Source organism: Stenotrophomonas sp. I18B00994 (genome assembly GCF_014145825.1).
GTDB classification, from domain to species: Bacteria; Pseudomonadota; Gammaproteobacteria; order Xanthomonadales; family Xanthomonadaceae; genus Stenotrophomonas; species Stenotrophomonas maltophilia.
Genome location: NZ_JACIUW010000001.1, coordinates 1 through 111,166, shown reverse-complemented (window position 1 = coordinate 111,166; position 111,166 = coordinate 1). Strand labels below are relative to the sequence as shown.

Here is a 111,166-nt window from a genome sequence, read left to right as displayed (position 1 = left end):
GCACTGCTGCCACATCTGCCCGCCACCCTGTTCCCGGCAGGTGCCACCGCCGGCTGGTGGTTGAAGGCCGTGCAGCTGGACCTGGAAGCCAAGGGCGTGATCGAGCGCGTCGCGGCCAAGCCGTTGCGCCTGTTCAAGCACCTCGCGGCCGGCTGATCAGCGCTGCGCAGGCAGCTCCAGCCGGTGCTTGCGGCACAGGCGATACACCGTCACGCGCGATATCTGCATCTGCCGCGCACACTCGGAGACGTTGTAGCCGGTCTGGCGCAGGGTCTGCAGCAGCACATCGCGCTCGGCCTGCCCCCGTGCATCGTGCAGCATCGCCGCCGGCAGGACCGCCGTCGATGCGCCCAGCTCCAGGTCACGCTCACTGATCAGCTCGCCTTCGGCCATGATCGCTGCACGCTGCACACGGTTCAGCAGTTCGCGTACGTTGCCGGGCCAGTCGAAGCGCCGCATGGCCTGTACTGCGGCCGGTGCAAAGCCGCGTGCACGCACGCCGTGGCGCAACCGGAAGCAGCGCAGGAAGTGCTCGGCCAGCAGCTGCACGTCGGCACCGCGCTCGCGCAGCGGCGGCATCAGCAGGCGCAGCACATTAAGGCGGTAGTAGAGATCGCTGCGGAACCGCCCCTGCGCCACCGCGTGTTCCAGTTCGACGTGGGTCGCGGCAAGCACACGCACGTCTGCGCGCAGCGGCTGGCTGCTGCCCACGCGCTCGAAGGTTCCCTCCTGCAGCACGCGCAGCAGACTGGTCTGTGCCTCTGCCGGCAGATCGCCCACCTCATCAAGAAACACCGTTCCGCCGTGGGCCGATTCGAACACGCCGATCTGCCGCTTGTCGGCACCGGTGAACGAGCCACGTTCGTGGCCGAACAGCTCCGACTGCACCAGGTTGGCCGGAATCGCACCGCAGTTCACTGCAATGAAAGGCTTGCCGGCACGCCCCGACAGCGCATGCAGCGCGTGTGCGGCCAGTTCCTTGCCTGTACCGGTTTCACCTGTGACCAGCACCGGCAGCTCCACCGGCGCAAACTTGTGCAGCACCGCGCGCACCGCATGCAACGCGGCGCTTTCGCCAATCAGCGCGTGCGGTCCGTGCCCACCGCAGGTTGCGTCGACAGGCGGATCATCCGCGTCGAACTGCTGGCGCATTGCGCAGACCAGGTCCTGCAGGCCGAACGGCAGCGTGAAGCGCGCGCAGCATCGCTGCAGCAACGGCAGCCAAGCAGGCGATGTGGGTCCGGCACCCGGTGGCAGTACCGCCAACCAGGGCAGATGCTGGTGCTGCTCGATCCACGGCGCCAGCAGCTGCAGCGCGACCGCATCGAGATGGCGCAGATCGAGCACGGCGAGCAAACGATCGCGCCCACGCAGGCCAATCGCCATGGCGGGATCGGGATGGATGCTGCGCACATACCAGCCCGCTGCCGCCAGCGCACTGCGCTCGTTCGCCAACGGCTCGCCAAACCAGAGCACGCAACGCGACGTAGAAGCCTCCGGGACCGCTGCCATGCTTCCCCCAGCATCCGGACACCGTCGGCGGACTGTCAGGCAATCACCGGCGTGCCGCCCCCCGCCGGGACCTCTACGGCCACCGGGATGGCCTTTGTTGGGCGGATCCTAGCGCTTCCCTAAACGGCGGCGCAATGAGCAGTGCGTCAAGAAATTCGAGGCTGAAGCTGCACCGTTGCAGACGGCGACGCCACCTGTAACACCGATGCGACAGTCGCCCGCCGCCCTTGCCCTGCGGTGCCTGGGGCTTCGAAATCCCAACAATTCCGCGACGTGCCTGTAACAGCATGGCAGCAGCCCGGTCAGGTGCTGCACGATCACGGCGTTGGCGGGTGGACACTTCGAAGTTGGCACGGTTGATGCGTGGTTCCGCCGCACCCATCGCGGGAGATCGGCATGGACGGCACCACCCTGATTCGCGGCCTGGCCGCAGCACTGGCAACAGCCCTGCTGTCGGTTGGCGCCGACGCGTCCGCATCGGGCGCCCGCCAGGGCGTGAAGGCACAACCGGGCGAAATCGTCCTGTTGCGGGACGTCTCCGCGCGGCCGGCCTATCGCATGGCACCACGGGGCATGGCGCTGATAGCCGACCCGAAGCCACAGCGCGAGATCGCCGCCGCATTGGGGGTCGGCGGCACGACGACCGGCATGGACGAGTTGAGCGATGAGGACTATGCCGGCATGGGCGCCGGCCAGGCCGCGTCCATCGCGGCGCCGGGCGGAACCACCGTTGAACGGGTCACCCAGCAGGCCTTGGGCGGCACGCTGGGCCGCAGTGGCGACGGCATGGTCGGCAGCAGCCTGGGGGGCGCCATGAGTGGGCCGCTCGGTGCGGTCGGCAGCAGCACCCGCGGTATCGCCGATACCGTGCGCGGCGCACTGGCCCAGTTCCCGCTGCAGGGCACGGCCCCGGCAGGTGGAAAATGAAGCCCCTGCACGGCGTGCTTCTGCTGCTCGCTGCCGCGCCCTCGGCGACCCGGGCCGATGACTACAGCGGCATGCTCGCCTATCTCGACGTGGCCCGGATCGACGGCCGCGCGCTGGCCGGGGCGAATGGCGCCATCGCCGTGAACCAGGCCGCCGGCGACCTCAACGTGCAGGCCAACCTGCGGGGTATCGCCAAGGGCGATCGCGCCGACGTGGCGATCAATGCGCGGCAACTGCAGCAGGGCAACCGCGTGCTGTCCGGGCCGCTGCAGGCCACTGCATACATTGGCGGTGATGCACTGGCCGGTGCCAGTGGCATCGCGTCCATCAACCAGGCCAGCGGCATCGCCAACACGACGCTCAACGTCGTCAGCGCGACGCTGGCCAGACAGGGCATACGCGAAACCGACGATACGGCCTTGGCCGCCGAGGGTTCCGCGTTGGCAGGGGGGCGGGACGACACCGGTCGCGGCGTCGCGACGGGCACCCGCAGCGCCGGTGTAGCCAGCACCGCGCTGCGGGGATTCGACGGGGTCCTGCAACTCAATCAGATCGCGGGCAACGGCAACGATACGGCCAACGTGCTGGGCCTGGTCGTGCAGGACCGCCCGTGACAACCACCCAACCGATGCACCACCTGATGAGAGAGAGGGCATCATGAAAGCGACCGTCAAACAGACCATGCTCGCCATGGCGATTGCCACTGCCTCGACCGCCGCTGCGGCCAATGGCTGGGACAACCAGAACGCCAACGCGAACATCAACCACAACCACACCGTCAGCGAAACCCGCAACGATACGCACAACCGCACCGACAACGACGTGCGCAACCGCACCGTCAACGTCAATGTGCAGAAGCACAGCAACATCCAGGCCGACGAACGCAAGGAGAAGAACAACCACGGCGTCGACGTGAACCTGGAGAAGGACCTGCGGCTGAGCACCGACATCAATTTCTCCGGCGATCCGAACATCACCGGCGACATCGACCTCGACTCGGCGGCCATTGCCGTGATCGACAACCGCCAGTCGATCAGCAACAACGCCACCAGCAACAGCCTGGTCACCAACAGTGCGTCCATCGGTGACAGCGTGGGTGCCGGCGCATCGGGCAATCTCGGCTTCAACGTGGTCTCCGGCGACAACAATGCCCAGGACAATGCCGCGTCGTTGTCCGCTGCCGATGCGTCCTTCAGCTTCGGCATGGCTGACGCCGAGGTGTTCGTCAACCAGGCCGGCTTCGGCAACGCGACCATGAACTCCGGCGTCACCAACGCCGCAGGTCTTGGTGGCAACGCTTTCGGCGGCGCGTCCGGCAACATCGGCGTGAACATCGCCTCGGGCAACAACAACGAGCAGAAGAACGCGCTCGCGGCCTCGGTCGCGACCACGGCAGTGGCCCAGTCGAGCATCAGCTCCAACCAGGTCTCCACCGGCAACACGGTCAGCAACGCCGGCTTCGTGCAGTCCTACACCGATACCGTGCAGGTCGGCATGCATGGCGGCGTCAGCGGCCTGACCCTGGCCTATGGCGCGGGCACCTACCGCGGTACCGGCAACGCCTACCAGATGGCCAACTACTACCTGGATACGTGGAGTGGCGAGCTGCCACACCCGGGTGGCAACAGCACCGGCCACATCGACCTGGACAACCAGATCCAGAACGCCACGATGAACCCCAACCGGCCGGGGGTGGGCGGCCTGGGCTTCGATACGCGTGAGAGTGGCACCAGCCAGTTCGTCGAACTGGGCGTGGCCGACCTGTATGCCAGCCTCAGCGGCACGGTCAGCACCACGCGCTGGGTGAACGTCAACGCCACCAACACCTCGGCATTGTCCGGCAGCGCCTTCTCCGGCGCCTCCGGCAACATCGGCGTGAACGTGGCTGCAGGCACCGGCAACCTGCAGGCCAACAGCCTGGCCCTGGCAGTCGCCCAGCCCAGCACCGGCGGCGGTGGTGGCAGCGGCGAGTAAGCGCAACACCCCGGCCGTCCGCCAATGGCCGGGTTCCCGGGAGCCCCTGTCCCTCCTCCCCCTTGGGGCAGGGGCTCCCCCCTGCTGCCGGAGACCGTGATGATCCGTTGCCGTCTTTCGATGTGCCTGCTGGCCTGCCTGTTGCTGCTGGCCACTGTTCCTGCGTGGGCAGGCGACGTGCGCTTCAGTGGCGTACTGCCCAATGGCGCTCTGCTGCAGCAGAAGGTGGAGAGCATGCAGGAGCGGCGCTACCGCAACGTGGTACGCCAGCACACCGACTACAGCTGCGGGGCTGCGGCGCTGGCGACCATCCTTCGCCACGCCTACCACCTGCAGACCGACGAGGCGACGGTGATTGAAGGGATGATGGGGGTGTCCGATCCAGCGCTGGTGGCCGAACGCGGCTTCTCCCTGCTCGACATCAAGCGCTACGTGGAATCGCTGGGCATGCGTGGCCGGGGCTACCGCATCGATGAAACACGACTGCGCACCCTTCGCGTGCCGGGACTGGTGCTGATGGACGTGCGCGGTTTCCGCCATTTCGTGGTGCTCAAGCAGGTGCGCAACGGCATCGTGGAAGTGGCTGACCCGATCCTCGGCAACCGCAGCCTGGCGCTGCCGGAGTTCCTGGCCGCCTGGCCATCGCGCGCGGTCTTCGTGGTGATCGGCAGCGACTTCGATCGCAACACCGCTCTTCTGCAACCCAGCGAACGGCCCAGTGCCCGCGCGCTCTTCGCGCGGCAAGGGCCGATCACCGATGCCGAACTGGTCGACTTCGGCTTCAGCCACGCCGACCTGTTCTGAGGAGGTATGACCATGTTCCGCCAACACGTATGGATGGTTCTGCTGCTGATGGCCCCTGCCCTGCCCCTGCAGGCCGCCGACGGCAGGACCGGGCGTGGCCTCACGGAAATCCCCGATCCGGAGCTGAGCCTGATGCGGGGGCGCTACACCGTGGGCGGCAACAACGTCGCCTGGTTCGGGGTCACCATGGTGTCGCAGTGGCAGGCCAGCAACGGCACGACCCTGCAGGGCGGCCTGACCCTGGGCATGGACTTCCGTGGCGGTGGCGCGCCGAAACTCAGCTTCCAGCCCAGCGTGCATGTCACGGCAGCCGATGCGCCGCTGCCCGATACCCACGGACGCAGCATCGACAGCAGCGGCCTGGCCAACGCCAGCGGCCTGGTGCAGAGCGTGCAGGTGGCCGGCGATGGCAATGTCGCGCGCAACGTCACCACGCTGGTGGTGCGCGGCGGTGCCGTGCCCGCAGCCACATCCGACGGCGCTCACTCGGCCAGCGCACAGCAGGCCGGTATCAGTGCCAGTGCTGTGCTGGACGGCAACCAGGCACGCCTGATGCTGCAGGTGGACGGCCAGGGACTGGTGCAGCAATGGATACGCAATGGCAGTGTCGGCCAGGGTATTGCCCTGGCCGGTGACGGCCAGGCGGCCAGCAACCAGCTGCGGCTGGAACTGGTGAGGAACACCGCGGGCGGCAACCTGCCGTTGAGCCAGAACGTGGCCCAGGCGATTGCGTTGAACCGCGGCATGGGGCCGGGCCAGTAGCAGGGCCTGGCATTGGGGGAAACGCTCCACAACGCAGGACACGATCATGCACACCCTGATGAGGATCACCCCGTTGGCGCTGGCGGCGCTGGCGGGCACCGCCCTTGCCGCACCGACGACGCCGGATGATGGCGCCGACGTGCAGGCCCTGGCCAACCAGCTGGAACAGCTGAAGGCCAACTACGCACAGGAAGTGCGGCGGTTGCGCGAGCTGGACATGCAGGTGCAGGCCATGCAGGCGCGCCTGGGCGGGCGGGTTGGCCCAGCCTCGACCCCACCGGCCGCGCCATTGGCGCAGGCAGCGGCCGCCGCGGCTCCACCGAGCAGCGAGGGTTACGCCAGTACCGCCGCAGAAGCACAACAGGCCAGGCAGGAGTCGCGGCGCAGCGTGGACGATGTGAAGCAGCAGCAATCGGCCCTGTTCTCGCGCCGCTTCACCATCGAGAACAGCCTCACCTACGCACGCTACGACCGCAAGCAGCTCACCCTCAACGGCTTCCTCGCGTTGGACGCCATCTTCCTCGGCAATATCGCCATCGAGAACGTGGAGTCCGACTCGCTGACCTACAACGTGGCGGCCCGCTGGGGCGTCAGCCCGAACCTGACGCTCAACCTGGATGTGCCCTACCTGGCGCGGCGCACCGTGTACCAGAAAGGCGGCGCCGGCGGTGCAGCAGCCGCCATCGCGCAGGAGCAGACCAACGGCAACGGCCTGGGCGACATTGGCCTGAGCGCGAACTACCGGCTGTTCGGCGAACGCGGCTGGCGCCCGGAGACTGTGCTCACGGCCGGCGTCACCGCCCCCACTGGACGCGCACCCTACGGCCTGGACTGGAAGGTGATCGAGCGCGATGACGATGACTACATCCGCTTCGCCGTGCCGCGCGAGCAGCCCACCGGCAACGGCGTATGGCAGGCCAACCTCGGCCTGTCGATGGTGAAGACCGCCGACCCGGCCATCCTGTTCGCCAACATCGGCTATGTGCACTCCATCCCGCGCGGATTCAACGACATCGACAGCAATCCGGACACGGTCAATCCGGGCGACGTGAAGCTGGGTGGCTCGGTGTACTTCGGCGCAGGCGTGGCCTTTGCGTTCAACGAGCGGACCAGCCTGAGTCTGTCCTTCAGTGACCGCATCAGCGCCCGCGCCTCCACCCGCTTCCAGGGCGGCAAGTGGATGAAGGTGATCGGCAGTGATGCCAATGCGGCATCCCTGAACCTGGGCGTGACTTATGCGTTGAACCAGCACACCACGCTGGTGACGCTGCTGGGCATCGGGCTGACCCCGGATGCGCCGGACTTCACGTTGGCGTTCAAGATTCCGTACATGTTGTAGCAACAGCGCCAGGCACGGCGCTGCGCCGTGCATCGGCATGGCCCGGATTCATCTTCCGGCACCACAGCGGTCCCTGCCCGCTGCTATATTCAGTCCAGCTCGGCAGGCATGGTGCCTGCCCTTGAATCACAGGGAGTTGGACATGGGTCTGGTACAGGCGGTGAAGGGTGCGGTTGGCGGTGTGCTGGCCGACCAGTGGAAGGACTTCTACACCGTGCCGGCGGGCCTGCCGTCCACGGCCGCCCTGTTCGCGGCGGTGCCGCAGGGCACCAATGCCGGCCGCGGCTCCAACACCAGCGGCTCGTCCAACATCATCACCAACGGCTCGAAGATCATCGTGCCGGAAGGCTACGGCCTGCTGCTGTTCCAGGATGGCGCGATCACCGCATTCGTCGCCGAACCGGGTGGCTACGAGTGGCGCTCCGACGATCTGAACTCGCAGTCGATCTTCGCCGGCGACGGCCTGGTCAGCACCTTCATCAAGCAGAGCTGGGAACGCTTCAAGTTCGGCGGCCAGCCGGGCGCGCAGCAGGCGGCCTACTTCGTCTCGCTGAAGGAACTGCCGGACAACCGCTTCGGCACCCAGTCGGAAATCTACTGGGACGACGGTTTCCTCAATACCCAGGTCGGTGCGATCACCCGCGGCTCGTACACGCTGAAGATCGTCGACCCGATCCTGTTCGTGAAGAATTTCGTACCGGCCAGCTACCTGCGGCCGGGCCAGGTGTTCGACTTCACCGATCTGGACAACGCCGCTGCCAGCCAGCTGTTCAATGAAGTGGTCGGTTCGCTGGCCCCGGCCTTCAGCCTGTATACCAACGATCCGGGCAAGGGCAACCGCATCACCAAGCTGCAGCAGGACTCGCTGGGCTTCGCGCAGAGCCTGTCGGCCGCCGTCGAGCAGGGTTACCAGTGGAAGTCCGACCGCGGCCTGGCCATCGTCAAGACCGCCATCGTCTCGATCGAGTACGACGCCAACACCCGCGAACTGCTGAAGACCGTGCAGCGCGCCGATGCGCTGTCCGGTTCGCGCGGCAATTCCAACCTGCAGGCCAGCGTCGCCCAGGGCATCCAGTCGGCCGGCGAGAACGGCGGTGCGGCGGGCCTGGTCGGTGTCGGCATGGCCTCGGGCATGTTCGGTGTCGGCGGCATGCAGCAGCCGGCCACCCCGGCTGCCGACGATCCGGTCGCCAAGCTGAAGAAGGCCAAGGAAATGCTGGACCTGGGCTTGATCACCCAGAGCGATTACGACGCGCTCAAGGCCAAGGCACTGGGCCTGTAACAGCAGGACGCACAACCGACATGTCCGATCCCCGAAACGGCCCACCGCCGCTGCCCGGATCCGCGCCCGCGACGCCGCCGCCCCTGCCGGCGGCGTCGTTGGATGGGCCCGGTTCGCCGCAGGACGTCCCTCCCCTGCCCGGCAGCTTCCCGCTGGACACCTCGAAGCTGCCGCAGGCCATCCGCGATGAAGTGGAAGCGCCCGATCCCGTGGCCATCGATACCTCGGCCAGCGAGCTGAAGGACGGCCTCAACCGCTGCCCGAAGTGCGGCGCCACCGACATCCGGCCCAAGGCCGGCACCGACATCCTCGTCTGCCTGTACTGCCGTCACGAATGGCATGGCGCGCGGGTCGAGGAGGAATTCGGGCTGGGCGAAGCCATCGACCAGCTGCGCGGCACCGTCATCGCGTCCGGCGCACGCGACATCGATGCCGACACCTCGGCGTTGATGACTTTCAAGTGCACCGGCTGCGGCGCCGAAGTCACGGTCAATACCGAAAGCACGATGACGGCGCGCTGCCACTGGTGCCGCCACGTATTCGGCGTCAACGAACAGATCAGCAATGGCGCGGTACCTGATGCAGTGCTGCCCTTCCATATCAAGAAGGACGACGCGGTCGCGCGCATCCGCCAGTTCGTCGACAAGCGCCGCATGTTCGCGCTGAAAGCGTTCAAGGACCAGTTCACCCCGGAAAACGTGGTGGGCGTGTTCCTCCCCTACATGATCGTCGACAGCAATGTCAGCGCGGCCGTGGCCGGCAAGGGCGAGATCAAGACGCGCGAGTACACGGTGGGCAGCGAGAAGAACAAGCGCACCCTCTACGACGCCGATGTCTACCAGGTCGAACGCCAGGTCGATTTCACCGTTGATGACCTGCCGCTGGAATCCTCGGCCGAGCGCGGGAATCTTGATATCCGCGCCAACACCAACAACATCATCAACACCATCCTGCCGTTCGATACCAAGAACGCGGTGAAGTGGAACGCCTCGTACCTGGCCGGCTTCACTTCGGAGAAGCGCAACCTGGATGTGGAAAAGCTGCGGCCGCGGCTGGAAGACCAGCTGCTGTCGATTGCCCGCGCACAGGTGGAAGGTTCGGTGAAGCGCTACAACCGTGGCGTGCGCTGGGAGCAGGAACAGCTGGAGGTGCATGGCACCCGCTGGGTGTCGATGTACCTGCCGGTCTGGTTGTACTCCTACCACCAGCCCGGAAAGAACGGCGGCATGCTGCACTACATCGCAGTCAATGGCCGTACAGGCGAAACCATGGGCAGTGTGCCCGTGCAGCAATGGAAGATGCTGCTGGCGGCACTGGCCACTGGCACCGTCATTGAAGCCCTCGCAATTGCCTTCCTGGTGGCATCGACATGAGCGACGACAGTGGCCTCTGGCTGTTGGCGGCAGGTCCAGCCGGCGCAACCGCGCTGTACTGGGCGCTGTACCGCTATTACCGCAACACCGACAAATCGCATTCCTTCGAGCACGAGACCGAAATCGAGGCACAGCCCGTGACCGGTTCGGACCAGCAGGTGGGCCGGGTCACCGGCACCGAGGAAAAGCGCATCCGCGGTGACAACGTGTACGAGTACCGGAAACGGGTGGTGAGGGTGAAGCCCGACCCGTAGCGCCAGGCCATGCCTGGCTGCGGGAAGTGCCCGGCCGCTGGCCGGCATTCCTTCGGTCTCTGGGCGTCAAAAGGGGAGCCGGCCAGCGGCCGGCACTACCCTTCAGCGGACAGCACCTGTTCCTGGCTGGCTTGCCTCAGGGCGCGCCCTCACACCGTCTCCCACCCCACCGGTTCGATACTCGCGCGATCCACCCTTCCGAGGATCCTGCGATGGCTGCCCTGCTTGCCCGTAGCTGCCTGCCGGCGTTGTACTTCCTGGCCCTGCCCGCCCTTGCCCAGGACGCCTCGTTCGGCTTCGGCGAACAGACCACCCACACCGACCAGACCACGCAATCCAGCAGCACCCAGACCCAGAGCAGTGGCGCGGTGACCACCCAGACCACCACCAGCGGCAGCTCGCAGTCCGAGTCACGCAGCGAAAGCAAAGAGATCGACGTGGGCTTCGGTTTCCACGACGACAACGACGACTCGGGCCACGACCGCCACCGTGGCGGCCGCGATGTGCGCGACAGCGATCTGTTCGGCAGCTGGACGCTGGGCCAGGAGAACGGCAACACCTGCTCCATCGAGCTGAAGAACATCGAGTGGTTCGGCGGCTACAGTGCCTACGTGCCCGCCGGCTGCCCGGATGGCTTCTTCTCGGCCAACCGTTGGGTACTGTCGGGCAATCAGCTGCTGCTCACCGACACCAGCAACACCGTGTTCGGGCGCTTCCGCGCGTCAGGCGGTGGGCGCTGGACGGGCTACCGTGAATCGGATGGGGCGCGTTTGTACCTCAATCCCAAGGGGCGCTGATCGCACCGTGCACACAGTAGGCACGCGCTGATCAGGAAGATCAGGGATCCGCCTCACCCCGCCGCCGAAATGTCCGCTCCCACCGGTTCCCGTCTGGTCATCTACGCCGCCCTCGCGGGCAACCTGGCCATCGCCATCGCCAAGTTCATTGCTGCCGGCATCTCCGGCAGCTCGGCCATGCTCAGTGAGGGCGTGCATTCGCTGGTCGACACATTGAATGAACTCCTGCTCTTGTACGGCCTGCGCCGCGCCGGCAAGGCGCCAGACCCCGTGCATCCGTTCGGCTACGGCCGCGAGCTGTACTTCTGGAGCTTCATCGTCGGCCTGCTGGTGTTCGCCGCCGGCGCCGGTGTGTCGGCCTACGAGGGCATCCAGCACATCCGCCGGCCGGAGCCGGCCACCAACCACGCGTTGAGCTACAGCGTGCTGGGCATCTCCATCCTGTTCGAGGGGGCTTCATGGTGGGTCGCGCTACGGGAGTTCCGGCGTACCAAGGGCAAACTGGGCTACTTCGAAGCCTTCCGTCGCAGCAAGGATCCGTCCACCTTCACCGTGCTGCTGGAGGATAGCGCGGCCCTGCTCGGCCTGGGTTTCGCACTGATCGGGCTCGTGGCCGCCCAGGCCCTGGACATGCCGGTGCTTGATGGTGTGGCGTCGCTGTGCATCGCCGGCGTGCTTGCCGCCACCGCCTTTCTTCTCGCACGCGAAACCAAGGGACTGCTGGTGGGTGAGCCGGCCCACCCGGCCGTGGCCGAGCGGATCATGGCCGTGGCGGAAACCGATCCCGACCTGCGCCGCGCAAATGGCGTGACCACCATGCAGATGGGCCCCGAACAGGTCGTGGCCATGCTCAGCGCCGAGTTCGAGGATGACCGGAAGACACCGCAGATCGAGGCGTGCATCACCCGCATCGAATCAGCCGTGAAGCGCGAGTATCCGGAACTGGTGGCACTGTTCATCAAGCCGCAGACACCCGAGGTCTATGCCTCCCGCCGCGCGGCACTGGCCGTTCCGCCTGCGCAGGAATGACACTGCGTCTGCGCCCGTTTCACCTGTCTGGTGCCACAGTGCCATCACCGTTTTCCCGAGCCTGCCTCTACCGTGCCGGATTGGTTGCCCGCCTCTCTTCAGATCCTCCCCCCGCAGCTTCTACCGGCGCCCGCCCGTCGAGGTTGCGCCCGAGCTGCTCAACAAACTCCTGGTCCGTGACGATGGCCGGGCCGGTCGCATCGTTGAAGTCGAAGCCTACGCGGGCAGTGTCGATCCGGCCGCACACTCCTATCGCGGGCAGACGCCGCGCACGGCCAGCATGTTCGGCGAGGCCGGCCACCTGTATGTCTACTTCACTTACGGCATGCACTGGGGCAGCAACGTTGTCTGCGGCGAAGTGGGTGAAGGCGTGGCGGTGCTGCTGCGGGCCATCGAGCCGCTGGTGGGCCTGGAGCGCATGCGCGAACTGCGTCCCGCCGCGCGCCGCGACCACGATCTGGCCAGCGGGCCCGGCAAGCTCTCGCAGGCCTTCGGGCTGGACCGCAGCTTCGACGGCGCTGATCTGGTGACCGGCAACCACGGCATTGTCATCGCCAGCGACGGCGTGTCGCCGCCGGAGGATCCAGTGGTCGGGCCCCGCATCGGCATCACCCGCGCTGTTGATTTCCCCTGGCGTTGGCACATCCGTGATCATCGTCACGTATCGATCCAGCCACGTCGCGCTTCCGCCCCAGCGAGGAAACGATGATGACCCCGCTCGACAAGCCACTGCGCCGCGAACTGCACATCGACGGCCAACCCTACACTCTCACCGTGGCCCCTGAGGGCCTCAAGCTGGTTGAGAAGGGGCGACGCAAGGGCATCACACTGCGCTGGCAGGATCTGGTATCCGGAGACGCTGCACTGGCCACCGCCTTGCAGGCCTCGCTCCAACGGCACTGAGCCGGCGCGCCCACCTCACATCGGCATCACCCCGCCGTGGCGATACATAACGGCGCGCACACTAGCGTAGCGCGAGCCAGCCGCCGCAACCGCCCTCGCCACCCAGCCCTGAAAAGCGCCATGGACGAAGCCGAACGACTGCTCGAAATCGAACGACTGCACCTGTTGGATACGCCACCGGAGCCGGTGTTCGATGCCATCGTTGCCGCGGCCCGCGCCGCGACCGGCCTGACCATGGGCCTGATCACCGTGGTGGCCGAAGACCGCCAATGGTTCAAGGCCAACATCGGCCTGGAGGGCGTCAGCGAGACCGCCCGCGAGATCTCCTTCTGCACCCATGCCATACGCCAGGACGAGCTGTTCGAGATTCCCGATGCGCGCCAGGACCCACGCTTTTCCACCAATCCGCTGGTCACCGGTGGGCCGCGCATCCGCCACTACGCCGGCATTCCCCTGGGGTCGACGCACGGCGCACGCATCGGCACGCTGTGCCTGCTCGACCCGATGCCCGGTGTGCTGTCACCCTCCCAGCGTGAACTGATGGTGCATCTGGCTCGGGTCACTACCCAGGTGCTGGAACAGCGCAGCACCCTCATGGCGCAGGTTGGCCAGGCCAAGGCGCTGCATCGCGAGCTGAAACGCAGTGAGGACTTCCTGGAGCGTACCAACCGTGCCGCACGGGTAGGCGGCTGGGAGATGGACCTGCTGACCAACGAGGTGCGCTGGACACGGGAAACCAAGCAGTTGCATGGCGTACGCAGCAACTTCACGCCCACGTTGGAGACCGCACTCTCGTTCTATCGCGAGGACAGCCGCAATATCATCCAGGCGGCGGTACAGCGCTGCATCGACGAGGGAACATCCTGGGAAGTACAGCTGCCGATGACCACGGCCGACGGGCGCGCGATCTGGACCCGGGTGGTCGGCAGCCGGCAACAGGTCGACGGCCATCCGCGCCTGGTCGGGGCAATCCAGGACATCACGGACGAACGAGCCGCGCTGGACGCGCTGGAAGCGAGCGAAACCCGCTACCGTCGGCTGTTCCACTACAGCCTGGGCCTGATCTGCACCCACACGCTGGACGGCACATTGACCTCGGTGAATCCGGCGGCGGTGCAGTCACTGGGCTTCGAGGAAAGCCAGATGATCGGGCGCAGCCTGTGTGACTTGATGCCGCCGGAACAACGCGAAGGCTTCAGGGCCTACCTCGCCCGGATCCAGGCAAACCACACCGACGCTGGCGTGATCGAGCTGATTGCCGCCGATGGTACGCGCCACTACTGGGCGTACCACAACGTGCTCGACAACGAAGCCAGCCCGCCCTACGTGCTGGGGCATGCACAGGACGTCACCGCGCTGAGGATGCAGGAGCAGCAGCTGCGCGACATGTCCTTCAAGGATCCGCTCACGCAGTGCTACAACCGGCGTTACCTGCACCGGCTGGATGAACTGATTGACGAGCGCTGGGCCTGCGTGATGTTCGATCTGGACCATTTCAAGCACATCAACGACACCCAGGGCCACCGCCGTGGCGATGCCGTGCTGGTCGAGTTCGCCACCTTCCTGCGCTCGCCGCTGGGCAAGGACGAGACCGTGGTACGGCTGGGTGGCGACGAGTTCATGGTAGTGCTGGTCGCGCCAGCGAATGGCCGCCTAAGCGAACTCGAGCACTGGTACCAGGACCACGCCGCGCTTTCGCCCAGCGCGTTCTCGATGGGCGCGGCCATCAACACGGCCGGTGAGCCCGTGGCCGACACCATCCAGAAGGCGGACAGCCGCCTGTACCGAACCCGCGCGCGCGTGCGTCGGGAGCGACGCGAAGACCCTGCCGCGCGTTGATCACGCACGCACCGTCACCCAAGCCGGTGCGTGGTCGCTGGCCTTTTCCTGCAGCCGCACCCAACGGTCGACGCCCGCATCCTTCAGTCGTTCCGCCAGTACGGGATTCAACAGCAGATGATCGATGCGCAGCCCACGGTCGCGCTCGGCATGCTGGCGGAAATAGTCCCAGAAGGTATAGATCGTGGCGTCGCCGTGCACCTTCCGCAGCGCATCGGTCCAGCCCTGCGCGAGCAGCCGCTCGAAGGCATCGCGAACCTCGGGCTGGAACAGCGCATCGCGCCGCCAGGCCTTGGGATCATAGACATCGGCGTCTGTGGGAATCACGTTGAAATCACCCAGCAGCAGCGCCGGGTGCGGCAGCTCGACCAGGCTGCGTGCATGCCGGATCAGGCGTTCCATCCAGCGCAGCTTGTAGTCGAACTTGGGTCCGGGCTGCGGGTTGCCGTTGGGCAGGTAGAGGGCACCCACGATGACGCCGTGCACCGCCGCCTCCAGGTAGCGACTCTGCGTATCCTTGGGTTCGCCCGGCAATCGGCGGCGGCTCTCGACCGGCATGGTGCCCCGGGCCAGCAGCGCCACGCCGTTCCAGCGCGCCTCACCCTGCCAGAGTGCACCGTAGCCGGCCTGTTCCAATGCCGCAGCGGGAAACGCGGCGTCGGTCGCCTTCAGTTCCTGCAGGGCAACCACGTCCGGCGATTCCCTGTGCAGCCAGTCCAGCAGCTGCGGCAGGCGCGTGCCGATGCCGTTGACGTTGAACGTCGCAATACGAAGCGTTTTGCGGCGGGGCATGGATAAAGGTTCCTCGGCGCAGCGGGACGAGCATTCACTCTGCGCGCCCGGGCATGCACGGGCCATGGATGCCACGTCATGATGCGGTGCCATTCGGTTCACGAACCGCTGCCACGGCGCACAGCAGGCTGGTCACCCGTGAACAGTGCCGGAGAAGCCCCATGGCGGTGCGTCCGCTGCGCGCGATCTACCAGGTCGACCCGTATCTGTTCCGCGACAGCCAAGGCCGCGGCTGGGGCACCCTGGATGGCATCACCGAAAAGCTGGACTACCTGCAGTGGCTCGGCATCAGCCATGTGTGGCTGCTGCCGTTCTACTGCAACGCCGGCCGTGATGGCGGCTACGATGTCACCGATCACTACCGCATCGATCCACGCCTGGGCGACGAGACCGCCTTCCAGCGCCTGGTCGATGCGGCCGACCTGCGCGGCATCGGCATCATCGTCGAACTGGTGATGCAGCACACCGCCAGCGCGCACCAGTGGTTCGTCGCCGCACAGCAGGGCGACCCGGCCTGGCGCCGCTGGTACCTGTGGAGCGACCACATGCCTGACGACGGCCTGCAGCCGATGTTCCCGCCGATCGAGACCGCTGTCTGGACATGGGATGCCGAGGCCGGCGCGTTCAACCGGCACATGTTCTACCGGCACGAGCCAGACCTCGACCTGGCCCATGCGCCGGTACGCGAGGAACTGCTGCGGGTAATGACGTTCTGGCTGCAGCGCGGCGTGGCCGGCTTCCGCGTGGACGCCGTTCCGTACATGGTCAAGCGCGCCCGCCACGCCGACCCGCGCGACGGTGGGCTGTGGCTGCTGGAGGCGATGCGCGCCACGGCAGACGCGCAGCAACCAGGGCTGCCACTGATCGGCGAAGCGGATGTCCGCGCGTCCCACTACGGTGACTTCCTGTGCCACGGGCGGCGGCTTTCGCACCTGCTGGATTTCCACCTCAACAATCATTTCTTCCTCGCACTGGCACGTGGCGATGCCAGCGAAGTGGCGCGGGTCATGGCCGAGTACGGCCCGCACGCGCCGCCGGACACACGCATTGCCTGGCTGCGCAACAATGATGAACTGGACCTTGAGCAGTTGGAGCCGGATGAGCGCGAAGCGGTGATGGAACGCTTCGCCCCTGAGCGTGGCATGCGCATCTATGGCCGTGGCATCCGCCGCCGGCTGGCACCGATGCTGGAGGGCGACATCGCATGGCAGGCCATGGCCTGGGCGGCGCTGCTGTCGCTGGGCCAGGTGCCGGTGATCCGCTATGGCGAAGAGATCGGCCTCGGTGATTGCCTGGAACTGCCCGAGCGCAATGCCGTGCGCATGCCGATGCACTGGCATAACGGCCCAGGGGCTGGGTTCACCGAAGAACCGCGGCATGCCTGGCGCGCGCCACCGGCAGACGGCCCCTACGGTTACCGCACGGTGAACGTCGAGGCGCAACGCGCGACGCCAGGTTCACTGCTGCTGCGGGTGCGCGAGCTGCTGCAGCAGCGCAATGCACATCCCGCGCTGCAGCAGGGTCCTCACACGCTCGACCCGCCCTCACCTGCGCTGCTGATGCTCCGCTACGGTGAGGCACCCCATCAGGCACTGGCACTGATCAACTTCGGCGACGAGCCGGTCGAGGTGGACGTACCCCTGCGCGGTCCGCTGAACACGCTGGTGGGCCACGGCGCCAAGCTGCAGGGTCGCCGCTGTTACCTGGAGGGCCACGGCTATACGTGGCTGGCTGCCGAAGGTGCCTGAGTGCGCAGCGCGGGCAGCACGTGTTCGGCGAAGTCATCGATGAAGCGTTCCTGCTCGCGGTTCACGTTGTGCAGGTAGATGCGATCGAACCCCATTCCCTGCAGCTCCTGCAGCCAGGCCCGATGCTGGCCCAGGTCTGCCGAGACATGCACGTGCTGGCGCACCATCTCGGCGCTGACCGATCGGGCCTGTGCTTCGAACTGTTCGGGCTGGTCCAGGCCTTCGGCCAGTTCCGGCGACAGCACGTTGGCACTCCACTGCTCCATCGCACCTTCCAGCGCCGCCTGTTCGGCGCGCGCGTAGGAGAGCTTGGCCTGCAGGTACATCGGCTTGCCCCTGCCACCGCCTGCCTCGAACGCTGCCACCACACGCTGTAACTGCGCCAGCGGTTGGCTGATGGTGATCAGACCATCGGCCCAGCCCCCCATCCAACGTGCAGTCTCCTCCGTGACCGCTGCACCCAGCAGCGGCAGGGGAAGCGCCGGGCGACTGTAGAGCCGTGCCTGGCGCACCTGGAAGCCACCGTCGTGGTCGACGTGCTCGCCACCCCACAGCCGCCGCATCACCTCGGCCGCATCGCGCAGTGCCTTCTGCCGCTCGCGCTTGGCTGGCCACGCCTGGCCGGTGATGCGCTCGTTCAGGGCCTCGCCGGTACCCAGCGCCAGCCAGATCCGGCCCGGCGCCAGCTGCTCCAGCGTCGCCGCTGCCTGTGCCACCAATGCCGGGTGCTGGCGCAGCATCGGGCAGGTCACCATGCCCAGGGTCAACGCGCTCTGCACCGCCAGCGCACCGGCCCACACCCAGCTGTGGCCGGACTGCCCTTGCGCAGTCGTCCATGGATGGAAATGGTCCGAGCACATCACGGCCTCGAATCCCGCCTGTTCGGCGCGCAGCGCCAGGCCCAGCAAGGTGGCGGGCGGGAACTGCTCATGCGATGCGTGGTAGCCGATGGTCATCACGGATTCCGTGCGGGGACTGGACACGATGGCAACACCCCTCCAGCTAAAACCGCGTCATGGAAACGAACGCTTCCTGCATCGGGCATCGACGCTGGGCTATCGCCGAGGGCTACATTCCAGCCTGGAGCAACGGCCCGTCACCGGAGATGCAGAGTCACGAAACCTGCTGCGTACTCAATGCCGGCGACGAGCCCGCGCATGTCACGCTGACCCTCTACTTCGAAGACCGTGATCCGGTGGGCCCCTACAGGGTCACCGTGCCGGCGCGACGCACCTGTCACCTGCGCTTCAACGACCTGCAGCATCCGGCGCCGGTGCCGCGCGGCACCGGCTTTGCCACCCTCGTTGAATCCGACCAGCCGATCATCGTGCAGCACACGCGGCTGGATTCACGGCAACCGGCCAACAGCATCATGACCACGATCGCCCATCCGTTGTGAAGTCCTCCGCGCAGGCGTCCACGCTGCAACGACACCGCGCCCTCCGGCCGTTTACCCGTATGGAGGGAGACTGGCGCCGGTTTCCTTCCGGAGAGTGACGATGGCCCTGCCCGACTACCCACGCCCGCCCTTCCCCGCCCAACAGCAATCCTTCCCCGGCAAGACCGCGCAGATGCAACCGCGTCCGGACCACGGCGAAGACAGCTACCGCGGCCATGGCTTGTTGCAGGGCAAAAAGGCACTGATCACCGGCGGTGACAGCGGCATCGGCGCAGCCGTGGCCATCGCCTTTGCGCGCGAAGGCGCCGACGTTGCCATCGCGTTCCTCGATGGTGAGCAGGACGATGCCCGCCATGTGCAGCAGCAGATCGAACAGGCCGGGCGCAAAGCCGTACTGGTGCCGTGTGACATCAGCGACCCGGCACAGGCGCGCTCGCTGGTCGACCGCGTGGCCAGCGAGCTGGACGGTCTCGACATCCTGGTCAACAACGCGGCCTACCAGCGCTACTACGAGCACTTCGACGACATCACCCTGGATGACTGGAAGCGGACGTTCGATACCAATGTCCATGCCGTGTTCAATCTGACCCGGTTGTGCGTCCCGCACCTGCGCGGTGGCGGCGCGATCATCAACACCGCATCGGTCAATTCCAAGCGACCGACCCCGAACATCCTTCCGTACTCCGCAACCAAGGGCGCGGTGGCCAACCTGACGCTGGGGCTGGCGGGCCTGCTGGCCGAGCACCAGATCCGCGTCAATGCGGTGCTGCCCGGCCCGATCTGGACGCCGTTCATTCCGGCAGGCATGGCCGCCGAGGAGGTCGAGCAGTTCGGCTCGCAGACGCCGTTCGGCCGCCCCGGCCAGCCAGCCGAACTGGCATCGGCCTATGTGATGCTGGCTTCGGACAGCGCCAGTTATACCTCTGGTGCACTGCTGACCATTTCTGGCGGCGCGGCGACGCTGTAGCCTCCATGACCGGATTGCCTGCCTGGATCGAGGACTGGCTGACCGTGGTTGTGCCGGTGGCCGAGGTGCTGGCCATCCTCGGCGTCGCGTGGGTGATGGTGCGTGCGCTGGCGTGGCTGCTGGTGCAGGCCCGGCAGCGCGGCAGGCTGGCTCCAGAGCTTCATGTCGGCCTGCGTCGCGGCGGTGCCTTGCTGCTGTATCTGGCGGCCGCGCTGCTGATACTGGAGCGGTTGGGCGTTTCGCGCTCGGTGCTGTGGACCGCGCTGACCGGGTTCATGGCCGTCGGCGCGGTGGCGTTCTTTGCCGCGTGGAGCGTGTTGTCCAACCTGTTCTGTTCGTTCCTGATCGTCGCCACGCGCCCATTCCGCATCAATGACACCATCGAAGTGCTGGAAAGCGTGGACAAACCGGGCCTGTGTGGTCAGGTGGTGGACATCAACCTGATCTACACCACGCTGAGTGATCGTGGCGAAGGCGCGCGCGGTTGCCTGCTGCGTGTGCCCAACTCGTTGTTCTTCCAGCGCATCACCCGGCACTGGGGCGACAGCGGATATTCGCAGCTGCCAGGAAGCGTGGCGATCAAAGGCAAGGCGCGCTGAGTCGCTGTAGCGCCGAACCCATGCTCGGCTCGCTGCGCGCGGCGCAGGGCGCATCGCGGTCTGAACGGAGAGCAGCCGAGCGTGGGTTCGGCTTTACACGTGCCATAGCAGGCGAGCCTACTCCGCCGCCAATGCCTGGATCGGGTCCAGCTGCGCGGCATTGCGGGCCGGGAAGTAGCCGAAACCCAGCCCGATTGCAGACGAACATGCCAGCGCGGCGAGCACCGGCCCAGGCGTGAACAGGAACGGCACGCCCAGTGACAGCAAACTGGACAAGGCGCCCACACCCAACGCGGACAACACGCCCAGCACCCCACCGAACAGGCAGATCAGCACGGCCTCGATCAGGAACTGGCGCAGGATGTCGCCCTGCCGGGCCCCCACTGCCAGCCGCACACCGATCTCGCGCACGCGCTCCTTCACCGACACCAGCATGATGTTCATCACGCCCACGCCTCCGACCACCAGCGCCACCGCCGCAATCGCCGAGACCAGCGCCGCCATGGTCTGGCTGGATTTCATCACCGCCTTGCGGATCTGGTCCGAGTTGTAGATGAAGAAATCGCGGCGCCCATGCAGCCGCTGCAGTTCCGCACCCAGCGAGGCCTCAGCTGCACGGGTTGGCACGTCATCGCGCACGCGTACGGTGATGCTCTCCAGCCGCTGGCTGCCAAGCAGCCGCGAGGCCGCCGAGGTGTAAGGCACGTAGACCGTGGGCGTCGCGCCGCCTGCGAATGCACTGGCACCCACCACACCGATCACGTCCACCGGCATGCCGCCCAGCAGTACCGTGCCGCCGATCGGATTGCCGTTGAACAGTGCCTTGGCCGCCTTCTGGTCGAGCACGGCCACCGCGCGATGCGCCTCCACCTCGGCATCGGTGAAGAACCGGCCCGCCTTCAGGCGCAGCCCGCGCACGCGGGGTAGATCAGCGCCCACGCCAAGCACCTGTGTGTTGGCGCGCCGGTTGCCCTGCAGAGCGGCCACCGAGCTGCTCAGGTTGGGGCTTACGCTGTCTACGTAACTCAATGCGGCCAGGTGATCGGCATCGTCCACGACCAGCGTTTCGATCTCGGCCGAGCGCGGGTCGCCGAAATCCGCACCCGGGAAGATCTCCAGCGTACTGGCACCCAGTTCGTTGATCTGTGACTCGACCTGCGCCTGTGCGCCCTTGCCCAACGCAACCACGGTCACCACCGCAGCCACGCCGATGATGATGCCCAGCATGGTCAGCAAGGTGCGCAGGCGATGGGCCAGCATCGAACGTACCGCCATCCGTGCCGCTTCCCTGGTCGCATCCAGGCGCGCGCGGCGCTCGGCGCCCGGTTCCGTGCTGCGCTCGGGCGCGACGGCCTTGCGTGCAACCGCAGGATCACCCGTACCACGGTCGGATACGACCCGGCCGTCCGCGATCTCGATCACGCGTGAAGCGTGCGCGGCAATCGCCGCATCATGGGTCACCAGGATCACGGTATGGCCCTGCGCATGCAGGCGCTTGAGTTCGACCATCACCTGACTGCCGCTGGCATGATCCAGCGCGCCGGTCGGCTCGTCGGCCAGCACGATGGCGCCGCCGTTCATCAGCGAACGCGCAATGGAAACGCGCTGCTGCTGGCCGCCGGACAGCTGGCTGGGCCGGTTCGTGGTGCGCTCGCCCAGGCCAAGCGTTTCCAGCAGCAGGCGGGCACGCGTGGTGCGCGCATCGGCCTCCACCCCGGCATAGACGGCGGGCAAGGCCACGTTCTCGGTGGCGCTCAGGTTCTCCATCAGGTTGTAGCGCTGGAAGATGAAACCGAAATGCTCGCGACGCAGGTGCGCCAGTTCATCGGGCGACATCTGCTCGGTTGCGGCGCCGTGCACGCGGTAGCTGCCTTCGGTTGGCCGATCCAGGCAGCCCAAGATGTTCATCAGCGTGGATTTTCCCGAACCGGACGGGCCGATGATGGCGATGAACTCGCCCGCCGCGATGCGCAGCGACACGTCCTTCAACACCACCACCTCGCCGGCGGCCGAGCGGTAGGCGCGCGATACACCATGCAGTTCCAGCAGCGCGTCGGCCATGCTCACATCCCCAGCAGGCTGGTGGGTTCGGCTTCCGCGCCACTGGGCGCCTGCCCGACCACCACGTTCTCGCCTGCCTTGAGGCCGGACAGGATCTGCACCGCAGTAGCGGTGCGCAGGCCGGTCGTCACCGCGCGCTCGCGGGCACGGCCCTTGGCGTCGATCACCTGTACGGTCGCGCGGTTGCCCGCCTTGTCATCGCTCTCGGACACTGCTGTCAACGGCACCTGCAGCGCGTTGGCGGCGCGCGCCAGCTGGATCGTCACCTTCACCGTCATCGACGGCTTCAGTTTCAGGCCCGGATTGGGTACGTCAAACAGCCCGGCGTAATACACCGCCTTCGGCGTCTGCGCCGATCCACCGGTGTTGCCGGTGGCCACGTCGGCAATCGACGATGGCGCAGGTTCAAGCTGCTGCAGGTGCGATTCGTAGCGGCGTCCGCCCGGCCCCAGCGTGGAGAACCACAGTGGTTGGCCAGGCGCGATCAGCTCCACGTCGGCCTCCGCGATCTCGGTGCGAACCGTCATCGTGTCCATCTGTGCCAGCATTACGATGGTCGGCGTGGTCTGCATCGAGTTCAGCGTCTGCCCGGCCTTGGTGACGATGGCCACGATGTAGCCGTCGGAAGGTGAGACGATGCGGGTGTAGCCCAGGTTGATCCGCGCCGTCTCCACCTGGGTCAGCGCCTGCTCGATCTGGGCCTGCAGCGCGGCGACGTCAGAGCGCGCCGCTTCGCGCGCCACCCGCGCGGACTCGAAACCTTCCTGCGAAACCAGCCGCGACGCCACCAGCTGCGACTGGCGCTCATGCACGCGGATGGCCTGGGCGTAGCGCGCCTGGCTGGCGGCATGCTGGGCACGCAGCGCATTGGCAGCCGCTTCGGCGCTGCGCAGGGCGATGCGCTGCGGCTGCGAATCCACTTCGGCAATCAGATCACCAGCGTGCACACGCTGGCCCAGCACCACATGCAGGCGCTTGACCTGGCCCGATACCTGCGCACCCACCGCCACCAGTTCCTTGGGATTGACCCGGCCAACGGCCTGCACGGTCTTTTCCAGGTCCGCCACCCTTGCCGGGGCCGTGATCAGCGCGGCATCATCACTTTCGGCAAACAGCCACCAGCCGGTGCCGCCCGTAAGAAGCGCAACGATTGCGGCAATGATCCAGGTCCTGCGGTTGTCCATCGGAAGGCTCGCATGCACGCGGCCATCGGATGTGACCGCAGAACCCGCAGTCTGGAAGGTGGTGGTGGATGTTTCTTGGAGCCACTGTGGAGATTGCATGGAGGCCGCACATCCGTTCAGGCACGGCATCCGCTCCTGAACGGCACGGATCGCGTCCATGAAATCTCGACACAATCTCGACCAAGTCTCCATCAACGGCCCCTAGCCTTGTCGGCCTCGCCGACTGCGTCCCCGCCGTGTCCCTCCCGTTTCCTGACCTGCCTCCCATCGATGTCCGCCGCGCCTATCTCGCCTGGTGCGCGCCTTCGCCGTGGCTGCTTGCACTGGTAATGGCGTCGACCAGCGCCTGGATGCTTGCCAGCGCGAACCCGGCGCCGCCCCTGCTGGCGGGCGCCGGTGCCGCCGCGCTGGTGTGCTTCCGCAGCGAAGGCCCCGCCCATTCGGCGCGCACGGGCACCCTGGCGTCACTGGTGCTGATCGGCTTCGCGGCCTGGTCCGCCTCCAGCACTGGACTGAGTCTCATGCCTGCAGGGATAGCGGCGGTCCTGGTGGCTGCGTTGCTTGCCCGGCGCCTGCGGGCCCTGGTCCGCATGGCCCGCCGCTTGCAGGACCGGGTGGACGCAACGGGCATGCAATCACGGTGGAGCAAGCTGCCTGCGGCCGTATCGGCCCTGCTCGCACAGCACCTGCGCGGGACCGCAACGCTGGCGCCCGCCCTGCGGCACACGCTGGTGCTGGCCACCCTCGCCTGGGCCGCCCACGAAGAAGCACAGACCCTGGAACGGCCACGATGACACCGCCGCCGGCACTCCCCATCTCGCACTGGAAACTGCAGCGTTCAATGAAGACCGATGCACGCACGCACCAGGCGCCCCTGGTGCTGATTGCCGAGGATGAAGGCGAAATTGCTGACATTCTCGGCGCCTACCTGGCCCGCTCCGGGTTGCGCAGCGCCCGCGCCGCCGATGGCGAAGCCGCCCTCGCCAGCCACCGCCAGCTGCGCCCCGACCTGGTCCTGCTCGACGTGCAGATGCCGAAGTTGGATGGCTGGCAGGTCCTGAGTGAGCTGCGCCGGCGCGGCAACACCCCGGTGATCATGCTCACCGCACTGGACCAGGACGTGGACAAGCTCACTGGCCTGCGCGTCGGCGCCGACGACTATGTGGCCAAGCCGTTCAATCCGGCCGAGATCGTCGCCCGCATCCAGGCGGTGCTGCGCCGTAGCGCGAAGCCCATGGCAGAAGAACCCAACGGGCTGATCCGGCAGGGGCCATTCGAGATCGACCTGCGCAGCCATGAGGTCACCGTGCGCACCGATGACCACGTGCATGCTTTGAATTTCACACTCACCGAGTTCCGTCTGCTGGTGCACATGGCGCGCGCACCGCGCATGGTGCACAGCCGGCTGGATCTTCTCCAGACCTGCCTGCCGGAAGGCGATGCGCAGGAGCGCACCGTGGACAGCCACGTCAGCAAGCTGCGCCGCAAGCTCGAGGACGTCGGCATCATCGGCATTCCCGCCACCATCCGCGGTGTCGGCTACCGCTTCCTGGACTGAACCGATGAACCGCAAAGGCAAGAGCATCGGGCGCCAGATCACGCTATCCATCACGGTCGCATCGCTGTGCTCGACCGTACTGTCGATCAGCGGTTTCTACCTGTTCTATTACCTCATGGAGGTGTTCTATCCACGCTGGTATGACGAGCCGGAAACCATCATGCCGTCAGGGCTGGAGTGGCTGTGGATCGGCCTGACCGCCACCGTGGTGGTGGCACTGGCCACGTTGATCGCCTCGCGCCTGACCCGGCGCATCATCACCCCGCTGAACTCGGTGGCCGAAAGCCTGCGTCGCGTCGCCAGCGGTGATCTTGAGGCGCGTGCGCGCGGCGGCGACACCTCGATGGCCGAGGCCGCCACACTGGTCAGCGACTTCAACTCCATGGCCGAGCGGCTCAGCCGGATGTCCGAGAACCGCGTGTTCTGGAATGCAGCGATCGCACACGAACTGCGCACGCCGATGACCATCCTGCGCGGCCGCCTGCAGGGCATCGCCGAAGGCGTGTTCGAGCCCGGGCCGGAGCAGTTCAACAGCATGCTCACCCAGCTGGAGGGCCTGACCCGCATCATCGAAGACCTGCGCGTGGTGAGCCTTGCCGAAAGCGGTCACCTGGATCTGCGCCTGCAGCGCAGCGATGTCAGCGTGCAGGTGGCGGCGGTGGTCGAAGCGATGTCCGAGGCGCTGACCGAGAGTGGATTCTCGGTGACATTGGATGCACGGCCGTCGCTTGCCGACTGCGATCCGGCACGCATCCGCCAGGCGGTGCTGGCGCTGCTGGAGAATGCACGACGCCATGCCATCCCCTGCCCCCTCCGGGTTCGCGTCACGCTGGCCGAAGGCCATTGCACCGTGACCGTTGAGGATGGTGGCCCCGGTGTGCCGGACGACCTGCGCGACAGCATTTTCGAAGCCTTCCAGCGCACCGATGTGTCGCGCTCACGGCAGAGCGGTGGCTCCGGGCTTGGCCTGGCGGTGGTGCGCGCGATTGCCGTGGCCCATCACGGAACGGCGCGATGCAGGGCGACCGAACGCGGTGGTAGCGCGTTCGAGATCCGCTGGCCGGTGCACGCGCGTCGTTGAGGGCCATCGCTGCCCTGGAAAGCCCGAAATGCCGGAACTGCCTGGGTAGAGTCGACTGTCAGGCGACTTGCGCGCGCAAGCGCGGGTTCTTCCAGCAGTTCGCAAAGAGCAGTCGACCAACAGTCGACTCTACCCCCGACCCACCCAGGCATTCCATGAAACACCCCCACGATCCAGCGGCCGCCGCCGGCAGCATCGGCCAGCAGAATGCGGCCGCCACCCTGAAGGCCATCCTGCGCACCTACCCCTGGCAGCTCACCGGCACGTTCTCGCTGGTGGCACTGGAAAACGCGCTGCTGCTGGCCTATCCGCTGTTCGCCGGCTTCGCGGTGGATGCCATCATCCGCGGCAACATCGGCCATGCCATCTCCTACGCCGGCGTAGTGCTGCTGTTCTGGTTGGTCGGTGCCGCCCGCCGTGCGGTCGATACCCGGACGTTTACCCGCATCTATGCCGATCTGGCAGTGAACGTGGTGCAGGCGCAGCGCCGTTTGGGCCAGGCCACCTCCACTTCGGCGGCCCGCGTCGTTCTGGCCCGCGAGTTCGTCGACTTCTTCGAAAAGCACGTGCCGATCATCGCCACCGCACTGGTATCCATGTTTGGCGCTGCGGTCATGCTGCTCGCAATTGAACCGCTGGTCGGTGGAGCCGCTCTCCTCGCGCTGTTCGGTGCTCTCCTGCTGCTGCCGTCGTTCGCGCGTCGCAACGAGCAGTTGCATGGGCGCCTCAACAACCGCCTGGAACAGGAAATCCGACTGGTGGACCGGGTCAGTCCCTCGGTTTTGCGCCGTCACTACACCACGCTGTCACGCCTGCGCATCCTGCTCTCCGATCGCGAAGCCGGCGCCGTGCTGGCCGTCGGCGCGACGGCAGCGGCCCTGTTCGCACTGACCATCGGCCGCCTTGCCACCACCGATGGCGTTACCCCCGGTCACGTCTATGCGGTGATGACCTATCTGTGGACTTTCGCCGGCAGCCTGGACGATGCACCGTCGATGGTGGATCAGCTCGCGCGGCTGAAGGACATCGGCCGGCGAGTCAGCCCCGGCATGGACGATGCGGACCACAAGGACGCCGCTTGACCGGTAGATGCCCACCTTGGTGGGCACCGATGGAAGCCAGCGCCAACCAAGGTTGGCGACTACCGGGCGCGATGGCTACCCATGCGCCGCTCGGCGCTACAGGAACTCCGCCATGCGCTGCAGCTCGTCGTCCAGCGCGCCACGAAATACCTTGTCGCGGGCCAGCGACTTGCCGGCATAGCCCACGTTCGACACCAACTCACCTTCGCGCATGCTCAGGTTGGCCCAGCCCACCACCTGGTCGTGCCACAACACCGGCAGTGCGTAGTAGCCATACTGGCGCTTCGGTGCAGGCGTGTACGCCTCGAACTTGTACACCCAATCCCACAGCAACTCGAAACGGCGGCGGTCCCACACCACCGGATCGAACGGCGCCAGCAGGCGCACCTGTTCGTCCGGCGCATGGCGGCGCGAGCGCGGATTTTCGTCCGCCGGCCAGTACCAGGTGGTGCCCTCCAACGTGCAGCTGGCCAGCTGCTGCTTGGCCAGTGCCAATGCCTTGCGGGTCTGCTCGGCCAGGTGCGGAGCGCCATGGCCCAGCAGGCGCACCAGATAGGTCAGGCCGGCCGAAGGCAGCGGTGCGTACTTGCGCACCACCAGATCGATCAGGGCGGCAGCACGTTCGATCTGCGCCTGTTCGCTGGAATCGGGCTCGGCATGATCGGCCACCGCGTAGATGCGCGTACCGCTGTCGCGCCGTTGCACGCGCAGCAGGCCGCGGTAGTGCATGCCGTCCAGCAGATGGGTACTGGCATTGCTGGTGCCGCCCCAGTAGTTGGTCACCCGCCCATGCGCGAACGCCTGGTCGACCTCGCGTGGGTGCACGCTGCCACGCTCGCGCACAAAGGCCAGCACATCGGCCGCACGGCGATGGGTCTCGGCATCCCACTCGCGCTTGGAAACCCGTGGGTGCATCAGCGCCAGATGCTCGCGCGGCAGGAAGCCGTAGTTCACCAGGCAATCCTCTTCCACCGGCAGACGCGTGTAGCGGCGCTCAAGATCGCCCGCGCGGTAGTCCTTCACCCGGTGGCGCAGGGTCAGGTCCTGCGCGCGAGCGGGTGCCCGGATCGGGTCGGCCTGCACGAAGCCCAGCCGCCGGATCGCGGTCAGCAGCGTGGTCGGCTTGAACAGGGTGCGCGCCACCGCGTAGCGGCGAAGATCATCGAGAGTGGGCGTGGCAGGCATAGCCGCATTGTATTCTCGACACTACGCGATCCGTCCAGTAGAGCCAGGCCATGCCTGGCTGGCGTCATGGTGAACGGCCACGATCATCCACTCATGGCGTGGATCTACCGAAGCCGCGATACCTCCAGCGAACCGATCACCAACGCCCGCATGCCCTGCTTGAACTCGGTGATCACCTGCCCCTCCTCGTCGTCCGCAATCGCGTAGATCGTGTCGGCGCCGGCGATGCAGTAGAACGCGATCGTGGCCAGCAGCCAGCGCGCCTTGTCCACCGGCAGGCCGAACACCTCGGCCACGTGCGCCTGGTGCGATGCGATCTTTTCCAGCATCGGCGCGGTCGCCACCGTGCGCCGCAGCAGGTAGGGCGGTAGCCCGGGATGCGCCTTCACCACTTCGCACAGTGACTGCACGAACCCCATCAGGTAGGCCTCCAGCCCACCCGGTGCGTCGACCGACGCGCGAGGAATCTGCCAGCGCTGGAACACCGCCTCCGCCACCAGGCGCTTCAACGCCTCCAAGTTGGCTACGCGCTTGTACAGCGCTGCCTGGGTCACCGCCAGTTCGGCGGCCACGTTGGCCATGGTCAGGTTGGGCAGGCCCAGACGGATGCCGATGTCGGCCAGGCGCTCCGGGGTGATGGTGGGCGGGCGGCCACGGCTCGGCGCCGTTGGATCGGGGTGCGTGCTCATACGGTGCCTGCTCTTACGGTGCGCGTCCATACCCTGCTGAGGGTGCCAGTAAAGGGACCCTCTTGTCCGCTTCGATTGATTTAGTTTAACTTACTCAACTAATTCGGAAGGCGTCCAGCACGCTGCCCGTGATCGAGCCCATGGCTCACCTCCCGCCAGGTCCCCACCCAGCCAACAACCCTGCGCTGCGCCCTCTCCCCGTGCTTGCCGTCGGCAGCGCGCCAGGCGCGCTCGCGCCTGCGATTCACAGGACTCTGGCATGACCGTTTACAACTTCACTTCTGCACAGCATCGTGCTGCCGCATTCTCAGGCCTGATGCATCCGCCGGGCATGCACCTGCGTTATCGGGTGTCCGCCTTGGCGTTAGGGCTGCTGGCCTCGTTTGCCGCCCTGGCCGACACTGCACCGTCCACCCTGCCCTCGGTGCAGGTGCAGGAACAGCGCCGGGTCACTGCGGACTATGCGGGCGGGCAAGTGGCCGCCGGCAGCCGCGTCGGCCTGCTCGGCGACAAGGACTTCATGGACACGCCGTTCAGTACGGTCAGCTACACCGAGTCCTTCATCCGTGATCGCCAGGCCAAGGACCTGACCGACGTCATCGCCGCCACCGACCCTACGGTGTTCAGCAACGGCGTCACCGGTGCGTGGAGCGAGAACTACGCGATCCGAGGCTTTGCCTCCAACACCAGCGACACCACGTTCAATGGCCTCAGCGGCATGGCGCCCTACTACCGCACCTCGCCGGAAATGTTCGAGCGCATCGAGGTGCTGAAGGGACCGTCTGCGCTGCTCAACGGCATGCCGCCGGGCGGCTCGGTCGGTGGCAGCGTCAACCTGGTGCCCAAGCGTGCGGGTGAGCTGCCATTGCTGCGGGTCAGTGCCAACTTCGCCTCCGACGCGCAGTTCGGCACCCATGTGGATATGGGTCGCCGCCTCGGTGCCGACAAGCAGTTCGGCATCCGCTTCAACTTTGCCTACCGTGATGGTGACGGCGCCGTCGGCAAGCAGCGCAAGAAGGTACAGCTCGGTTCGCTGGCACTGGACTGGCGCGGCGAACGTGCGCGGCTGTCGGCCGATCTGTACAGCGCCGACGATCGCGTGGACGGCCCGGCACGTGGCGTCGGCCTGGCACCGGGCGTGGCCATTCCGCGGCCGCCGCGTGGCGATACGCTGATCAACCCGGACTGGGCCTACGTGGACAGCCAGGACAAGGGCGCAATGCTGCGCGGCGAACTGGATATCAACGATAGCCTGATGGCCTATCTGGCCTACGGCACCAGCAAGACCGACTACCGCTACAACGGTTCGATCAGCGCGCAGATCCTCAATCCGGCTGGCGACTTCACCACGGTGATCGGCCAGCTCGCCTTCGACATCAAGAAGCAGTCCGGAGATGCCGGCCTGCGCGGTTCCTTCCACACCGGCAGCGTCGGCCACCAGTGGGCCGCCAACGTGACCCACTACCAGCACACCCAGAACGACTACGGCCGGCGCAGCGTACCCGGCTGGGACTGGACCACCAATCTGTACAACCCGGTGTGGGGACCGGCCGCGCCGTTCATGGCACCGCACATCTCGCATACCGAGCTGACGCTGGACAGCCTCGGCTTCGCCAACACCCTGTCCTTCTCCGATGACCGCGTGCAGTTGACGCTGGGTGTGCGTCGCCAGCAGGTGGTCAGCGAGACCTTCAGCGTCGCTACCAGTGCGCGCACCTCGCGCTACGACAAGAGCGCGACCACCCCTGCGGCTGCATTGCTGGTGAAGGCCACCGACACGCTCTCCCTCTACACCAACTACGTCGAAGGCCTCAGCCAGGGTGCTACCGCGCCGATGACCGCAGCCAACGCCGGCGATGTGTTCGCACCGTTCCGCACCAAGCAGAAGGAGCTGGGCCTGAAGCTGGACCTGGGCAGCTTCGCGCACACCTTCAGCGTGTACGAGATCAAGCGACCGAGCAGCTACACCGATCCGATCACGAACATCTTCTCGCTTGGTAGCGAACAACGTAACCGCGGGGTGGAATGGGGCTTCTTCGGCGCACCGATGGACGGCGTGCGCCTGCTCGGTGGCGTGGCCTATGTGCAGCCGAAGCTGACCCGCACGGCCGGCGGCGTGAATGAAGGACGCATAGCCACCGCCGTGGCGCAGCGGCAGGCCAAGCTGGGCATGGAATGGGATGTGCCGACCTTGCAGGGCCTCACCTTGACCGGCAATGCCACGGCGATGTCGAAGCAGTACATCAGTGCCGACAATAGTCTGTCGGTGCCGGGGCGTACGTTGTTCGATGTCGGGGCGCGCTACAGCACCACCGTGGCGGGTCGACCGCTTGCGCTGCGCGCCAGCGTGAACAACGTGACCAACAAGGCGTACTGGGGCATGCCGTTGCTTTCAAGCCTGGCGCTGGGTGCACCGAGGACGGTGTTGCTCTCTGCGACGATGGACTTCTGAGCCGGGCGACAAACTGTCAACGGGATCCACGCATGGCGTGGATCTGCCGGAAACTGTAGAGCCAGGCCATGCCTGGCTGGGTTCCATGGTGATCCGCCAAACGCATCCACGCCTGGCGTGGATCTACCGACACAAGGCACGACCACGCACGCACTGATCACGAAAGCACGCGCGCCACCACCGCCAGCACCGCCAGATGCCCCACGTAGTACCCATAGAACACCCAGCGCCAGCGCGGCAGTCGCCACGGCACCCGCGTCGCCAGCACGACCACCGGAACAGCCAGCAGTGCCCAGCCGTTGTGGTTGACCCCGCACACCGCTGCAAGCCCAACCAGCAACAGCCACCACGCCCGATGCCGGAACGCGATCCAGGCCAGCAGCACAGCGCCAACACCGGCCCACTGGTAGTCCACGAACATCGGCAGCACGCCGGCAGCCAGCAACAGCAGCACAGGCCGATTGTTCGCAAACGCATGCACGGCCACCACTGCCAAGGTGAAGGTGAGCAGGATGTTGAGCGGCAGCCAGGAACCGAACGCCAGTGCGTGCAATGGCTGCGCAATCAGCCCCCATAGCGCCAGCCGGCGGATCGATTTGCGCAGGTCGGCGCCCGGCTGGGCCAGGTTGCAGGCCATCACCAGCGCGAACAGCGGGAAGGCGATACGCCCCAGTTCGCTGACCACCGGCACGTAGCCCCCGAAGACCACCTTGGCCACGTGGTCGCCGGTCATGGCCAGCAGCGCGATCCACTTCAGCAGCTCGCGCGCGCCGCTGCCGAGGGTGAGGTTGAACGTGGACGTCCCGGTCGTGGTCGCTTGCATCGCGGAAGCTTATGCGCATCGGCCAGCGCATTTCCAGCGCCGCGCAGGAGGCCACCGCTGCAAGCCGCAGGTGGCGGCGCTATGCTGGCCACCCTGCTTGTGAGATGCCCGCCATGCGCACCCTGTACCCCGCCATCGAACCCTACCGCGAGTTCACCCTGAAGGTGAGCGATCTGCACACGCTACATGTAGAAGAGTGCGGCACGCCCGAGGGCATTCCGGTGGTGTACCTGCACGGCGGCCCGGGCGCCGGTATCTCGCCGACCCATCGCCGCTTCTTCGACCCGACGCGCTACCGCATCGTGTTGATCGACCAGCGCGGCAGCGGCCGTTCCACGCCGTTCGGCGAGCTGCGCGACAACACTACGCAGGACCTGGTGGCCGATATCGAGAAGGTGCGTGAGCATCTGGGCATCGAACGCTGGCTGGTCTATGGCGGCTCGTGGGGTTCGACCCTGTCACTGGCCTACGCGCAGGCGCATCCCGAGCGCGCCACCGGCCTGATCGTGCGTGGCGTGTTCCTCGGCCGCGAAATGGAGAACCGCTGGTTCGCCGAGGCCGATGGGGGTGCGCGCTGGATCTTCCCGGAGCGCTGGGACCGCTATCAGGCCTATATTCCGCACGCCGAACGTGGCGACATGATTGCGGCCTACTGGACGCGCATGGATGGCCCGGATGAGGCAACCCGCGTCGAAGCCGCGCAGGCCTGGCTGGGCTGGGAAGACAACGCCGCCACCCTGCAGCACGACGTGGATGCGCAATCCACCGATGATCCGCTGGATACGCTGGCCAAGGCCCGCATCGAAGCGCACTACTTCCGCAACGGCATCTTCCTGGAACCGGACCAGCTGCTGCGCAACATTGATCGCATCCGCCACCTGCCCGGCGTGATCGTGCAGGGACGCTACGACATCATCTGTCCGCCGCGCAGCGCGTGGGACCTGGCCAAGGCGTGGCCGGAAGCGCGCCTGGAGATGGTGACCTCCGGCCACAGCGCCAACGAGCCGGCCACGGTCGATGCGCTCGTGCGCGCGACAGATGCCTTTGCCGACCGCTTCTGAACAGGTGGGTAGTGCCGGCCGCTGGCCGGCATCCCACCGTGCGAGGTAGTAGCGTCGACTGTGAGTCGACTGCAGTTGGCGACACTGCTTCGAGGCCCGCGCTGCGCGCGATAGTCGATTCACAGTCGACTCTACGGGGCCGGGTATCAGGTGCCAGTCACACCACCCGGCAATACCAAGGTATAGCCCAGCTAACCCACGAGCCTCTAGGCCAGCCCCATTCAGGGGCGGACAATAGCGCCATTGGCCAGGGCAATCCTGGCCGGCACCCTCCCCTCCTGGAGACGCAGATGGACCCCGACCCTGCCGGGCGCACCGCGCCCCCGATGCACGCAATCCGCCTGTTCCTGGCGCCTGCCCGCCGGTCCCTGCCTGCCTGAGTGACGGGGGACCGCCAGGCGCTGCTTGCCTGGAGATCGCCCCCATGTCCTACAAGATCCTCTACATCACCCTGCGCCGCCTGATCGGTGAGCGCGATGTCGCCGGCCTGCGCAGCCAACTGTTGCAACACGGCCCCGTGATGTTCGCCCGTTCGCTGTCGCTCGGTTCGCCGCGCGTGGTGGCCGACGCGCTGTCGCTGCTGCCGATCAGCGAGCGGATCACCGTGCTGCGCCATCTGCCCTACCCGCTGCGCGATGCCATGAAGCCGCTATGCATCGGCGGCAGCCAGCGCCTGCACATGCAGCCGTGGTCGCCGGCGGTGCTGGCGATGCGCCACGCCTGATCTGTTCCATCCGTTCCGTTCGTGTTCCGGCCGCGGCCGGCTCTGACATTCGAGGAGAGTCCCATGAGCCTGCTCAACGCCTGGTTCAATGCCTTCCTGCGCAGCCGTCGCGCAGGCAACCTGTTCCGCCGCCGCGCGATGCCCGAAGCCGGCTTTGGCCCGGGCAGCGCCGAGGCCGCGCCGTTCGCGCTCACCACCGGCCTGGTTACCCTCGCCCAGCAGGAGGAAGCCGAGCTGCTGGCCACACTGGAGTCGCATGCCGATGGCCTCAGCCCGCATGAGGCCGAGGAACGGCTGGCCACGCTCGGCCCCAACGAGGTGGATCACGAAAAGCCGCTGCCGTGGTGGCGCCACCTGTGGCAGTGCTACCGCAATCCGTTCAACCTGCTGCTGACCGTGCTGGCGGCGGTGTCCTGGCTGACCGAGGACATCAAGGCCACCGTGGTGATTGGTGCGATGGTATTGCTGTCCACGCTGATCCGCTTCGTACAGGAGGGGCGTTCGAACCGTGCCGCCGAGCGGCTGAAGGCACTGGTCGGCAACACTGCGCGCGTGCTGCGCCGCAATCCCGGCACCGAGGCCGCCGATGTGGCCGACCAGTACTTCGGCGCGCACCTGCACAGCCGTCGCCCGGCACGCCTGCTGGACCTGCCGATCCGCGAGCTGGTGCCCGGCGACCACATCGTGCTGTCGGCCGGAGACATGATTCCGGCCGATTGCCGCGTACTGACCGCCAAGGACCTGTTCGTCGCCCAGGCCGCGATGACCGGCGAATCGCTGCCAGTGGAAAAGTTCGCGCACCCGGGCGACGGCCTGGCCGGCCTGCTGGAACAGCACAACCTGCTGTTCATGGGCACCAATGTGGTGTCCGGAACGGCCACCGCCGTGGTGCTGGCCACCGGCAACCGCACCTACTTCGGCACGTTGGCCCAGCGCAGCACCGCCACCGACCGTGCGCCGACCGCATTCCAGGCCGGCGTCAACAGTGTCAGCTGGCTGCTGATCCGCTTCGCGCTGGTGATGGTGCCGTTCGTGCTGCTGATCAACGGCTGGACCAAGGGTGACTGGACCGAGGCGTTTCTGTTCGCGCTGTCGGTGGCGGTGGGCCTGACGCCGGAGATGCTGCCGATGATCGTCACCTCCACCCTGGCCAAGGGTGCGGTGCTGCTGTCGCGGCGCAAGGTGATCGTCAAGCGCCTGGATGCGATCCAGAACTTCGGCGCCATGGAAGTGCTGTGCACCGACAAGACCGGCACGCTCACCCAGGACAGGATCGCGCTGGAGCGTCACACCGATGTGTTCGGCCACGATTCGGAAGACGTGCTGAAGTTCGCCTATCTCAACAGCCACTTCCAGACCGGGCTGATCAACCTCCTGGACCGCGCGGTGCTGGAACACGTGGAGCTGCAGAGCTCGCTGCGGCTGTCGCAGGACTACCACAAGGTGGACGAGATTCCGTTCGACTTCGAGCGCCGCCGCATGTCGGTGGTGGTGTCCGAGCGCGAGGACCACCACGAGCTGATCTGCAAGGGCGCGGTGGAAGAAATGCTGGCGGTATGCAGTACCGTTCGCGAGAACGGCCAGGACATGCCACTGGACGAGCACCGCCTGGCCCGCGTGCGGCAGACCACCGAGGAACTGAACGAGCAGGGCCTGCGCGTGGTGGCGGTGGCGATGAAGGAGACCGCTGCCAGCCAGACCACCTATTCGCAGGCCGACGAATGCGGCCTGACCCTGGTTGGCTACGTGGCCTTCCTGGACCCGCCGAAGGAGTCGGCTGCGCAGGCGCTGCAGGCGCTGGCCGCACACGGTGTCGAGGTCAAGGTCTTCACTGGCGACAACGAACTGGTGACCGCCCGTGTCTGCGCACAGGTAGGGCTGGACGCCGACACCATCCTGACCGGCCCGCAGATCGAGCGCATGGACGACGGCGCGCTGTCGCGGGCGCTGCACCACCATCGCGTGTTTGCCCGGCTGACGCCGCTGCACAAGGAGCGGCTGGTACGCGAGCTGCGCGCGCAGGGCAAGGTGGTCGGCTTCCTCGGCGACGGCATCAACGATGCGCCGGCGCTGCGCGCAGCCGATATCGGCATCAGCGTGGACAGCGCGGTGGACATCGCCAAGGAGGCGGCCGACATCATCCTGCTGGAAAAGAACCTGATGGTGCTGGAAGAAGGCGTCATCCAGGGCCGGCGCACGTTCAACAACATGCTGAAATACATCCGCATGACCGCCAGCTCCAACTTCGGCAACGTGTTCTCGGTGCTGGTGGCCTCGGCTTTCCTGCCCTTCCTGCCGATGCTGCCGCTGCAGCTGCTGGTGCAGAACCTGCTGTACGACATCTCGCAGATCACCATCCCGTTCGACAACGTAGACGAGGAGCTGGTGCGCAAGCCGCTGAAGTGGAACCCGGCGGACATCGGCCGCTTCATGGTGTTCTTCGGGCCGATCAGCTCGATCTTCGACCTGACCTGTTTCGCGCTGATGTGGTACGTGTTCGATGCACGCACGCCGGCCGACCAGGGCCTGTTCCAGTCCGGCTGGTTCGTGGTCGGACTGCTGACCCAGACCCTGATCGTGCACATGATCCGTACGCCGAAGGTGCCGTTCCTGCAGAGCATCGCCGCGCCGCCACTGCTGCTGATGACCGGCCTGATCATGGCCATCGGCGTGGCCCTGCCGATGAGCCCGCTGGCCGGCTACTTCAAGCTGCAGGCGCTGCCGGCCGGCTACTGGCCGTTCCTGGTGGCGATCCTGTTCGGCTATGCGGTGCTGACCACCGCGCTGAAGCGGTTCTACATCCGTCGTTACGGATGGCAGTAAGCGCCCGCCGCTTTGTCCAGGGAGAAACACAATGGACATCAATCCGAACCTGCCGGCGTTCAACGCCGGCGCCACGCTCAGCTCGCTGATCAGCCTGTCGGTGGCGTTCTTGCTGGGCACGGTCATTGGCCTGGAGCGGCAGCTGCGCCAACGCACCGCCGGTCTGCGTACCAACACGCTGGTGGCGGTGGGTGCGGCGGTGTTCGTCGATCTGGCCGTGCGCTTCCATGATCTGTATGGCGGACCACCCTCGCCGCTGCATGTGGTTGCGTATGTGATCTCCGGCGTTGGCTTCCTCGGTGCCGGCGCGATCATGAAGGACGGCGCGCAGGTGTCCGGCCTGAACACCGCCGCCACCCTGTGGGGATCGGCGGCGGTGGGTGCCTGTGCCGGTATCAAGCTGCTGCCGGAGGCGGTGTTGGCAGCGGTGTTCGTGCTGGCCGCCAATACCCTGCTGCGGCCGGTGGTGAACCGCATCCAACGGCAGCCGTTGCCGGAAGCGTTCAGCGAGGCGATCTATGCGATCAACGTGGTCTGCCAGCGCGAGCAGCAGGCCGAGGTGCTGGACCAGCTGTTGCTGCTGCTTGAGCAGGCGCACTACCCGGTGCGCGCGGTGGACCAGCGCCCGTTCGGCGAGCGCGACGTGGAGATCGAAGCGGTGCTGTATGCCACCACGGTGGATGCCGGTGAGCTCGATGCCGTGCTGGCCACCCTGGCGACCACGCCCGGTGTGCTGCAGGGCTTCTGGAACGCCAGCCTGGAGGAGTAGTGCCGGCCGCTGGCCGGCAACCTCATGATCCCCGGACGCACCGTGCATCGCTTTGGTGGGTGCCGACCGTTGGTCGGCACAGAGCCTTCAGAGACCGTGTCCATCCCTGCGGTAGTGCCGGCCGCTGGCCGGCAACCTCATGAGCTCCGGCAACACCGTGCAGTTGCCGGCCAGCGGCCGGCACTACCAGGCATCGTTCTGGCTTGTGCCGACCAACGGTCGGCACCCACAGCACAAGAGCCTGCCGACCAAGATCGGCATCTGCCGATGGCGGCTTTGCTATCCTTTCACCCCACGTCAGGGAGCCGTCCCGATGCCATCGCTGTCGCCCCGCCGCCCGCTGGTGCTGCTGGCCCTGATCGTCGTGATGGCGGCGATCTTCCTGATCGACACCGTCACCGATTACGCCGTCGCTGCGGCCTGCTTCTACGCAGCGGTCATCCTCGCGGCGTCGCGCGTGCTGAGCGCGCGCGGGCTCATCACCCTGGCCATCGCCTGCATCGCCCTGACAGGACTGAGCTTCTTCCTGACACGCTTCGGCACCTACCGCATCGGCCTGGTCAACTCGGTGATCGGCATGCTGGTGATCGGCATCACCACCTATCTCGCCCTGAACATGGAAGCGGCCAAGGCCGCCGTGCAGGAAGCGCAGGGCCGCCTGCTCAGGGTGGCACGCGCCTCCACCGTAGGCGAGCTCACCACCTCCATCGCCCATGAAGTCAACCAGCCACTGGCCGCCATCGCCAGCAGCGCCGAAGCCTGCCAGCGCTGGCTGGCACAGGACCCTCCGAACGTGGACAAGGCCCGGCAGACCGTGGCCCGCATCCTGGCCGACGCGCACCGCGCCGGTGACGTGATCGCCCGCATCCGCGGCCTGACCCAGGGCGCGGCACCGGAACGACGCGCCTTCGACCTGAACCAGGCGGTGGAGGAAATGCTGGCGCTGTCGCGCAGCGAGCTGGACCAGCACGGCGTGGCGGTGGCGCTGCTGCTGGACGCCGACCTGCCGCCGGTACACGCCGACCGCGTGCAGGTGCAGCAGGTGATCGGCAACCTGATCCTCAATGCGGTGGACGCGATGGAGCCAGTCCCTGCTGCGGACCGGCGACTGTCGCTGCTGACCCGGCGTGACGGTCAGCGGGTCAGTCTCAGCGTGCGCGACCGTGGTGTCGGCCTGCCCGCCGATCATCCCGAGCGAGTATTCGATGCATTCTGGACCACCAAATCACATGGGCTCGGCCTGGGCCTCAGCCTGAGCCGTTCGATGATCGAAGCCAATGACGGCCAGATCCGCGCCGAACGACCAGCAGGCGGCGGTGCCTGCTTCGTGTTCGACCTGCCCATTGCCTCGGACGTTCAACATGCGTAAGCCCGCTGCCCCAGCCATCGATCCAGCGCCCATCGTCTACGTGGTCGACGACGACCCGTCGGTGCGCGCCGCACTGGAAGACCTGCTGGCCTCGATGGGCCTGCAGGTGCGGGCCTTCACCTCCACCCAGGCCTTCCTCGAACACGACCTGGAAGACGCGCCAGCGTGCCTGGTGCTGGACGTGCGCATGCCCGGCCAGAGTGGGCTGGAGTTCCATCGCACGATGGGCAGCCTCGGCCTGCAGCTGCCGGTGGTATTCATCACCGGCCACGGCGACATCGCGATGGGCGTCAACGCGATCAAGGACGGTGCCATCGAGTTCCTGACCAAGCCCTTCCGTGACCAGGAGCTGCTCGATGCCATCCACAAGGGCATCGAGATCGACCGCCAGCGCCGCCGCGACGGCGAGGCACTCGGCGCGCTGCAACTGCGCTGGGACACCCTCAACGCCGGCGAGCGCGAGGTGGTCGATGGCGTGGTACGCGGCCGGCTCAACAAGCAGATCGCCGGCGACCTCGGGGTGAGCGAGATCACGGTGAAGGTGCGCCGCGCGCAGGTGATGCGCAAGATGGGCGCGCGCACCCTGGTTGACCTGGTACGCATGTATGACCGCCTGCAGGCGGGGACGCCATGAACGTCCACGTCGCCTTGCTGCGCGCGGTCAACGTCGGCGGCACCGGCAAGCTGCCGATGCGCGAACTGGTGGCGATGTGTGAGGACGCAGGCTTCGCCGATGTCCGCACGTACATCGCCAGCGGCAACGTGGTGTTGCGCAGCTCGCTCGACGAAACAGGCGTGCGCCAGGCCCTCGGCCAGCGGCTCCAGGCCTATGCCGGCAAGCCGGTGGGCGTGCTGGTGCGCTCGGCCAACGAGATTGCCGGCGTGGTGGCACGCAATCCGTTTGCGCAGGCGGCCGGCAACCGTGTGGTCGCCCTGTTCCTCGACGGCAGCCTGCCCGCCGACCCGCTGGACGGCGTGACCGGCCGGCGCGACGAACAGCTCGCACTCGGCACGCGCGAGATCTTCATCCACTACGGCGCCGGCATGGCCGACTCGCGCCTGCGCATTCCCGGCGCGGCACAGGGCACGGCGCGCAACCTCAACACCGTCGCCCGGCTCGCGACGATGGCAGCGGAACTCCGCTAGGGTTCTTCCGGAAGGCTGTAGAGCAACCGGTAGTCATGGCGGCCCTCGCTGATGGTGATCTCCAGCGTGCCGGCCAGGCCGAGCAGCCCGTCGCTGCCGGAATCGGGTACCACCACCACCCTCAGCTGCGGCGTGCCACGGGTCATCAAGCCGTTGTGCTGCAGGGTGAACCCACCGTGGCGCCCGGCCAGCGTGGCCGTCACCCGCTCCATCGCCACGTAGCCGGCCGAGCCCTGCACCGGGCTGCGGAAGGCCAGCATCTGGCCGACACTGCTGCCCTGCAGGTCACCATGGAAGACCTTGTCGATCGACATCACCCCGATCGGGCCGTCGTTGCCACTGATCGGCAGCAGGTTCACTTCAAAGGTACCGCGCGCTTCGCCCTGCATCCTGCTCTCCCTCGTCGATGGGTTTGAACGCTGCTACTTCTTCGTCGCCAGTACGATCACCCCGGCCAGCACCAGGCCGATGCCGCTCCATTCCCGCAGGGTCGGACGTTCACCCAGCAACAGATAGGCGAGCACGATCACCAGCCCCACGCTGAATTTGTCGACCACTGCCACCTTGGCCAGCTCACCACTCTGCAGCGCGCGGAAGTAGAACAGCCACGACGCACCCGTGGCCAGCGCCGACAGCACCAGGAACAGCTGCGTGCGCCCGGGCAGCAGCAACGGATTGGACCACTTGCCGGTGACCACCACCAGCGGCAGGATCACCGCCGCCACCACCAGGGTGCGGATGGCCATGGCCAGATCCGAGTCGACGCCCTTGACGCCCACCTTGGCGAACAGCGCGGTCAGCGCGGCGAAACAGGCTGACAGGCCGGCCCAGACCAGCCACTGCGGAACGTTCTGCATGCTGCGCCACTCCCGGTTCCCAGAGCACCCACTGCCCACGCTACTCCCATTGCCCGCCCGCGCAAGCACGGCAGCGACGCGTGCGGATCACGCCCGCTTCAGGCGACGCTTCAACCGCGTATCCATCAACCCCACGGCCAGCAGCACCGCACTGGTCAACCAGCCAGCGGCCAGCAGATGGGTGTGCGGCAAGACCACGCCCAACACGACCAGCGCCACGGCACCGATCAGATGCGAATACGGGGCGCGCCCGTACACAATGCGCTTGTACAAGGCGCTGCCCAGCAGATAGATCAACGGCCCCGCTACCAGCACCGTGGCGTAGACCGGGGTCACCGCCGCTTCCGGGTGATCCATCACCAGGTCGTTGCCCACCGCGGTGGCGATGATGCCGGCGATCAGCAGCGCATGCACGTAGTGGAAATTGGCGCCCATCCGCCCGGGGTCCTCGGAATGGGTGATCGCCGCGGTGGCGTCGCGGCTGGAGATGCCGAAATACAGCCACCACATGGCGATGGTGCCGGCGAAGGTGGCGAGCACCGCAGACACCACCGCAGCACTCCACTGCTCGACCTCGCTGAGCACGCCACCGGTAGCCAGCAGCGTCTCGCCGAGTGCGACGATGACGAACAGCTGGCAACGCTCGGCCAGGTGCCCGCCTTCGATGGTCCACTCGCGGGTGTGCGACCGGCCCAGGCCCGGAAACGCGAAACCGAACATCGGCGAGATGTATTCGCAGGCCACCGCCACCGCCCACAACGCCAGGCGCAGATTGCCCTCGGCGGCGGCGCCCGCCAGCCAGAAGCAGGCCGACACGCTCACCCACGCCAGCATGCGTCGGAAATTGGGCGCCAACGGATGGCTGCGACCGACCTCCAGCAGCACGAACGCCGTGCGCCCGACCTGCATGGTGGCGTACGCCCCCGCGAAGACCCAGGCGCGTTCAGCGAAGGCCTCGGGAATGGACGAGGACATCAACAGCGCCAGCAACATGGTGACGAACAGCAGGCTGCGGATGCGTGGCGCCTCGGGATCGAACCAGTTGCTGACCCAGCAGGCGTACTGCCAGCCCAGCCAGACCGCGAACCACAGCACCAGCGTCTGCATCACCCCGATCAGGTCCAGGTGATGCAGCAGATGGTGGCTGAGCTGGGTAACCGCAAAGACGTAGACCAGATCAAAGAACAGCTCTTCGTAGGTCACGCGGGCGTGGTGGCCATCGCGCTGGCGCAGGGCAGGCGGTCTCAGTCGTGTGCTCATGGCCGTCCTTCAGCGCGCCAGTCGCCAGTACAGCAGTCCAGCCAGCAGGGCCGGCACCGCGAACACCAGCAGCAGGATCGGCAGTTCTTCCCGCACGGCGTAGTCCGCCTTGCTCACGCCCACCCACATGTTGGCCAGCGTCACCAGCAGCCAGGTGGCGATGAACGCGAGCAGGGCCGTGGGCAACTGTGACTGGCCTACGCTCCACAGCCGCCCGAAGAGCAGGAATACCCCCAACAACAACACCCCACCCACCATCACCAGAAGCACGTGCATGGTCCATCTCCTTGAGCCTGCTTGCAGGCTAGCCGCGGCCGATTCTGCGCTCCAGACGATGATCGTGGTTTCACTTTCCAGTTCCGACGAACAATCCCCGACCCGCGCCCCACATGACAAACGCGAACGGTTCCCATTAGTATTGCGTCATCGCGCAGGGATGCCCTCCCCCGCGCGCGCCCCTTGCCCTTGCTTCCGGTCCGGATGTCCCAGCTGCCTTCCCTACCCCCTCCCGCGCTGCCGCTGGTGTCCTCGCTGGTGCGCCATTACGAGGAACTGGTGGAGTACCTGCGCCGCCGTTTCCGCTCGCCGGGGTTGGCTCGTGAGGTGGTGCACGATGTCTGCGTGCGCCTGCTGGAACGCCCGGCCGCCTACGATGCACGGCAACCCATCGCGCTGCTGCGGCGGATCGCGCACGATACGGCGGTGGATCGCTGCCGCGCCGAGGATCTGCGCCGGCACTGGGTGGAGGCGCGTGCCGAGCTGCCCGATGACGCCTGCCCGCGCCCCGGGCCTGAGCAGCAGGCGCAGGGACAACAGGCACTGCAACGATTGGGCGCCACCATCGAACGCATGCCCTGCCGCCGCCAGCAGGTCTTCATCCTGCACAAGATCCACGAACTGCCACAGGCTGAGGTTGCCCGCCGCATGGGTATCGGCCAGAAGGCGGTGGAGCGCCACCTGCGCCTGGCCATGGTCGATTGCCAACGGTCGGCTGGCCTGCGATGAGCCCACAACCGCCGCCGTCCACACCGCAACCGCCGGTCCAACCCGCAACCACCGACCAGGTGCTGGACCAGCATCGCGATGCCCTGAAGGAACGCTTCCCCATGCCCAGCGCGGATGCGCTGCAGCGTCGTCGCGGTGGACGTGCGGCGAAGATCGTCCTGCCGCTGCTGCTGATCACGGCCTCGGGCGTGTTCATTGCCGACCCGGCATGGCAGGTGCACGACTATCGGAGCGCGGTGGGCGAACGCCGCGGCATCCGCCTGCCCGATGGCAGCCATCTGCTGCTCGACGCCGGTACCCATCTGCAGGTTCGCAGGCACATCCGCTCGCGGCAGGTGGTGCTGGTGCAGGGCCAGGCCCGTTTCCAGGTGCAGCACTCGACCTGGCGCCCGTTCGAGGTCGAGGCCGGGGCGGTGCATGTGCGCAACTACGGCACGGTGTTCGACGTTGACCGGCAGGGCAACCTCAGCGAGGTAACCCTGTGGCGCGGCGAGGTGGGCGTGCGTGTGGACGGCGGGGGCGCCGAGCAGCGCCTGAAGCCGGGGCAGCGTGTGCTGGCCCAGCCAGGATCGTTGTCTCCGCCGGAAGCGGTGGACCCGGATCGAGCCGACTGGACCCGTGGGCGGTTGCAGTTCGACCGCATGCCGTTGGCCGAGGTGCTGCGCATCCTGCAGCGCTATCACGACCGTCCCATCGTGCTGGACGACCCGGTACTGGGGCCGCTGCAGGTGTCAGGCGTCTTCGATGCCGACCGCGCCGAAACCGTACTCGCGCTGCTGCCCGAGATCCTGCCGGTACAGGTGCACACCGCTTCCGATGGCAGCCTGCATCTGCGCGCCCGCGATTGAATGCCACACCGAGGGTGGGTTGCGCGTCGTCCCATCCGGCAAGTGCTTGAACCCTTCCGAAGGACCCCCGCATGACCCGCCCTGTTCCGCCTGCCGCCCTGCGCCGGCTGGCCCCTACCCTGCTCGCTGCCTGCCTCTGTGCGGCCCTGCCCGCCACTGCGCAGACCGCTGCATCCGCGCCCGTCGAGCTGCACCTGCCGGCCGGCCCGTTGCAGGCCTCGCTCACTGCGCTGGCGCGGCAGAGTGGCATCCAGCTGCTGTTCGCCGCCGACAGCGTGAGCGGCCGCAGCGCCCCGGCTGTTGATGGCCGCTACACCCCGCGTGAGGCCCTGCAGCGGCTGCTGGCAGGCCAAGGCCTGGCGATGCAGGAACGTTCGCCAGGGGTGTTCGTGGTGAGTGCCGCGCCAGCGCCGGCGAAGCCGCGCATCCCGGCCCGGGCCGCATCATCGGCGCCGTCATCCGCCTCGACGACGTCGCTGGCCCGCGTCACGGTCTCGGCCTCGACCGCGCGCATGCCGCAGGGCGAGACCGCCATGCCCAATACCATCACGGTGCTGACCCGCGAGGACATCGCCCAGCAGCTGGCATTGGGCTCGGATGTGTCGCGGGTGCTGTCGTCGCAGATCCCGGCGTTTGCCCCGGCGCGCGAGAAGATGTCCAACTACGGCGAAACCATGCGCGGCCGCGGCATCCTGTACATGGTCGACGGCGTGCCGCAGTCCACGCCGCTGCGCGATGGCTCGCGTGATTCGCACACCATCGACCCGGCGATGATCGAACGCATCGAGGTCATCCACGGTGCCAACGCGCTGCAGGGCATCGGCGGTACCGGCGGCATCGTCAACATCATCACCCGCAGTGCGCCCAGTGAGCCGGGTGCGTTCCTGCTCGACACCAATGTCAGCTACAGCGCTGCCCTGCCCAGCCGCCACGACGACAATGGCCAGCGCGGCTCGGCCCTGGTGGGCGTGCGCGGCGAGCAGTTCGACCTGGTCGCCGGCCTGGCCTATGAGAAGCAGGGCCTGTACCACGACGGCGAGGGCCGATCGATCGGCACCAACGCGCAGGGCGAGCTGATGGACTCGACCTCATCGAACGTATTCGCCAAGCTGGGCTGGAACATTGCCGACGGCCACCGCCTGCAGGTCATGGCCAACCGCTATGAACTGCGCGGGCTGGACAACTACCTGGCCATCAACGGTGACTACCGGACCGGTCGCCCGACCATTTCGGTTCCCGGCGATACGCCGCTCGATCCGCCGATGAACCGCTCGCGTTCGCTGACGGTGGACTACAGCGCCGCCGACCTGCTCGGCGGCCGTTTCCAGGCGCAGGCCTTCGCGGTCGATTTCGAAGGCCGCTACGGTGCCAGCCAATGGGATCCTTGGGGCAACACCGGCGCCAATGCCGCCTGGGACCAGACCCAGAACGAATCGGACAAGCGCGGCTTCAAGCTGACCCAGAGCTGGAGCCGCATCGCCGACACCACGCTGGACGTGACCCTGGGCCTGGACGGCCTGCGCGACCGCACCCACCAGGTGCTGCTGGCCAGTGGCATGAACTGGGTGCCGCAGACCACCTACCAGAGCCTGTCACCGCTGCTGCAGCTGCACTGGTGGCCGACCGATCACCTGATGCTGTCCGGCGGCCTGCGTTACGAAAAGGGCGAGCTGGAAGTGGGTGACTACACCACCCTGCCCCGCTACGGCGCACGCAAGGTGGCCGGCGGCAAGCCGACCATGAGCGAGACCCTGCCCAACTTCGGCGCGGTCTGGTACATCAACGATCGCCTCAACGCCTACGCCTCGTATTCGGAAGGCTACACCGTGGCCGACGTCGGCCGCGTGCTGCGCGCGATCAACCGCGACGGACAACGCGTGGACAGCCTCGTCGACCTGTCACCGGTGGTGTCGGACAACCGCGAGATCGGCCTGGAGTACGACGATGGCCGCTTCAGCGGTGACATTGCCTACTACACCTCCGAATCCAAGCTGGGCTCGGTGCTGATCTACGATCCGGGCATCGATGCCTATGCGGTGCAGCGCCAGGCCACCCGCGTGGAAGGCTTTGAAAGCAACCTTCGCCTGCGGTTGGGCAATAGCCGCCTCGGACTGGGCTATGCACGCGCCAACGGCCGCTACGACGCCGACGTTGACGGTCGCCTCGACAGCGACCTGGCTGGTGTGAACATCGCGCCGAACCGGCTGACTGCGTTCTGGGAACAGAGCTGGACGCCGCAGCTGAGCACCCGCCTGCAGGCCAGTCACGCCTTCGACCGCGACTTCGACCTGCGTGGCGCGCAGGTGGCCGAGTTCAAGGGTTACACCACCGTGGATCTGGTCGCGCGCTATACGCTGGACAAGCATGCCTTCACGCTGGGCGTGCAGAACCTGGCGGACAGGCAGTACATCAGCTACTACTCGCAGACCACGCCGTCGAACCCGAGCTATTTCTCCGGCCGCGGCCGGGTGCTGACGCTGGGATGGCAGTACCGGTACTGATCCATGGCGTCCTTATGGGAGCCATGAAATCTATGCGAGACGCGATGAAGGAGGCCCATGCTAGTTTCTGGGCCTCCTTCAAGCGGACGTGGATCATGCGTTTTACCCTGCTCGCCTTCGCCCTGGCCGTCGCTCTTCCGGCCGTCCACGCCAGCGCCGCCGAGGCACCGCTGCCACAACTGCGGGCCTATACCGTGGATGCGTCCTGGCTGCAGCCGATGGCGCCGCTGCAGGTTGCCGACCACACCTGGCAGATCGGCACCGAGGACCTGACCGCGCTGCTGGTGCAGACCGCCGAGGGCGCAGTACTGCTGGATGGCGGCATGCCACAGATGGCCGGTCACCTGCTGGACAACATGAAGCTGCGCGGCGTGGCCCCGCAGGACCTGCGATTGATCCTGCTCAGCCATGCGCATGCCGACCACGCCGGCCCGGTCGCCGAGCTCAAGCGTCGCACCGGCGCGCATGTGGCGGCCAATGCAGAAACGGCGGTGCTGCTGGCGCGCGGCGGCAGCAACGACCTGCACTTTGGCGACGGCATCACCTATCCGCCGGCCAGCGCCGACCGCATCATCATGGACGGCGAAGTGGTCACGGTGGGCGGCATCGCATTCACCGCGCACTTCATGCCGGGGCACACCCCGGGCAGCACCGCCTGGACCTGGACCGACACCCGCGATGGGAAGCCGGTGCGCATCGCCTACGCCGACAGCCTGAGTGCACCGGGTTACCAGCTGAAGGGCAATCCCCGTTATCCGCGCTTGATCGAGGACTACAAGCGCAGCTTCGCAACGGTACGGGCGCTGCCCTGCGATCTGCTGCTCACCCCGCATCCGGGCGCCAGCAACTGGAACTACGCCGTCGGCAGCAAGGCCAGCGCCGAGGCACTGACCTGCAACGCCTACGCGGATGCGGCCGAGAAGAAGTTCGACGCGCAGTTGGCCAGGGAAACGGCCGGGACCCGCTGATTCCGAAGCGTCGAGCTTGCTCGACGGAGCCGCAGAGCAGTCGAGCACGGCTCGACTCTGTAAAGAGCAAGTCGGCCGCGAGGAAAGGTGCCGGTCAGACCGACCGGCACCACCACTGGCTGTCAGCCACCTTGCCCGTGCTGGGCAAACGGCTCGGTGCTGCCGTCGGTGCGCACCAGCTCGACGGTGTACGGCTGCACGTAGCCGTCCGGCATTTCCATGCCCGGCGAACCGGCCGGCATGCCGGGCAGCACCAGCCCGCGCGCGGCCGGGCGTTCGGCCAGCAGGCGCTTGATGTCCTCGGCCGGGATGTGACCCTCGACCACGTAACCGCCGATCTCGGCGGTATGGCAGGAGGCCTTGCCGACCGGCACGCCCAAGCGGACCTTGATCGGGTTCATGTCATCGGTGTCGCGCACATCGACCTGGAAGCCGGCGGCCTTCAGGTGGTCGACCCAGATGCCGCAGCAACCGCAGCTGGCGGTCTTGTGCACGATGGCGACCGGCAAGGCTGGATCGATCTTGGCCGGGCTGGTCTGGGCCGGTGCCGGTGCTTCGCTGGCGACCGGTGCCGCGGAGGATTCTTCGGCGGCACGAGCGCAGGCGGTCGTGGCCAGCACGGTGCCCAGCAGCAGGCCGAGGGAGAGAGTACCGTTCATTGAGTGATTCCTTTGCAGAGGCGGGCAACGTAGCCCGCCGCCCGCGCATCGAAGGCGCGGGCAGAGTCGAGAAGAAGTCGAGCAGCTACGGCAGGCGCGTAGGGCCTGCAGGAAATCACGCGATGGGGGGCCGCAGCGGGTCGAGTCTCGGCGGCGGTGCGCGTTGCTGGGCATTGGCCGGAACAGGCGCTTCGCGCCAGGGCGAGGCCGGCGTTCCGCTCAATGTCGCCAGCATGCCAAGACAGGCGGGTGGGCATTCGCACTCACCACTCTGGCAGGCCGCCGGGGCCGCAACATCGCAGCAGCCGGCCGCAGCCATCGCGGCTGAGTGCGGTGCAGCGCAATGCTCCTGGCTGGACGGGCCGCTGTACGGAGACGCAGCGAGCGCCAGCGCCGGTGCATTCAGCACCAGGGCGACAAGCAACATCCAACGCAGCAGCAGGCCAGGCAGGTTCACACGCCGATGATAGCCGATGCAGGCACCCTCAGTGGGCTGGCAACGACCCTGACAGCTTGACAACCACGCGGCCGACTTGCGCGATGCCCATTGCTATGGCGAGATGGCAATCGTGCCACCCTGCCTTGCCACGCCCCCGCCCCTGTCCCCGACACGGAGTTCCCCTCATGAAAGGATTCATGCGAACACTGCTTGTGGTGCTGCTGTTGTCGTGCGCGACCATCACCCACGCCGAAGAACCAAGCGAAGATGAAGCAAGCGAACGCGCTGAAGTCTCCCGGCAGGCACAGCAACTGCTGGAGAAGCAGGATTTCGCCAGACTGGAGCAACTCGCCAATCGTTACCGGGATACGGATCGCTACTTCAGCAGTGGTGTCTGGAAGCTTTCGGCGTACTACGTAGGCATCGGCTATGTCTTCAGCATGAGCAACCGTGACCCGGCCTACTGGCAGGGTCGCGAGAAGCTCGTGCAGGCGTGGATCTCGCGCTACCCCAGGTCGCCGTCGGCGCACCTGGCCATGGCTGAGATGCTCAGCCGCCAAGGCTGGAGCATCCGCGGCCCCGGCTATGCAAATACGGTGAAGGAAGAGGACTGGGCACCGTTCAAGGCGCTGCAGCAGCAGGCCGTTGACTACCTGCTGAAGCACAAGGACATCGCCAGCACGGACCCGCACTGGTACGAGTCGATGGAACACCGGGCGATCGAACAGAGTTGGGATGCAGACCGCTTCTTCGCATTGCATGACGAAGGCATCGCGCGCTATCCGGGCTACTTCCCGCTCTACTTTGCTGCCGTGCGCTATTTCGCTCCGAAGTGGGGCGGCGATCCGGCTGGCCTGGAAGCCTATGCTCGCAGGGTCATGGCCGCGGCCCCACCGCAGGACCAATACATGCTGTACGCCCGTATCTACTGGGTCGCCTCGCAGCGGGAGTACGAGGACCGTTTGTTCACCGATTCGAAAGTGAACTGGCCGACCATGAAACGCGGCTTCGAAGACGTGCTGTCACGTTATCCCTCGCCATGGAACCTGCAATCATTCGCGTACTTCGCCTGCCAGGCCAATGATCCCGTCAAGGCCCGTGAACTGCTGGCGCAGATCCAGGAACCGATCGTTGGCGCTTGGCGGGATACGGCCAACTATTTCCGTTGCTCCTTTGCTCTGGATGAACCCAACCCACATGCCGAAGGCCCATAGGACTGGATTCATCCACTGCTAGGCGACCGCCGCCATCGCCCGCATCCGCACCGGGATCGACTTGGCCGCCGGCGTGCCGCTGAGGCGGTCGTAGTAGTCCAGCGGCAACAACGGGTTCAGTTCGGGGTAGTAGCCGGCCAGCGCGCCGCGCGGCATCGGGTAGTCCAGCACGGTCAGGCCCTCGACGCGCCGCTGCACGCCATCAGCGCTGATCGTCTCCAGGCTGACCCGCGCTTCCTTGTCCAGCCCGCGCGCCAGCCGGTCCTCGATGTTCATGAACAGCACCATGCGATCGTTGTACACGCCGCGATAGCGGTCGTTGTAGCTGTAGATGGTGGTGTTGTACTGGTCATGCGAGCGCACGGTGGCCAAGCGCAGCATGTCCGGGTCATGTACGGGGTCGTCCACGTCCAGGCCGGGCATCACCAGGATGTTGGCCTTGCCGTTGGGCGTGGGCCACACCCGGCGGCGCGGCGGAATGTCCAGATGGAAACCGTGTGGCTGCTGGATGCGCTCGTTGAAGCCGGTGTAGATCTCCGGATACACCGCAGCAATCAGCTCGCGGATGAGTGCGTAGTCGTGCATGCAGCCTGCCCAGTCGACCTTGCTGTGCGGCAGCGCGGTCATCGCCATGCGGCAGACAATCTCGACCTCGGGCAACACATCGGCGCTGACTGGTTCGAGCACGCCACGCGAGGCGGTCACATTGGACATCGCGTCTTCGATGGTGACGAACTGCTCGCCGGCCGGCGTGACGATGCGCTCCGAGCGCGCCACCACCGGCAGGATCAGCGCATCGCGGCCATGAACCAGGTGCCCACGGTTGAGCTTGGTGGCGATGCCCACGGTCAGGTCCAGCCCACGCATTGCCTCGTACGCGCGCGGCGTATCGGGCACGGCATGAATGAAGTTGCCACCCAGGCCGATGAACACCTTGGCGCTGCCGTCCAGCATCGCCTCGATGGATTCGACCACATGGTGGCCATGCTCACGCGGCGGGTCGAAGCCGAACACCTGCTGCACACGGTCGAGATAGGCCGGCTTGGGCTTCTCGTCGATGCCGACGGTGCGGTCGCCCTGCACATTGGAATGGCCCCGGATCGGCCCGATGCCAGCACCGGGCTTGCCGAAGTTGCCACGCAGCAACAGCAGGTTGGCGACCTGCTGCAGCAGGCGCGAGCCGTACTGGTGCTGGGTCAGCCCCATGCCGTAGCAGATCACGGTGGCATTGGAGCGGATGTAGATCTCCGCACAGCGACGGATCTGCGCCTGCGAAATGCCGGACACCTGCACGATCTCGTCCCAGTCCTGCGCCATCACTTCTTCGCGCAGCGCCTCGAGGCCCACCGTGTGTTCGGCGAGGAATGCATGGTCGAGCACACGCTCACCCTGCGCCTCGCGCTCGAACATCACCTTCATCATGCCCTTGATCAGGGCCAGGTCGCCGCCGATGCGGATGTGCACGAACTCGCTGGTGATCTCGGTCGAACCGAACGTGGCCATCTGCACCATGTCCTGCGGCTCGGCGAAGCGGATCAGCGCGCGCTCGGGCATCGGGTTGACCGCCACGATCGGAATGCCGCGTTTGCGCGCCTCGACCAGGTTGCTCATCATCCGCGGTGAATTGGTGCCGGTGTTCTGGCCGATCACGAAGATCGCCTCGGCGTGCTCGAAATCCTGCAGCACGATGGTGCCCTTGCCCACCCCGATGGCCGGCGGCAGGCCGCGGCTGGTCGGCTCGTGGCACATGTTCGAGCAGTCCGGAAAATTATTGGTGCCGAACTCGCGCACGAAGATCGAATACAGGAACGCCGCTTCGTTGGGCGTGCGTCCGGAGGTATAGAACTCGGCCTGGTGCGGGCTGTCCAGCGCCTGCAGGTGGCGGCCGATCAGTGCGAAGGCATCGTCCCAGCTGCACGGCACGTAGTGATCGGTGGCCGCGTCGTAGCGCATCGGCTCGGTCAACCGGCCCTGCATCTCCAGCCAGTAGTCGGTCTGCGCCATCAGCTCGGTAACGGTATGCCGGGCGAACAGCTCACGACCGGCACGGAACTGGGTGGCTTCCCAGGCCAGTGCCTTCGCGCCGTTCTCGCAGAACTCCAGCTTCTTGCGTTCGTCGGCATCGGGGAAGGCGCAGCTGGGGCACTTGAAGCCACCGGGCTGGTTCATCGCCAGCAACGCCTTCGACCCCTTGCCGATCACACTCTGCTGCAGCAGCACCTTGGCGGTGGCTCCGGCGGCACCCCAACCACCGGCGGGCTGGTTGTAGGCCTTGTAACGCGGCGGCTTCTGCTCGGACATGTTCGGGAACCTGACGGGAGGAACGCGGCAACAATGGGCACAACGCGGTCCGGCGGCGCTTTCGGACGCACAGCCAGCCCCACAGTCAAACACGGCCTGCACGGCTTCGCCAGTGGGTGCGCGCTGTTTTCAGCGCAGCCTGCCATGACAACGGTTACACCTGCGTCAGCGCATGGCCACTGCGCTATTCTCGATGGCGTGGGTGGTCCACCACCTGCGTATCTCCCTTGTCCGGACGCGCTGCATGCCTGATTCGACCCCACCGCACGCCCCGCCTGCCGGCACGGCCCAGCGCCCGTTGCAGCGCTGGCGCAGCGAGGGGCGACAGCCCCTGGTCGACGTGGTGGCCGAGGAAGTGCCGGTGGCGCTGCGTTACAACGGCGCCGCCTTCGCGGTGATGATGGCCACGCCCTGCGACCTGGAGGACTTTGCGCTGGGCTTCTCGCTCAGCGAGGGATTGATCGCTACGCCTGCCCAACTGCTGGCCATCGAGGTACGACCGCAACTGGAAGGCATCGAGCTGCAGATGACCGTGACCGAGGATGCACCCGGTGCCGATCTGGATCCGGCCAACGGGCGCCTGCTGCCCGGCCGCGGTGGCTGCGGCCTGTGCGGCACGCGCCAGCTGGAGGAAGTGCTGCGGCCGCTGCCGCAGATCCGCGAACGCCGCAGCTATTCCGCCACCGCCCTGCAGCGGGCGGTGGCGACCTTGGCGCAGCACCAGCCGATGAATGCGGCAAGCGGTTCGGTCCACGCCGCGGCCTGGGCCGACGCCAGTGGGCGCATCGGTTGGGTACGCGAGGACGTGGGTCGCCACAATGCACTGGACAAGCTGATCGGCGCCCTGCATCACAACGAGCACGCCATCGACGGTGGGTTGCTGGTGATTTCCAGCCGCGCCAGCTACGAAATGGTGAGCAAGGCAGCGCGTGCGGGAGCCAGCGTGCTGGCGGCGGTTTCGGCGCCGACCGCGCTGGCGATCGACCTGGCCCGCAGTGCCGGCCTGTGCCTGGTCGGGTTCGCACGGGAAAGCGGGTTCAATGTGTATACCCATCCCGAGCGGCTGCAGGCAGACGACAAGTAGCCCCGAAAACCCCGCGCTGCGCGCGATAGTCGACTGACAGTCGACTCTACCCCGTCGGCTCCATTCAGACCGGCCCGGGCGACCACTGCCACCCGGGCCAGGCCAGATCTCAGCGCAGCGCGACCTTCGGGAAGTCCACCGGCACGTCAAACGCTGCGTTGTAGAGTCGACTGTCAGTCGACTGCTCTTCGTTCAGCCTCCCCGAAAACCCCGCGCTGCGCGCGATAGTCGACTGACAGTCGACTCTACCCGGTCGGCTCCATTCAGACCTGCCCGCGCGGCCCGCTGCCACCCGGGCCAGGCCAGATCTCAGCGCAGCGCCACCTTCGGGAAGTCCACCGGCACGTCGAACGCTGCGTTGTAGAGTCGACTGTCAGTCGACTGCTCTTCGTTCAGCCCCCGAAAACCCCGCGCTGCGCGCGATAGTCGACTGACAGTCGACTCTACCCGGTCGGCTCCATTCAGACCGGCCCGGGCGACCACTGCCACCCGGGCCAGGCCAGATCTCAGCGCAGCGCGACCTTCGGGAAGTCCACCGGCACGTCAAACGCTGCGTTGTAGAGTCGACTGTCAATCGACTGCTCTTCGTTCAGCCTCCCCGAAAACCCCGCGCTGCGCGCGATAGTCGACTGACAGTCGACTCTACCCGGTCGGCTCCAATCAGACCGGCCCGGGCGACCACTGCCACCCGGGCCAGGCCAGATCTCAGCGCAGCGCGACCTTCGGGAAGTCCACCGGCACGTCAAACGCTGCGTTGTAGAATCGACTGTCAGTCGACTGCTCTTCGTTCAGCCCCCCCGAAAACCCCGCGCTGCGCGCGATAGTCGACTGACAGTCGACTCTACCCCGTCGGCTCCATTCAGACCTGCCCGGGCGACCACTGCCATCCGGGCCAGGCCAGATCTCAGCGCAGCGCGACCTTCGGGAAGTCCACCGGGACGTCGAATGCTACGTTGACGTAGTTGGTGAACAGGTTGAGCGCGACGTGGGCGAGGATCTCAACGATCTGCTCATCATCGAAGCCAGCCGCACGCAACGCCTGCACATCGCCATCGGCAATCTGCGCTCGTTGATCGACCACCTTCAGCACGAAGTCCAATGCCGCCGAGGTGGCCGGATCGCTGGACTGGCCGATCTGCGCTGCGGCCATCTGCTCGCCGCTGGCGCCGGCCTTGCGGCCCAGCGCGGTGTGCGCGGCCAGGCAGTACTCGCAGGCATTGCGGTTGGCAATGGCCACGGCGATCTGCTCGCCCAGCAGCGGCGACAGGCGACCGCCGCCCAGCGCGCCGAACGAACCCCACATGCTCTGCAGCGCGGCCGGCGAATTGGCCACGGCACGGAACATGGCCGGGGTGGCGCCGAAGGCGGCGTGGACCTGGCCCAGCAGGGCCTGACGGTCGGCGGTGGTATTGGCGGCATCGATCAGGGGGACACGGGACATGGTGGATCTCCTTGGGAAAGCGCCCGGGATTGGACGACCCGCTCATCCTAGGTAGACTCCATGGACGAATCAGGCGCAATAAACCACATATGTTGTCCATTCATCCATGAACGTGTCCGCCGACACTTCCGCGCCCGACCGCCTCTCCTCCCTGCTGGAACGCTTCCGGGTGCAGGCCGCGCTGTTCCACAGCGGTCCGCTGTGCGGGCGCCACGTCTTCGAACCGCAGCCCGGTCGTGCCTTCCTGCACATCCTGCGCCAGGGTGAAATGGAGGTCCGTCATCCCGGAGGCGATATCGCGCTGCCCCGGTTGAAGATCGACACACCCAGCCTGCTGCTGTATCCGCAGCCGCTGCACCATGTGTTCTTCAACGCACCGCTGGATGGCCCGGATTTCACCTGCGCCACGCTGGACTTCGATGGCGGCGCGCGCAATCCGATCGTGCAGTCGCTGCCACCGGTGATGGTGGTGCCGCTGGCGGCGATCGGCGAACTGGATGACACCCTGCACCTGCTGTTCGCCGAGGCCGATCGCCAGCGCTGCGGTTCCCGGCTACTGACCAACCGCCTGTTCGAGGTGGCGCTGATCCAGATCCTGCGCTGGGTGGTGGACCACCCGGAAGCGGCGGGCGTCAGCCATGGGCTGATGCGCGGGCTGTCCGATGCGCGGCTGGCCCGTACGCTGGTGGCGATGCACCAGGCGCCGCAGGACGAATGGACGCTGCCGCGCATGGCTGCGACTGCCGGCATGTCGCGCAGCGCGTTCGCGGCCGTGTTCAAGGAGGTGATGCAGGCGACGCCGGCCGCTTATCTGCTGGACTGGCGGCTGAGCTTGGCCTGCGCGCAGCTGCGGGCAGGCGTGGCGGTCAAGCAAGTGGCGATCGAGCTGGGGTTTGCCGATACCGCCTCCCTGTCGAAGGCGTTCCGCAAGCGGCTGGGAGCGTCGCCGAGGGCGTGGCTGGTCGCGAGCGTCGCGCAGGCTGGGTAGACGCGCGAGGGGTAGAGTTGACTGTCAGTCGACTAGCGCGCGAAGCGCGGGATTTTCGTTGTCTGACCGAAGGGCAGTCGACTGACAGTCGACTCTACCGAAGCGCATTTTCGTGGCCTGACCGAAGGGCAGCCGACCAGCGGTCGGCTCTACCACGGGTGATGTCTGCTCGCTGTCGAAGGCGTTCCGCAAGCGGCTGGGGGCCAGACTGGGCAGACGCGCGAGGGGTAGAGTCGACTGTCAGTCGACTAACGCGCGAAGCGCGGGGTTTTCGTTGTCTGACCGAAGAGCAGTCGACTGACAGTCGACTCTACCGAAGCGGCATTTTCGTGGCCTGACCGAAGGGCAGCCGACTAACGGTCGGCTCTACCACGGGCGATGTCTGCGCGCCGGCTGGCCGCTCAACTGGAGGTTCCGTCAGACTTCGCCAACAACCCGGCGATGCGCTCGGCAACACGGGCGCGCACGCCTTCGTCCAGCTGGCCTTCGTACATCGCCTCGTAGATCCACAGGCCATCGGCGGCCAGTCGCGCCACGAAATTGTCGAGCGTCGTCGGATCGACATTCCCGGCCTCCGGCGCGGATGGTGCCCAGCGCCGCACCGCCGGTCCCCACGGACGCTCATCGGCGTCCGGGTCCGCCGATTCGAGCATGAACATCAGTTCGGCACGGGTGGCACTCTGCGCCGAGACACGCACGAAGGTCTGGTAGCGCTCCAGTGCCGTCGCTTCATCCGCGCGCTTGCCCAGCAGCGTTTCCATCGACGTTTCCCAGGCATGCACCAGGTGCTCGTCGATGCCGCGCAGCAGCGCCTCGCGCGACGGGAAGTGGTACAGCAGGCCGCCGCGGGTCAGCTTGGCCTCGGCCGCCACCGACTCGAAGGTCACCGCTCGCACGCCATCACGATTGATCACGTTGACGGCGGCGTCGAGGATGCGGTCGCGCTTGCTGGTTCTCATCGCTTCATTTTACGCGATCGGCCGCACCTTCGCGGCTGCCAACGCGGCCGCGCAGCAGGCGCGCCAGGATCGTCGCGCCCAGCGCCAGCACTACGGTGATCACCAGCAGCACGATCTGGTAGCCACGGTCATATGCGGCCGCAGCCAGTGCGAACCACTCACCCTGCCCGCTCTCGCGCGCGACATGCAGCGCCTGGGTGAACCCCCCGCGGGCGAGCACCGGCATATCGGCCGAGACCGGCAGGAACGCGCTGTACATCGCGGCGCTCAGGCTGCCCAGCATCGCCACCGCCAGCAGGCCGCCGAATTCGTAGGACACCTCTTCGACCGACGAGGCCATGCCTGCGCGGTGTGCCGGCACATTGTTGAGGATGGCGGTGGATGCCACCGAGATGGCCGAACCCATGCCGAAGCCGGTGATGGCCATACCAGCCACCACCCAGCCAAGGCCGTGCGGAAAGCCGAACGCCACCACGCCGACGCCCAGCGCACCTGCGGCCAGGCCACCACAGATCAGCGGGCGCAGGCCCACCCGGTGCAGGATGCTGCCGCCCAGCAGCGCGCTCGGAAGGCTGCCCATTGCCGCCACCGAGACCAGCAGGCCCGCCTGCAGCGGCGTGAAGCCTGCAACCAGCTGGAAGCGCTGGGTGGTGACCAGCTGCAGGCCGGCCATCGCGAACAGGGTGAACACCGCCGACAGCGTGCCGGCCAGGAACGCCGGGTTGCGGAAGATCGCGAAGTCCAGCAGCGGGTACGGCAGCTGTTGCTGGCGGCGCGCGAACGCCGCGCCGCTGATGACGGCCAACAGCAGCGCGCCCGCGCCCAGCGCATACGACGGCGGCGTAGCGATCAGCGACTTGATCGCCAGCACCAGGCCGGACAGTGCCGCCAATGCCAGCACCGAGGACACAAGGTCCCATGGCCGCGAGGTGTCGCGCTGTCCTTCCGGCGCCAGCAGCAGCGTGGCCACGAACGCGACCACCACCACCGGCACGTTGATCAGGAACACCGAGCCCCACCAGAAGTGCTGCAGCAGCCAGCCGCCAATGATCGGGCCGAGCGCCGCACCGACGATGGCCACCGAACCCCAGATCGCGATGGCGATGTTGCGTTCGCGCTCTTCGTGGAAGCTCAGGCCGATCAGCGCCAGCGTGGCCGGCATCATCGCGGCCGCGCCGATCGCCAGGAACGCGCGTGCGGCAATCAGCTGCGCTGCGGTGTCGGCGAACGCCGCTGCCAGCGAGGCGACGCCGAACACCACCAGGCCGATCAGGAACATGCGGCGATGGCCGATGCGGTCGCCCAGCGTGCCCGCACCCAGCAGCAGGCCGGCCATCACCAGCGGATAGGCGTTGATGATCCACAGCGCCTGTCCGGCACTGGCCGAGAGTTCCTCGGTCAGCGTCGGCAGCGCGGTGTAGAGCACGGAGTTGTCGAGCGTGACCAGCAGCAGGCCGGCGGCGACGGTGAACAACAGTGCCCAGCGACGGGCACGCGACAGGGCCGGAGCACCGGCCAAGGGCTGGGACAAAGCCATGGGAGAACCTGATGGGGGTGGAGTACGATCATAACTATACAGGATGTCCTGTATAGTTCTGACCTTGAGAGCCAGCCGATTCAGCTTTTGTAGAGGCGAGCCTGCTCGTCGGAACCGCCAGCCAGGCGTGGCCTGGCTCTACTGCTAGACGCTCACCGGCAGTCTTCCGGCAGCGCGGCGATGGCCGATACCACCGCCGCCTGCATCCCCTGCCCTACGGCGGCGTCCAGCTCGCCACCAATGTCACCATGCTGGCGCCGCAGTTCGTCCTCGCACAGGCCGCGCACGCGCACACGGGCATTCGCGCGCAGGCTGCTGCACCGCCAGTCGGTGCCACCCAGCGGCAGCACCGAGTACACCACGCTGTTGCAGGCGTTGCCGGCGCGCTGCTGCAGCGGCAGTCCACCGAAATCCCGCGGTTCGCTGCTGCGTTGCGGGTCGAAGTAGCTGTCCGGGAACGTGCGCGCGTACTGTTCGATATCCACCGCCATGCTGCGCCCACCGGCCAACGGCATCTGCAGCGGCTGCCCGCACTGCGTCGCATCGGCGCGGTGCTGGATGTACTGGTAGATCGGCCGGTCCAGCGATGGATCCTGCCGGGTCACCGCGCTGACTGCCGCCAGCACCGGCAGCGATGCACGATTGGCCATGCGCGCCAGCAGTCCCGCCTGCGCTGGCTGGCAGCGGTCGCGCACTGTTGCCGCAAGCAGGAACAGCACGTCGTTGCGGAATGCGTGGTCGTCACCCAGGCGCTGTTCGATGCGCTGGCTGGCATTGGACGTCGGCGCCGGAAACGCGACCGCAGGCGGCGCGATGGGTGCGCGCTGCCGCTGCCACCACAGCAGCACCACCGCGCCCAGCAGCACCCCGGCAGCCATGATCCATCGCCTGCGCATCAGTTGCGGATCGCCGTCAGCGTGGCCGCAGCGGCATCGTAGGACGCGCTGGCGATGTCCGCGTCGAAACGCTTCACCTGCAGGCGGCCGGCAAGCCGGTATGGATCCCAGAGATCGCCCAGCGCGATCGGCGTGCCTAGGGTCACGTGGATGATCTGGTTCGGCGGCGGTGGCGGCACGTGGATGCACGCGCCGTAGAACGGCACGAACAGCAGTTCATCCACCAATCCTGCATCGTTGGTGCCGAGCGGTACCACGTAGCCATCCAGATCCACCGTGCGACCATCGACAGCATCGACCACCCGCGAAGAGCCGAACTGCTTGGCGCGATCCGGGCTGGAATGGTCGATCTCCAGCCCCGGTGGCGTGCCCGAGCCGGTGTCGTCGATCAGGCCACCCACGCCGTCCATGCCATTGCGTGACAGGCCGATCTGCGGGGGTGGGCGCTGGTAGGTGACCTCGTCGGGTCGCAACGCGTCCCAACGGTCGATGGGGGCTTCGGCCGTGGCGGAGGGCGCCGGTTTGTCCTGCGGCGTGACCCCCACCGCATCGCCGCCAGGCGCCGTGCAGCCCGCCAACCACAGGCATCCCAACGCCAGCAACAGGTGACTACGGTTCATACGGCCTCAGCTGTGCGTCACGCATGGTGTAGGCCGAACCGGCCAGATCGTCGTCCAAGCGTTCGGCATGCAAGGTGCCGGCCAGGAAGAACGGCGAATACATGTCAGGCATGTCGATCGGGCGCGGCAGCACCACGTGCACGATCTGGTTCGGCGGCGGTGGTGGCACATGGATGCAGGCGCCGTAGTACGGCACGAACAGGAATTCGGTCAGCCGCCCGTCCTGCGCGTTGGCCAGTGGTACCACGTAGCCCGGCAGGCGCACCGGCCGCTGCAGCACCGTGTCCACGGTGCGGAAGGTGCCGAACTGCGGCATGCGCCGGTTGCCGTTGTGTTCGACTTCCGGGCCCTCGCCGCGTTCCAGCGCGGCCAGCTCGTCCTTGGGCATCATCTGCAGCCAGTCCAGCTCCTGCTCTGCCGCATCCGCAGCGTCAGCGCGGTCGACAACCGGCGCGGGTGGCAGGGCCTGCACACCGGTATCCACCGGCCGCTCGCAGGCAACCAGGGCCAGTACCATCGGCAGCGACAGCATCCAGCGCATGCTCAGCCTCCCGGTGAAAGGCCATCGGCCAAGGTGCGCCGGTAAGCGAGCAACGCCGGGACCAGCCCGGCCACCGCGCTGATCGCCAGCACGCCTGCCACCCAGGCCAGCTCGCGGCCGTCCGGCCAGACATGGGTGATCGACAGGCCAAAGTTGGCCAGGGCCCAGCCGCGCCCCGCAACGCTGGCGGCCACCAGAAGCACCAGCGCCAGCACGCAGGCCACCGCACTGGTCGCCACCGCCTCCACCACCAGCAGGCCAGCGATGTAACCCGGTCGCGCGCCGGTGGCACGCAGGATGGCCATCTCACGCCGCCGCTCCTGCAGGGTCGAGACCAGCAGCGCCACCAGCGAGACCATGCCCAGCAGTACCACCATCGCACTGATCAGCTGCAACGCCCGCTCGGCGGTGCCCAGTGACTGCCACAGCTGCTGCAGGGTCACGCCGGGCAGGATCGCCAGCATCGCCTCGTCCGGATACTCGTTGATCCTGCGCTGTACCGAGAACGTGGCGATGCGCGAATTCAGTCCGAGCATGAAGGCGGTGATGCTGGTCGGAGTCAGGTCCAGGTGGCGCGCCTGCTCGGCGCTGACGCGCTGGCTGCGCAGCTGCACGCCCGATCGCCAGTCGACATGGATCGCTTCGATCGCCGGCAGCGAAACCAGCAGCGACGAATCCACCGGCGTGCCGGTGCGCTGCAGGATGCCGGCAACACGGAATGGCTTGTCGGCATGCGTGGCCAGCGTGACCGCGCCGGTGCCGTGTGCCAGCACGATCTGGTCACCGAGGCCGACCTTCTGCGCGCGCGCCACCTCGGCACCGATCACCACGTCATACAGATCATCGAACGGCCGTCCGTCCGCGAACGCAAGCGCGTGCCCGGCGCCATAGCGGTAGTGCTCGAAATAGCCATCGCTGGTACCGACCACGCGGTAGCCGCGCCAGGAATCGCCCAGCGAAAGTGGCACCGCCCACTTCACCTGCGGCAACGCGGACAGCTCCTGGTAGGACTGCCAGGACACGTTGTTGGTCGGGTCACCGATATGGAACACCGAGTACAGCAGCAGGTTCACCGGCCCCGAACGCGCACCGACGATCAGGTCGGTGCCCGACACCGTGCTGGCGAAGCCTTCGTGTGCCTGCGTGCGCACGCGCTCGACGCCCAGCAACAGCACCACGCTGAGGGTGATGACCAGCACGGTCAGGCCCACGCTCAACGCACGGCTGCGCAGGCTGGCCCAGGCAAGCTCAAGCATGGCCGGCACCTGCCTGGTTGATCTGAGACAGGGCAATCGTGCGGTCGAACAACGGCTGCAGGCTGTCGTCATGGCTGACCACCAGCACCGTGGTGCCGGCCGCCTGGCACTGCGCGGACATCAGCTTCAGGAACGCGGTTGCCGCTTCACGGTCAAGCGCCGAGGTGGGCTCATCGGCCAGCAGCAATGCCGGACGACCGATCAGGGCACGTGCTGCCGCCACGCGTTGTCGCTGGCCAACACTGAGCGTACCTGCGCGCCGCTGCATAAGCTCAGGGTTGAGCTGCAGGGCCTGCAGCAGGCGGGCGATCTCGGCATCCAACGGCCCACTGATGCGCGCGCTGCGCAGGCGCGAAAAGCGCAGGCCCAGCGCGATGTTGTCGCGCACGCTGAGGAACGGCAGCAGGTTGAACTGCTGGAAGATCACGCCCAGCTGGTCGGCGCGGAAGCGATCCCGCGCCGCGCCTCCCATGTCCTGCAGCGCCTGGCCGGCCACCTCGACACGGCCCTTGCCGGGCAGCAGCACGCCTGCCAGCAGGCCCAGCAGGGTGCTTTTGCCGCCACCGCTGATTCCGCGCAGCAACACGCTGCTGCCCTGCTCGACCCATAACCGCGGGATGTCCAGCACCCGCTGCATGCCGTAGCCGAACTGCACGTCTTCCAGCGAGATCACCGGTGCCGCGCTCACGGTGCCAGCACCACGCGCAGGTTGTCGGGCGTCAGCACGCTGCGGTTCTGGCCATTGGCGGTTGCGCTGTTGACGATGACTTCGTGCAGGCCGGGGAATAGTACGGGCAGGCGCACGACGATGGCGCGCAGCGCGGCAGGTTTGGCACAGTGGTACTGCAGCGTTGCGCTGAAGCCTGCGTGCCGGTGCTGTCCCGGCGGCGGCGCGGCGGCCGCCGCGTCGAAGCCCTCTGCATCGGCTTTACCGGTGGCCAGACGGCAGCCCGCAGCGGTGGGCAAGGTGACCCAGCTGCCGCCCTTCAGCACTGTCGTAGCCCGTGCCAGCGCGGCCTGCTCGGCTGCATTGGCCGGCGGTCGCTCGTAATCGAGGATGCCGATGCCGGGGGCCTGCAGGGCGAACTCCAGCGTCTGCTGGTCAAGCGCAACATCGACGGTCGCCTGGCCGTGCACGTGCGGTGCGTGCTGGCGGATGTCATGGGCCTGCGCGGCACTGGCAGCCAGCAGCAGGAAAAGAGCAGCAGAACGCTTCATGGGGGAGGCTCCAATTGTTACTATGTAACATTATGGACCACATCCCCACGACGCCCGCAAGGGCCCTGGCCCAGCCGCCAACTTCGGCACGCTGGCACCCCCGCTTCGATCTTGCCGGTGCCTGGCTGTCCATGGCCTGCGCCGCCCATTGCATCGCCCTGCCCCTGCTGCTGGCCTTCGTGCCGGCCGCGATGATGGCGCTGCGCTCGTTCCAGCATCCCGGCCATGGCGCGATGACATTGCTGTTGATGATGTCGCGCTGGGAATGGCTGTTCGCGCTGCTGGCCTCGTCGCTGGCCTTGGCGAGTACCTCGGCCGGGGTGCACCGGCACGGGCGCTGGCGGCCGGTGCGGCTGGCCTGCGCCGGCGCCATCCTGCTGCTGTCGGCCTCGCTGTATCTGCCGCTGAAGGAATCGCTGCTCTGGCATGGCGTGGCGACAGCCAGCGGTGGCGTGCTGCTGGCATGCGCGCACATCGGCAACCGGCGCGCGCTGCGCACCCGCTGACACCGGCCGCGGGTCGGCAGCCCCGGGGACCCGGCAGCCGGCCAGCGGCCGGCTCTACCCATCCGTACATGGGCCACGCATCAGGTGATACGCATTTGGTAGTGCCGGCCGCTGGCCGGCAGCCCCAAGGACCCGGCAGCCGGCCAGCGGCCGGCTCTACCTATCCATGCATGGGCCACGCAACAGGTGATACACAGTCGGTAGTGCCGGCCGCTGGCCGGCAGCTGCTGTGATCCGGCAGGAGGGGAAAAGCCGGCCAGCGGCCGGCTCTACCGATCTCTATTCGTCAAACGGACGCTGGCCGAGCGTCTGCGTCACGTGGTCGACGAAACAGGTGATGCGGGCGGCCAGCGCGGTGTTGCGGTAGTACACCGCGTTGATCGGCTGCCGCACTTCCTGCGTCTGCCTGGCGAACAGTTGCACCAGGCGGCCATCACGCCGGTCCTGGCGGGTCAGGAAATCAGACAGGCAGGCGATGCCCAGCCCGGCTACCGCCATCTGCCGCAGTGTCTCGCCACTGGATGAAGCGATGGCCGGCTCGATCACGAAAGGCCCGCCATCGGCATCCTGCAGCGGCCATTCGTTCAACGAACTGGGCTGGGTGAAGCCCAGCAGGTCGTGCTCACGCAGCTGCTCCACGCGCGTGGGCGTTCCCTGGCGGCGCAGGTATTCGGGGCTGGCCACCACCCGGATGCGGCTGTGGCCGATCGGCCGCGCATGCAGGGTCGAGTCGCGCAGCACGCCAATGCGGAATGCTACGTCGGTGCGCTTCTCGATCAGGTCGGTGATGCCTTCATTGGAATTCAGCTCCAGCTCCACCTGCGGGTAGCGCTCACGGAACCCCTCAAGCAGCGGCACGATCACGTGCAGCATGAACGGCGTGGCGGCGTCCACGCGCAGGCGCCCGACCGGCTGCAGCCGCCGCGCGGCCATCTGTTCCTCGGCCTCGTCCACCGTGGCCAGGATCGTACGCGCGTACTCCAGGAACGCCGCGCCTTCCTCGGTCAGTTCCAGCCGCCGCGTGGTCCGTCGCAGCAGCGTGGTCTGCAGCTTGTCCTCCAGCCGCGCCAGGGTGCGGCTGGTGGCCGAGATGGTCAGTTCCAGCGCCTCGGCCGCCGCCGTGATCGAACCACTGTCGACCACGGCCACGAAGGCCTTCAGCTCATCCAGGGTGGTTTTCATTTTTTACCTCGGCGCAAAAGCGTTTCCCGTATACACGGCTTAATCAACAAATGTAAAGCGCCCACACTTCGCCCTGTCCCGAGCCCACCGGCTCTCAACGAAGTCCCTGGAGTCCATCATGAGCGTTCCTTCCTTTGGCGTCGGCACCTTCCGCCTGACCGGCCAGACCGTCATCGACTCGGTGCGCAACGCCCTCGAGGTTGGCTACCGTGCGGTCGATACCGCGCAGATCTATGGCAACGAAGCCGAAGTCGGCCAGGCCATCGCCGAATCCGGCGTTCCGCGCGACCAGCTGTTCCTGACCACCAAGATCTGGGTGGACAACTACGCTGCCGACAAGCTGATCCCGAGCCTGCGCGACAGCCTGGCCAAGCTGCGCACCGACTACGTCGACCTGCTGCTGATCCACTGGCCGGCGCCGGGCAATGGCGTTGAACTGCGCGAGTACATGACCGCGCTGGCCGAAGCCAAGACGCTGGGCCTGACCCGCCAGATCGGTGTGTCCAACTTCAACATCGAGCTGACCCGGCAGGCCATCGAGGTGGTCGGTGCCGGCGAGATCGCCACCAACCAGATCGAACTGAGCCCCTACCTGCAGAACCCGGCACTGACCGCCTTCCTGCAGGACCAGGGCATCACCGTGACCTCCTACATGACCCTGGCCTACGGCAAGGTACTGAAGGATCCGGTGCTGGCCGCCATCGCCGACAAGCACCAGGCCACCGTGGCCCAGGTCGCGCTGGCGTGGGCGCTGCAGCGGGGTTACTCGGTCATTCCGTCCTCGACCAAGCGCGAGAACCTGGCCAGCAACCTGCTCGCCCAGGACCTGCACCTGGATGCCGATGACATGGCCGCGATCGCTGCGCTTGACCGCAACGGCCGCGAAGTCGATCCGCCGGGCCTGGCCCCGGCCTGGGACTGAGGAGCCTGGCCATGGGCAGTGCGTTGGCGCGGCTGCAGGCCGGTGGCTTCAGCATCGGCATCGAAGCACCGCTGGACAATGACTGGACGCCGCTGGGCGAACAGGCACGACGCGCCGCGCGACGCCTGCCCGGTGAACCGGACCTGCAGCGCCATGCGGAACTGGCACGGTTGGCCGACCGCCTCGGCTTCCGTGTGCTGTGGGTACGCGACGTGCCGGTGTACGATCCGGCCTTCGGCGATGCGGCGCAGGTGTTCGAGGTATTCAGTTACCTCGGCTACCTGGCCGGCATCACCAATGACATCCTGCTGGGCACCGGTGCGGTGGTGCTGCCGATCCGTGAGCCGTTGCTGACCCTGAAGTCGGCGCGCAGCGTGCAGCGGCTGAGCGGCGACCGCCTGTTGCTGGGCGTGGCCAGTGGCGACCGCCCGGTGGAGTACCCGCTGTTCGGTCGCGACTTCGACAGCCGTGGCAGCCGTTTCCGCGCGCAGATCGCATTGCTGCGCGAAGGCGCCGCCGCGCACCTGCCGCAGGGCCTGGACGTGCTGCCCGCCGATGGCCCGGCCCTGCCGTTGTTCGTGGCCGGCCTGGCCCAACAGCAACCAGCATGGATCGGCCAGCACATGGACGGTTGCCTGGCCTACCCGGGCACGCCGCAGGACCATGTACAACGCGTGGCGGCCTGGCGCGCCGTGGCCGGCAACAAGCCCTATGCCAGCTTCATCCACCTGGACCTGGTGGACGATGCCGACGCCCCCCTGCAGCGCTGGCGCTTCGGCCTGCGTGGCGGCCGCAACGCCCTGCTGGCCGAGCTGCACGCCATGCAGGCGGCCGGTGTCGACCACATCGGCCTGCAGTTCCGCCGCAACGAACGGCCGTTGGCCGAAACCTTCCACGAAATCGCCGAGTACGTGCTGCCGCACTTCCCGGCCCATGCCGGCGCCACCGCGACGGCCTGACAGTTACCGGAGCTTTGCCATGAAGATGAAGACCCTGGCCGCGCTTGCGCTGGCCACCCTGCCGCTGTCCTTCCAGGCCACCGCCGAGGAGTGGTATCCCTCTGCCTACGGCGCCAACGACGAGATCGGCGCGGCCAACCTGCTCACCGCTGACGTGGTCAAGCACGCGGTCTCGCTGGTCAGGACCGGCAAGACCTATCCGCTGGCGGTGCCGGTGGACAAGAACCTGCCCGCGTTCCGCCACCGCAGCTTCCGCCTGTACAACGTGCAGGTCGGCCAGCAGGCCGGCAAGTCGCTGGGCCCCAACAAGTTCACCTTCAACGATGAACTGGTGAACGCCTGGACCGGCGTTGGCACCCAGCTCAACGGCATCGGCCATATCGGCATCGACAACGTCTACTACAACGGCAACAAGGCCGCCGACTTCGTCACCGTGGACGGTGTGCGCAAGCTCGGCGTCGAGAAGGTACCGCCGATGGTCACCCGCGGCGTCGTGCTGGACATGACCGCGTACTACGGCAAGGCGATCGTGCCCGGCGGCACCGAGTTCACCGTGGCCGACATCCAGGCCGTGCTGAAGAAGCAGGGACTGAGCCTGCGCAAGGGCGACGTGGTGCTGTTCAACACCGGTTGGCTGGAACTGATCGGCAAGGACAACACGCAGTTCCTGGAAGTGGAGCCGGGTATCGGCATGGAGGCCGCGAAGTGGCTGGCCGACCAGGGCATCGTCGCCTTCGGTGGCGACACCTGGGCCTCGGAGGTCTACCCGAACCCGAACGGTGCCGAGGAGTTCCCGATCAACCAGTACATGCTGGCCAAGCGCGGCATCTACAACCTGGAGCTGATCGACAGCCGTGCCCTGGTGCGCGACAAGGCCTGGGAATTCCTGTTCGTGCTCGGCCAGCCCCTCTACGTCGGCTCGACCCAGGTCAACATCAATCCGGTGGCGATCCGATGAACACAGCTCCCGCCTTGCCGTTGTTCGCCGGCCGCCGCTTCCGCGTCAGCTATGACGGCCTGGCCGCCGACAATGTCTACAGCGCCGATGGCCGCCACGTGCAGTACGCCATCCTCTCCGGCGCCTATGCCGGTGCGCAGGGCGAAGCCGCCTGCGAGTGGCAGCAGATCAGCGAAGGGGTCTATGCCCTTTCGTGGCAGGAAGCCGATGGCGCAACGGTCGTGCATGTCGATGACTTCGTCGGCGGGCGTTCGCTGGCCTGGTTCACCGCCACCGATGGCAGTTTCCATCGCATGCAAGGGCCGTTGGCAGCACTGTGACGCTGGCCAGCTGCCGGCACCACCGGTGAGTGGACGGAACATTACAGATCGGTAATGTTCGGGTCAGGGCAGCGAAAGGCGCTGCCCTCCACCCTGAGGGCCACTTCTTCCACAGGTGTCCCGCGCATGACCCGTTCCCTTCGCCGCTCTGCCACCCTCGCGCTTCTCCTGTCTGGCCTCGCGGTTGCGCCGCTGGCCCTGGCCCATCCCAGCCTGGTGCGTTCGACGCCGGCCGCCGACGCCACCATAGCCCCGGCGACCGAGATCACGCTGCAGTTCAGTGAGAAGGTGATGCCGCGTGCCACCCGCATCGAACTGAGCATGGACCATGGCCGCATGAAGATGGCCATGCCCACCACCGCGCAGGACCTCTCCGAAGATGGGCACACGCTGCGTGCGCGCTTCGCCAAGCCGCTGCCCGCCGGCAGCTACGCACTGCAATGGCGCGCGGTCGGCCAGGACAGCCACCCGATCACCGGCAACTACCGCTTCACCGTGAAGTAAGGTCGCCGCCGTGGCCGAGCTCTCGCCGTATGCGCTGCGGCTGGCGCTGTACCTGGTGCTGATGCTGCTGTTCGGGCGGCTGCTGTTCGTCCGCCCCGGACTGCCGCGCAGCATCTCGCTGACGCTCGCCGTGGTTGCGCTCATCCTGGTCGTCATCGATGCAGTAAACCGGTTGTCCGGCGTGCTTGGCATCCCGGCAGCCGACATCGACCCAGCAACGGCGCACTGGTTCCTCACCGGCACGCCGGTGGGTAAGGCCGGCCTGCTGCGCACCGTGGCAGTGCTGGCGATGCTGCCCCTGCTGGCATCCGTTACGCCGCTGCGGGGCCTGCGCCGCCTGGCGCTGCTCGCGTTGTCCGCCACCGCCCTGGCCAGCCTGTCCTGGAACGGGCATGCCGCCGCCGGTGATGGATTCGGCGGCACCTTGCGGCTGACGGCCGGCATCGTGCATCTGCTCGCCGCCGGCGCCTGGGTCGGCGCGATCGCCGCCATCCTGCAGCTGGCGCTGCGTCCACAGGGCCTGCGCCTGCGCGAACGTACCCGCGAACTGTGGCAGGCCGCGCACTGCTTCGCCGTGCCTGGCACGATCATCGTCGCCCTGTTGGCGATGACCGGCACCTATACCTATGTCGATCTCGGCGGTTCCATACAGACCCTGACCGGCGCCGCGCACGGACGCTGGCTGCTGCTCAAACTCGCCCTGGTCGGTGGCATGCTGGGCCTGGCCGCGCTGCATCGCTGGCGGCTGGTGCCGGCGCTGGCGGTCTCCATCCGTGGCGGCTGGCAACCCAGGCCGCTGCGCTCGCTCCGCCAAAGCCTGGCCTGCGAATCGCTGCTGGCGCTGCTGGTGCTGGCCTGCGTCGCGGTGCTTGGCACGCTGGACCCACTGGCATGATCAATCCGTTCCGGTACGGGCCCAAGCTGCGATGATGGGCGCATCATGAAACTGCTGATCGTCGAAGACGAACCCAAGACCGGCAACTACCTGCGCCAGGGGCTGATCGAGGCCGGCTACGTGGTCGATCTCGCCTGCAACGGCGTCGACGGGCTGCACCTGGCCGGCAGCGGCGAGTACCAGCTGGTCATCCTCGACGTGATGCTGCCCGGCCTGGATGGCTGGAACGTGCTGTCGCGGCTGCGCGAGGCCGGCTGGCAGGTGCCGGTACTGTTCCTGACCGCGCGCAGCAGCATCGCCGACCGCGTGCAGGGCCTTGAGCTGGGCGCCGACGACTACCTGGCCAAGCCATTCGCCTTCGCCGAGCTGCTGGCGCGGGTACGCACCCTGCTGCGTCGCGGCCAGGCGCAGCCGCAGGCCGAGCGCATCGTCATCGCCGACCTGGTGGTGGACACCCTGCGCCGCCGGGTTGAACGCGGCGGCCAGCGCATCACCCTCAGCCAGAAGGAATACACCCTGCTGGAGCTGCTGGCGCGCCGACGTGGCGAAGTGCTGCCGCGCTCGTTGATCGCTTCGCAGGTGTGGGACATGAATTTCGACAGCGACACCAACGTGATCGACGTGGCGATCCGCCGCCTGCGCGCGAAGATCGACGATGACTTCGATGCCAAGCTGATCGTCACCGTGCGCGGCATGGGCTATGTGCTGGAGGCGCCGGACGACGGTGCAGTGCACAGCGGATGAGCCTGCGCCGTTCCATCGCGGTGCGGCTGACGCTGCTGTTCGCCATCGTGGCCACGCTGGTGCTGGCCGCGTTGGGCGTGGCGATCTATGTCAGTGCCCGCCACGACCTGGTCGCCCAGGACTTCGTCGAACTGGAAAACAAGGTCGCGTTGATCCGTGACCTCGCCGATAACGGACCTGCGTCCACACGCGCGAAGCGCTTGGCAGAGGCGCTGGGCCATCATCCGGAAATCGCCTTCCACGTTGTTGATGGGCGTGGCGCGGTGCTGTTCTCGACCGCACCGGCGCTGCTGCGCGAGCATGCACGCGGCCAGCCGATCGACGCCGCGCCACGGCGGCACGACTGGATCCTCGCCGATGGCCGCTGCATGCATGCCCTGCACCTGCGCCAGACCCTGGCCGACGGCAGCCCGCTGGTCACCCTGCTGGCCATCGATGACGACCGCCATGCCGATTTCCTGCAGCGCTTTCGCCACCTGCTGGCGATCGCGATCATCGGCGCCGCGGTGGCCAGCAGCCTGCTCGGCGGTTATGTGGTGCGGCGTACGCTACGGCCGCTGCGCACGCTGGCCGATGAGGCCAGGCAGATCACCGCCGGTCGCCTGCAGCGCCGCCTGAGCGCGCGCAGTGCACCGGCCGAACTGGAGCAGTTGGCGGAGACCCTCAACGGCATGCTGGCACGCCTGCAGCAGGACTTCGCGCGGCTGACCGAGTTCTCCGGTGATCTCGCCCACGAGTTGCGCACCCCGATCACCAACATGCTGACCCAGGTGCAGGTGGTGCTGGCGCACCCGCGCAGCAACGAGGCCTACCGCGAGACGCTGGCGTCGTGTGCCGAAGAACTGCAGCAGCTGGCGCAGACCGTGGGCGACCTGCTGTACCTGGCGCAGGCCGAGGCGCCGGGCGCGCTTCCCTCACGCGAGCCGGTGGCGCTGGATGGGGTGGTGGATTCGCTGCTCGAGTTCTACGACCTGCTGGCCGAGGACCGGAAGTTGACCCTGCGCCGCGACGGTGTGGCGAGCGTGGAAGGCAACCGCCTGATGCTGCACCGTGCGATCGCCAACCTGCTGTCCAACGCGTTGAAGCACGCAGCCGTGGGCAGCGAAGTACGGGTGCGGCTGCTCGAGGCTGATGGCGTGTGCAGGGTCAGCGTGCACAACCTTGGCACGCCGATTGCCGCCGAAGCGCTGCCGCGCCTGTTCGATCGCTTCTACCGCGGCGAGCGCGGCCGCCACGAAGGTGCCGGACTGGGGCTGGCGATCACCCGCGCGATTGCACAGGCCCATGGCGGTAGTGTGAGTGTTGTGTCGGATGACACCGGCACCGTGTTCGAACTGGTGCTGCCGGGCGCCGCCGCCCGGTAGTGCCGGCCGCTGGCCGGTACCCCGGTACATCAAGCGCATTGCAGTTGCCGGCCAGCGGCCGGCACTACCCTGCACAGCCAGCCCATGGCAGCGTCTCAGGAACGTTGCTTCGGTGCTGCCGGCCAGCGGCCGGCACTACCCAGCGCGCGCGCCCCTGGTCGGTAGTGCCGGCCGCTGGCCGGCAACCCCGGTCTGCTCGAACACCCCGGCCACCCAGTCGATGAACACCCGCAAGCGTGGCGACGGCGTGCGGTTGCGCGGGTAGACCAGGCTCAACGGGCTTGGCGTCGGCGGCGTCTCGGGCAACAGCTCAACCAGCTGCCCGCGCGCGATATACGGGTCCATCCGGTAGCGCGGCGCCTGGATGATGCCCAGGCCCGCCAACGCGGCCCCAAGGAATGCATCCGCGCCGGAAACACGCACCCGCGCCTGCAGCGGCACGTAGCGCAGCTGTCCCGCCTGTTGGAACTCCAGGGGGATCAGCTGGCCAGTGGCGGTGGATCGGTAGCCGACCATCTGATGGCCTTGCTCCAGCGATTCAATGGTATCGGGCAGGCCGTGCGCCTGCACATAACCCGGAGCGGCCACCGTGACCTCGCGCAGCATCGTCAACCGGCGCGCCGCCAGATCGCTGTCGGCCAGCGTCCCCACCCGCAACGCCGCATCCACGCCTTCGCGCAGCAGGTCGACATAGCGGTCGCCTTCACTGACGTCCAGCTCGATCTCCGGGTAGCGCTGCAGGAACTCCGGCAGGTGCGGAAACAGCAGGTGCCGGCCCAGCGTGCCATGCACTTCAATGCGCAACGGGCCACGTGGCGGGGCATCACGGAACGCTGCCTCGGCATCGTCCATGTCGGCGATCAGGCGCAGGCAACGGCCATAGAAGGCCTCGCCTTCCGGCGTCGGCACCACCAGCCGGGTGGTCCGGTGCAGCAGGCGCACGCCCAGCCGCTGTTCCAGCGCCTTGATCGCGTCGGTCACCGTGGCCCGCGGCAGGCCCAGGTCCTCGGAGGCCCGGGTGAAGCTGCGGCGCTCGACGATACGGACGAAGGCGCGCATGGCCGTGAAACGATCCATTGTTCGGCTGTCCGGATGATGTTGACGGATTATGCAGGATTATCCGAAAAGGCAATGTCGCGAAGATGGCCCTGCGCCACTCCGGCGCGCCCGCTGGAACCGACCATGACCCTCTCCCCCGCCCGCTCTGTCGCCCTGGTCACCGGCGGTTCCCGTGGCATCGGCGCCGCCATCTCCCGCCGCCTGGCCGCCGATGGCCACGCGCTCGCGATCAACTATGCGGGCCGCCGCGACGACGCCGAAGCATTGGCGGCCGAACTCAACGCGGCCGGCGCGCCGTCCATCGCGCTGCAGGCCGATGTCGCCGATCCGCAGGCGGTGCGGCAGCTGTTCGATGCCATCGAGGCGCGCTTCGGCGGTATAGACGTAGTGGTGAACAGTGCCGGCGTGTTGCAGCTGGCACCATTGGCCGATACCGACGACGCCCTGTTCGAGAGGGTGATCGGGATCAACCTGAAAGGCGCCTTCAACGTGCTGCGCGAGAGCGCGCGACGGGTGCGCGACGGTGGCCGCCTGATCACCCTGTCCACCAGCGTGGTCGGCATCAGACTGGAGAACTACAGCGTGTACGCAGCCAGCAAGGCGGCGGTGGAGACGATGGGCGCGATCCTCAGCAAGGAGCTGCGCGGGCGCAACATCACCGTGAATGCAGTGGCGCCCGGCCCGACCGCCACCGACCTGTTCCTGGACGGAAAGTCGCCGGAGCTGATCGAGCGGCTGGCGAAGATGAACCCTCTGGAGCGACTGGGTACGCCAGAGGACATCGCCGGCGCGGTGGCGTTCCTGGCCGGTGCCGATGGCGGGTGGATCAACGGTCAGGTCCTGCGCGCCAATGGCGGGATGGTGTAGGCCGTGGCCATCGCACACCGGTAGTCGCCCACCTTGGTGGGCGCTTCGCCGTCTGCCAACCAAGGTTGGCCTCTACCGGGCGGAGAGCCGGATATCGCCGTCAGCCCGTGCGGGCCTCGCGGCGGTGATGCACCCAGTAGTACAGCGTGGGCAGTACCAGCAGGGTCAGCAGCATCGCCGACAGCAGGCCACCGATCACCACCACCGCCAGCGGCTTCTGGGTCTCGGCGCCAATGGCATGCGAGGTCGCCATCGGCAGCAGGCCGAACATCGCCAGCAGTGCGGTCATCAGCACCGTGCGCAGGCGCTGCAGCGAGCCCTGCACCACCGACTGCAGCAGGTCCATGCCCTGCTCGCGCAGCTGGGCGAAGCGGCTGAGCATCACCACCCCGTTCAAGACCGCCTGCCCGAACAACGCGATGAAGCCGATCGCCGCCGACACCGACAGTGGAATCCCAGTCAACCACAGGGCGAGAATGCCGCCGATCATCGCCAGTGGCACGTTGGCCAGGATCAGCGCGGCGCTGCTGATGTCCTTGAAGGCATCGAACAGCAACACGAAGATGATCAGCACCGACAGCGGGATCACCCAGCCCAGCCGCTTCATCGCACGCTGCTGGTTCTCGAACTCACCGGACCATTCCAGCCGGTAGCCTTCCGGCAACTGCACGCTGGCGTCCACGCGCTTGCGCATGTCGGCCACCACGCTGCCCATGTCACGCCCGGCGATGAAGATGCTCACCGCCTTGACCCGCTGTGCATTCTCGCGCGAGATGTTGATCGCACCGCTGGCCATGCGGAAGTCGGCCACCTCGGACAGTGTCACCGTGTGCCCATCACCGATGCCGACCGGCACCGTACGCAGCCGCTGCAGGTCACGGTCGGCATCGTCCAGGCGCAGCGTGATCGGAAACCTGCGGTCACCCTCCCACAGCTCGCCGACCTGGCGCCCGCCCAGTGCGGTCTCGATCACCTCGTCGATGTCGCGCACGTTCAGGCCATAGCGTGCAGCACGCTCGCGGTCAATCTCTATCTGCAGCTGCGGCAGTGAGCCGTCACGGTCGATGAAGGCACTCTCCACGCCCTCCACGCTACGCACCTGGCCCAGGATCGCCTGCGCCTGCTGGTTGAGTACATCCAGATCCGAGCCGCTGACCTTGATCACCACCTGGCCCTTGATCTGCGAGATGCTCTCCAGGATGTTGTCGCGCACCGGCTGCGAGATCGAGAACTCCGGCCCCGGAATGCGCTGCTCCAGCGTGCGCTGCAGGTCGCTGACCAACTGCCGCTTGTCCACCCCCTTCGGCCACTCCTTCTCCGGCTTCAACGCCACCAGCGCCTCGATCTGGTTCGCGCCCTTGGCATCGGAGCCGTCTTCCGGCCGCCCCAGCTTGGCCACCACCGTCGATACCTGCGGGAAGGTGCCGACCAGCTCACGGATGCGCCGCGACTGCTGCTGCGCCTCGGCCAGGCTGGTGCTCGGGTCGAGCGTGGCGGTCAGCCAGATCGAGCCCTCGTCCAGTTCGGGCAGGAACTCCGAACCCAGCCGCGTGCCCAGTGCGAGCGTGCCGACCAGCAGCGCAACCGCGGTCAGTACCACCGCACGCGGGCGAGCCAGAGCGCGCTCCAGGATCGGCTGGTACCAGCCGGTCAGGCGGTCCATCAGCGGATTGCCGTCGCGCATGCGGTCGCGCCGCAACCACCAGTAGCAGAACAGTGGCACCACGGTCAGCGCCAGGATCAAGGCACCGATCAACGCCGAGGTCACCGAATAAGCCATCGGCGCGAACATGCGGCCCTCCTGGCGCTGCAGGGTGAAGATCGGGATGTGTGCGGCGATGATGATCAACATCGAGAAGAACGTCGGCCGCCCCACTTCCGATGCGGCTGAAAGAATGGTCGAGAACCGTGTCTTCCGGTCGGCCGCAGGGGGCAGCTTCGACAATCGCGAGACGATGTGCTCGGTGACGATCACTGCGCCATCGATGATGATGCCGAAGTCCATCGCACCCAACGACAGCAGGTTGGCCGGTACGCCCCACAGATGCAGGCCGAGGAAGGTCGACAGCAGCGCAAGCGGCATCATCGCCGCCACGATCAGTGCGGCGCGGGCGTTGTACAGGAACAGCCACAGCACCAGGAACACCAGCACCGCGCCTTCCAGCAGGTTGCTGAAGACGGTTTTCAGCGTAGTCGAGACCAGCCACGAGCGGTCGTAGAACGGCTCGATGCTGACCCCGTGCGGCAGCTGGTTGGCCTCGATCTCGGCGATGCGCGCATGCAGGGCGTCGAGCACCTCGGACGGATTCTCGCCCTTGCGCATCAGCACCATGCCGAACACCGCATCGTCATTGTCATCCTGGCCGACCAGGCCCTGCCGGGGCAGGCCGGTGTCGGCGATGCCGGCCAGGTCACGCACCAGGATTGGCGTGCCCCCGCGCTGCGCCACCACCACGTTGCCGATGTCGGCCGGCGAACGCATCAGGCCTACGCCGCGGATCAGGAACTGCTGTTGGCCGCGCTCCACGTAGCCGCCGCCGGCATTCGAGCTGCCCTTCTCCAGGGCCTCGGCGAACTCACCCAGGCTAATGCCGCGGTCACGCAGCTTGTCCAGGTCCGGCTTGACCTGGAACGTGCGCGCGAAGCCGCCGAAGCTGATCACATCGGCCACGCCCGGCACGGTGCGCAGGCTGCGCTCCATCGTCCATTCCTGCACGGTGCGCAGCTGGGTTGGCGTCATGTGCGGGCCTTTCAGCACATAGCGGTAGATCTCACCTACCGCCGAGCTCATCGCCTCCAGTTCCGGGGTCACCCCTTCCGGCAGCTCCACCCCCTGCAGGCGCTCCAGCACCTGCTGGCGCGCGAAATAGTCGTCGGCCTTGTCGTCGAAGGTCAGGATGATCATCGACAGGCCGAACTGGGTATGCGAGAACACCCGCACCGAATGCGGAATGCCGGACAAGGCCACTTCCAGCGGCATCGTAACTTCGCGTTCCACCTCTTCGGCGGCCCGGCCGGGGTGCAGCGACACCACCGTCACCTGGGTATCGGACACATCCGGAAAGGCCTCCACCGGCAGCACGCGGAACGCGGCAATGCCAGCGCCGATGAACAACAGCAGCGCCAGCATCACCATCAGCGGCTGGCGCAGGCAATAGGCAATCAGGCGATCGATCATGGGGCCGCGTGCCCCGTGCCGGTGCTGGCGGCGGCTGGCGCGCTGTCGACCAGCTGCTGCAACAGCAGGCCGCCCTCGACCACCACCCTGCTGCCCGCAGCCAGCCCTTCACGCACCCACAGGCGGCCATCGCCCAGTTCCTCGGCATGCACGGCATGGCGCACGTAGCGTCCCTTGTCCTCCTCCACGAACACCACCTGCTTGCCGTCGATCAGCAGCACGGCCGCATCGGGCAGCGAGACACCGCCCTCGGCCGGCAACGCCACCTGGGCGCGCACGTACTGCCCCGCCTTGAAGCCGCGTGCGCGGTTGTCCAGCTCCGCGCGCGCCTGCACCACGCGCCGTTCGCTGTCGACGAAGTCATCCACGTGCTGCAGGGTCGCCTGCAGCAGTTGGCCATCGGCACCAGGTACGCTCGCCTGCATGCCCGCCTTCATGCGTCCGGCCAGGCTCTCGGGAACATCCAGCAGCAACCACAGGCGGTCCGGATCGCCAATCACCGCCAATGGCTGTTCGCTGTCCGGGCTGACCGACATGCCCGGGCTCATCCGCCGCTCCACCAGCACGCCATCAATGGGCGCGCGCAGCGGCAGGCGCTGGTCGACGCGCTGGCCGTTGCCATATGCCTTGGCGAAGGCGGTTGCACGCGCATGATCGGCCTGGCTGCCGGCGAAGTTGGCCTCGGCCTCGTCCAGTTCGCGGCCCGACGCCACACCCGCGGCATGCAGCTCGCGGGTGCGCTCCAGCTCCCTGCGCGCCTGCTGCAGCTCGGCGCCGCCACGCACGCCCTCCGCCTGGGCCTGGCCGAACTCGGGCGAGGTGATCCAGGCAATCACTTGGCCGGCCTTCACTTTCTGGCCCGGCTGCGCCTCGATGCGCGCCACCTGCCCCGGCAACGGCGTGCGCAGTGCACTGGAACGGGTCTCGTCCCAGACCACCCGGCCCGGCAGCTGCAGGGTGGCGCTGGCGCCGGCGGTCACCGCCTCGCTGCGCAGCACGTCCAGCTGGCGGCTGCCGGCAGGAAACTGGATCTGGCCGGCACTGATCTGCGGCGCATCCTCGGTGTAGGACGCCGGCTCACGGCCGCAGCCGACCAGCAGGGCCAGCGCCAGCAAGGCCGGCAGCACGCCGTGTCGCGCCCGCGGGCGATGGGCGACGGGGGACTTCATCGGGACTCTCCTTCAGCAACGGATGTGGCCGCTTCCCAGCGCGCCAGGGCAATGGCATGGTCGGTGCGCGCCTCGATCAGCGCGGCCTCGAACTCGCGCCAGCTGCGGCGCGCATCCAGCAGATCGGTCAGGCTGGCGGCGCCGCACCGGTACGCCAGTTCGATGCCCTGCACCGCCTTGCGTGCGGCGTCGGACTGCAGTCCCTCATAGTCGCTGCGGCGCTGTGCGGCGGACTGCGCGCTGGCCTGCAGCTGGTCCAGCTCGGCGCGTGCTTCGCGCTGCAGTACCTGCAGCTCCAGCGCGGCGCTGTCACGGTCGGCCTCGGCACGCTGGATCGCGCCGCGTGCACGTGACGGGCCGCCGAGCGGAATGGTCAATGACACACCCCAGGTGACGCCGCTGATGTCGGTCGGCTCGCGCTCGGCCTCCACACCCAGCTGGATGTCGCGATGGCGCTCACTGCGCGCCAGTGCCACACCGGCGTCGGCCGCGGCCAGGCGCGAACGTGCCGCGCGCAGATCGGCACGCTGCTGCGGGTCGAACGCACGCGTATCGACCCTGCCCGCGGGGTCTGGCCACGGATCATCGGCGCTGAGGTCGTGGCTGTCGTCGCGGCCGAGCAGCAGCCCCAGCGCATGCCGTGCATCGCGCAGATCCAGGGCCGCCTCGCGCGCCGCGTCGGCTACGGCGAGATCGTCCACCGCCAGCCGCGCGCGATCCACCGGTGCCATCGCCCCTGTCGCGACCTGCCTGTCCGCCGCCGCCATCTGCTCGGCCGAACTCTGGCGGTTGGCCTCGGCAATCTGCGCCCGCTCCTGCGCGCCCTTCAGGCCGAAATAGGTTTCATGCAGCGCCACTTGCTGGCGGCGCCGGGTATCGAGCATCTCCAGCCCGGCCACTTCCAGCAGCGCGTCGGCCTGGCGGATGCGCAGTGCGCGCTTGCCACCACGTTCCCAGGTCCAGCCCAGGCCCACGGTGCTGTCCACCCGCTTGTCCTGCCAGCGCCCAGGGCCGATACCATGCTTGGGGCTGATCTTGCTGGTGCCGATCGACAGCTCGGTGGCCGGGCGCAATGCCGCCGTCTGCGCATCGCCCTGCACACCGCGCAGCTCCAGTGCGGCCGCGCGCAGGTCCGGGTTGTGTGCTTCCATTGCGCGCTGCGCTTCCTGCAGGGACAGCGCCGAAGCCGCAGGCGCGCACAGAAGCGTGGCCAGCACAGCCGCAAGACGAGAGGAGAAATTCATGCACGTCACGGTAAGGTGATGCACTTGCGCCAAACTTGCCCCAACCTTGCACGAAGCTTGCAATGCGAATCCTGCTGATCGAAGACGACGCCGCTCTGGCCGATGGACTGATCCGCGCCCTGCAGGGTGCCGGTCATCTGTGCGACCACCTCTCGCGTGGACTGCACGCGCCGGCGGCATTGGCCAGCGCACCGTATGACGTGATGGTGCTGGACCTTTCATTGCCCGACGTCGATGGCCTGGACCTGCTCTCGCGCCTGCGCAACGACGGCGCCACCCTGCCGGTGCTGATCCTGACCGCACGCGATGGTGTGGAGGACCGCATCCTCGGCCTCGACCGCGGTGGCGACGATTACCTGGCCAAGCCGTTCGCACTCGGTGAGCTGGAAGCCCGCCTGCGTGCACTGTCGCGCCGCCGCAGCGATGCACCGGCGCAGAAGCGATTGGGCCGGTTGTGCTTCGACAGCATCCGCAATGAAGTGCAGGTTGAAGGCCAGCGCATCGAGTTGACCGCGCGCGAGCTGTCGCTGGTCGAGGCACTGATGCAGCATCCCGGCCGCACGGTTACCAAGCAGCGCTTGTTCGATGCGCTGTACAGCTGGGACCACGAGGCCAACCTGTCGGTGATCGAGGTGCATGTCAGCCGCCTGCGCCGCAAACTGGAACAGGCGCGCGCCGGCGTCGGCATCCGCATGCTGCGTGGGCTTGGATACCGGCTGGAGGCCGTGGGTGACTGAGCGCGTGCACAGCCTGCGTGGCCTGCTGCTCAGGCGCCTGTGGCTGCCGCTGCTGGTGCTGCTGCTGTGCAGCGCAGTGGGTTCATTTGCGCTGGCCCGGTTCTATGCCGGCCAGGTCTACGACCGCTGGCTGCTGGATTCAGCGATGTCGTTGTCCGAACTGGTGACGGTGCAGGATGGTCGCGCTTCGATCGAGATCACCCCAGCCGTCTCGCGCATGTTCAGCTGGGACACCGCCGACGAAGTGCATGGCGAGGTGGTCGATGCCGAGGGTGGGCGTCTGTATGGCGACCTGCCCGAAGCCCTGCCCCGCCCCGCAATCGCAGCGGGAAATGATGACGACGCCATCTACTACGATGCACGTGTGCGTGGTCAGGCCGTGCGCATGGTCGAGGTGGTGGTCAGCGCCGGACCGGGCCATGACATCCGGCTGCGCGTGGCTGAGACGCTTCGCAAACGCCACCGGCTGGAGCGCAAGCTGCTGCTGACCAGCGTTCCCTTCCAGGCCGCGATCCTGGCACTGGCGGCGTGGCTGGCCTGGTCCGGTACAGGCGCTGCCGCTCGCCATGCCAACCTGGTTGCGCGGAAGCTGGCCAGCCCGCGGCCGGATCCGTTGGCACCGTTGGACCCCGCGCAGGAGGCGCCGCGCGAACTGTGGCCGGCGGTAGAGGCCTACAACGCGCTGCTGCAGCGTCTGGATGCGATGCAGGATGCGCAGCGGCGCTTTGTCAGCAATGCCGCGCACCAGCTGCGCACACCGCTGGCAGCGATGCAGGTGGAGCTGGAGAGTTCATTGCGCCAGCACGACCCGCAGGCCCAGCAGCTGGCGCTGTCCGGCACGCTGGCCGGGCTGGCCCGCTTGCAGCATCTGGTCAACCAGCTGCTGATGCTCAGCCGCTCGGAAGATCCGCATGGCAGCGCACTGCCACTGCAACCGGTGGACCTGGCTGCGTTGGCACGCGGGGTGGTGGAGCGCTACGCCGACCGTGCGTTGGCGGCGGGCGTTGACCTGGGCTACGAGGGGCCAGACGACGGCGTGCAGGTGCAGGGCGATCCGCAGCTGCTGCGCGAAGCGTTGGGCAACCTGCTGGACAACGCGCTGCGCTACGGTGCCGTGCCCGGCGTAATCACCCTCGGCGTTCGGCAGGAGGCCGAAGGCGTGCAGGCATGGGTTGACGATGACGGCGCCGGCATTGCCGAAGCCGAACGCACGCGCGTCACGGAACGCTTCTACCGGGCCAGCAGCGAAGGCGATGGCTGCGGGCTGGGGTTGGCGATTGTGGCCGAGATCGCGCAGCGACATGGCGCGATCCTGATGATTGATACCGCCCCGATCGGTGGCGCGCGGGTGGGGTTGCGGTTCCGTTTCCGCTGACCTCCCGCGTGCCAACCAAGGTTGGCACCTACCAGGTGCGGGGCAATGGCGGCGGCAGGACGGCGCCGCCCCGCATCACCGGCTCATCGAGTACGGCGCCTGCGCGCCCTGCCCCGGCCAGTCCTTGTTCGGCTCGGCCTGCATGCTGAAGCGCAGCTCGCCACCGGCCAGGATCTCGTCGTGGCGCAGGAAGGTGCGCTGCAGCGGCTTGCCGTTGAGGCTCACGCTGCCCACATAGGTGTGCCTGTCATCCAGGCCATCGGCCACGATGGTGAACGTCTTGCCGTTGGGCAGGCGCATCGCGGTCTTCGGCAGGAACGGGCGACCCAGGATGTACTCGCCCGAGCCCGGTGCCACCGGGTAGAAGCCCAGCGCGGTGAACACATACCACGCCGACATCTGGCCGACGTCATCGTTGCCGGCCAAGCCATCCGGACGGTCGGCGTACTGGGTGTCCATGATCTGCTTCAGGCGCGCCTGGGTGCGCCACGGCTGGCCAGCGTACGAGTACAGGTAGGCCACATGGTGGCTGGGTTCGTTGCCATGTGCGTACCAGCCGATCAGCCCGGTGATGTCTTCCATGTGCTCGAAGATGGACGGATCCACCTTGGCGTTGAACACCTCGTCCAAGCGCGCGAGCAGCTTGTCGCTGCCACCGTGCGCTGCCGCCAGCCCGGCCACGTCCTGCGGCACATACCAGGAATACTGCCAGGCGTTGCCCTCGGTGTAGTCGGTTCCGTAGCCGCTGGCGCTGGGGTCGAACGGGGTGCGGAAACTGCCGTCGCGCTTGCGTGCGCGCATGAAGCCGGTGTCCTTGTCGAACGCATTGCGCCAGTTGGCCGCGCGCTTGTCGAAGGTCGCCGCGATATCGCCCTTGCCCATCGCCTGCGCCATGCGTGCGATGGTCCAGTCATCGAAGGCGTATTCCAGCGTCTTGCTGGCCGCTTCACCTTCCTCGTCGATCGGTACGTAGCCCAGCTCGCGGTACTGTGCGATACCGTCATAGGGGCCGTAATTGGCGGTCTCGACCATCGCCTTCAGCGCCTTGTCGGCGTCGAAGCCACGAATGCCCTTCACGTAGGCGTCGGCGATCACCGGCACGGCGTGGTAGCCGATCATGCACCAGTCTTCCAGGCCATGGAACGACCACACCGGCAGCATGCCGTAGGGGCTGTGCTCATGGTGGGCCAGCATCGAATTGACGAAGTCGCTGTTGCGCTTCTCCGGCTGCACCAGGGTCAGCAACGGGTGCAACGCACGGTAGGTATCCCACAGCGAGAAAGTCGAATAATTCGTGAAACCATCGGCCTTGTGCACGGCATTGTCCGAACCGCGATACTGGCCATCGGCATCCATGAACAGCGTCGGCCCCAACAGTGTGTGGTACAGCGCGGTATAGGCGCTGCGGCGAGCGTGCTCGGGTGCATCGATATCAAGCACCGACAGCGCCTGCGTCCATTCCTGTTTCGCCTGCGCACGCACGCGGTCGAAATCGAAGTCGGCCACTTCCGCGTCGAGGTTGGCAATGGCGCCGGCCTCGCTGACCGGCGAGATGGCAACCTTGACCACCAGCGGTGCGTCCAGCTTGCCGAATGCGAAGGTACCGACCAGCTGACGGCCCTCGATCTGTGCGCGCTGGGACGGATCCTTCTCGCCCGGCGGCGGGAAGCCCTTGTAGACGATGTCCTGCTCGGTGTTGTGCAGCTCATGCCCGGCCAGCGGGCGCGAGAAGCGCATCGCGAAATACAGCTGGCGGCCCGGCGCCCAGCCGCGCGTCTCGCGGAAGCCGGTCACCGTGCCGTCGGCACGCACCCGCACCCGCGACCACAACACCTTGCCCGGGTAGTCGTACATGCTGGTGCGCATGTCCAGCAGCACCTTGGCGTCGGTGCCCTTGGGGAACGCATAGCGATGCACGCCCACGCGGGTACTGGTGGTCAGCTCGGCACGCACCTTGTAATCGTCCAACGTGACCGCGTAGTAGCCCGGCTCCGCTTTCTCGTCATCATGGCGGAAGCGGGAGGCATAGCCGCTGCGCGGCTTCTCGGGATCGCCACGCTCCAGGCCGGGACTGCCGGTGAACGGCATCAGCAGGATGTCGCCCAGATCGGAATGGCCAGTGCCGGAAAAATGGGTGTGCGAGAAGCCGACGATGCTGCTGTCGTCGTAGCGGTAGCCGGCCGCCCAACCGTAGGCCTTCTCGCGCGGCTGGATACGGGTATCCGGGCTGAGCTGGACCATGCCGAACGGTACCGTCGCACCCGGATAGGTGTGACCTTCCCCACCGGTGCCGATGAAAGGGTCCACCGATGCATAGGCCTTGTCGGCGGCGGTTCTGGCAGGCGCGGCCGAAGCCAGGCCGGAAGCGAGCATCGCCGTGGCGGCGACAGCGATCAGGAGACGACGGTCCAGCGTGGGCATCGGCATTTGGATCGATTCAGGTGATAGCCGGATGCTAGCACCGGGCCTGTCACGCCGCATGCTGCAGTGCGACTGCCCCGCGTGCTGCGCCCGGTTCACTCCTCAATCGGGAAGCGCGCCCTGCAATGACATGAGGTCCGCGCTGTCCAGCGGCCTCACTACCCGCGCGACCTCGTCTCCATCGTGCAGCAGCACCACCGTCGGCCACAGCTTCACTTTGAACGCTCGGCCCAGGGGCCTGCCCTTGCCATCCTCGATCTTCCAGTGCGGCAGATCGTTCGCTTCGACAAAGGCCTGCAACGCGGGCTGCGCGGCCTGGCAGTGGCCACACCAGGGCGCGCCAAACTCGAGAAGCAGCCAGCCGACCTGCGCCTCCACATCCAAGCGGTCGGGCTCCGCCGACAGGTGATCGCGCATGAATGGCATCCGCGCTACGCCGCCAGCGCCTTCTGGATATCCGCCAACGGCGCGTTGGTCAGGTCCTTGGCGATGTCGCCCAGCAGGCGGGCCTGGGTTTCCTTGTGCAGCAGCGGACGGATGCGTCCCAGCGTGGTCGGATCAGCGATCAACACCAGGTGTGCATAGCGGTTCTTCAACGCATCCTCATTGAGCTGTTCCGCCACCTGCTTGGCGAACGTCGCCTCGTTGAGCTGGGATACCGACATGTCCTTCGGCACTGCACCCGCAGGCCCCTGCCCGGATACACCCTGCTCGCTGATGTCCTGCAGGCGCAGTTCGCCTTCCTGCTTCAAGGCCAGCTGGTGATCGCTGCCGACATTGGTGAATACACGGGCCGAACCGCCATCGGCGACAACCACAAGCGTACCTTCGGGAATGCGACGGGTCATGCGATGCTCCTTCTCTGTTGCGTTCGCCCACAACGTAGAGGGCGGCATGTGAGCAGCACGACCAGATTCCGTTCAACGCACGTCATCATTGCTTTGCAGATGAACAGGCATGATGGAACACAGCGTGCAGACAACTGCGCTTCGCTGCACGCTCACGCGCGTGCCGTTATGATGAACGGATGATCGACACGACCCACTACGTGACGGGCGCACCTGTTACGTGGAAAGCACTGCCGACCGGCGCTCCGCTTGCCACGCATGTTCCTGCTCCGCCCATCCATCGCCTCGCGCTGGATCCTGGCGGATGACGCCCGCAGGCACTTCGCCTGCATCCCCCGCATCGCTGTGATTCCCGGCCGCTGACCGCGCGGCCGTCGTGATCCCGTTGCCGTGCTTCCGCCGACACGGCGGTGCCACGCCGTGCGCGTGCATCCACGCATGCCGCCGTTTTCTCCATTTCAAACCTCCCAGGGAGCCCCCATGCAGGACACCCCCGATGCACATGCCCATTTCGGCTGGTTCAAACGCCGCCGCCATCTGAAGGTAGATGAGATCACCGTCGTCGATACGCCCATGCTCAAGCGCGCCGTCGGTGCCGCCGCACTCGGCAATGCCATGGAGTGGTTCGACTTCGGTGTCTACGGCTATCTGGCCGTCACCATCGGCCAGGTGTTCTTCCCGTCCAGCAACCCCACCGCACAGGTGATCGCCGCCTTCGCCACCTTTACCGTGGCGTTCCTGGTGCGTCCGCTCGGCGGCCTTGTGTTCGGCCCGCTGGGGGATCGCTACGGCCGCCAGAAAGTGCTGGCGTTCACCATGATCCTGATGGCGCTGGGCACGTTTGCCATCGGCCTGATTCCGTCCTACGAGCGCATCGGCATCTGGGCGCCGGTGCTGTTGCTGCTGGCGCGCGTGGTGCAGGGCTTCTCCACCGGTGGCGAGTACGGCGGTGCGGCCACCTTCATCGCCGAGTATTCCACCGACCGCAACCGTGGGTTGATGGGCAGCTGGCTGGAGTTCGGCACGCTGGGCGGCTACATCGCAGGCGCCGGTACCGTCACTGCGCTGCACATGCTGCTGAGCAGCGAGCAGATGCTGGACTGGGGCTGGCGCATTCCATTCCTGGTGGCCGGCCCGTTGGGCCTGCTCGGCCTGTACATGCGCATGAAGCTGGAGGAAACCCCGGCGTTCCGCGCGTTCGCCGAAGAAGCCGAGAAGCGCGAGCACGACCGGCCGGGGCTGGGCGCACTGTTCCAGGTGCATGGTCGCCAACTGCTGGTGTGCATGGGCCTGGTGCTGGTGTTCAACGTCACCGACTACATGCTGCTGACCTACATGCCCAGCTACCTCAGCGTCACCATGGGCTATGCCGAGAGCAAGGGCCTGCTGCTGATCATCATCGTGATGCTGGTGATGATGCCGCTGAACATCGTCGGCGGGTTGTTCAGTGACAGGCTGGGCCGCCGACCGATGATCATTGGTGCCTGCATCGCGCTGCTGGTGCTGGCGATTCCGTGCCTGCTGCTGGTCGGCAGCGGCAACGACGGGCTGATCTTCCTTGGCCTGATGCTGCTGGGCCTGGCACTGGTGTGCTTCACCAGTTCGATGCCGTCCACGCTGCCGGCGCTGTTCTATACGCCGGTGCGCTACAGCGCGCTGTCGATCGCATTCAACGTGTCGGTGTCGCTGTTCGGTGGCACCACGCCACTGGTGACCGCGTGGCTGGTGGAACGTACCGGCGACCCGCTGGTGCCGGCCTATTACCTGATGGGCGCGGCGGTGATCGGGCTGGTGACCATGCTGTTCGTGAAGGAGACCGCCGGCCTGCCGCTGCGTGGCTCACCGCCGGCAGTGGGCAGCGACAGGGAAGCCGCTGCGTTGTTGAAGAGCGATGTACCGGTAACGGTGGACCCGACCTTGCCACCACTGCCGGAGGCTGCGGAGCCTGAGCAGGTGAAGCCGGCCTGAGGCCGGCCGCAGAACGCGGTCCCCGCTTGGCGTGGACCTACGGGGCCAGTGGCGCCGGGCGAATACGCCCGGCACTCCCTGGCGCTATTTCCTGATGTGAGTCAGCTTCCCCGGCGTCCAACGCAGCGTCCATGTGTAGTTTCCGTCCGGCGGACAGACGTGGCGGTTCGGGCTCTTCCATTCGCAGACCGTCGCGCCGGCACTGACAGTGAAATCGACAACGATGCGATCACCCTGGATGCGGATGGCACGGATGGCGCCTGGAATCTGTTCAGCCGCGTCGTCAGCATAGCCATACCTGCGGATGGCGGCATAGTCCTCTGCTTCCACCGGCGACAGGCTGTTCGGGTTCTCCCGGCCGCGCGGATCGTTTGCCGTCAGCGCCGTCATCACCGCAACAACGTTGCTTTGGGCGAAGCTGCCGCCGGAATAGTCGGACGTGTAGAAATACACGACCTCGGCACGGCCATCACCATCGAGATCGGCAACAGCGGTCCAAACCGGGCGGAAGCCGGATTCAATGTCGCCGCCGGGAATCAGCCGCAGGTTGGCTTCGGCGGCGTGGAAGGCCTGCACCAGGCTGGGCGGCGATGGTCGCTTGGCTGCAGGCGACGCGGCCATCGTCGGCATGCAGGACAGCGCGAGCGCGGCAAGCACCAGGCAGATGGAACTGAAGCGGAACGTCGCAGGTCCGTGCATGTCATCCTCCTTGAGTGTGCGGTCAGTCTAACCGCAGCTCCGGTGGCAGTCGTGCACGGCGCGGTTTCGCGCGATGTGTGAAGGGTATCCACGTATGGCGTGGATCTAATTCGAGGTATTCAACTCCATCGCACGCATCACGATGGGCTTGGCCCAATCCGGCGTATGCAGCAGCTCGGCCACTGAGACCGGGTACTGCAGCTGGCCATGCGCCATCGCCAGCACCGGCAGCGGCTCGACGCAGCCGTCGGCGTCGGCGGGAGCGCTGTTGTCGTAGACATGCAGCTCGGCCAGGTGTGGCAGCAGGTCCAGCAGGTTCTCGCGCGCCGAATCGAAGCGGGCGTGGATCTTCTCCACCGGAATATCGTGGCCACCGGCCGCTACCCGCGCAGCGACGCGGGCGATGTGCAGCTCGACGCTGGACAGGCCGCAGAACCATACCGCCACATGATGCTGCTCACAGGCCTCGCGCAGCAGGCCTGGAATGGTGTTGCCGCCCAGCGTGGTCTCGAAGGCGAAGTCCGTGCCATCAGCCATGGCCTGGCGCAGGCGGCGGGTGCCTTCCTGCCAGGCCTCCGCATTGGCATCGGGCAGCGGCCAGCCGGCCTCCACCAGGCGCCGGGTGAACGAATCTGGGTTGAACCAGCCCAGCCCTTCGGCTTCCAGCCAGGTACCCAGCAGCGAACTCTTGCCGGCGCCATTGACGCCGGCAAGCACCAGGATCCGCCCCATCGGTCAGAGCGGACGGCCGAGGGTGACCTTGCGACCGCGGCGGATCGGCTGGCCCAGCACCTTGCCCAGCCCCTCCCCGCGCTGCAGGCTGGCCAGGGTCTGGTCAAACTCACCGCGCAGGCGCAGCAGTTCTTCGCTGCGCTCGCCGGCATCGCCGCCAGCGGCCTTGGCCAGCAGTTCCTGGTAGGTGCGGATGTCCACGATCACCGCTTCGGGGTGGTTGTGGTTGGTGATGACCAGCGCCTGCTTCTCGCGCACGGTGCGCATCAGGCTCGGCCAGCCACGGGTCTTCACCGACGACGCGGGGGCCTTTTCGAGGCCAGGCAGATCCAGCGGCAGGGTCATGGCACGGCTCCAGACGGGGACAGTTGAGGCCATTATGCCCAATTTGGCCCAATTGGGGATAAATGGACTTTTACCTGCCGGAACCGCCCGCCGCCGCGCCGGGAGCGTCGGTCTGCAGCAGGCTGTCTCGCTCGCGCAGCGGAAAGCGGATCCAGGCATCCAGGCCCTGCGGGCCAAAGCGCAGCTCGCCGCTGCCGGCGAGTTCGTAGGGCACGCGCTGCTCGATCAGCGCCCGGCCAAGGCCACGCTGCCGGGGCTGCTCCCAGTCCTCCACTTCGGCATGGCGCTCACACCAGTGCAGACCCAGCCATGGCTGGCCGGCCTGAACCTGCAGATCCCAGGTCACCTCGATCCGGCCATCCTCATGGGTCAGTGCGCCATGCCGCAGGGCATTGCTCGCCAGCTCGTGGATCGCCAGGGACAGTACTTCGGCCGCCTTCGGCGGCAGCAGCACATCCTCGCCCTGCAGGCGGTAGGCCGCCGCTGCCGGCGTCTGCGCCGCGATCTCCTCATCGAGCATGCCACGCAGACAGACCCCGGCATTGGCGCCGCGGGTCAGCAGGCTCTGCGTGCGCGCCAGCGACATCAGTCGCCCGCACAACCGTTCAGCGTATTCATCCACGCTGCTGACCGACTCGCGGGTCCGCCAGGCAATGGCATGGATGGTGGACATGATGTTGCGCACCCGGTGCTGCAGTTCGGCCAGCAATACAGACTGGCGCTCGGTGGCACGCTTGAGATCGTCGATGTCCACGGCGATGGCAAATACGCCGCTGACCTCACCGTCGCCATCGCGCAGGGGCGCGGCCGCAACCCGGGTCCAGCGCGCGCGCCCATCGTCATGCAGATACTGGAACTCCAGCCCAGGCACCACGGTCTCGCCGCGCATCGCACGGGCGATGGCGAAATCCTCCGGCCCGATGGCGCTGCCGTCCGCATGCCAGCCAAGCCAGCGATGCAGGTTCACCTCATCCGTGGAGGGCACCTTGCCGCTGGGCAGGTAGGCACGCATCTGGTCGTTGGACAGCTGCAGGCGCCCTTCGGTGTCGACAATGCAGACGCCCACCGGCAGCACCTTGAAGGCCAATGCCAGGCGCCGGTCCGCCTCCCGCCGCTTCTGCTCTTCGCGCTCGCGTGCCGATTGGGCCACATGCGCCGCTGTGGTCTCGAACATGGTCACGAGCACGCCGTTGATGCGCCCTTCCTCGCCAAGGATCGGGCTGTAGGTAATGGTGAACCAGACATCCTCCAACCGCCCGCGGCGTGCCAGGGGATAGAGTTTGTCCTCGTAGGTGATGGTTTCGCCCTGCCAGACGCGCTGGTAGATGGGCCCATTGATATGCCAGACCTCGGGCCAGCACTCGCGGGTCGGCTGGCCGAGCCCGCCGGGATGCTTGTCGGCCAGAATCTCGGCATAGCCATCGTTGTAGAGCTGCACCAGCTGCTCACCCCACAGCACGATCATCGGGAAACCATGGGCCAGCATCAGGTCGACGGTGGCGCGCAGGTGGGGCGGCCACTGCTCGCAGGCACCCAACGGCGTGGATGACCAGTCGTGGCGGGCGATGCGCGCGGCCATGCCATCGTGGCGCACATGCAGCTGCGGTGCAGGTGGCATCTGGCCACGCAGCTTGGCGGCGTGGATGTCTTCAGGACGGCGCGACATGCCGCGCAATCAGGCAATGCCCGCAGAGACCTGCGGCGCCGCCACCAGCGCGGCCAGCTGCTGCACCAGCGCTTCGATGTGATAAGGCTTGGTACAGCGCGGCGCGCTGGCAAAGCGGCTGGGCAGGTTGTCGTCGTAACCGGAGGTCAGCAGGAAAGGGATACCCGCCTCGGCCAGTCGATCGGCCAGCGGATAGACCTGCTCACCGCCCAGGTTGATATCCAGCAGTGCCACATCGATGGGATGGATATCGACCAGCCGCCCCAGCGCCTGCAGGTCACCGGCAGGCCCCACCACCTGTGCGCCTTTCAGCTCCAGATAGTCGACCAGAAACATCGCGATGGCGAATTCATCCTCCGCCACCAGTACACGCAGCCCTTTCAGGCCCTCTGGTTTGTTGCCCGCTTCCAGCACGACCGGCGCTCCTCGATACACGCGGCCCAGCTCTGCCGCAACACCCGAAGGATGCGCGAAACGGGCTACAAGAGCGCGTGATGATGAATGAAGATCGCGGCCACGGCGCGTTCACCGTGGCAGCGCAGCGGCGCGTTCAGAAGGCCCGTTCCCATTTCAGGCTGAGCAGGCTGCGGTCGTGGCTGTACAGCCAGCCGACGTTGCTGTCGATGCGCGCGTAGCGCAGGCTCAGGCTGGGCACCAGCCCGGCCACCGCCAAGCGCTCGCTGCGCACGACAGCAATCAGGTTCTGTTCGCTGTCCTCACGCCGCGCCTCCAGCAGCGGGCTCCACGCATCGTAGTCGCGCTCGCGCAACGACACGAACACGGTGGCGGTGGTGCCCGTCCACTGGCGCGCCGCCCCCAGGCGCAGTCCACGCTGGCGGTAGCCGTTGGCCGGATTGGCGGCGCGGCTGTCACTCAGGTCCAGCCCGGCAAAGAGGGTCCAGCGCGGGTTGAGCGCACGGAACCAGGTGGCATACACCGCGGCCAGCTCACCGTCGTAATTGCTGGCCAGGCCGCGCTGGCGATAGCGCTGGCGCTTCCAGTCGGCCTCCAGCCTGAGCAGGCTGCGCGCGTCCAGTGCATATTGCCACTCGCCATGCAGCCCGCTGCCGCCCTGCAGAGCCCGGTTGCCCAGGCCCTGGTAGTCATAGCTCGGCGCGATCTGCAGGGTATGCCGTGCGCTGCGCCAGCTATAGCCCGCCTGCACGCTCGCATTGAGCTCGTTGTAGGCGCTGTGCCCGCGCCATGCCTGGCCGAACGCAAGCGCGCGCACATAGACGCCGTGATGACCGGCCAATGCCCAGCGACGCTCCAGGTTGCCGTCGTAGTCCAGGCCCATGGCGCGCTGGGCATCGGGAAGATTGCGCTGGATGATGCAGGTGTCGCCCACTCCGAACAGACAGGTGCGGCTGGCCGAGCTGCGGTTGACGTTGTTGCTCCATGCCGGGCCGGCTGCCAGCGCTCCTTTCCAACGCCTGCGCGCCTGCAGTGCGGCCAGGTAGGCGTCCACCCGTCCGCGTACACCTCCGGTAGTGGGGTCGTCGGCATTGATGTCACCGGCGATGGCCGTGAACAACGCCTCCGCATCGCGGTCGCGCTGGTCCTCGGCATGGACACGTGCAAGCTCAAGGCGGGCCGGCAGGAAATCCGGCTGCGCCGCCAGCAGTGCTTCGTACTCGTTGGCCGCGCGGTGGTGATTGCCGGCCACCCGCGCCAGGCCGCCCTGCGCGTAGTGGCGCAGCAACGGGTCGTGGCCGGGCAGTTCGATGTATTCGTCCAGGAAGCGCTGCGCTGCGCCCCATTGCTGATGCTGCAGCGACAGGTACAGCGCCTGGCCCAGATCGTCGACCGTGCGCTCCACGCGCAGGGTCTGGCCGTCGATGGTGATGGTCGGTCGCGCCGACTCGGCCTGCTGCAGGCGCTGCTGGTCCTGCTGCTGGTGGCGCAGCTCGCTGCCCTGCTCCAGCACACGACGAAGATCATCCTGCTGGGCGCGCACATCGGCAGCCGCCAGCAACAGGATCACAAGGAAGATGGGATGGCGCATGGTCGATCCGTGGCGGTGCATGCAGCGGGCCGAAGCAGGGACTGGCGGATCGCGGCTTGTCCCTGCCCTGCCCCGTCAGGGGCGTGGCAATCAGTTCTTGCTGCCGCCGAAGGCGGTGTCGTACTGGCTGTTGCCGGCGAAGGTGGCGATGCCGGCCAGGGTGGCGGCGTTGGCGCCGAAGAACTGGCCCTGGGTGGCGCCATTGACGCTGCCATTGACGTTGGCCGAACCGGCGAACGATGCATCGGCACTGTTGATGTTGGCAACGATGGCCAGGGTCAGGCCATTGCCGGACAGCGCACCATCCAGGGTGCCGGCGCCGAAGTCGGCGTCGAAGGTGCCGCTCAGCAGGTTGCTGCCGTTGAACTTGTTCAGGCCGGCCACGGTGTAGGACGCCACGCCGGCGGGCAGCGTGGTGCCGGCGCGGTCGCCAACGAAGTAGACCTGGCGGTTATTGAAGCCACCGGCAGCGCCATCCTTGGACCATTCGCCGAACCAGACATCGCCACTGCCGACCTTGACGAAGTTGAAGTGGCCCATCCCGGCGTGGCTGCCCGGTGCGCCGGTGATCGGCATGGCCAGGGTACGTACCGTCACGCCATTGACGGTGGTGGGTGCCGAGTAGGCGCTCAGGCCCTGGAAGTCCACCGGCTTGGCCTGGGACACGGTACCGACACCGATGCCGGCCTTGCCAGCGCGGTGCGGGCCGCCATTGACCTGCGATTCGCCAACCGCCACGTACAGCTCGGCATCGGTCCTGGCACTGGCGGCACCGACGATATCGGCAGCATGCGCGGCACCGACCAGAGCCAGCGAGGCGGCAACGGCGAGCACCGAACGGGAGATCATTTTCATGGTATTGCTCCTTGGTTGAGGGAACTACGGGTACAACGCTTGAAGGTGGGAGATCAGAAGCGCGCGGTGACGCCGAGCTTCAGGGTGCGACCCGGGGCTGGCAGCGTGGACCGCGTGGCTGGATCGACGTAGTAGCGGTTGCCGAGGTTGCTGCCGACCAGTTCGACGCTGGCATGTTCGTTGAAGCGCCAGCGCGCATAGGCATCGACGGTGGTGATGTTTCCCCAGGTGAACGGCACGTTCTGCCAGAGCAGGCCGCTGCCGCCGCTCAGCAGGCGGTCACGGTAGGCCTGCAGGTCAGGGTTCTCGTGCCGCTGGTAGTGCACGATGCGGCTGCCCAGCTCCAGGCGCTCATCGAACAGGCGCGTGCCCAGCGACCCGTTGATCGACAACCTGGGAATGGCCTGGGTCAGCAGGTAGCCACCGACGAAACCATCCTGCACGCAGTTCGGAACCAGGCCGCGGTTCGCGTCCAGGAGCACCGCCGTGCTCTCGTCACACACCTCGTTTTCCAGCGTGCGGGTGATGCCCAGATCGGTGAAGAAGCGCCGATTGTCGAAGCGGGCCTGCAGTTCGATACCACGGATGGTCTGCTTGTCGATGTTGTCGAACAGGAAGTTGCCATCGCGTTCGATCACGTCACGGGTCTTGTGCACGTAGTACGCCAGCTTGACGTCGGCATCGGCGGTGTTGCCGAACAGGGCCGACAGGTTGTGCACGTAGCCCACCTCGTAGTTGTAGGCGTGCTCGGGCTTGAGCGCATGCAGCGGATTGAGGCTGCCGGAGAAGGCGATGGTGCTTTCGAACATGCTCGGGAAGCGCACCGCTTCGCTGTAACGCACGTAGGCCCGGGCGGCCGGGGACAGGTGTGCAGTGGCCGAGAAGGTCGGCAGCCAGGCATGGTCGCGGCGGCGGCTGTTGCGTCCATCGACCGGCTGCGACTGTACGCTGTTGCCGATGTTGCAGACCTGGTCGCTGCCGGCGAACACCGGCTGCACGCCGGGAACGGCCGCCACTTCGCCATTGAGGCAGGGATTGCCGGCGCGGGTGTAGTTGCCATCGGCATCGGGCAGCCAGGGCCGCGTGTACCGGACCGGACGCGGCGTCTCGTACGGTGCCAGCAACGCACGGATGCTGTCGTCGATGAACCAGCCCATGCCGCGCTTTTCCCATACGGCGCGGCGTGCTTCCAACGCGTCGATGCGGGCCTGCAGATTGGCGGGACGAGGCGGCAGTTCGTTCACGGTGTACTGCGCTTCCTTGCCACCTACGCCCTTGTTCAGCAGCTCGGGGTGCGCCTCAAGGAAATCGTCGAAGGCCCAGTAGCGGCTGTAGCGCACGCCTGCATTGAGGGTGAGGAAGTCGACCGGCCGCCACTCCAGGGTCAGGTAGCCTTCACCCTCCTGGCGGCGCCCGGCACGCGGGAACATGCGCCAGCCATCGGTGGTGCCGAAGTACGGATCGCGGGACCCCAGCTTCTCGTACTGCCAGTTGCCGCCCACGGTCAGGTCCAGGGTCGAATGCAGCGCGAAGCGGTTGCTCAGGATCAGGCCGGTGCGGTCATTGCGCGCGTTGGCCAGCGCGGTGTTGCGCAGGATCGGGCTGGCGTCCGGATTCCACGCCGGATTACCCACTGCGAAGTTCGGGAAGCCGCCAGCGCTGTAGGTATCGCTGTCCGTCTCCGTGCGCCACAGGTTGGCGTACAGGTCCAGCCAACGACTGCCGGCGGGCTGGAAACGGTATTCCAGGTTCCACGCATCCGAATCGACCCGGCTGAGCGGCCACTGGATGCGGCCGTAGTCGGGGGCCGACAGGATGCGAGACGGCATGATCTCGCCGTAGTGCGACAGCGTGCGCCGCCAGGTCGCCTTCAACTGCTGGTCATCGTTGATCTGCCAGCTGCCTTTGACCAGCCAGGACTCCTGTTCGCTGGAGGTATTGGGCACTTCATCGCCGGGCTTGAAGTAGCGCGCCAGCGTGGTGATGTAGTCGATGCCCTGGTACTCGAACTGCTCGCGCCGGTCCTGTTCGTAATAGGCGCTGCCCTGGGTCCCGGAGAAGTAGTTGCCGCGCTTGCGCCAGGCGTAGGCGGCCATCAGGTCGACGTTGCCGCCACGCACGCCCAGCGCCAGGCGCCAGGCCTGGTCCTCGCCATCGAAGGGATTGTTGCCACTGCGCGACTTCACCGGCACCACCAGGGTGCGGTCGTCGTAGGGTGAGTTCGGCGAGCCCTGCGGGAAGCCCGGCACGGTGCGGTAATCCTCGCCGGTGTGCAGCCGCGGCAGGCGCGGTGCCACCGCATTGCTGCTGCCTTCGATCTTCAGCTCCCCGCCGAAGCGCTCGCCGGCAGCGACGATGTCATCGACGTCGATGGTCTTGATCACCAGCGCGCCACCGATCCCGCTGTGCACATCGCGCACCAGCCCTGGCCCCTTGATGACCTGGATGCCACCAATCAGGTTGGGATCGATGTAGTTGCGGTTGCTGACGCCGTTGTAGCCACGCCAGACCGTGAGCGCCTGTTCGCCGCCGTCGATGCTGACCGGCACCCGCCCGGGCCCCTGGATGCCACGGATGTTGACGTCCAGCGCGCCACTGTTGCGCGCATCGCCACTGAACACGCCGACCAGATCCTTGACCACGTCGGCCGGATTGGAGCCTCGGTAACGCTCCACCCGGTCGCGCCCCGAATACGCCGTGGTCAGGTCCAGCGCGAACACATCGTCGTAGCCACGCCGATCGCGGGCCTCACCCCCTTCCGACTGAAGGCGACCGGCCACGTCCAGTGTTTCGGTCACCCGCACCCCTTCCCCTTCACCCGCCTCCGCTGCGGCCCGCAGGCTCCAGGTTCCGTCCATGCCGCGCTGCGCGCGTACGCCGCTGCCGCGCAACAGCTGCTGCAGCGCCTGCATCTGGCTGTACTCACCCTTCACTGCGCTGGAGCGGCGGCCGTCCACCAGGTCGCTGCGGAACACCACCTGCACATCGGCCTGTCGGCCAAAAGCGCGTACGGCATCAGCCAGCGGCTGCTCCGGAATGGTGTACTGCCGCACCGGCGCGACGATCGCCGGCTGCGCCTGCACGGCCGGCACCCAGGCCAGCGGCAGCAATGCGGTGGAAACAGCCAGGGCCAGAGCGGTGGCGCGACGATGACAGGCGGATGCCGTGGACGGCATGGACGGGAACTCCTCAAGCGTGGCGGAACCACGGGCACATCCGGTGCCGGTGGCATGTCTGGCTTGAGGAGAAACGGTGTTTCGCTCTGGCTATACCTCTATAGACAGCGGGGCACTGCAGTTGCCCACGGTTCTTTCATGTTTTTTTCATGCGACCCGTTCATCCGGGTGCTGCGCGGGCCTCACCACAGCACCAGCGCGCCGCCGGGCAAGCGCTGCACGCGCAGTCCTGCCTGCGAGGCCACCGCGTCGATGGCCGTCTCCGGTTGCTGCAGGTGGAACAGGCCACTGACCCGTACGCTTGCGCCCTGCCCGCCCAGTACCCAGACCGGGGCACGGCGGTAGCGCGCCAGATCGGCGATGGCCTGCGCGGCGGGCTGATCGTCGATCACTACCTCGCCACGCCGCCACGGCGCCATGGTCTCGGCATCTTCCAGCTGCATTGGCTGCAGCCAGCGACCGTCACGGAACACGCGTGACTGCCCCGCATGCAGGCGCTGTACGCTGCCATCGCCCGGACGCACGTCGATCACACCCTCGCTGACCTCGGTGGTGACCGTGGTATCCAGCATCGACACACTGAAGGCGGTACCGATGTCACGGACCAGGCCGCCCGCCGCCTCGACCTGGAACGGTCGCGCCTCATGGGCCACCTGGAACCAGGCTTGGCCGCGCAGCAGGCGCAGGTGCCGCTGCTGGCCATCGAACGCAACCGCCAGTGCGGTGCCCGCATCGAGCACGGCGGTGCTGCCGTCCTCCAATTGCACCACGCGCGGTGCATCGCTGCTGCGCAGGTCACTGCGTGCCAGCAGCAGCGCGTGTGGCGCAGCGGCAACCATCAGCACCACCCCCGCGGCACTGGCCAGCAGCCAGGGCAGGCGGCGGCGCGGTGCGATCGGGCGCAACCCCTGCCGATCTGCGGTCAGCCCGGGCAGCGCGGCCAGCACGTCGGGCCCGGCGGCATCCAACCCTTGCCAGAAGGCCTGCTGCTGGCGCCAGGCCAGCGCATGGCGCGGATCGGCCTGCAGCCAGCGCTGCAGGGCTCGTTGCTGGCGTTCCGGCAGCGGGCCTGCACTGCACTGGATCACCCAGCGCAACGCCTGCCTGGCCTGACGCGGCGAGGGTTCGGACGTGGTCATGGTTGTGGCCTGCCGCACCACGAACGGGTGCGCCTTCCTGTTGTGACAACGGCGGGCGCGATCTGCCCACGGCAATCGCCGCTCATCGATGCAGTCCCTGCTGGTGCTGCTGGATCAACAGCGCCGCGCGCAGCACGTGCTTGCCGACCAGGCTCTTGGAGATACCCAGCCGGGCGGCGATTTCGCGCTCGCTCAGGCCCAGGTAGCGGTTGAGCACGAAGCACTCACGCACCTGCGCCGGCAGCGCGAGGATGGTCCGGGTGATCTCGCGCAGTTGTGCCTGGTCCAGCGCCTGCGCCTCGCCGTCGTGGCCCGCCTCGGCCATGTCGAGGGCGTACTCGGCCATGGCACGCCGCTCGCGGGCGTCGGACTGGCTGCGGTTGAGCGCGTGATGGTAGGCCATCCGGTACAGATAGCCGCGCGGCTCCAGGATGGGCGGATCGCCGGGCACGCTGCTGGCCTTCAGGTACAGGTTCTGCAGGGTGTCCTCGGTACTGGCCGGGTCGAGATAGCGCGCGATGAAGCGAGACAACGCACGGCGCTCGCGGATCAGCAGCTCGACCAGCGCCAGGGCATTGGGAGACATAGGTGCCAAGGCCGGACCGGGGAATGATGGGCGTGATGGCGACGGTCCGGACGTGGATTGTGGGCTGCACGGCCGCAGGCGGCAAGCGAAGGCCCGTCGCGCGGCACCAGGATCATCCACGCATGGCGTGGATCTACCAGGCGGTGGCGGATCCAGTAGATCCACGCCATGCGTGGATGGAAGAGCTAGGGTTCCTCCAGCGCCTCGAAGCGTTCGGCGAGGTAATCGATCAGTGCACGCACCGCCGGCAACAGGCCGCGTCGCGACGGGAACACCGCGTGCACGATGCCGTGCTTGGGCACCCACTCCGGCAGCACCGGCACCAGCGCGCCACTGGCCAGTTCGTCACTGATCATCATCCGCGGCAGCATCAGCAACCCCACCCCGGCCACCGCAGCGGTGCGCAACGCGATCATGTCATCGCTGACCAGCCGCGGGCGATGATGCACGCTGGCCAGCACGTCGCCCGGCCCGGTGTATTCCCATACATGCTGCTGGCTGGGCGATGCCAGATCGACGGTCGGCATCATCGCCAGGTCGGCCGGCACCTGCGGCGTGCCCAGCCGCTGCAGCAGCGCCGGACTGGCACTGGTACACCAGACCCGACGCGCCAGCACGCGTACCACCAGGTCGCTGTCCTCCAGTGGCGGCGGCCGCACGCGGATCGCCACGTCCACACCCTCGCCCACCACGTCGACGCGCCGGTTGGTGGCGTCCAGCTGCACCGTCACCTGCGGGTGCTGGGCCAGGAAGTCGGCCAGCATCGTGCCGATGCGCGCATGCAGGATCGCGATCGGGCACGCCAGACGGATCGTGCCGCGCGGCTCGGCGCGCGACATCGCAATCGCTTCTTCGGCCGCTTCGGCTTCGACCAGCATCGCCTTGCAGTGGCGGTAGTAGTCCTGGCCAACCTCGGTGACCGAGAAACGCCGGGTCGAGCGCTGGATCAGGCGCACGCCCAACCGTTCCTCCAGCAGCGCGATGCGCCGGCTCAGTTTCGACTTCGGCATGGCCAGCGCCCGGCCGGCCTGCGAGAAGCCGCCGTGCTCGACCACCATGGCGAAGTAGAACAGGTCGTTGAGGTCGCAACGGCGGATATCAGCGATGAACACGGGGCGATCTCCTGTGGCGCAAGGCGCGCACCCATTGTTCACCAGATAGGACTATGACGGCAAATATTAGCGTCTACCGGCCCAATTGTCGCGGCGATATCGTCTCCTGCAACGAAGAACAGCGGCCGGCAGCCCCGGCCAGGAGATCGCCATGAAGCGTGTCACCGGTACCTACAGCGCCCCGCGCCCGCACTGGGTGGGCGACGGATTCCCCGCCCGCTCGATGTTTTCCTACAACACCCACGGCCAGCACCTGAGCCCGTTCCTGCTGCTGGACTACGCCGGCCCTTATACCTTCGCCCCCAGCGATACCCCGCGCGGGGTCGGCCAGCATCCGCATCGCGGTTTCGAGACCGTCACCATCGTCTATGAGGGCGAGGTCGCCCACCGCGATTCAACCGGCGCCGGCGGCACCATCGGCCCGGGTGACGTGCAGTGGATGACCGCGGCCTCCGGCATCCTCCACGAGGAGTTCCACACACCGGAGTTCAGCAAGCGCGGCGGCACGCTGGACATGGTCCAGCTGTGGGTGAACCTGCCGGCGCAGGACAAGATGGGTGCACCGGGCTACCAGACCCTGCTCGACGCACAGATCCCCTCGGTTGAACTGCCTGAAGGCGCCGGCCGGGTGCGTGTCATCGCCGGTCGCTTCGACGGTCATGCCGGCCCGGCCCGCACCCACACGCCGATGGATGTCTGGGACATCCGCCTGCGGCAGGGCCACCACGCCGAACTGCCGGTGGCCGATGGCCGCACGCTGGCGCTGGTGGTGCTGAAGGGCACGGTGCGGATCAACGGCGGCCAGCCGGTCGGCGAGGCACAGCTGGTCACCTTCGACCGCAGCGGCGAGGACGTGTTCGTCGACGCCGACAGCGACGCCACCGTGCTGCTGCTCAGCGGTGAACCGATCGACGAGCCGGTGGTGGGCTATGGCCCGTTCGTGATGAACAGCCAAGCCGAGATCGCGCAGGCGGTCAACGACTTCAACAGCGGCCGCTTCGGCCAGATCGCGCACTGATCGTTTCAATGCGGCGGGCATTGGCCCGCCGCACCTTCCGGGCCATCGCCCACCTTCTCCAGGAGACTGACCATGAGTACCCCCGCCAACTTCAACGGTGCCCGCCCGGTGATCGATCCGGACAACGCCGCGATGCTGCTGATCGACCATCAGAGCGGCCTGTTCCAGACCATCGGTGACATGCCGTTCACCAGCGTGCGCGCCCACGCCACCGCGCTGGCGAAGATGGCCACGCTGGCAAAGATGCCAGTGATCACCACCGCCTCTGTTCCGCAGGGCCCGAACGGCCCGCTGATCCCGGAGATCCACGACGCGGCCCCGCATGCCCAGTACGTGGCACGCAAGGGTGAGATCAACGCCTGGGACAACCCGGAATTCGTTGCCGCGGTGAAGGCCACCGGCCGCAAGCAGCTGATCATTGCCGGCACCATCACCAGCGTGTGCATGGCCTTCCCGTCAATCGCCGCCGTTGCCGATGGCTACCAGGTGTTCGCAGTCATCGACGCGTCCGGCACCTACTCGAAGATGGCCGAAGAGATCACCCTGGCCCGCGTGGTGCAGGCAGGCGTGGTGCCGATGGACACCGCCGCGGTGGCCTCGGAGATCCAGCGCACCTGGAACCGCGACGATGCCCAGCAGTGGGCCGAGGTCTACACGAAGATCTTCCCGAACTACCAGCTGCTGATCGAAAGCTACCTGAAGGCGCAGGACGTGCAGAAGAACCACGAACAGCTGGATTCGCAGCGCAGCTGAGTGGCCTTCGTGCCGGCCAGTCGCCGGCTCCCCCCCCTGAACAGGAGACCCACCATGTCCAGTGAACCGATCCGCGACACGGCCAGCGATCATCTGCTGACCCCGCAGAATTCCGCCTTCATCATCATCGACTACCAGCCGGTGCAGGTGAACTCCATCGCCTCGATGGACCGCCAGCTGCTGGTCAACAACATCGTCGGCACCGCCAAAGCCGCCGTCGCCTATGGTTTGCCGATCGTGCATTCGACGGTGAACGTCAAGACCGGCCTGAACAAGCCGCCGATTCCGCAGCTGCGCAAGGTACTGGGTGACTACCCCACCTACGACCGCACCACCATCAACTCCTGGGAGGACGTCGAGTTCCGCAAGGCGGTGGAAGCCACCGGCCGCCGCAAGCTGATCATGACCGCGCTGTGGACCGAGGCGTGCCTGACTTTCCCGGCCCTGGATGCGTTGAAGGAAGGCTATGAGGTGTATGTGGTGGTCGACGCCGTCGGCGGCACCTCGCTGGCCGCGCACGATGCGGCGCTGCGCCGCATCGAACAGGCCGGTGGCCAGCTGATCAGCGTGCCACAGCTGTTCTGCGAGCTGCAGCGCGACTGGGCCCGTTCGGAAACGGTGCCGGCCTTCATGAACCTCTTCATTGAAACCGGTGGTACGGCAGGCATCCAGTTCTCGTACGATCGTACCGAGTGATTGGATGGCGGCGCCGGTCCTGGCCGGCGCCGCCTTTTGGAGCAGTCGAACATGGCTCGACGCCACAGACAGATGGAGAACGTGATGGCCTACGCACGCATTGTTTCAACCGCCGACAACTACCTGCACCACATCAGCAATGGCACATTCGCCGTGGATGCGGACGAGCCCGCCTCGTTGGGCGGTCAGGGCAAGGGCTTCGCACCGTTCGACCTGTACCTGGCCTCGCTGGCGGCGTGCACCGCCATCACCCTGCGCATGTACGCGCAGCACAAGGGCTGGGAACTGGGCGAGTTCCATGCCGAGCTGCGCTCGGAACGTGACGCGGGTGGTCGCTTCCATGTGCACCGCGTGCTGCATGCCAGCGCCGAGCTGAGCGATGCGCAGTGGCAGCGGTTGCTGGAGGTGGTGGAAAAGACCCCGGTGACCCTGGTGATGCGCGAGGGTGCGCGCATCACCAGTGAGCGTGGGGCTGCAGCGTAACCCCATCCACGCATGGCGTGGATTTACTGTAGAGGCGAAAGCTCAGCGCCGTGAATGCAGCACGGTGCGCTGGCGCATCGCGTTGAATTCCTGCTCCACCTGCTGGATGTCTTCGGCCTGGAAACCGGCCGCATCCAGCAGCTGGTCGGCGGCAGCGGCGGCCAGCGGATCATCGTCACGCTGGCGCCAGCAGCGCGCCGGCAGGAAATAGCCCACCTCGCTGCGCCCGCGCATGATCACCACCGGCCGGCCTGCATACAGCAGGAACTCGGCCAGGTGCTGGCGCAGGCCCTCGACGGAAACATAGGCCGGCCCAACACCCAGCATCTGGCTGGACGGTTCGGGACTCTCGAACAGCTTGCGACGGCTCATCCACTCCTCCTTTTGAACAACGCGTGGTCTCCTTTCCTTAGACGGGCGCATCGCTGCGCCCCCGCCACGCACTACGTGATCCGCATCACGCCGCCACTCAGAAGCCGGTGTTGAACTCCAGCTGGAACACGTCGATCGACAGCGGCGCACCGGACACTTCCTTGGCCGCCATCCACTTGCCGCTGATCCAGCTGCGCGCGTCCAGCGCGTAGGCACCGCCCACGTAGTAGCCGCGGGCGTTGGTACCGCCCAGGTGGAAGTTCGGATCGTTGTAGGCGTCCGGCAGCGCATCGGCCTCGATGTGCTTGTAGCCCAGCAGCGCCTGCCACTGACCCTTCTCCTTCAGCTCGGTGGCTCCGAAGGTGGCCTGCACCATCCAGGCGGTGTCGCCGCTGCGGAAGGTGTCGATGCTGGCGGTACCGCCGGCGCCGTAGTTGTTGACGATGCCGTTCTGGGCGCGGCTGAACATGGCCTGCTTGTCGTAGGCCAGGTTGCGGATGTAATCGCCGTCCAGGCGCAGACCGACGCCCTGTGCCAGCTGCGTGTCCCAACGCAGGTTCAAGGTAGCCAGGCGGAAGGCCGAGGCCAGGCCGACGTACTGCGGGGTCGGCGTGTTGGCCGGGTCCAGCGGATTGCGCGCGATGTCGCGGATCAGCATCAGGGTGTTGCCCTTCTGCATGAACGCCGGGCGCGACCAGTCGGTGTCACAGCCCACCGCACCCGCGTACAGGGCGCACGGTGAGGACAGGCGGCCGCTGATGTTCTTGAAGTCGTAGTAGCCCAATGCAGCGCGCAACGTATTCTCGTCATTGAAGCGCCAGTTCACACCTACCTGGGCACCGGACAGCCACTTGTTCTCGTTCGGAGTCTTGACCTTGCTCTGGCTCGGCGAGCTGTCGGAGGTGTACTCCAGCGGCACCACCGCGAGGTTGCCGAACAGGTCGAGGTCGCCATCGTCGAAGTCATACTTCAGGTTCGCGGCCAGGCCATCGAAGTTGAGGTCGTTGGAGAACAGCGTGTCGCTGGTCCAGAACGGATTGCCGAAGCGGCCGCCGCGCACCGTCACCCAGTCAGCCGGGCTGTAGGCCAGCCAGGCCTGGTCCAGCCACACGTCCTTCTTGCTCAGGCCGCCACCCAGCTGCTCGGTGGTCGACACCGGGCCATTGCTGCTGCCGCTGGCCAGGCGCACGCCGGCCGTGGTGTGCTGGCCAATGGTTGCCTCGATGCCCAGGCGGGCGCGGATGCGCCACAGGTTGCGGCGGTCCTGGCGGGTGTTCAGCAGTGGCGGCAGCTGCAGGTTGGTGTTGGTGTTGGTGTCGAAGCCGTTGCCGGAATTGATCGACGACCAGTTGCTCACGATGTCGCTGTTGCGTTCGGAGAAGAAGCGCGACTCGCTGCGCACGCGCATGTCACCGGTGACCTTGATTCGCTTGGTCCATTCGGCCACTTCGTTCGGTGCCGCCCAGCCTTCCGATTTCGCCTGCGCCATCACGTCCTGGCGCACCTCATCACGGATGCCGTCGCGCACGCTCTGCGGCACGTAGGGCACGCGCACGTCACCGGCCTCCAGGGCCACGCCACCACTGGCGGCCGAGGGCGCGGCGACTGTACCGCGCTGGGCGGCCGCTGCTTCGGCCTCGGCCTGCACCAGCAATGCCTGGCCGTCTTCGGGCTTCAGCGCACCGCTGGCGATCAGGCCCTTGATCAGCTTGACCATGGTGGTTTCGGCGGCCATCGCACCGGCCGGGGCGGCCAGGCTGAGCAGCACGGCGCAGCACAGCAGCGCCCGTCGGGCCGGCCGCAGGCGGCGGGAGTCGGTTCGTGCGCGGACGTGGTCGTTCATCACGGTTCTCATCGAAAGAAGGGAAATCACGGAGGTCGGGAATCAGGCCCCGGGCCGGCGGCCCTGGATCAGCACGCGGGCGGGGAAATCGAGCGACGGCGGCGGTGCCTGGTCGACCTTGCCGATGCGTCGCAGCGCATCGAGCACGGCCGCGTCGGCCTCCTCGTTGCCACTGCCGCGCACCAGCTCGACCTTTTCCAGGCGGCCATCGTTGGCCAGCCACACATTCACCTGCAGCTGGAACGCCAGGCGCTTGACCTTGTCATCGCGCGAGATCGCCTGCTGCATCAGGTAGCCCAGGTAGCGGCCGTAGGTAGCGTTGCCGGCGCCACCACGGCCAACGCCGGACGAACCGCCGCCACTGCCGGACTGGATACCGAAGTTGTCACCACCGGCCTGCGCATCGGCATTCATCGTTACCGGGTCGGCATTGTCCGGAGTCGGGGTCGGCTCTTCGGCCGGCGTCGGCTGATCCAGCGGCTCCGGCTCGGGAATGGTCTCTTCCGGCGGCGTTTCGGGTTCCGGCGGCTTTTCCGGTGGCGGCGGCGGCGGCGGAGGGGGCGGCGGCAGCGCCAGCATCGGCGGCTGCACCACCGGCCGACGGGTACTGGCAGTGTCCCTGAACAGCATCCACCACACGGCGATGCCGAGCACCAGCAACGCGGCCAGCACCAGCGCGACGGTCACCAGCAACTGGCGGCCGCGCATGCCGGGCTCCGGCCGAGGGGGTTGATGGGCCGTCATGCCTCAGCCCTGCGCCTTGCCGGTGACCAGGCCGACCTGGGCCAGCTCCAGCCGCCGCAGCAGGTCCAGTACCTCGACCACGCGGGCGTACTGCACCTGCGCATCACCGCGCACGATCACCGGGAAATCCGGCGTGGTCGCGCGCTCGGTGCGCAGGCGGTCTTCCAGTTCGGCCATCGTCACCGGGTAGGCATCCAGGAACACCTGTCCACTGGGGTCGATGGTGATCGCCTTGGTCTTCGGCTTCTCCAGCGCGACGCTGTTGCTGGCCTTCGGCAGGTTGACCTCGATGCCGGGGATGGAGGCGTTGCTGGTCAGGATGAAGATCACCAGCACCACCAGCAGCACGTCGACGAAGGGCGTCACGTTGATGCCCTTCTCGCGCTTCTTGATGCCGAACTTCGCCTTCTGGCCCATGGTGCGCCCCTCAGCCCTGGACCGCGGCCGGGCCGCGCCCGTCCTGCTCTTCGGCCAGGCGTGCGGCGAACTCGTCGATGAACACCGCCATGTCCGCGCCGATCGCTTCGGCACGCGCGCCCAGGTAGTTGTAGCCGAACAGCGCCGGGATCGCGACGCCGAGGCCGGCAGCGGTACACAGCAGCGCCGCGGCCATGCCCGGCGCCACCGAGTTGATGTCCACCGCGCCAGCCATCGCCGCCACCACGAACACCAGCATGATGCCGATCACGGTACCGAACAGGCCCACGTACGGCGCACCTTCGATGGTGGTCGACAGCCAGTTCATGCGCCGCGCCATCGCTTCCTGCTCGCGCACCATCACCGCATCCATCGAGGCGCGGATCGCCGCAATGGTGGCGCCACTGAGATAACCACTATTGCCGTCGCGCTGGTGGCGCTGCTGCATTTCATCGATGGCCACCTGGTAGATGCGCCACAGCGAACCGTCGTGCATCGCGGTGGGTGCCTTGCCCTGGCGGTCCATGTCGGACAGGGTGCGCAGCGGCACACCGGACAGCTTGCCGAAGCTTTCGGTGAACACTGCATTGGCCTTGCTGGTACGGCCGAAGTGCCGCCCCTTGGCGATCATGATCGCCCACGACAGCAGCATCATCAGGCCCAGGATGGCGACCACCACCCAGGCGTCGAACGGCATCGCCTTGAGAATGAAGGCGAAGTGGCTCTGCCCGGCGGACTGCTCGTCGGCGCCGTAGCTGATCAGGCGCGAGTCGGCGCCCTGCGCGGTGGCATCGGCCAGCAGCAGCGCGACCGGTCGTGCCACGCGCGAGATACGCAGCTCATCCAGCGCGCCTTCGAAATTGGCGAGCGGCTGCACCGCGCCCGGCGCATCGGCGCCCACCACCGGGGCGGTGGTCAGCGCCGGCAGCTCGCCGCTCAGCTGGGCGACCACGCGACCATTGAGGTACAACTGCAGTGCGCCCTTCTCTGCGGTCAGCGCCACATGCGCCCACTGCCCTTCCGGAACCGGCTGCGCCGGCGTGCTGCGCTGGCCATTGAGCTGCACGAACGGCACCCGGTTTTCGATGCCCAGCACCAGTTCGGACGCACCGTCGCGACGCGCGTAGATCGCCTGTGCAGCGTTGTTGCTGCCTGGCTTGATCCAGGCCGAAACAGTGAGCGGCGCGCCCGCCTCCTGCGCAAGCGATGCGCTGGCCGGCAGCGGCAGCGGGGCTGCACCCAACTGAACGCCGCGGCCGATCACCGAGCCTTCCGATGGCGGCACCACGGCACCGGCATTGTTGCCATAAGCGGTGGTGTCGCGTGCCGGCGCATTGGCCTCGGCGAAGTGGTAGACCAGCGTATAGTCCGGATCGAACACCTGCTGGCCGTTGCCGCTGGCGGGGGCCTTTTCATTGCCGTAGTACATCCAGATCATCTGCGGTGCCGCAGCGCTGACCGCCGGCACGTCCACCCAGACCAGCGCCAGACCCAGCTTGGGATCGAACTGTTCGATCTGGTGGGCCAGCACGGTGCGGCCATCACCCGAGACAAAGCGCAGGTCGTTACCCGCATCCTGGGTGCCGTCGAAGCCGAAGTTGCCGGTATGCAGGCGCAGCAGCAGCGGCGTGCGGCCCGGGTCACCGGCCAGGCCCGCGCCCTGCGGGCCGGCGTCGATGGTGATCGGCTTGCGGTACTTCCATTCGGCCTGCCACCAATTGGCATCGGCCGCAGCGGCCGGCAGCGCAACCAGCGCGGCCAGCAGCAACAACACTCGGGAAAGCAAACGGTCCATGCGAAGGGTCTCCGGAGAACGCATGTTCAAGGGAAGGGTCAGTAACTGGTGCTGATGTTGAAATGCAGGCGTGGGTCGTCCTTGCGCGTGACCGGGCCATCGGCATACGGCCAGGCGTAGTCCAGACGCAGTTGCAGGTGTTCACCCAGGCGCAGCTGCGCGCCCAGACCGACCGAGGCCAGGTTGTACTTGTCGCGCTGTTCGGGCAGCGGCTGGCGCAGGCGCAGGTAGGCCGCGTCGGCAAAGCTGTAGACACGCAGGTCGGTGCCGCTCCACAGCGACCACGCAGGCGTGCGCCATTCCAGGCTGGCCAGGCCGCCGTAATCGCCGATCGCCTCGGCCGACAGATAGCCGCGCACGGTGTACATGCCACCGGCGGCGAACTGCTCGGCCGACACCAGCGGCGCATCGGTCACCTGCAACGAGCCGCGTGCATACCACTGCCAGTCGCTGCTGAACGTGTGCGTGTTGGCGACGTCCGCCTTGAACGCGACGAAACTGGGGTCTGCCCAGTAGCGCTTCTGCCCGAACCCGATGGCATCACTGCCATAGCCGAACAGACGACGGGTACCGGCCACCAGCTGCGTGTTGATACTCAACTGATCCTTCTCGCCCTGGCGCACACCGACAAACCCCAGGGTGATCGGCGCGTACTTCAGCGGCGTCTTCAGACTCTCCTTGCCCATCTGCGTGTCTTCCTCGGTGTCCTTGAAGTCCACGCCGAGGCTGAGCTGGCGCCACCACTGGCTGCTGCCGGCCAGTCGATAGTTGAGCTTGAGACCGATCGAATGGCCGTTGCCGATCACATTGGTTCCGGTGCCGGTACCGACCTGTCCGCCCGCGTTCAGCACGCGGCTGTCGGACTTGTAGCCGGAGGCTTCCAGGCTCCACGGCGTGCCTTCGAACGGCATCGTGTACGAGGCCGAGAACACCTTGGCCTGCTTTGCATCTTCCGGCGCCAGGTACACGCCGATGTTGGCGCTGTGCCCCCGCTTCCACAGATTGTCGTAGGCCAGCGACGCACTCAGGCGCAGCTTCTCGGTGTCGGCGCTGTGGTCGTTGTTGAGTGACGCGCTGGCACGCCACGGCGACTTCTCTTCGACCTGCAGGTCCACATCCATCGTGCCCGGCACCTGGCCTTCGCGCACCAGCGGCATCACCTGGCGACGCCCGCCCTCATTCAGTGCGGTCAGTTCCTTCTGCGCCTGGTCGAAGTCCGGCACCTTGCCCTCGGCAAGTGCCGGTACGCGTTCGCGGATGCGTTCGGGCGATTCGTGCTTCGTCCCCACGACCCGCAGCTGGCCAATCGGTGTCTGCTGTACCTTCAGCAGCACCACGCCGCCACTGACCTGCTGCTCGGGCAACTCCACGTAGACCGACTGGTACCCCGCCTGCTGGTACAGCGCATTGACGGCATCGCGTGCCTTCTCGACATCGGCCAGGGTCTTTCCCGGACCGAGGAAGGGCTCGACCGCGCGTTCGATCTGGCGCGGATCGAGCACGGTGTTGCCGCGCACGATGTACTCATTGATGTTCACGCTGGGCGCGGGCGCCGCCTCCTGCGCGAACAGCGGCAGCGGCAGCGCCGCCAGGGCCAGCACCAGCGGATGCAGGCGCAGCGGGAGGCGGACGGCTCGGCACGGAACAGGAGTCATCGAAGGCATCGCGTCGTATCGAAGGAAAGGGCCATGGAGCGGCGCGTGGGTCTACCAACAGGACGTGTACGTCGCGTCAAAACCGCCAACAGTTTTGTGACAGCACTGTCATCTTTTGACGGCACCGCAACGCACGCAGGCGGACCCTGCCATCTCCACACGTCTTCATTGCAGAACGTCGATTGCTGCGGAAGATTCGAGATGCGTGAATCACTGATGGTGGAACTGCGCGCTGCCCTCATCCTTGCGTTGCTGCTGGTGCTGGCCCCGGTGCGCGCCGACGAGGCGAAGAAGCAGGAAGACGCCGCGCCCTGCATCGAAGTACAGGTCAATGGCGAGCGCATTCCGGCCTGGGACTGCCTGCAACGCAAGTTGGCGCCGGCATCGAAAGCGGCGAAGTCACCGGCACTGCCGGAGGCCGAACGGCTGATGCGGCAGCCGGGCAACCAGCTGATGCAGTACAACCTGGAAGGCACGCGACAGCGCATGGGCGATGCCTTTGGTCGTTCGGTGGTACCGCAGCGTCCGGCGCGATGAGCCTGCGCGGCCGTAGGGCCGAGCCCACGCTTGGCAGGATTTGAAGGGTCGAGCTATCGCTCGGCAGGATTCTGTAGAGTCGAGCCAGGCTCGACTGTTCTTCCAGACGCAGCCGAGCGTAGGCTCGGCACTACGGTGCCGCGAGCACGATGCCATCGCTCGGCACCGGCGGCAGCTCAGGCACCGGCAGGCTGCGCGATTGCCCGGCCTGGTTCAATTCGACCGCGCTGGCACTGATGCTGGCCAGCACCGTGCAGGGTCCGAGTCGTTGGCCGGGCGCATACGCTTCCGCTGGGCGTCCATCCACCGAAAGCAGCGCCAGTGGCGCGTGGTCGCCGGCCATCACGCCCAGCACGACCACCTCGGTCTGCACCGCACCGGGGGACAGCAACCGCACCAGCGGCAGGCTGGCCACTGCATCGAACAGGGGGCGTGCAGGGGCCTCTGCGTGCGTTTCGCTGGCCGCCGCCGTCGGCGCCACCGCAGACAGTGTCACGCCCCAATAGGCCACCACCGCCAGCAGCAGCGTCGCCGCCAGCAGGGTCAGTATGCGATTGCGATCCCAGCGCCTGCCATCCATGTTCCGCACCATCGCCACGTTCGTGTCCGCCTACGCTAGCAGCTGTGGCTGACGCTTTTGTTTCATCATGCGGGCCTACGCTGGCAGGCATCGACCTGGACAGGAGGCAACGTCGATGCAGCACGTGCCGCGTGGCTTTACCCTGCTGGAACTGATGGTGGTGCTGGTGATCATCGGCATCTGCACGGCGGGCATCGGCCTTGGCCTGGGCAGCCTGCTCGACCCCGCGCGCCAGCTGCGGCAGGAAGCTGAACGGCTGGCGCAGCGCCTGCAGGTGGCGCGCGACCAGGCGCGCATCGATGGCCGCCCCCTGCGCTGGCAGGCCGACGCCGCCGGCTACCGCTTCAGCCGCCGCGAAGGCACCCGCTGGGTTGACGTGCAGCGCGATGACCTTCTGCGTCCGCAGCAATGGCAACCGGCGGGCATCGCGGTGCAACCGACCACGCCGATTGAACTGAGCCCGGAGTGGATCGGCGTGGCGTGGGAGCTGAGGTTGTCGTTGCAGGGCCGCCAGCTGCGTCTTCGTGATGATGGCAGCGGACAGTTGCAGGTCGTGCAGTGAAGCGGAACATGCGCGGGTTCACCCTGATCGAAGTGCTGATCGCATTGGCGATCGTTTCGATTGCGCTGGCGGCGGTGATGCGTTCGGTGGCGGTGGCGACCGATGATCAATCGCGCCTGCGCGACCGTCGGCTGGCACTGATGTGTGCGCAGGACCGCTGGCAGGAGCTGCGCCTGGCCGGGCAGCCGCCGCAGAATGCACGGCAGCGCTGCGTGCAGGGGCGCAGCAGTTTCCTGGTGCTGCAGCATATCGGCACAGGGAGTGACGGACAGCCGCAACTGGAACTCAGCGTGGTGGCCGAAGATGCACCGCGGCAATCGCTGGCGCGGATGCAGCTGCCGTGGACGGCGGCGCAATGAAGCGTACCGCAGCAGGTTTCACACTGATCGAGGTGATGATCGCGATCACCATCATGGGCGTGCTGGCACTGATCTGCTGGCGTGCGCTGGACAGCGTGGCCAGCAGCGACCAACGCCTGCGCCGGGCCGATGCCGAGACCACGACGGCGCTGCGCGTGCTGCAGCAGTTCCAGCGCGACATCGAGATGCGTGCCGACGACGCGCTGATGAACGGCGCAGTGCGCCCGGCGGATCAGCCTCAGCGCCTGCTACCCCCTTCACTGGTGAGCGAACGGCATCCGGATGGAAGCTTCGCGCTGGAGATCACCCGCAGCTTGGGCAGCGACGGGTTGCGCTGGCAACGTGTTCGCTGGTGGCGACAGGGAAGCACGCTGTGGCGGGCCAGTGGCGCTGCGACGGATCGCTACCCTTTGCCCGCACCGGATCCGTCAAAGGGGATCGCGGTGGCGCAGGATGTGCAGCGATTCGAGGTACGCGCCTGGCAGCCGGGCGCCGGGTGGGCGCTGCTACCGAGCAAAGGCGAGGTGCTGCCGGCCACCGGGCTGGAACTGCGGTTGGGCCTGCGCGATGGGCGTGGGCCGTTGAGTTACCGGCGCGTGCTGGAGCTTTAGGATTTCTTCCAGGCAAAGCATCCACGCATGGCGTGGATCTACTGCCAAGCCCGCTCTGGTGGGTGCCGACCTTGGTCGGCACTGAAGCTGGCCCAGCCATCCACGCATTGCGTGGATCTACTGCCGAGCGGCTTCTACTGCCCGGCCTGCCCTTGTGGGTGCCGACCGTTGGTCGGCACTGGCGACCGTGTGGATCCAGGTCTTGCGACCGAGAAGTAGCTTGGGTCCCCACGCCGGATTCTCCCTGAACCGCCCGAACAGTTGGTTGAGTTGGCGCTCGAACTGATAAGACTGGGCAAGCGGGGAG

Annotated in this window: 107 protein-coding genes and 1 pseudogene (1 of these 108 cut by a window edge); 59 read left to right on the top strand and 49 right to left on the bottom strand. The window is 67.1% G+C overall.

Annotated elements, in window-relative coordinates:
* Nucleotides 1–156, top strand: the 3' portion of a protein-coding gene (locus H4O10_RS00540) for a hypothetical protein (protein ID WP_012480354.1). The gene continues 153 nt to the left of window position 1, outside the view; 156 of the gene's 309 nt are visible here — the last part of the coding sequence; its start codon lies off the left edge, out of view; its stop codon occupies nucleotides 154–156.
* Here H4O10_RS00540 and H4O10_RS00535 read toward each other — a convergent pair whose 3' ends face one another.
* A complete protein-coding gene (locus H4O10_RS00535) occupies nucleotides 157–1,512 on the bottom strand; it encodes a sigma-54 dependent transcriptional regulator (RefSeq protein ID WP_012480355.1) in 1,356 nt (451 codons plus the stop codon). It lies immediately after the preceding gene.
* Nucleotides 1,513–1,908: 396 nt separating this feature from the next.
* On the opposite strand from H4O10_RS00535, the gene H4O10_RS00530 reads away from it, so the two are divergent.
* The 14 genes and pseudogenes from H4O10_RS00530 to H4O10_RS00465 all read left to right on the top strand — a co-directional run bounded on the left by H4O10_RS00530 (nucleotide 1,909) and on the right by H4O10_RS00465 (nucleotide 14,795).
* Nucleotides 1,909–2,439 (top strand): hypothetical protein, encoded by a 531-nt coding sequence (locus H4O10_RS00530; protein WP_044570262.1) that lies wholly within the window; start codon nucleotides 1,909–1,911, stop codon nucleotides 2,437–2,439.
* The gene (locus H4O10_RS00525) at nucleotides 2,436–3,053 is read left to right on the top strand and encodes a hypothetical protein (RefSeq protein ID WP_012480357.1); all 618 of its coding nucleotides are present in this window, start codon (nucleotides 2,436–2,438) and stop codon (nucleotides 3,051–3,053) included. Before H4O10_RS00530 ends, H4O10_RS00525 begins: the two co-directional genes overlap by 4 nt.
* A 43-nt stretch (nucleotides 3,054–3,096) precedes the next feature.
* Nucleotides 3,097–4,413 carry an adhesin gene (locus tag H4O10_RS00520; RefSeq protein WP_099596127.1) on the top strand — a complete coding sequence of 439 codons (1,317 nt, stop codon included), beginning with the start codon at nucleotides 3,097–3,099 and terminating at the stop codon, nucleotides 4,411–4,413.
* A 99-nt stretch (nucleotides 4,414–4,512) separates the two neighbouring features.
* A complete protein-coding gene (locus H4O10_RS00515) occupies nucleotides 4,513–5,217 on the top strand; it encodes a C39 family peptidase (protein ID WP_012480358.1) in 705 nt (234 codons plus the stop codon).
* A 12-nt stretch (nucleotides 5,218–5,229) separates the two neighbouring features.
* Nucleotides 5,230–5,979: a hypothetical protein gene (locus tag H4O10_RS00510; protein ID WP_044571387.1), complete on the top strand. Its 750-nt coding sequence runs from the start codon at nucleotides 5,230–5,232 to the stop codon at nucleotides 5,977–5,979.
* Nucleotides 5,980–6,025: 46 nt separating this feature from the next.
* Nucleotides 6,026–7,318, top strand: coding sequence for a transporter (locus tag H4O10_RS00505; protein WP_005409781.1), 1,293 nt, complete (start codon nucleotides 6,026–6,028; stop codon nucleotides 7,316–7,318).
* Between the two features lie 142 nt (nucleotides 7,319–7,460).
* The gene (locus H4O10_RS00500; protein ID WP_005409782.1) at nucleotides 7,461–8,600 is read left to right on the top strand and encodes an SPFH domain-containing protein; all 1,140 of its coding nucleotides are present in this window, start codon (nucleotides 7,461–7,463) and stop codon (nucleotides 8,598–8,600) included.
* Nucleotides 8,601–8,620: 20 nt separating this feature from the next.
* Nucleotides 8,621–9,973, top strand: coding sequence for a membrane protein (locus H4O10_RS00495; protein ID WP_012480360.1), 1,353 nt, complete (start codon nucleotides 8,621–8,623; stop codon nucleotides 9,971–9,973).
* Nucleotides 9,970–10,227 (top strand): hypothetical protein, encoded by a 258-nt coding sequence (locus tag H4O10_RS00490; protein ID WP_005409784.1) that lies wholly within the window; start codon nucleotides 9,970–9,972, stop codon nucleotides 10,225–10,227. The genes H4O10_RS00495 and H4O10_RS00490 overlap by 4 nt, the downstream gene beginning before the upstream one ends.
* Before the next feature lie 212 nt (nucleotides 10,228–10,439).
* Complete coding sequence (locus tag H4O10_RS00485; RefSeq protein ID WP_044570265.1) at nucleotides 10,440–11,024, top strand: AprI/Inh family metalloprotease inhibitor; 585 nt, start codon at nucleotides 10,440–10,442, stop codon at nucleotides 11,022–11,024.
* 69 nt (nucleotides 11,025–11,093) lie between these two features.
* The gene (locus tag H4O10_RS00480) at nucleotides 11,094–12,053 is read left to right on the top strand and encodes a cation diffusion facilitator family transporter (protein WP_012480362.1); all 960 of its coding nucleotides are present in this window, start codon (nucleotides 11,094–11,096) and stop codon (nucleotides 12,051–12,053) included.
* A gap of 72 nt (nucleotides 12,054–12,125) precedes the next feature.
* Nucleotides 12,126–12,762 (top strand): annotated as a pseudogene (locus H4O10_RS00475) (DNA-3-methyladenine glycosylase).
* Nucleotides 12,762–12,956 carry a hypothetical protein gene (locus tag H4O10_RS00470; protein WP_044570268.1) on the top strand — a complete coding sequence of 65 codons (195 nt, stop codon included), beginning with the start codon at nucleotides 12,762–12,764 and terminating at the stop codon, nucleotides 12,954–12,956. The pseudogene H4O10_RS00475 and the gene H4O10_RS00470 overlap by 1 nt, the downstream one beginning before the upstream one ends.
* Nucleotides 12,957–13,076: 120 nt before the next feature.
* Nucleotides 13,077–14,795, top strand: coding sequence for a PAS domain S-box protein (locus H4O10_RS00465; RefSeq protein WP_099596126.1), 1,719 nt, complete (start codon nucleotides 13,077–13,079; stop codon nucleotides 14,793–14,795).
* Here the strand turns inward: H4O10_RS00465 and xth are convergent, their stop codons facing one another.
* Entirely contained in the window at nucleotides 14,796–15,587 is a 792-nt protein-coding gene (gene xth / locus H4O10_RS00460) for an exodeoxyribonuclease III (protein ID WP_012480366.1), read from the bottom strand.
* 161 nt (nucleotides 15,588–15,748) lie between these two features.
* Between xth and H4O10_RS00455 the strand changes: the two genes are divergently transcribed.
* Entirely contained in the window at nucleotides 15,749–17,335 is a 1,587-nt protein-coding gene (locus tag H4O10_RS00455; protein ID WP_012480367.1) for an alpha-amylase family glycosyl hydrolase, read from the top strand.
* Here the strand turns inward: H4O10_RS00455 and H4O10_RS00450 are convergent.
* A complete protein-coding gene (locus H4O10_RS00450) occupies nucleotides 17,305–18,291 on the bottom strand; it encodes a TIGR03885 family FMN-dependent LLM class oxidoreductase (RefSeq protein WP_012480368.1) in 987 nt (328 codons plus the stop codon). The two genes, H4O10_RS00455 and H4O10_RS00450, sit on opposite strands and share 31 nt — an antisense overlap.
* Nucleotides 18,292–18,350: 59 nt before the next feature.
* Between H4O10_RS00450 and H4O10_RS00445 the strand changes: the two genes are divergently transcribed.
* The 3 genes from H4O10_RS00445 (at nucleotide 18,351) to H4O10_RS00435 (ending at nucleotide 20,300) form a co-directional block, all read left to right on the top strand.
* A complete protein-coding gene (locus tag H4O10_RS00445; RefSeq protein ID WP_182680954.1) occupies nucleotides 18,351–18,734 on the top strand; it encodes a sensory rhodopsin transducer in 384 nt (127 codons plus the stop codon).
* A gap of 100 nt (nucleotides 18,735–18,834) precedes the next feature.
* Nucleotides 18,835–19,701, top strand: coding sequence for a glucose 1-dehydrogenase (locus H4O10_RS00440; protein WP_012480369.1), 867 nt, complete (start codon nucleotides 18,835–18,837; stop codon nucleotides 19,699–19,701).
* Nucleotides 19,702–19,706: 5 nt separating this feature from the next.
* On the top strand, nucleotides 19,707–20,300 hold the full coding sequence (locus H4O10_RS00435; protein ID WP_012480370.1) for a mechanosensitive ion channel domain-containing protein: 594 nt from the start codon (nucleotides 19,707–19,709) through the stop codon (nucleotides 20,298–20,300).
* A gap of 117 nt (nucleotides 20,301–20,417) precedes the next feature.
* Here the strand turns inward: H4O10_RS00435 and H4O10_RS00430 are convergent, their stop codons facing one another.
* Both H4O10_RS00430 and H4O10_RS00425 read right to left on the bottom strand, forming a co-directional pair.
* Entirely contained in the window at nucleotides 20,418–22,361 is a 1,944-nt protein-coding gene (locus H4O10_RS00430) for a MacB family efflux pump subunit (protein ID WP_005409796.1), read from the bottom strand.
* 2 nt (nucleotides 22,362–22,363) lie between these two features.
* The gene (locus tag H4O10_RS00425) at nucleotides 22,364–23,545 is read right to left on the bottom strand and encodes an efflux RND transporter periplasmic adaptor subunit (protein WP_005409797.1); all 1,182 of its coding nucleotides are present in this window, start codon (nucleotides 23,543–23,545) and stop codon (nucleotides 22,364–22,366) included.
* Between the two features lie 329 nt (nucleotides 23,546–23,874).
* On the opposite strand from H4O10_RS00425, the gene H4O10_RS00420 reads away from it, so the two are divergent.
* The 4 genes from H4O10_RS00420 to H4O10_RS00405 all read left to right on the top strand — a co-directional run bounded on the left by H4O10_RS00420 (nucleotide 23,875) and on the right by H4O10_RS00405 (nucleotide 27,266).
* Nucleotides 23,875–24,339, top strand: coding sequence for a hypothetical protein (locus H4O10_RS00420; protein ID WP_044570272.1), 465 nt, complete (start codon nucleotides 23,875–23,877; stop codon nucleotides 24,337–24,339).
* Between the two features lie 47 nt (nucleotides 24,340–24,386).
* A complete protein-coding gene (locus tag H4O10_RS00415; RefSeq protein WP_032963270.1) occupies nucleotides 24,387–25,103 on the top strand; it encodes a response regulator in 717 nt (238 codons plus the stop codon).
* A gap of 4 nt (nucleotides 25,104–25,107) precedes the next feature.
* Nucleotides 25,108–26,184, top strand: coding sequence for an ATP-binding protein (locus H4O10_RS00410; protein WP_005413562.1), 1,077 nt, complete (start codon nucleotides 25,108–25,110; stop codon nucleotides 26,182–26,184).
* 155 nt (nucleotides 26,185–26,339) lie between these two features.
* Entirely contained in the window at nucleotides 26,340–27,266 is a 927-nt protein-coding gene (locus H4O10_RS00405; RefSeq protein ID WP_012480374.1) for an ABC transporter six-transmembrane domain-containing protein, read from the top strand.
* A 96-nt stretch (nucleotides 27,267–27,362) separates the two neighbouring features.
* On the opposite strand, the gene H4O10_RS00400 is transcribed toward H4O10_RS00405, so the two are convergent.
* Both H4O10_RS00400 and H4O10_RS00395 read right to left on the bottom strand, forming a co-directional pair.
* A complete protein-coding gene (locus tag H4O10_RS00400) occupies nucleotides 27,363–28,451 on the bottom strand; it encodes a crosslink repair DNA glycosylase YcaQ family protein (protein ID WP_012480375.1) in 1,089 nt (362 codons plus the stop codon).
* A gap of 104 nt (nucleotides 28,452–28,555) precedes the next feature.
* Nucleotides 28,556–29,140, bottom strand: coding sequence for a TetR/AcrR family transcriptional regulator (locus H4O10_RS00395; RefSeq protein ID WP_044570285.1), 585 nt, complete (start codon nucleotides 29,138–29,140; stop codon nucleotides 28,556–28,558).
* A 259-nt stretch (nucleotides 29,141–29,399) separates the two neighbouring features.
* On the opposite strand from H4O10_RS00395, the gene H4O10_RS00390 reads away from it, so the two are divergent.
* Nucleotides 29,400–31,592: a TonB-dependent siderophore receptor gene (locus H4O10_RS00390; RefSeq protein ID WP_012480377.1), complete on the top strand. Its 2,193-nt coding sequence runs from the start codon at nucleotides 29,400–29,402 to the stop codon at nucleotides 31,590–31,592.
* Between the two features lie 157 nt (nucleotides 31,593–31,749).
* Here the strand turns inward: H4O10_RS00390 and H4O10_RS00385 are convergent, their stop codons facing one another.
* Nucleotides 31,750–32,415, bottom strand: coding sequence for a TraX family protein (locus H4O10_RS00385; RefSeq protein WP_005409805.1), 666 nt, complete (start codon nucleotides 32,413–32,415; stop codon nucleotides 31,750–31,752).
* Between the two features lie 113 nt (nucleotides 32,416–32,528).
* On the opposite strand from H4O10_RS00385, the gene pip reads away from it, so the two are divergent.
* From pip to H4O10_RS00350, 7 genes are all read left to right on the top strand, one after another.
* Complete coding sequence (pip, locus tag H4O10_RS00380; RefSeq protein ID WP_043033599.1) at nucleotides 32,529–33,476, top strand: prolyl aminopeptidase; 948 nt, start codon at nucleotides 32,529–32,531, stop codon at nucleotides 33,474–33,476.
* A gap of 424 nt (nucleotides 33,477–33,900) precedes the next feature.
* Nucleotides 33,901–34,200: a hypothetical protein gene (locus tag H4O10_RS00375; protein ID WP_005409807.1), complete on the top strand. Its 300-nt coding sequence runs from the start codon at nucleotides 33,901–33,903 to the stop codon at nucleotides 34,198–34,200.
* A 63-nt stretch (nucleotides 34,201–34,263) separates the two neighbouring features.
* Nucleotides 34,264–37,023 carry a magnesium-translocating P-type ATPase gene (gene mgtA / locus H4O10_RS00370; RefSeq protein WP_012480379.1) on the top strand — a complete coding sequence of 920 codons (2,760 nt, stop codon included), beginning with the start codon at nucleotides 34,264–34,266 and terminating at the stop codon, nucleotides 37,021–37,023.
* A 31-nt stretch (nucleotides 37,024–37,054) separates the two neighbouring features.
* Nucleotides 37,055–37,792, top strand: coding sequence for an MgtC/SapB family protein (locus H4O10_RS00365; RefSeq protein ID WP_012480380.1), 738 nt, complete (start codon nucleotides 37,055–37,057; stop codon nucleotides 37,790–37,792).
* A gap of 313 nt (nucleotides 37,793–38,105) precedes the next feature.
* Entirely contained in the window at nucleotides 38,106–39,161 is a 1,056-nt protein-coding gene (locus tag H4O10_RS00360) for an ATP-binding protein (protein WP_012480381.1), read from the top strand.
* The gene (locus H4O10_RS00355) at nucleotides 39,154–39,795 is read left to right on the top strand and encodes a response regulator transcription factor (RefSeq protein ID WP_012480382.1); all 642 of its coding nucleotides are present in this window, start codon (nucleotides 39,154–39,156) and stop codon (nucleotides 39,793–39,795) included. Before H4O10_RS00360 ends, H4O10_RS00355 begins: the two co-directional genes overlap by 8 nt.
* Nucleotides 39,792–40,307, top strand: coding sequence for a DUF1697 domain-containing protein (locus H4O10_RS00350; protein WP_012480383.1), 516 nt, complete (start codon nucleotides 39,792–39,794; stop codon nucleotides 40,305–40,307). Before H4O10_RS00355 ends, H4O10_RS00350 begins: the two co-directional genes overlap by 4 nt.
* Here H4O10_RS00350 and H4O10_RS00345 read toward each other — a convergent pair.
* The 4 genes from H4O10_RS00345 to H4O10_RS00330 all read right to left on the bottom strand — a co-directional run bounded on the left by H4O10_RS00345 (nucleotide 40,304) and on the right by H4O10_RS00330 (nucleotide 42,700).
* On the bottom strand, nucleotides 40,304–40,696 hold the full coding sequence (locus H4O10_RS00345) for a DUF3224 domain-containing protein (RefSeq protein WP_012480384.1): 393 nt from the start codon (nucleotides 40,694–40,696) through the stop codon (nucleotides 40,304–40,306). The two genes, H4O10_RS00350 and H4O10_RS00345, sit on opposite strands and share 4 nt — an antisense overlap.
* A gap of 33 nt (nucleotides 40,697–40,729) precedes the next feature.
* Nucleotides 40,730–41,164: an EamA family transporter gene (locus H4O10_RS00340; RefSeq protein ID WP_012480385.1), complete on the bottom strand. Its 435-nt coding sequence runs from the start codon at nucleotides 41,162–41,164 to the stop codon at nucleotides 40,730–40,732.
* 87 nt (nucleotides 41,165–41,251) lie between these two features.
* A complete protein-coding gene (locus tag H4O10_RS00335; RefSeq protein ID WP_005409815.1) occupies nucleotides 41,252–42,424 on the bottom strand; it encodes a low temperature requirement protein A in 1,173 nt (390 codons plus the stop codon).
* A gap of 9 nt (nucleotides 42,425–42,433) precedes the next feature.
* Nucleotides 42,434–42,700: a hypothetical protein gene (locus H4O10_RS00330; RefSeq protein WP_005409816.1), complete on the bottom strand. Its 267-nt coding sequence runs from the start codon at nucleotides 42,698–42,700 to the stop codon at nucleotides 42,434–42,436.
* 204 nt (nucleotides 42,701–42,904) lie between these two features.
* Here H4O10_RS00330 and H4O10_RS00325 point away from each other — a divergent pair, with 204 nt between their 5' ends.
* The 4 genes from H4O10_RS00325 (at nucleotide 42,905) to blaL1 (ending at nucleotide 47,746) form a co-directional block, all read left to right on the top strand.
* Nucleotides 42,905–43,429, top strand: a complete 525-nt coding sequence (locus H4O10_RS00325; RefSeq protein WP_012480387.1) for an RNA polymerase sigma factor — start codon at nucleotides 42,905–42,907, stop codon at nucleotides 43,427–43,429.
* Complete coding sequence (locus H4O10_RS00320; protein WP_180845692.1) at nucleotides 43,426–44,277, top strand: FecR domain-containing protein; 852 nt, start codon at nucleotides 43,426–43,428, stop codon at nucleotides 44,275–44,277. The genes H4O10_RS00325 and H4O10_RS00320 overlap by 4 nt, the downstream gene beginning before the upstream one ends.
* Before the next feature lie 71 nt (nucleotides 44,278–44,348).
* A complete protein-coding gene (locus H4O10_RS00315) occupies nucleotides 44,349–46,778 on the top strand; it encodes a TonB-dependent receptor (protein ID WP_049417713.1) in 2,430 nt (809 codons plus the stop codon).
* A gap of 95 nt (nucleotides 46,779–46,873) precedes the next feature.
* On the top strand, nucleotides 46,874–47,746 hold the full coding sequence (gene blaL1 / locus H4O10_RS00310; protein ID WP_012480390.1) for a L1 family subclass B3 metallo-beta-lactamase: 873 nt from the start codon (nucleotides 46,874–46,876) through the stop codon (nucleotides 47,744–47,746).
* Between the two features lie 122 nt (nucleotides 47,747–47,868).
* Here blaL1 and H4O10_RS00305 read toward each other — a convergent pair whose 3' ends face one another.
* Nucleotides 47,869–48,405, bottom strand: a complete 537-nt coding sequence (locus H4O10_RS00305; RefSeq protein WP_012480391.1) for a DUF411 domain-containing protein — start codon at nucleotides 48,403–48,405, stop codon at nucleotides 47,869–47,871.
* Between the two features lie 651 nt (nucleotides 48,406–49,056).
* On the opposite strand from H4O10_RS00305, the gene H4O10_RS00300 reads away from it, so the two are divergent.
* Nucleotides 49,057–50,058, top strand: coding sequence for a DUF4034 domain-containing protein (locus H4O10_RS00300; RefSeq protein WP_241899067.1), 1,002 nt, complete (start codon nucleotides 49,057–49,059; stop codon nucleotides 50,056–50,058).
* A gap of 18 nt (nucleotides 50,059–50,076) precedes the next feature.
* Here the strand turns inward: H4O10_RS00300 and H4O10_RS00295 are convergent, their stop codons facing one another.
* The gene (locus H4O10_RS00295; protein ID WP_012480394.1) at nucleotides 50,077–52,359 is read right to left on the bottom strand and encodes an FdhF/YdeP family oxidoreductase; all 2,283 of its coding nucleotides are present in this window, start codon (nucleotides 52,357–52,359) and stop codon (nucleotides 50,077–50,079) included.
* 244 nt (nucleotides 52,360–52,603) lie between these two features.
* On the opposite strand from H4O10_RS00295, the gene fdhD reads away from it, so the two are divergent.
* Nucleotides 52,604–53,443 (top strand): formate dehydrogenase accessory sulfurtransferase FdhD, encoded by an 840-nt coding sequence (gene fdhD, locus H4O10_RS00290; protein WP_012480395.1) that lies wholly within the window; start codon nucleotides 52,604–52,606, stop codon nucleotides 53,441–53,443.
* Nucleotides 53,444–54,347: 904 nt separating this feature from the next.
* Here fdhD and H4O10_RS00285 read toward each other — a convergent pair.
* Nucleotides 54,348–54,884: a carboxymuconolactone decarboxylase family protein gene (locus H4O10_RS00285; protein WP_012480396.1), complete on the bottom strand. Its 537-nt coding sequence runs from the start codon at nucleotides 54,882–54,884 to the stop codon at nucleotides 54,348–54,350.
* 106 nt (nucleotides 54,885–54,990) lie between these two features.
* Here H4O10_RS00285 and H4O10_RS00280 point away from each other — a divergent pair, with 106 nt between their 5' ends.
* Nucleotides 54,991–55,872 carry an AraC family transcriptional regulator gene (locus H4O10_RS00280; RefSeq protein ID WP_012480397.1) on the top strand — a complete coding sequence of 294 codons (882 nt, stop codon included), beginning with the start codon at nucleotides 54,991–54,993 and terminating at the stop codon, nucleotides 55,870–55,872.
* A 401-nt stretch (nucleotides 55,873–56,273) separates the two neighbouring features.
* On the opposite strand, the gene H4O10_RS00275 is transcribed toward H4O10_RS00280, so the two are convergent.
* The 8 genes from H4O10_RS00275 to H4O10_RS00240 form a co-directional block, all read right to left on the bottom strand.
* Nucleotides 56,274–56,831 (bottom strand): TetR/AcrR family transcriptional regulator, encoded by a 558-nt coding sequence (locus tag H4O10_RS00275; RefSeq protein WP_049441301.1) that lies wholly within the window; start codon nucleotides 56,829–56,831, stop codon nucleotides 56,274–56,276.
* Nucleotides 56,832–56,835: 4 nt separating this feature from the next.
* The gene (locus tag H4O10_RS00270; RefSeq protein ID WP_049441298.1) at nucleotides 56,836–58,368 is read right to left on the bottom strand and encodes an MFS transporter; all 1,533 of its coding nucleotides are present in this window, start codon (nucleotides 58,366–58,368) and stop codon (nucleotides 56,836–56,838) included.
* A gap of 152 nt (nucleotides 58,369–58,520) precedes the next feature.
* Nucleotides 58,521–59,264: a hypothetical protein gene (locus H4O10_RS00265; RefSeq protein ID WP_012480400.1), complete on the bottom strand. Its 744-nt coding sequence runs from the start codon at nucleotides 59,262–59,264 to the stop codon at nucleotides 58,521–58,523.
* A complete protein-coding gene (locus tag H4O10_RS00260) occupies nucleotides 59,264–59,884 on the bottom strand; it encodes a DUF3299 domain-containing protein (RefSeq protein ID WP_012480401.1) in 621 nt (206 codons plus the stop codon). The genes H4O10_RS00265 and H4O10_RS00260 overlap by 1 nt, the downstream gene beginning before the upstream one ends.
* On the bottom strand, nucleotides 59,874–60,425 hold the full coding sequence (locus H4O10_RS00255) for a DUF3299 domain-containing protein (protein WP_044570292.1): 552 nt from the start codon (nucleotides 60,423–60,425) through the stop codon (nucleotides 59,874–59,876). Before H4O10_RS00255 ends, H4O10_RS00260 begins: the two co-directional genes overlap by 11 nt.
* Nucleotides 60,426–60,427: 2 nt before the next feature.
* Nucleotides 60,428–61,681: an ABC transporter permease gene (locus tag H4O10_RS00250; protein ID WP_044570293.1), complete on the bottom strand. Its 1,254-nt coding sequence runs from the start codon at nucleotides 61,679–61,681 to the stop codon at nucleotides 60,428–60,430.
* Nucleotides 61,674–62,369, bottom strand: coding sequence for an ATP-binding cassette domain-containing protein (locus H4O10_RS00245; protein ID WP_099596108.1), 696 nt, complete (start codon nucleotides 62,367–62,369; stop codon nucleotides 61,674–61,676). Before H4O10_RS00245 ends, H4O10_RS00250 begins: the two co-directional genes overlap by 8 nt.
* Nucleotides 62,366–62,899 carry a DUF2796 domain-containing protein gene (locus tag H4O10_RS00240; RefSeq protein WP_012480405.1) on the bottom strand — a complete coding sequence of 178 codons (534 nt, stop codon included), beginning with the start codon at nucleotides 62,897–62,899 and terminating at the stop codon, nucleotides 62,366–62,368. Before H4O10_RS00240 ends, H4O10_RS00245 begins: the two co-directional genes overlap by 4 nt.
* A gap of 32 nt (nucleotides 62,900–62,931) precedes the next feature.
* On the opposite strand from H4O10_RS00240, the gene H4O10_RS00235 reads away from it, so the two are divergent.
* Nucleotides 62,932–63,405, top strand: a complete 474-nt coding sequence (locus H4O10_RS00235; protein ID WP_044570295.1) for a MerC domain-containing protein — start codon at nucleotides 62,932–62,934, stop codon at nucleotides 63,403–63,405.
* A gap of 279 nt (nucleotides 63,406–63,684) precedes the next feature.
* Here the strand turns inward: H4O10_RS00235 and H4O10_RS00230 are convergent, their stop codons facing one another.
* Nucleotides 63,685–64,587, bottom strand: a complete 903-nt coding sequence (locus H4O10_RS00230; RefSeq protein ID WP_005413602.1) for a LysR family transcriptional regulator — start codon at nucleotides 64,585–64,587, stop codon at nucleotides 63,685–63,687.
* 118 nt (nucleotides 64,588–64,705) lie between these two features.
* On the opposite strand from H4O10_RS00230, the gene dkgB reads away from it, so the two are divergent.
* From dkgB to H4O10_RS00190, 8 genes are all read left to right on the top strand, one after another.
* Nucleotides 64,706–65,509: a 2,5-didehydrogluconate reductase DkgB gene (gene dkgB / locus H4O10_RS00225; protein WP_012480407.1), complete on the top strand. Its 804-nt coding sequence runs from the start codon at nucleotides 64,706–64,708 to the stop codon at nucleotides 65,507–65,509.
* 11 nt (nucleotides 65,510–65,520) lie between these two features.
* Nucleotides 65,521–66,468 (top strand): TIGR03571 family LLM class oxidoreductase, encoded by a 948-nt coding sequence (locus H4O10_RS00220; RefSeq protein ID WP_180845724.1) that lies wholly within the window; start codon nucleotides 65,521–65,523, stop codon nucleotides 66,466–66,468.
* Between the two features lie 19 nt (nucleotides 66,469–66,487).
* Complete coding sequence (locus H4O10_RS00215; protein ID WP_005413604.1) at nucleotides 66,488–67,426, top strand: cyclase family protein; 939 nt, start codon at nucleotides 66,488–66,490, stop codon at nucleotides 67,424–67,426.
* Entirely contained in the window at nucleotides 67,423–67,746 is a 324-nt protein-coding gene (locus tag H4O10_RS00210; RefSeq protein ID WP_012480409.1) for a hypothetical protein, read from the top strand. Before H4O10_RS00215 ends, H4O10_RS00210 begins: the two co-directional genes overlap by 4 nt.
* A 126-nt stretch (nucleotides 67,747–67,872) precedes the next feature.
* Entirely contained in the window at nucleotides 67,873–68,250 is a 378-nt protein-coding gene (gene copC / locus H4O10_RS00205) for a copper homeostasis periplasmic binding protein CopC (protein WP_012480410.1), read from the top strand.
* 10 nt (nucleotides 68,251–68,260) lie between these two features.
* The gene (gene copD, locus H4O10_RS00200) at nucleotides 68,261–69,145 is read left to right on the top strand and encodes a copper homeostasis membrane protein CopD (RefSeq protein WP_012480411.1); all 885 of its coding nucleotides are present in this window, start codon (nucleotides 68,261–68,263) and stop codon (nucleotides 69,143–69,145) included.
* Nucleotides 69,146–69,190: 45 nt separating this feature from the next.
* Nucleotides 69,191–69,889, top strand: a complete 699-nt coding sequence (locus tag H4O10_RS00195) for a heavy metal response regulator transcription factor (protein ID WP_012480412.1) — start codon at nucleotides 69,191–69,193, stop codon at nucleotides 69,887–69,889.
* Entirely contained in the window at nucleotides 69,886–71,253 is a 1,368-nt protein-coding gene (locus H4O10_RS00190) for a heavy metal sensor histidine kinase (RefSeq protein ID WP_012480413.1), read from the top strand. The genes H4O10_RS00195 and H4O10_RS00190 overlap by 4 nt, the downstream gene beginning before the upstream one ends.
* 135 nt (nucleotides 71,254–71,388) lie before the next feature.
* On the opposite strand, the gene H4O10_RS00185 is transcribed toward H4O10_RS00190, so the two are convergent.
* A complete protein-coding gene (locus H4O10_RS00185; protein ID WP_012480414.1) occupies nucleotides 71,389–72,330 on the bottom strand; it encodes a LysR family transcriptional regulator in 942 nt (313 codons plus the stop codon).
* Nucleotides 72,331–72,435: 105 nt separating this feature from the next.
* Here H4O10_RS00185 and H4O10_RS00180 point away from each other — a divergent pair, with 105 nt between their 5' ends.
* Nucleotides 72,436–73,179, top strand: a complete 744-nt coding sequence (locus H4O10_RS00180; protein ID WP_012480415.1) for an SDR family oxidoreductase — start codon at nucleotides 72,436–72,438, stop codon at nucleotides 73,177–73,179.
* A gap of 100 nt (nucleotides 73,180–73,279) precedes the next feature.
* Here the strand turns inward: H4O10_RS00180 and H4O10_RS00175 are convergent, their stop codons facing one another.
* Genes H4O10_RS00175 through H4O10_RS00165 form a run of 3 tightly spaced genes read right to left on the bottom strand, consistent with a single transcriptional unit; the run spans nucleotide 73,280 to nucleotide 78,770 of the window.
* Nucleotides 73,280–76,357: a CusA/CzcA family heavy metal efflux RND transporter gene (locus H4O10_RS00175; RefSeq protein WP_099596107.1), complete on the bottom strand. Its 3,078-nt coding sequence runs from the start codon at nucleotides 76,355–76,357 to the stop codon at nucleotides 73,280–73,282.
* Entirely contained in the window at nucleotides 76,354–77,526 is a 1,173-nt protein-coding gene (locus H4O10_RS00170) for an efflux RND transporter periplasmic adaptor subunit (protein ID WP_012480417.1), read from the bottom strand. Before H4O10_RS00170 ends, H4O10_RS00175 begins: the two co-directional genes overlap by 4 nt.
* Nucleotides 77,523–78,770 (bottom strand): TolC family protein, encoded by a 1,248-nt coding sequence (locus H4O10_RS00165; protein WP_012480418.1) that lies wholly within the window; start codon nucleotides 78,768–78,770, stop codon nucleotides 77,523–77,525. Before H4O10_RS00165 ends, H4O10_RS00170 begins: the two co-directional genes overlap by 4 nt.
* Before the next feature lie 62 nt (nucleotides 78,771–78,832).
* On the opposite strand from H4O10_RS00165, the gene H4O10_RS00160 reads away from it, so the two are divergent.
* Both H4O10_RS00160 and H4O10_RS00155 read left to right on the top strand, forming a co-directional pair.
* A complete protein-coding gene (locus H4O10_RS00160) occupies nucleotides 78,833–79,507 on the top strand; it encodes a response regulator (RefSeq protein WP_005413615.1) in 675 nt (224 codons plus the stop codon).
* Complete coding sequence (locus H4O10_RS00155) at nucleotides 79,500–80,882, top strand: sensor histidine kinase (protein ID WP_012480419.1); 1,383 nt, start codon at nucleotides 79,500–79,502, stop codon at nucleotides 80,880–80,882. Before H4O10_RS00160 ends, H4O10_RS00155 begins: the two co-directional genes overlap by 8 nt.
* Before the next feature lie 75 nt (nucleotides 80,883–80,957).
* On the opposite strand, the gene H4O10_RS00150 is transcribed toward H4O10_RS00155, so the two are convergent.
* From H4O10_RS00150 to H4O10_RS00140, 3 genes are all read right to left on the bottom strand, one after another.
* Nucleotides 80,958–83,309: a GH92 family glycosyl hydrolase gene (locus H4O10_RS00150; protein WP_012480420.1), complete on the bottom strand. Its 2,352-nt coding sequence runs from the start codon at nucleotides 83,307–83,309 to the stop codon at nucleotides 80,958–80,960.
* A 96-nt stretch (nucleotides 83,310–83,405) separates the two neighbouring features.
* Nucleotides 83,406–83,729 carry a thioredoxin family protein gene (locus H4O10_RS00145; protein ID WP_012480421.1) on the bottom strand — a complete coding sequence of 108 codons (324 nt, stop codon included), beginning with the start codon at nucleotides 83,727–83,729 and terminating at the stop codon, nucleotides 83,406–83,408.
* Nucleotides 83,730–83,734: 5 nt separating this feature from the next.
* The gene (locus H4O10_RS00140) at nucleotides 83,735–84,151 is read right to left on the bottom strand and encodes a host attachment family protein (protein WP_005409854.1); all 417 of its coding nucleotides are present in this window, start codon (nucleotides 84,149–84,151) and stop codon (nucleotides 83,735–83,737) included.
* 480 nt (nucleotides 84,152–84,631) lie between these two features.
* Between H4O10_RS00140 and proP the strand changes: the two genes are divergently transcribed.
* A complete protein-coding gene (gene proP, locus H4O10_RS00135) occupies nucleotides 84,632–86,119 on the top strand; it encodes a glycine betaine/L-proline transporter ProP (protein ID WP_044570299.1) in 1,488 nt (495 codons plus the stop codon).
* An 84-nt stretch (nucleotides 86,120–86,203) separates the two neighbouring features.
* On the opposite strand, the gene H4O10_RS00130 is transcribed toward proP, so the two are convergent.
* From H4O10_RS00130 to H4O10_RS00080, 11 genes are all read right to left on the bottom strand, one after another.
* Nucleotides 86,204–86,818, bottom strand: coding sequence for a hypothetical protein (locus tag H4O10_RS00130; protein ID WP_005409856.1), 615 nt, complete (start codon nucleotides 86,816–86,818; stop codon nucleotides 86,204–86,206).
* Nucleotides 86,819–86,923: 105 nt separating this feature from the next.
* Entirely contained in the window at nucleotides 86,924–87,550 is a 627-nt protein-coding gene (locus tag H4O10_RS00125) for a hypothetical protein (RefSeq protein WP_005409857.1), read from the bottom strand.
* Nucleotides 87,551–87,553: 3 nt separating this feature from the next.
* Nucleotides 87,554–87,895 carry a type II toxin-antitoxin system prevent-host-death family antitoxin gene (locus H4O10_RS00120; RefSeq protein WP_005413623.1) on the bottom strand — a complete coding sequence of 114 codons (342 nt, stop codon included), beginning with the start codon at nucleotides 87,893–87,895 and terminating at the stop codon, nucleotides 87,554–87,556.
* Nucleotides 87,896–87,965: 70 nt separating this feature from the next.
* Nucleotides 87,966–89,561, bottom strand: coding sequence for a PAS domain-containing protein (locus H4O10_RS00115; RefSeq protein ID WP_049442097.1), 1,596 nt, complete (start codon nucleotides 89,559–89,561; stop codon nucleotides 87,966–87,968).
* A gap of 9 nt (nucleotides 89,562–89,570) precedes the next feature.
* A complete protein-coding gene (locus H4O10_RS00110; RefSeq protein WP_012480424.1) occupies nucleotides 89,571–89,975 on the bottom strand; it encodes a response regulator in 405 nt (134 codons plus the stop codon).
* A gap of 136 nt (nucleotides 89,976–90,111) precedes the next feature.
* Nucleotides 90,112–91,566 carry a surface lipoprotein assembly modifier gene (locus H4O10_RS00105; RefSeq protein ID WP_044570304.1) on the bottom strand — a complete coding sequence of 485 codons (1,455 nt, stop codon included), beginning with the start codon at nucleotides 91,564–91,566 and terminating at the stop codon, nucleotides 90,112–90,114.
* 90 nt (nucleotides 91,567–91,656) lie between these two features.
* Entirely contained in the window at nucleotides 91,657–92,421 is a 765-nt protein-coding gene (locus H4O10_RS00100; protein WP_012480426.1) for a Slam-dependent surface lipoprotein, read from the bottom strand.
* Nucleotides 92,422–92,474: 53 nt separating this feature from the next.
* Entirely contained in the window at nucleotides 92,475–95,597 is a 3,123-nt protein-coding gene (locus H4O10_RS00095) for a TonB-dependent receptor (protein WP_012480427.1), read from the bottom strand.
* A gap of 182 nt (nucleotides 95,598–95,779) precedes the next feature.
* The gene (locus tag H4O10_RS00090) at nucleotides 95,780–96,736 is read right to left on the bottom strand and encodes a FecR domain-containing protein (RefSeq protein WP_044570307.1); all 957 of its coding nucleotides are present in this window, start codon (nucleotides 96,734–96,736) and stop codon (nucleotides 95,780–95,782) included.
* A gap of 82 nt (nucleotides 96,737–96,818) precedes the next feature.
* Nucleotides 96,819–97,322, bottom strand: coding sequence for an RNA polymerase sigma factor (locus H4O10_RS00085; protein WP_044570308.1), 504 nt, complete (start codon nucleotides 97,320–97,322; stop codon nucleotides 96,819–96,821).
* A gap of 185 nt (nucleotides 97,323–97,507) precedes the next feature.
* A complete protein-coding gene (locus tag H4O10_RS00080) occupies nucleotides 97,508–98,434 on the bottom strand; it encodes a LysR family transcriptional regulator (RefSeq protein WP_044570309.1) in 927 nt (308 codons plus the stop codon).
* Nucleotides 98,435–98,585: 151 nt separating this feature from the next.
* Between H4O10_RS00080 and H4O10_RS00075 the strand changes: the two genes are divergently transcribed.
* From H4O10_RS00075 to H4O10_RS00060, 4 genes are all read left to right on the top strand, one after another.
* The gene (locus H4O10_RS00075; protein WP_005409867.1) at nucleotides 98,586–99,452 is read left to right on the top strand and encodes a pirin family protein; all 867 of its coding nucleotides are present in this window, start codon (nucleotides 98,586–98,588) and stop codon (nucleotides 99,450–99,452) included.
* A gap of 72 nt (nucleotides 99,453–99,524) precedes the next feature.
* A complete protein-coding gene (locus tag H4O10_RS00070) occupies nucleotides 99,525–100,205 on the top strand; it encodes a hydrolase (RefSeq protein WP_005409868.1) in 681 nt (226 codons plus the stop codon).
* Between the two features lie 54 nt (nucleotides 100,206–100,259).
* Complete coding sequence (locus H4O10_RS00065) at nucleotides 100,260–100,901, top strand: hydrolase (RefSeq protein ID WP_012480431.1); 642 nt, start codon at nucleotides 100,260–100,262, stop codon at nucleotides 100,899–100,901.
* An 84-nt stretch (nucleotides 100,902–100,985) separates the two neighbouring features.
* Nucleotides 100,986–101,384, top strand: coding sequence for an OsmC family protein (locus H4O10_RS00060; protein WP_044570312.1), 399 nt, complete (start codon nucleotides 100,986–100,988; stop codon nucleotides 101,382–101,384).
* A gap of 42 nt (nucleotides 101,385–101,426) precedes the next feature.
* Here the strand turns inward: H4O10_RS00060 and H4O10_RS00055 are convergent, their stop codons facing one another.
* The 6 genes from H4O10_RS00055 to H4O10_RS00030 form a co-directional block, all read right to left on the bottom strand.
* Entirely contained in the window at nucleotides 101,427–101,756 is a 330-nt protein-coding gene (locus tag H4O10_RS00055) for a hypothetical protein (protein WP_005409871.1), read from the bottom strand.
* A gap of 97 nt (nucleotides 101,757–101,853) precedes the next feature.
* A complete protein-coding gene (locus tag H4O10_RS00050) occupies nucleotides 101,854–103,599 on the bottom strand; it encodes a putative porin (protein ID WP_044570314.1) in 1,746 nt (581 codons plus the stop codon).
* 42 nt (nucleotides 103,600–103,641) lie between these two features.
* Nucleotides 103,642–104,307 (bottom strand): cell envelope integrity protein TolA, encoded by a 666-nt coding sequence (locus H4O10_RS00045; RefSeq protein ID WP_005409873.1) that lies wholly within the window; start codon nucleotides 104,305–104,307, stop codon nucleotides 103,642–103,644.
* Nucleotides 104,308–104,346: 39 nt separating this feature from the next.
* Nucleotides 104,347–104,760, bottom strand: a complete 414-nt coding sequence (locus tag H4O10_RS00040) for a biopolymer transporter ExbD (RefSeq protein ID WP_005409874.1) — start codon at nucleotides 104,758–104,760, stop codon at nucleotides 104,347–104,349.
* A 10-nt stretch (nucleotides 104,761–104,770) separates the two neighbouring features.
* Nucleotides 104,771–106,555, bottom strand: a complete 1,785-nt coding sequence (locus H4O10_RS00035) for a MotA/TolQ/ExbB proton channel family protein (protein WP_012480435.1) — start codon at nucleotides 106,553–106,555, stop codon at nucleotides 104,771–104,773.
* Between the two features lie 38 nt (nucleotides 106,556–106,593).
* On the bottom strand, nucleotides 106,594–108,210 hold the full coding sequence (locus H4O10_RS00030) for a ShlB/FhaC/HecB family hemolysin secretion/activation protein (RefSeq protein ID WP_044570317.1): 1,617 nt from the start codon (nucleotides 108,208–108,210) through the stop codon (nucleotides 106,594–106,596).
* 201 nt (nucleotides 108,211–108,411) lie between these two features.
* Between H4O10_RS00030 and H4O10_RS00025 the strand changes: the two genes are divergently transcribed.
* Nucleotides 108,412–108,747 (top strand): hypothetical protein, encoded by a 336-nt coding sequence (locus tag H4O10_RS00025; protein WP_024956499.1) that lies wholly within the window; start codon nucleotides 108,412–108,414, stop codon nucleotides 108,745–108,747.
* A gap of 130 nt (nucleotides 108,748–108,877) precedes the next feature.
* On the opposite strand, the gene H4O10_RS00020 is transcribed toward H4O10_RS00025, so the two are convergent.
* Nucleotides 108,878–109,327 carry a general secretion pathway protein gene (locus H4O10_RS00020; RefSeq protein WP_043033593.1) on the bottom strand — a complete coding sequence of 150 codons (450 nt, stop codon included), beginning with the start codon at nucleotides 109,325–109,327 and terminating at the stop codon, nucleotides 108,878–108,880.
* 115 nt (nucleotides 109,328–109,442) lie between these two features.
* Here H4O10_RS00020 and gspH point away from each other — a divergent pair, with 115 nt between their 5' ends.
* From gspH to H4O10_RS00005, 3 genes are read left to right on the top strand one after another with little or no spacing between them, the layout of a single operon-like run.
* Nucleotides 109,443–109,889 carry a type II secretion system minor pseudopilin GspH gene (gspH, locus tag H4O10_RS00015; RefSeq protein WP_012480439.1) on the top strand — a complete coding sequence of 149 codons (447 nt, stop codon included), beginning with the start codon at nucleotides 109,443–109,445 and terminating at the stop codon, nucleotides 109,887–109,889.
* Nucleotides 109,890–109,897: 8 nt separating this feature from the next.
* Nucleotides 109,898–110,248, top strand: coding sequence for a type II secretion system minor pseudopilin GspI (gene gspI / locus H4O10_RS00010; protein ID WP_171956704.1), 351 nt, complete (start codon nucleotides 109,898–109,900; stop codon nucleotides 110,246–110,248).
* On the top strand, nucleotides 110,245–110,859 hold the full coding sequence (locus tag H4O10_RS00005) for a prepilin-type N-terminal cleavage/methylation domain-containing protein (protein ID WP_012480441.1): 615 nt from the start codon (nucleotides 110,245–110,247) through the stop codon (nucleotides 110,857–110,859). The genes gspI and H4O10_RS00005 overlap by 4 nt, the downstream gene beginning before the upstream one ends.
* Nucleotides 110,860–111,166: the final 307 nt, after the last annotated feature.

What these genes read in the sequence shown, in the direction of transcription:
- H4O10_RS00340 (WP_012480385.1), bottom strand. Translation starts at nt 41,164, where the DNA reads ATGCAGAACGTTCCGCAGTGGCTGGTCTGGGCCGGCCTGTCAGCCTGT.
- H4O10_RS00470 (WP_044570268.1), top strand. Translation starts at nt 12,762, where the DNA reads ATGACCCCGCTCGACAAGCCACTGCGCCGCGAACTGCACATCGACGGC.
- H4O10_RS00415 (WP_032963270.1), top strand. Translation starts at nt 24,387, where the DNA reads ATGAAGACCGATGCACGCACGCACCAGGCGCCCCTGGTGCTGATTGCC.
- H4O10_RS00265 (WP_012480400.1), bottom strand. Translation starts at nt 59,264, where the DNA reads ATGCGCAGGCGATGGATCATGGCTGCCGGGGTGCTGCTGGGCGCGGTG.
- H4O10_RS00005 (WP_012480441.1), top strand. Translation starts at nt 110,245, where the DNA reads ATGAAGCGTACCGCAGCAGGTTTCACACTGATCGAGGTGATGATCGCG.
- H4O10_RS00170 (WP_012480417.1), bottom strand. Translation starts at nt 77,526, where the DNA reads ATGAAGTCCCCCGTCGCCCATCGCCCGCGGGCGCGACACGGCGTGCTG.
- H4O10_RS00180 (WP_012480415.1), top strand. Translation starts at nt 72,436, where the DNA reads ATGACCCTCTCCCCCGCCCGCTCTGTCGCCCTGGTCACCGGCGGTTCC.
- xth (WP_012480366.1), bottom strand. Translation starts at nt 15,587, where the DNA reads ATGCCCCGCCGCAAAACGCTTCGTATTGCGACGTTCAACGTCAACGGC.
- H4O10_RS00505 (WP_005409781.1), top strand. Translation starts at nt 6,026, where the DNA reads ATGCACACCCTGATGAGGATCACCCCGTTGGCGCTGGCGGCGCTGGCG.
- H4O10_RS00335 (WP_005409815.1), bottom strand. Translation starts at nt 42,424, where the DNA reads ATGAGCACACGACTGAGACCGCCTGCCCTGCGCCAGCGCGATGGCCAC.
- H4O10_RS00525 (WP_012480357.1), top strand. Translation starts at nt 2,436, where the DNA reads ATGAAGCCCCTGCACGGCGTGCTTCTGCTGCTCGCTGCCGCGCCCTCG.
- H4O10_RS00120 (WP_005413623.1), bottom strand. Translation starts at nt 87,895, where the DNA reads ATGACCCTGCCGCTGGATCTGCCTGGCCTCGAAAAGGCCCCCGCGTCG.
- H4O10_RS00250 (WP_044570293.1), bottom strand. Translation starts at nt 61,681, where the DNA reads ATGCTTGAGCTTGCCTGGGCCAGCCTGCGCAGCCGTGCGTTGAGCGTG.
- H4O10_RS00095 (WP_012480427.1), bottom strand. Translation starts at nt 95,597, where the DNA reads ATGCCGTCCACGGCATCCGCCTGTCATCGTCGCGCCACCGCTCTGGCC.
- H4O10_RS00450 (WP_012480368.1), bottom strand. Translation starts at nt 18,291, where the DNA reads ATGACCATCGGCTACCACGCATCGCATGAGCAGTTCCCGCCCGCCACC.
- H4O10_RS00230 (WP_005413602.1), bottom strand. Translation starts at nt 64,587, where the DNA reads ATGAAAACCACCCTGGATGAGCTGAAGGCCTTCGTGGCCGTGGTCGAC.
- dkgB (WP_012480407.1), top strand. Translation starts at nt 64,706, where the DNA reads ATGAGCGTTCCTTCCTTTGGCGTCGGCACCTTCCGCCTGACCGGCCAG.
- H4O10_RS00535 (WP_012480355.1), bottom strand. Translation starts at nt 1,512, where the DNA reads ATGGCAGCGGTCCCGGAGGCTTCTACGTCGCGTTGCGTGCTCTGGTTT.
- H4O10_RS00490 (WP_005409784.1), top strand. Translation starts at nt 9,970, where the DNA reads ATGAGCGACGACAGTGGCCTCTGGCTGTTGGCGGCAGGTCCAGCCGGC.
- H4O10_RS00295 (WP_012480394.1), bottom strand. Translation starts at nt 52,359, where the DNA reads ATGTCCGAGCAGAAGCCGCCGCGTTACAAGGCCTACAACCAGCCCGCC.
- H4O10_RS00235 (WP_044570295.1), top strand. Translation starts at nt 62,932, where the DNA reads ATGGACCACATCCCCACGACGCCCGCAAGGGCCCTGGCCCAGCCGCCA.
- H4O10_RS00455 (WP_012480367.1), top strand. Translation starts at nt 15,749, where the DNA reads ATGGCGGTGCGTCCGCTGCGCGCGATCTACCAGGTCGACCCGTATCTG.
- H4O10_RS00510 (WP_044571387.1), top strand. Translation starts at nt 5,230, where the DNA reads ATGTTCCGCCAACACGTATGGATGGTTCTGCTGCTGATGGCCCCTGCC.
- H4O10_RS00355 (WP_012480382.1), top strand. Translation starts at nt 39,154, where the DNA reads ATGCGTAAGCCCGCTGCCCCAGCCATCGATCCAGCGCCCATCGTCTAC.
- H4O10_RS00115 (WP_049442097.1), bottom strand. Translation starts at nt 89,561, where the DNA reads ATGTCGCGCCGTCCTGAAGACATCCACGCCGCCAAGCTGCGTGGCCAG.
- H4O10_RS00125 (WP_005409857.1), bottom strand. Translation starts at nt 87,550, where the DNA reads ATGGGGCGGATCCTGGTGCTTGCCGGCGTCAATGGCGCCGGCAAGAGT.
- blaL1 (WP_012480390.1), top strand. Translation starts at nt 46,874, where the DNA reads ATGCGTTTTACCCTGCTCGCCTTCGCCCTGGCCGTCGCTCTTCCGGCC.
- H4O10_RS00500 (WP_005409782.1), top strand. Translation starts at nt 7,461, where the DNA reads ATGGGTCTGGTACAGGCGGTGAAGGGTGCGGTTGGCGGTGTGCTGGCC.
- H4O10_RS00190 (WP_012480413.1), top strand. Translation starts at nt 69,886, where the DNA reads ATGAGCCTGCGCCGTTCCATCGCGGTGCGGCTGACGCTGCTGTTCGCC.
- H4O10_RS00520 (WP_099596127.1), top strand. Translation starts at nt 3,097, where the DNA reads ATGAAAGCGACCGTCAAACAGACCATGCTCGCCATGGCGATTGCCACT.
- H4O10_RS00075 (WP_005409867.1), top strand. Translation starts at nt 98,586, where the DNA reads ATGAAGCGTGTCACCGGTACCTACAGCGCCCCGCGCCCGCACTGGGTG.
- H4O10_RS00220 (WP_180845724.1), top strand. Translation starts at nt 65,521, where the DNA reads ATGGGCAGTGCGTTGGCGCGGCTGCAGGCCGGTGGCTTCAGCATCGGC.
- proP (WP_044570299.1), top strand. Translation starts at nt 84,632, where the DNA reads ATGCAGGACACCCCCGATGCACATGCCCATTTCGGCTGGTTCAAACGC.
- H4O10_RS00480 (WP_012480362.1), top strand. Translation starts at nt 11,094, where the DNA reads ATGTCCGCTCCCACCGGTTCCCGTCTGGTCATCTACGCCGCCCTCGCG.
- fdhD (WP_012480395.1), top strand. Translation starts at nt 52,604, where the DNA reads ATGCCTGATTCGACCCCACCGCACGCCCCGCCTGCCGGCACGGCCCAG.
- H4O10_RS00175 (WP_099596107.1), bottom strand. Translation starts at nt 76,357, where the DNA reads ATGATCGATCGCCTGATTGCCTATTGCCTGCGCCAGCCGCTGATGGTG.
- H4O10_RS00055 (WP_005409871.1), bottom strand. Translation starts at nt 101,756, where the DNA reads ATGAGCCGTCGCAAGCTGTTCGAGAGTCCCGAACCGTCCAGCCAGATG.
- H4O10_RS00495 (WP_012480360.1), top strand. Translation starts at nt 8,621, where the DNA reads ATGTCCGATCCCCGAAACGGCCCACCGCCGCTGCCCGGATCCGCGCCC.
- H4O10_RS00140 (WP_005409854.1), bottom strand. Translation starts at nt 84,151, where the DNA reads ATGACCCGTCGCATTCCCGAAGGTACGCTTGTGGTTGTCGCCGATGGC.
- H4O10_RS00425 (WP_005409797.1), bottom strand. Translation starts at nt 23,545, where the DNA reads ATGGACAACCGCAGGACCTGGATCATTGCCGCAATCGTTGCGCTTCTT.
- H4O10_RS00515 (WP_012480358.1), top strand. Translation starts at nt 4,513, where the DNA reads ATGATCCGTTGCCGTCTTTCGATGTGCCTGCTGGCCTGCCTGTTGCTG.
- H4O10_RS00485 (WP_044570265.1), top strand. Translation starts at nt 10,440, where the DNA reads ATGGCTGCCCTGCTTGCCCGTAGCTGCCTGCCGGCGTTGTACTTCCTG.
- H4O10_RS00195 (WP_012480412.1), top strand. Translation starts at nt 69,191, where the DNA reads ATGAAACTGCTGATCGTCGAAGACGAACCCAAGACCGGCAACTACCTG.
- H4O10_RS00390 (WP_012480377.1), top strand. Translation starts at nt 29,400, where the DNA reads ATGACCGTTTACAACTTCACTTCTGCACAGCATCGTGCTGCCGCATTC.
- H4O10_RS00530 (WP_044570262.1), top strand. Translation starts at nt 1,909, where the DNA reads ATGGACGGCACCACCCTGATTCGCGGCCTGGCCGCAGCACTGGCAACA.
- H4O10_RS00465 (WP_099596126.1), top strand. Translation starts at nt 13,077, where the DNA reads ATGGACGAAGCCGAACGACTGCTCGAAATCGAACGACTGCACCTGTTG.
- H4O10_RS00315 (WP_049417713.1), top strand. Translation starts at nt 44,349, where the DNA reads ATGACCCGCCCTGTTCCGCCTGCCGCCCTGCGCCGGCTGGCCCCTACC.
- mgtA (WP_012480379.1), top strand. Translation starts at nt 34,264, where the DNA reads ATGAGCCTGCTCAACGCCTGGTTCAATGCCTTCCTGCGCAGCCGTCGC.
- H4O10_RS00350 (WP_012480383.1), top strand. Translation starts at nt 39,792, where the DNA reads ATGAACGTCCACGTCGCCTTGCTGCGCGCGGTCAACGTCGGCGGCACC.
- H4O10_RS00330 (WP_005409816.1), bottom strand. Translation starts at nt 42,700, where the DNA reads ATGCACGTGCTTCTGGTGATGGTGGGTGGGGTGTTGTTGTTGGGGGTA.
- H4O10_RS00130 (WP_005409856.1), bottom strand. Translation starts at nt 86,818, where the DNA reads ATGCACGGACCTGCGACGTTCCGCTTCAGTTCCATCTGCCTGGTGCTT.
- H4O10_RS00260 (WP_012480401.1), bottom strand. Translation starts at nt 59,884, where the DNA reads ATGAACCGTAGTCACCTGTTGCTGGCGTTGGGATGCCTGTGGTTGGCG.
- H4O10_RS00410 (WP_005413562.1), top strand. Translation starts at nt 25,108, where the DNA reads ATGAACCGCAAAGGCAAGAGCATCGGGCGCCAGATCACGCTATCCATC.
- H4O10_RS00385 (WP_005409805.1), bottom strand. Translation starts at nt 32,415, where the DNA reads ATGCAAGCGACCACGACCGGGACGTCCACGTTCAACCTCACCCTCGGC.
- H4O10_RS00420 (WP_044570272.1), top strand. Translation starts at nt 23,875, where the DNA reads ATGGCGTCGACCAGCGCCTGGATGCTTGCCAGCGCGAACCCGGCGCCG.
- H4O10_RS00325 (WP_012480387.1), top strand. Translation starts at nt 42,905, where the DNA reads ATGTCCCAGCTGCCTTCCCTACCCCCTCCCGCGCTGCCGCTGGTGTCC.
- H4O10_RS00405 (WP_012480374.1), top strand. Translation starts at nt 26,340, where the DNA reads ATGAAACACCCCCACGATCCAGCGGCCGCCGCCGGCAGCATCGGCCAG.
- H4O10_RS00020 (WP_043033593.1), bottom strand. Translation starts at nt 109,327, where the DNA reads ATGGATGGCAGGCGCTGGGATCGCAATCGCATACTGACCCTGCTGGCG.
- H4O10_RS00060 (WP_044570312.1), top strand. Translation starts at nt 100,986, where the DNA reads ATGGCCTACGCACGCATTGTTTCAACCGCCGACAACTACCTGCACCAC.
- H4O10_RS00435 (WP_012480370.1), top strand. Translation starts at nt 19,707, where the DNA reads ATGACCGGATTGCCTGCCTGGATCGAGGACTGGCTGACCGTGGTTGTG.
- H4O10_RS00305 (WP_012480391.1), bottom strand. Translation starts at nt 48,405, where the DNA reads ATGAACGGTACTCTCTCCCTCGGCCTGCTGCTGGGCACCGTGCTGGCC.
- H4O10_RS00210 (WP_012480409.1), top strand. Translation starts at nt 67,423, where the DNA reads ATGAACACAGCTCCCGCCTTGCCGTTGTTCGCCGGCCGCCGCTTCCGC.
- gspI (WP_171956704.1), top strand. Translation starts at nt 109,898, where the DNA reads ATGCGCGGGTTCACCCTGATCGAAGTGCTGATCGCATTGGCGATCGTT.
- H4O10_RS00035 (WP_012480435.1), bottom strand. Translation starts at nt 106,555, where the DNA reads ATGGACCGTTTGCTTTCCCGAGTGTTGTTGCTGCTGGCCGCGCTGGTT.
- H4O10_RS00215 (WP_005413604.1), top strand. Translation starts at nt 66,488, where the DNA reads ATGAAGATGAAGACCCTGGCCGCGCTTGCGCTGGCCACCCTGCCGCTG.
- H4O10_RS00270 (WP_049441298.1), bottom strand. Translation starts at nt 58,368, where the DNA reads ATGGCTTTGTCCCAGCCCTTGGCCGGTGCTCCGGCCCTGTCGCGTGCC.
- H4O10_RS00430 (WP_005409796.1), bottom strand. Translation starts at nt 22,361, where the DNA reads ATGGCCGACGCGCTGCTGGAACTGCATGGTGTATCGCGCGCCTACCGC.
- H4O10_RS00085 (WP_044570308.1), bottom strand. Translation starts at nt 97,322, where the DNA reads ATGTCTCCCAATGCCCTGGCGCTGGTCGAGCTGCTGATCCGCGAGCGC.
- H4O10_RS00275 (WP_049441301.1), bottom strand. Translation starts at nt 56,831, where the DNA reads ATGAGAACCAGCAAGCGCGACCGCATCCTCGACGCCGCCGTCAACGTG.
- H4O10_RS00025 (WP_024956499.1), top strand. Translation starts at nt 108,412, where the DNA reads ATGCGTGAATCACTGATGGTGGAACTGCGCGCTGCCCTCATCCTTGCG.
- gspH (WP_012480439.1), top strand. Translation starts at nt 109,443, where the DNA reads ATGCAGCACGTGCCGCGTGGCTTTACCCTGCTGGAACTGATGGTGGTG.
- H4O10_RS00040 (WP_005409874.1), bottom strand. Translation starts at nt 104,760, where the DNA reads ATGGGCCAGAAGGCGAAGTTCGGCATCAAGAAGCGCGAGAAGGGCATC.
- H4O10_RS00240 (WP_012480405.1), bottom strand. Translation starts at nt 62,899, where the DNA reads ATGAAGCGTTCTGCTGCTCTTTTCCTGCTGCTGGCTGCCAGTGCCGCG.
- H4O10_RS00070 (WP_005409868.1), top strand. Translation starts at nt 99,525, where the DNA reads ATGAGTACCCCCGCCAACTTCAACGGTGCCCGCCCGGTGATCGATCCG.
- H4O10_RS00160 (WP_005413615.1), top strand. Translation starts at nt 78,833, where the DNA reads ATGCGAATCCTGCTGATCGAAGACGACGCCGCTCTGGCCGATGGACTG.
- H4O10_RS00400 (WP_012480375.1), bottom strand. Translation starts at nt 28,451, where the DNA reads ATGCCTGCCACGCCCACTCTCGATGATCTTCGCCGCTACGCGGTGGCG.
- H4O10_RS00145 (WP_012480421.1), bottom strand. Translation starts at nt 83,729, where the DNA reads ATGCCATTCATGCGCGATCACCTGTCGGCGGAGCCCGACCGCTTGGAT.
- H4O10_RS00440 (WP_012480369.1), top strand. Translation starts at nt 18,835, where the DNA reads ATGGCCCTGCCCGACTACCCACGCCCGCCCTTCCCCGCCCAACAGCAA.
- H4O10_RS00030 (WP_044570317.1), bottom strand. Translation starts at nt 108,210, where the DNA reads ATGACTCCTGTTCCGTGCCGAGCCGTCCGCCTCCCGCTGCGCCTGCAT.
- H4O10_RS00285 (WP_012480396.1), bottom strand. Translation starts at nt 54,884, where the DNA reads ATGTCCCGTGTCCCCCTGATCGATGCCGCCAATACCACCGCCGACCGT.
- H4O10_RS00255 (WP_044570292.1), bottom strand. Translation starts at nt 60,425, where the DNA reads ATGCGCTGGATGCTGTCGCTGCCGATGGTACTGGCCCTGGTTGCCTGC.
- H4O10_RS00345 (WP_012480384.1), bottom strand. Translation starts at nt 40,696, where the DNA reads ATGCAGGGCGAAGCGCGCGGTACCTTTGAAGTGAACCTGCTGCCGATC.
- H4O10_RS00360 (WP_012480381.1), top strand. Translation starts at nt 38,106, where the DNA reads ATGCCATCGCTGTCGCCCCGCCGCCCGCTGGTGCTGCTGGCCCTGATC.
- H4O10_RS00105 (WP_044570304.1), bottom strand. Translation starts at nt 91,566, where the DNA reads ATGCGCCATCCCATCTTCCTTGTGATCCTGTTGCTGGCGGCTGCCGAT.
- H4O10_RS00065 (WP_012480431.1), top strand. Translation starts at nt 100,260, where the DNA reads ATGTCCAGTGAACCGATCCGCGACACGGCCAGCGATCATCTGCTGACC.
- H4O10_RS00395 (WP_044570285.1), bottom strand. Translation starts at nt 29,140, where the DNA reads ATGAGCACGCACCCCGATCCAACGGCGCCGAGCCGTGGCCGCCCGCCC.
- H4O10_RS00280 (WP_012480397.1), top strand. Translation starts at nt 54,991, where the DNA reads ATGAACGTGTCCGCCGACACTTCCGCGCCCGACCGCCTCTCCTCCCTG.
- H4O10_RS00185 (WP_012480414.1), bottom strand. Translation starts at nt 72,330, where the DNA reads ATGGATCGTTTCACGGCCATGCGCGCCTTCGTCCGTATCGTCGAGCGC.
- H4O10_RS00045 (WP_005409873.1), bottom strand. Translation starts at nt 104,307, where the DNA reads ATGCGCGGCCGCCAGTTGCTGGTGACCGTCGCGCTGGTGCTGGCCGCG.
- H4O10_RS00050 (WP_044570314.1), bottom strand. Translation starts at nt 103,599, where the DNA reads ATGAACGACCACGTCCGCGCACGAACCGACTCCCGCCGCCTGCGGCCG.
- pip (WP_043033599.1), top strand. Translation starts at nt 32,529, where the DNA reads ATGCGCACCCTGTACCCCGCCATCGAACCCTACCGCGAGTTCACCCTG.
- H4O10_RS00100 (WP_012480426.1), bottom strand. Translation starts at nt 92,421, where the DNA reads ATGAAAATGATCTCCCGTTCGGTGCTCGCCGTTGCCGCCTCGCTGGCT.
- H4O10_RS00320 (WP_180845692.1), top strand. Translation starts at nt 43,426, where the DNA reads ATGAGCCCACAACCGCCGCCGTCCACACCGCAACCGCCGGTCCAACCC.
- H4O10_RS00375 (WP_005409807.1), top strand. Translation starts at nt 33,901, where the DNA reads ATGTCCTACAAGATCCTCTACATCACCCTGCGCCGCCTGATCGGTGAG.
- H4O10_RS00445 (WP_182680954.1), top strand. Translation starts at nt 18,351, where the DNA reads ATGGAAACGAACGCTTCCTGCATCGGGCATCGACGCTGGGCTATCGCC.
- H4O10_RS00150 (WP_012480420.1), bottom strand. Translation starts at nt 83,309, where the DNA reads ATGCCGATGCCCACGCTGGACCGTCGTCTCCTGATCGCTGTCGCCGCC.
- H4O10_RS00365 (WP_012480380.1), top strand. Translation starts at nt 37,055, where the DNA reads ATGGACATCAATCCGAACCTGCCGGCGTTCAACGCCGGCGCCACGCTC.
- H4O10_RS00165 (WP_012480418.1), bottom strand. Translation starts at nt 78,770, where the DNA reads ATGAATTTCTCCTCTCGTCTTGCGGCTGTGCTGGCCACGCTTCTGTGC.
- copC (WP_012480410.1), top strand. Translation starts at nt 67,873, where the DNA reads ATGACCCGTTCCCTTCGCCGCTCTGCCACCCTCGCGCTTCTCCTGTCT.
- H4O10_RS00090 (WP_044570307.1), bottom strand. Translation starts at nt 96,736, where the DNA reads ATGACCACGTCCGAACCCTCGCCGCGTCAGGCCAGGCAGGCGTTGCGC.